The sequence below is a fragment of the Methylopila jiangsuensis genome, assembly GCF_027922305.1.
GTDB classification, from domain to species: Bacteria; Pseudomonadota; Alphaproteobacteria; order Rhizobiales; family Methylopilaceae; genus Methylopila; species Methylopila jiangsuensis.
This window is the reverse complement of the sequence record NZ_BSFK01000010.1, coordinates 280897-389052: the sequence shown is the minus strand read 5'-3', so window position 1 is coordinate 389052 and position 108156 is coordinate 280897. Positions and strand designations below refer to the sequence as shown.

The 108156-nt window shown below is 71.3% G+C and carries 112 protein-coding genes, 1 tRNA gene and 1 other RNA gene (1 of these 114 only partly in view); 49 read left to right on the top strand and 65 right to left on the bottom strand.

The genetic code is table 11. The features are described 5' to 3' along the window. The first annotated feature begins 59 nt into the window (after nt 1-59). Nucleotides 60-1178 (top strand): ELM1/GtrOC1 family putative glycosyltransferase, encoded by a 1119-nt coding sequence (locus PKE85_RS11545; protein ID WP_271204883.1) that lies wholly within the window; start codon nt 60-62, stop codon nt 1176-1178. Here PKE85_RS11545 and PKE85_RS11540 read toward each other — a convergent pair. Next, nucleotides 1175-2347 carry a hypothetical protein gene (locus PKE85_RS11540; RefSeq protein ID WP_271204882.1) on the bottom strand — a complete coding sequence of 391 codons (1173 nt, stop codon included), beginning with the start codon at nt 2345-2347 and terminating at the stop codon, nt 1175-1177. The two genes, PKE85_RS11545 and PKE85_RS11540, sit on opposite strands and share 4 nt — an antisense overlap. Next, entirely contained in the window at nt 2344-3495 is a 1152-nt protein-coding gene (locus PKE85_RS11535; RefSeq protein WP_271204881.1) for a glycosyltransferase, read from the bottom strand. The genes PKE85_RS11540 and PKE85_RS11535 overlap by 4 nt, the downstream gene beginning before the upstream one ends. A gap of 41 nt (nt 3496-3536) precedes the next feature. On the opposite strand from PKE85_RS11535, the gene PKE85_RS11530 reads away from it, so the two are divergent. The 5 genes from PKE85_RS11530 (at nt 3537) to spt (ending at nt 10374) form a co-directional block, all read left to right on the top strand. After that, the gene (locus PKE85_RS11530; RefSeq protein WP_271204880.1) at nt 3537-4784 is read left to right on the top strand and encodes a glycosyltransferase; all 1248 of its coding nucleotides are present in this window, start codon (nt 3537-3539) and stop codon (nt 4782-4784) included. Nucleotides 4785-4796: 12 nt separating this feature from the next. After that, nucleotides 4797-6605 carry an ABC transporter ATP-binding protein gene (locus tag PKE85_RS11525; RefSeq protein WP_271204879.1) on the top strand — a complete coding sequence of 603 codons (1809 nt, stop codon included), beginning with the start codon at nt 4797-4799 and terminating at the stop codon, nt 6603-6605. Between the two features lie 93 nt (nt 6606-6698). After that, a complete protein-coding gene (locus tag PKE85_RS11520; RefSeq protein ID WP_271204878.1) occupies nt 6699-8390 on the top strand; it encodes a fatty acyl-AMP ligase in 1692 nt (563 codons plus the stop codon). A 414-nt stretch (nt 8391-8804) separates the two neighbouring features. After that, nucleotides 8805-9056, top strand: a complete 252-nt coding sequence (locus tag PKE85_RS11515) for an acyl carrier protein (protein WP_271204877.1) — start codon at nt 8805-8807, stop codon at nt 9054-9056. Nucleotide 9057: 1 nt separating this feature from the next. Then, nucleotides 9058-10374 carry a serine palmitoyltransferase gene (spt, locus tag PKE85_RS11510; protein WP_271204876.1) on the top strand — a complete coding sequence of 439 codons (1317 nt, stop codon included), beginning with the start codon at nt 9058-9060 and terminating at the stop codon, nt 10372-10374. On the opposite strand, the gene PKE85_RS11505 is transcribed toward spt, so the two are convergent. The 3 genes from PKE85_RS11505 to PKE85_RS11495 are packed head-to-tail and all read right to left on the bottom strand — an operon-like array spanning nt 10292 to nt 13363. Beyond that, nucleotides 10292-11278: a hypothetical protein gene (locus PKE85_RS11505; RefSeq protein ID WP_271204875.1), complete on the bottom strand. Its 987-nt coding sequence runs from the start codon at nt 11276-11278 to the stop codon at nt 10292-10294. The two genes, spt and PKE85_RS11505, sit on opposite strands and share 83 nt — an antisense overlap. Continuing rightward, nucleotides 11275-12207, bottom strand: a complete 933-nt coding sequence (locus PKE85_RS11500; protein ID WP_271204874.1) for a diacylglycerol kinase family protein — start codon at nt 12205-12207, stop codon at nt 11275-11277. Before PKE85_RS11500 ends, PKE85_RS11505 begins: the two co-directional genes overlap by 4 nt. A gap of 7 nt (nt 12208-12214) precedes the next feature. After that, nucleotides 12215-13363 carry a CDP-alcohol phosphatidyltransferase family protein gene (locus PKE85_RS11495; protein ID WP_271204873.1) on the bottom strand — a complete coding sequence of 383 codons (1149 nt, stop codon included), beginning with the start codon at nt 13361-13363 and terminating at the stop codon, nt 12215-12217. A 109-nt stretch (nt 13364-13472) separates the two neighbouring features. Here PKE85_RS11495 and PKE85_RS11490 point away from each other — a divergent pair, with 109 nt between their 5' ends. Genes PKE85_RS11490 through PKE85_RS11470 form a run of 5 tightly spaced genes read left to right on the top strand, consistent with a single transcriptional unit; the run spans nt 13473 to nt 18132 of the window. After that, on the top strand, nt 13473-13910 hold the full coding sequence (locus tag PKE85_RS11490) for an HIT family protein (RefSeq protein WP_271204872.1): 438 nt from the start codon (nt 13473-13475) through the stop codon (nt 13908-13910). Continuing rightward, nucleotides 13907-15145 (top strand): LptF/LptG family permease, encoded by a 1239-nt coding sequence (locus PKE85_RS11485; RefSeq protein ID WP_271204871.1) that lies wholly within the window; start codon nt 13907-13909, stop codon nt 15143-15145. The genes PKE85_RS11490 and PKE85_RS11485 overlap by 4 nt, the downstream gene beginning before the upstream one ends. A 10-nt stretch (nt 15146-15155) precedes the next feature. Then, nucleotides 15156-16277, top strand: a complete 1122-nt coding sequence (locus PKE85_RS11480) for an LptF/LptG family permease (RefSeq protein WP_271204870.1) — start codon at nt 15156-15158, stop codon at nt 16275-16277. Continuing rightward, nucleotides 16274-17395, top strand: a complete 1122-nt coding sequence (locus tag PKE85_RS11475) for a dATP pyrophosphohydrolase (protein ID WP_271204869.1) — start codon at nt 16274-16276, stop codon at nt 17393-17395. Before PKE85_RS11480 ends, PKE85_RS11475 begins: the two co-directional genes overlap by 4 nt. Further along, nucleotides 17392-18132, top strand: coding sequence for a nucleotidyltransferase family protein (locus PKE85_RS11470; protein WP_271204868.1), 741 nt, complete (start codon nt 17392-17394; stop codon nt 18130-18132). The genes PKE85_RS11475 and PKE85_RS11470 overlap by 4 nt, the downstream gene beginning before the upstream one ends. 10 nt (nt 18133-18142) lie before the next feature. Here PKE85_RS11470 and PKE85_RS11465 read toward each other — a convergent pair whose 3' ends face one another. From PKE85_RS11465 to acnA, 3 genes are all read right to left on the bottom strand, one after another. Then, nucleotides 18143-19135 carry an alpha/beta fold hydrolase gene (locus PKE85_RS11465; protein ID WP_428981348.1) on the bottom strand — a complete coding sequence of 331 codons (993 nt, stop codon included), beginning with the start codon at nt 19133-19135 and terminating at the stop codon, nt 18143-18145. Further along, on the bottom strand, nt 19132-19926 hold the full coding sequence (locus PKE85_RS11460; protein ID WP_271204867.1) for a DUF1223 domain-containing protein: 795 nt from the start codon (nt 19924-19926) through the stop codon (nt 19132-19134). Before PKE85_RS11460 ends, PKE85_RS11465 begins: the two co-directional genes overlap by 4 nt. 155 nt (nt 19927-20081) lie before the next feature. After that, entirely contained in the window at nt 20082-22766 is a 2685-nt protein-coding gene (gene acnA, locus PKE85_RS11455; protein ID WP_271204866.1) for an aconitate hydratase AcnA, read from the bottom strand. Nucleotides 22767-22983: 217 nt separating this feature from the next. Here acnA and ccmA point away from each other — a divergent pair, with 217 nt between their 5' ends. After that, on the top strand, nt 22984-23604 hold the full coding sequence (gene ccmA, locus PKE85_RS11450) for a heme ABC exporter ATP-binding protein CcmA (protein WP_428981347.1): 621 nt from the start codon (nt 22984-22986) through the stop codon (nt 23602-23604). A gap of 18 nt (nt 23605-23622) precedes the next feature. Here the strand turns inward: ccmA and PKE85_RS11445 are convergent, their stop codons facing one another. Next, complete coding sequence (locus tag PKE85_RS11445; RefSeq protein ID WP_271204865.1) at nt 23623-24135, bottom strand: PepSY domain-containing protein; 513 nt, start codon at nt 24133-24135, stop codon at nt 23623-23625. 181 nt (nt 24136-24316) lie between these two features. Here PKE85_RS11445 and ccmB point away from each other — a divergent pair, with 181 nt between their 5' ends. The 4 genes from ccmB (at nt 24317) to PKE85_RS11425 (ending at nt 26656) form a co-directional block, all read left to right on the top strand. Beyond that, entirely contained in the window at nt 24317-24970 is a 654-nt protein-coding gene (gene ccmB, locus PKE85_RS11440; RefSeq protein ID WP_271204864.1) for a heme exporter protein CcmB, read from the top strand. 155 nt (nt 24971-25125) lie between these two features. Then, on the top strand, nt 25126-25896 hold the full coding sequence (locus PKE85_RS11435; protein WP_271204863.1) for a heme ABC transporter permease: 771 nt from the start codon (nt 25126-25128) through the stop codon (nt 25894-25896). Next, nucleotides 25893-26057: a heme exporter protein CcmD gene (ccmD, locus tag PKE85_RS11430; protein WP_271204862.1), complete on the top strand. Its 165-nt coding sequence runs from the start codon at nt 25893-25895 to the stop codon at nt 26055-26057. Before PKE85_RS11435 ends, ccmD begins: the two co-directional genes overlap by 4 nt. Next, the gene (locus tag PKE85_RS11425; protein WP_271204861.1) at nt 26054-26656 is read left to right on the top strand and encodes a DsbE family thiol:disulfide interchange protein; all 603 of its coding nucleotides are present in this window, start codon (nt 26054-26056) and stop codon (nt 26654-26656) included. Before ccmD ends, PKE85_RS11425 begins: the two co-directional genes overlap by 4 nt. Nucleotides 26657-26801: 145 nt before the next feature. On the opposite strand, the gene ptsN is transcribed toward PKE85_RS11425, so the two are convergent. The 8 genes from ptsN to PKE85_RS11385 form a co-directional block, all read right to left on the bottom strand. Beyond that, nucleotides 26802-27266: a PTS IIA-like nitrogen regulatory protein PtsN gene (ptsN, locus tag PKE85_RS11420; RefSeq protein WP_271204860.1), complete on the bottom strand. Its 465-nt coding sequence runs from the start codon at nt 27264-27266 to the stop codon at nt 26802-26804. Nucleotides 27267-27349: 83 nt separating this feature from the next. Then, nucleotides 27350-27937, bottom strand: coding sequence for a ribosome hibernation-promoting factor, HPF/YfiA family (gene hpf / locus PKE85_RS11415; protein ID WP_271204859.1), 588 nt, complete (start codon nt 27935-27937; stop codon nt 27350-27352). Between the two features lie 179 nt (nt 27938-28116). Then, the gene (rpoN, locus tag PKE85_RS11410) at nt 28117-29643 is read right to left on the bottom strand and encodes an RNA polymerase factor sigma-54 (RefSeq protein WP_271204858.1); all 1527 of its coding nucleotides are present in this window, start codon (nt 29641-29643) and stop codon (nt 28117-28119) included. A gap of 139 nt (nt 29644-29782) precedes the next feature. Next, entirely contained in the window at nt 29783-30574 is a 792-nt protein-coding gene (gene lptB / locus PKE85_RS11405; RefSeq protein WP_271204857.1) for an LPS export ABC transporter ATP-binding protein, read from the bottom strand. Between the two features lie 43 nt (nt 30575-30617). Then, nucleotides 30618-31223 carry an LptA/OstA family protein gene (locus tag PKE85_RS11400; protein ID WP_271204856.1) on the bottom strand — a complete coding sequence of 202 codons (606 nt, stop codon included), beginning with the start codon at nt 31221-31223 and terminating at the stop codon, nt 30618-30620. Nucleotides 31224-31261: 38 nt separating this feature from the next. After that, nucleotides 31262-31957, bottom strand: coding sequence for an LPS export ABC transporter periplasmic protein LptC (gene lptC / locus PKE85_RS11395; RefSeq protein ID WP_271204855.1), 696 nt, complete (start codon nt 31955-31957; stop codon nt 31262-31264). Nucleotides 31958-31975: 18 nt separating this feature from the next. Continuing rightward, entirely contained in the window at nt 31976-32590 is a 615-nt protein-coding gene (locus PKE85_RS11390; RefSeq protein WP_271204854.1) for a ribonuclease D, read from the bottom strand. A gap of 128 nt (nt 32591-32718) precedes the next feature. Continuing rightward, nucleotides 32719-32803: transfer RNA gene (locus PKE85_RS11385), tRNA-Leu, on the bottom strand. Between the two features lie 159 nt (nt 32804-32962). On the opposite strand from PKE85_RS11385, the gene PKE85_RS11380 reads away from it, so the two are divergent. Then, nucleotides 32963-33955, top strand: a complete 993-nt coding sequence (locus PKE85_RS11380; protein WP_271204853.1) for a complex I NDUFA9 subunit family protein — start codon at nt 32963-32965, stop codon at nt 33953-33955. A gap of 54 nt (nt 33956-34009) precedes the next feature. Here PKE85_RS11380 and PKE85_RS11375 read toward each other — a convergent pair whose 3' ends face one another. From PKE85_RS11375 to mscL, 5 genes are all read right to left on the bottom strand, one after another. After that, nucleotides 34010-34279, bottom strand: coding sequence for a BQ00720 family protein (locus tag PKE85_RS11375; RefSeq protein WP_271204852.1), 270 nt, complete (start codon nt 34277-34279; stop codon nt 34010-34012). 4 nt (nt 34280-34283) lie between these two features. Further along, the gene (locus PKE85_RS11370; RefSeq protein ID WP_271204851.1) at nt 34284-34739 is read right to left on the bottom strand and encodes an Hsp20 family protein; all 456 of its coding nucleotides are present in this window, start codon (nt 34737-34739) and stop codon (nt 34284-34286) included. 205 nt (nt 34740-34944) lie between these two features. After that, complete coding sequence (locus PKE85_RS11365; RefSeq protein WP_271204849.1) at nt 34945-35070, bottom strand: hypothetical protein; 126 nt, start codon at nt 35068-35070, stop codon at nt 34945-34947. Between the two features lie 108 nt (nt 35071-35178). Then, complete coding sequence (locus tag PKE85_RS11360) at nt 35179-35796, bottom strand: glutathione S-transferase family protein (RefSeq protein ID WP_271204848.1); 618 nt, start codon at nt 35794-35796, stop codon at nt 35179-35181. 10 nt (nt 35797-35806) lie between these two features. Next, complete coding sequence (gene mscL, locus PKE85_RS11355; protein ID WP_271205001.1) at nt 35807-36235, bottom strand: large conductance mechanosensitive channel protein MscL; 429 nt, start codon at nt 36233-36235, stop codon at nt 35807-35809. Nucleotides 36236-36410: 175 nt separating this feature from the next. Between mscL and PKE85_RS11350 the strand changes: the two genes are divergently transcribed. After that, complete coding sequence (locus PKE85_RS11350) at nt 36411-39911, top strand: hybrid sensor histidine kinase/response regulator (protein WP_271204847.1); 3501 nt, start codon at nt 36411-36413, stop codon at nt 39909-39911. A 77-nt stretch (nt 39912-39988) separates the two neighbouring features. On the opposite strand, the gene PKE85_RS11345 is transcribed toward PKE85_RS11350, so the two are convergent. Beyond that, entirely contained in the window at nt 39989-40654 is a 666-nt protein-coding gene (locus tag PKE85_RS11345; RefSeq protein WP_271204846.1) for a response regulator transcription factor, read from the bottom strand. Nucleotides 40655-40817: 163 nt separating this feature from the next. Beyond that, nucleotides 40818-41279, bottom strand: coding sequence for a secondary thiamine-phosphate synthase enzyme YjbQ (locus PKE85_RS11340; RefSeq protein ID WP_271204845.1), 462 nt, complete (start codon nt 41277-41279; stop codon nt 40818-40820). A gap of 111 nt (nt 41280-41390) precedes the next feature. Between PKE85_RS11340 and PKE85_RS11335 the strand changes: the two genes are divergently transcribed. Next, nucleotides 41391-42338, top strand: a complete 948-nt coding sequence (locus PKE85_RS11335) for an alpha/beta hydrolase (RefSeq protein WP_271204844.1) — start codon at nt 41391-41393, stop codon at nt 42336-42338. 52 nt (nt 42339-42390) lie between these two features. Here PKE85_RS11335 and fae read toward each other — a convergent pair whose 3' ends face one another. Beyond that, on the bottom strand, nt 42391-42930 hold the full coding sequence (gene fae / locus PKE85_RS11330) for a formaldehyde-activating enzyme (RefSeq protein ID WP_271204843.1): 540 nt from the start codon (nt 42928-42930) through the stop codon (nt 42391-42393). A gap of 67 nt (nt 42931-42997) precedes the next feature. Then, nucleotides 42998-43639: a carbonic anhydrase gene (locus tag PKE85_RS11325; RefSeq protein ID WP_271204842.1), complete on the bottom strand. Its 642-nt coding sequence runs from the start codon at nt 43637-43639 to the stop codon at nt 42998-43000. A 264-nt stretch (nt 43640-43903) separates the two neighbouring features. Between PKE85_RS11325 and mdoH the strand changes: the two genes are divergently transcribed. The 3 genes from mdoH to PKE85_RS11310 all read left to right on the top strand — a co-directional run bounded on the left by mdoH (nt 43904) and on the right by PKE85_RS11310 (nt 47336). Continuing rightward, on the top strand, nt 43904-45823 hold the full coding sequence (mdoH, locus tag PKE85_RS11320; RefSeq protein ID WP_271204841.1) for a glucans biosynthesis glucosyltransferase MdoH: 1920 nt from the start codon (nt 43904-43906) through the stop codon (nt 45821-45823). Nucleotides 45824-45906: 83 nt separating this feature from the next. After that, the gene (locus PKE85_RS11315) at nt 45907-46473 is read left to right on the top strand and encodes a NifU family protein (protein ID WP_271204840.1); all 567 of its coding nucleotides are present in this window, start codon (nt 45907-45909) and stop codon (nt 46471-46473) included. Between the two features lie 152 nt (nt 46474-46625). Further along, nucleotides 46626-47336, top strand: coding sequence for a hypothetical protein (locus PKE85_RS11310; RefSeq protein WP_271204839.1), 711 nt, complete (start codon nt 46626-46628; stop codon nt 47334-47336). A gap of 192 nt (nt 47337-47528) precedes the next feature. On the opposite strand, the gene recR is transcribed toward PKE85_RS11310, so the two are convergent. The 4 genes from recR to ffs all read right to left on the bottom strand — a co-directional run bounded on the left by recR (nt 47529) and on the right by ffs (nt 50543). Beyond that, the gene (recR, locus tag PKE85_RS11305; RefSeq protein WP_271204838.1) at nt 47529-48134 is read right to left on the bottom strand and encodes a recombination mediator RecR; all 606 of its coding nucleotides are present in this window, start codon (nt 48132-48134) and stop codon (nt 47529-47531) included. Between the two features lie 134 nt (nt 48135-48268). Continuing rightward, complete coding sequence (locus PKE85_RS11300) at nt 48269-48589, bottom strand: YbaB/EbfC family nucleoid-associated protein (protein ID WP_271204837.1); 321 nt, start codon at nt 48587-48589, stop codon at nt 48269-48271. A 15-nt stretch (nt 48590-48604) separates the two neighbouring features. Next, nucleotides 48605-50368, bottom strand: a complete 1764-nt coding sequence (locus PKE85_RS11295) for a DNA polymerase III subunit gamma/tau (RefSeq protein WP_271204836.1) — start codon at nt 50366-50368, stop codon at nt 48605-48607. Nucleotides 50369-50445: 77 nt separating this feature from the next. Then, nucleotides 50446-50543, bottom strand: an RNA gene (ffs, locus tag PKE85_RS11290) — signal recognition particle sRNA small type. 70 nt (nt 50544-50613) lie between these two features. Between ffs and nudC the strand changes: the two genes are divergently transcribed. The 4 genes from nudC (at nt 50614) to PKE85_RS11270 (ending at nt 54176) form a co-directional block, all read left to right on the top strand. Further along, nucleotides 50614-51546: an NAD(+) diphosphatase gene (gene nudC / locus PKE85_RS11285; protein ID WP_271204835.1), complete on the top strand. Its 933-nt coding sequence runs from the start codon at nt 50614-50616 to the stop codon at nt 51544-51546. A gap of 139 nt (nt 51547-51685) precedes the next feature. After that, nucleotides 51686-52369, top strand: coding sequence for a TetR/AcrR family transcriptional regulator (locus PKE85_RS11280; protein ID WP_271204834.1), 684 nt, complete (start codon nt 51686-51688; stop codon nt 52367-52369). Nucleotides 52370-52460: 91 nt separating this feature from the next. Then, nucleotides 52461-53669 carry a dual-specificity RNA methyltransferase RlmN gene (rlmN, locus tag PKE85_RS11275; protein WP_271204833.1) on the top strand — a complete coding sequence of 403 codons (1209 nt, stop codon included), beginning with the start codon at nt 52461-52463 and terminating at the stop codon, nt 53667-53669. A 51-nt stretch (nt 53670-53720) separates the two neighbouring features. After that, a complete protein-coding gene (locus PKE85_RS11270; protein WP_271204832.1) occupies nt 53721-54176 on the top strand; it encodes a hypothetical protein in 456 nt (151 codons plus the stop codon). A 318-nt stretch (nt 54177-54494) separates the two neighbouring features. Here the strand turns inward: PKE85_RS11270 and rplS are convergent, their stop codons facing one another. Next, nucleotides 54495-54905, bottom strand: a complete 411-nt coding sequence (gene rplS, locus PKE85_RS11265) for a 50S ribosomal protein L19 (RefSeq protein WP_271204831.1) — start codon at nt 54903-54905, stop codon at nt 54495-54497. 76 nt (nt 54906-54981) lie between these two features. Then, nucleotides 54982-55704, bottom strand: coding sequence for a tRNA (guanosine(37)-N1)-methyltransferase TrmD (gene trmD / locus PKE85_RS11260; RefSeq protein WP_271204830.1), 723 nt, complete (start codon nt 55702-55704; stop codon nt 54982-54984). A 161-nt stretch (nt 55705-55865) separates the two neighbouring features. Here trmD and PKE85_RS11255 point away from each other — a divergent pair, with 161 nt between their 5' ends. The 3 genes from PKE85_RS11255 (at nt 55866) to PKE85_RS11245 (ending at nt 57462) form a co-directional block, all read left to right on the top strand. After that, nucleotides 55866-56372 (top strand): GNAT family N-acetyltransferase, encoded by a 507-nt coding sequence (locus PKE85_RS11255; protein WP_271204829.1) that lies wholly within the window; start codon nt 55866-55868, stop codon nt 56370-56372. A 119-nt stretch (nt 56373-56491) separates the two neighbouring features. Beyond that, complete coding sequence (gene ppa, locus PKE85_RS11250; RefSeq protein ID WP_271204828.1) at nt 56492-57028, top strand: inorganic diphosphatase; 537 nt, start codon at nt 56492-56494, stop codon at nt 57026-57028. Between the two features lie 101 nt (nt 57029-57129). Further along, nucleotides 57130-57462 carry an SMR family transporter gene (locus PKE85_RS11245; protein WP_271204827.1) on the top strand — a complete coding sequence of 111 codons (333 nt, stop codon included), beginning with the start codon at nt 57130-57132 and terminating at the stop codon, nt 57460-57462. Nucleotides 57463-57474: 12 nt separating this feature from the next. On the opposite strand, the gene PKE85_RS11240 is transcribed toward PKE85_RS11245, so the two are convergent. Together PKE85_RS11240 and PKE85_RS11235 are read right to left on the bottom strand one after the other, a co-directional pair. Beyond that, on the bottom strand, nt 57475-58548 hold the full coding sequence (locus PKE85_RS11240; protein WP_271204826.1) for an MBL fold metallo-hydrolase: 1074 nt from the start codon (nt 58546-58548) through the stop codon (nt 57475-57477). After that, entirely contained in the window at nt 58545-59009 is a 465-nt protein-coding gene (locus PKE85_RS11235) for a YaiI/YqxD family protein (protein WP_271204825.1), read from the bottom strand. The genes PKE85_RS11240 and PKE85_RS11235 overlap by 4 nt, the downstream gene beginning before the upstream one ends. Nucleotides 59010-59110: 101 nt before the next feature. On the opposite strand from PKE85_RS11235, the gene PKE85_RS11230 reads away from it, so the two are divergent. The 3 genes from PKE85_RS11230 (at nt 59111) to PKE85_RS11220 (ending at nt 61706) form a co-directional block, all read left to right on the top strand. Beyond that, complete coding sequence (locus PKE85_RS11230; RefSeq protein WP_271204824.1) at nt 59111-60289, top strand: glycosyltransferase; 1179 nt, start codon at nt 59111-59113, stop codon at nt 60287-60289. Between the two features lie 138 nt (nt 60290-60427). Next, nucleotides 60428-60967 (top strand): translation initiation factor IF-3, encoded by a 540-nt coding sequence (gene infC / locus PKE85_RS11225; RefSeq protein WP_271205000.1) that lies wholly within the window; start codon nt 60428-60430, stop codon nt 60965-60967. A 166-nt stretch (nt 60968-61133) separates the two neighbouring features. Next, complete coding sequence (locus tag PKE85_RS11220) at nt 61134-61706, top strand: ActR/PrrA/RegA family redox response regulator transcription factor (protein WP_271204823.1); 573 nt, start codon at nt 61134-61136, stop codon at nt 61704-61706. A gap of 280 nt (nt 61707-61986) precedes the next feature. On the opposite strand, the gene PKE85_RS11215 is transcribed toward PKE85_RS11220, so the two are convergent. The 3 genes from PKE85_RS11215 to PKE85_RS11205 all read right to left on the bottom strand — a co-directional run bounded on the left by PKE85_RS11215 (nt 61987) and on the right by PKE85_RS11205 (nt 64700). Further along, the gene (locus PKE85_RS11215) at nt 61987-62799 is read right to left on the bottom strand and encodes an OmpA/MotB family protein (RefSeq protein ID WP_271204822.1); all 813 of its coding nucleotides are present in this window, start codon (nt 62797-62799) and stop codon (nt 61987-61989) included. Further along, a complete protein-coding gene (locus PKE85_RS11210; protein ID WP_271204821.1) occupies nt 62799-63569 on the bottom strand; it encodes a motility protein A in 771 nt (256 codons plus the stop codon). The genes PKE85_RS11215 and PKE85_RS11210 overlap by 1 nt, the downstream gene beginning before the upstream one ends. 99 nt (nt 63570-63668) lie before the next feature. Further along, complete coding sequence (locus tag PKE85_RS11205; protein ID WP_428981346.1) at nt 63669-64700, bottom strand: KpsF/GutQ family sugar-phosphate isomerase; 1032 nt, start codon at nt 64698-64700, stop codon at nt 63669-63671. Between the two features lie 197 nt (nt 64701-64897). Here PKE85_RS11205 and PKE85_RS11200 point away from each other — a divergent pair, with 197 nt between their 5' ends. Then, nucleotides 64898-66415 (top strand): outer membrane beta-barrel protein, encoded by a 1518-nt coding sequence (locus tag PKE85_RS11200; protein WP_271204820.1) that lies wholly within the window; start codon nt 64898-64900, stop codon nt 66413-66415. 103 nt (nt 66416-66518) lie between these two features. Here PKE85_RS11200 and PKE85_RS11195 read toward each other — a convergent pair whose 3' ends face one another. Next, on the bottom strand, nt 66519-66851 hold the full coding sequence (locus tag PKE85_RS11195) for a hypothetical protein (RefSeq protein WP_271204819.1): 333 nt from the start codon (nt 66849-66851) through the stop codon (nt 66519-66521). Nucleotides 66852-66952: 101 nt separating this feature from the next. Next, a complete protein-coding gene (locus tag PKE85_RS11190; protein ID WP_271204818.1) occupies nt 66953-67786 on the bottom strand; it encodes a MipA/OmpV family protein in 834 nt (277 codons plus the stop codon). Nucleotides 67787-68048: 262 nt separating this feature from the next. Between PKE85_RS11190 and PKE85_RS11185 the strand changes: the two genes are divergently transcribed. Beyond that, nucleotides 68049-68888: a DeoR/GlpR family DNA-binding transcription regulator gene (locus tag PKE85_RS11185; RefSeq protein ID WP_271204817.1), complete on the top strand. Its 840-nt coding sequence runs from the start codon at nt 68049-68051 to the stop codon at nt 68886-68888. Here the strand turns inward: PKE85_RS11185 and PKE85_RS11180 are convergent. Next, a complete protein-coding gene (locus PKE85_RS11180; RefSeq protein WP_271204816.1) occupies nt 68843-69379 on the bottom strand; it encodes a flavin reductase in 537 nt (178 codons plus the stop codon). The genes PKE85_RS11185 and PKE85_RS11180 overlap by 46 nt on opposite strands. Nucleotides 69380-69553: 174 nt before the next feature. Here PKE85_RS11180 and PKE85_RS11175 point away from each other — a divergent pair, with 174 nt between their 5' ends. Continuing rightward, nucleotides 69554-69790: an Lrp/AsnC ligand binding domain-containing protein gene (locus PKE85_RS11175; RefSeq protein WP_271204815.1), complete on the top strand. Its 237-nt coding sequence runs from the start codon at nt 69554-69556 to the stop codon at nt 69788-69790. Nucleotides 69791-69806: 16 nt separating this feature from the next. Here the strand turns inward: PKE85_RS11175 and PKE85_RS11170 are convergent, their stop codons facing one another. Together PKE85_RS11170 and PKE85_RS11165 are read right to left on the bottom strand one after the other, a co-directional pair. Beyond that, nucleotides 69807-70673 carry a TIGR01459 family HAD-type hydrolase gene (locus tag PKE85_RS11170; protein WP_271204814.1) on the bottom strand — a complete coding sequence of 289 codons (867 nt, stop codon included), beginning with the start codon at nt 70671-70673 and terminating at the stop codon, nt 69807-69809. 31 nt (nt 70674-70704) lie between these two features. Beyond that, the gene (locus PKE85_RS11165; RefSeq protein ID WP_271204813.1) at nt 70705-72198 is read right to left on the bottom strand and encodes an EAL domain-containing protein; all 1494 of its coding nucleotides are present in this window, start codon (nt 72196-72198) and stop codon (nt 70705-70707) included. A 185-nt stretch (nt 72199-72383) separates the two neighbouring features. Between PKE85_RS11165 and PKE85_RS11160 the strand changes: the two genes are divergently transcribed. From PKE85_RS11160 to PKE85_RS11150, 3 genes are all read left to right on the top strand, one after another. Beyond that, entirely contained in the window at nt 72384-72596 is a 213-nt protein-coding gene (locus PKE85_RS11160) for a heavy-metal-associated domain-containing protein (RefSeq protein WP_271204812.1), read from the top strand. 115 nt (nt 72597-72711) lie between these two features. After that, nucleotides 72712-74103 (top strand): sigma-54-dependent transcriptional regulator, encoded by a 1392-nt coding sequence (locus PKE85_RS11155; protein ID WP_271204811.1) that lies wholly within the window; start codon nt 72712-72714, stop codon nt 74101-74103. Between the two features lie 74 nt (nt 74104-74177). Then, entirely contained in the window at nt 74178-75302 is a 1125-nt protein-coding gene (locus PKE85_RS11150) for a TIGR03364 family FAD-dependent oxidoreductase (protein WP_271204810.1), read from the top strand. A 17-nt stretch (nt 75303-75319) separates the two neighbouring features. Here PKE85_RS11150 and PKE85_RS11145 read toward each other — a convergent pair whose 3' ends face one another. Further along, the gene (locus tag PKE85_RS11145) at nt 75320-77008 is read right to left on the bottom strand and encodes a pilus assembly protein TadG-related protein (protein WP_271204809.1); all 1689 of its coding nucleotides are present in this window, start codon (nt 77006-77008) and stop codon (nt 75320-75322) included. A gap of 1 nt (nt 77009) precedes the next feature. After that, nucleotides 77010-77441: a TadE/TadG family type IV pilus assembly protein gene (locus PKE85_RS11140; RefSeq protein ID WP_271204808.1), complete on the bottom strand. Its 432-nt coding sequence runs from the start codon at nt 77439-77441 to the stop codon at nt 77010-77012. Between the two features lie 291 nt (nt 77442-77732). Between PKE85_RS11140 and hisS the strand changes: the two genes are divergently transcribed. Then, a complete protein-coding gene (gene hisS / locus PKE85_RS11135) occupies nt 77733-79214 on the top strand; it encodes a histidine--tRNA ligase (RefSeq protein ID WP_271204807.1) in 1482 nt (493 codons plus the stop codon). 28 nt (nt 79215-79242) lie between these two features. Here hisS and PKE85_RS11130 read toward each other — a convergent pair whose 3' ends face one another. The 8 genes from PKE85_RS11130 to tolQ all read right to left on the bottom strand — a co-directional run bounded on the left by PKE85_RS11130 (nt 79243) and on the right by tolQ (nt 87890). Further along, on the bottom strand, nt 79243-80694 hold the full coding sequence (locus PKE85_RS11130) for a metal-dependent hydrolase family protein (protein ID WP_271204806.1): 1452 nt from the start codon (nt 80692-80694) through the stop codon (nt 79243-79245). A gap of 106 nt (nt 80695-80800) precedes the next feature. After that, entirely contained in the window at nt 80801-81808 is a 1008-nt protein-coding gene (gene tilS / locus PKE85_RS11125; RefSeq protein ID WP_271204805.1) for a tRNA lysidine(34) synthetase TilS, read from the bottom strand. A 216-nt stretch (nt 81809-82024) separates the two neighbouring features. Next, nucleotides 82025-83041: a tol-pal system protein YbgF gene (ybgF, locus tag PKE85_RS11120; RefSeq protein ID WP_271204804.1), complete on the bottom strand. Its 1017-nt coding sequence runs from the start codon at nt 83039-83041 to the stop codon at nt 82025-82027. A 116-nt stretch (nt 83042-83157) separates the two neighbouring features. Further along, the gene (gene pal / locus PKE85_RS11115) at nt 83158-83694 is read right to left on the bottom strand and encodes a peptidoglycan-associated lipoprotein Pal (protein ID WP_271204803.1); all 537 of its coding nucleotides are present in this window, start codon (nt 83692-83694) and stop codon (nt 83158-83160) included. 267 nt (nt 83695-83961) lie between these two features. Then, nucleotides 83962-85281, bottom strand: coding sequence for a Tol-Pal system beta propeller repeat protein TolB (gene tolB, locus PKE85_RS11110; RefSeq protein ID WP_428981345.1), 1320 nt, complete (start codon nt 85279-85281; stop codon nt 83962-83964). A 121-nt stretch (nt 85282-85402) separates the two neighbouring features. Continuing rightward, complete coding sequence (locus PKE85_RS11105) at nt 85403-86746, bottom strand: TonB C-terminal domain-containing protein (protein ID WP_271204802.1); 1344 nt, start codon at nt 86744-86746, stop codon at nt 85403-85405. A gap of 10 nt (nt 86747-86756) precedes the next feature. After that, nucleotides 86757-87203, bottom strand: a complete 447-nt coding sequence (gene tolR / locus PKE85_RS11100; protein WP_428981350.1) for a protein TolR — start codon at nt 87201-87203, stop codon at nt 86757-86759. Between the two features lie 9 nt (nt 87204-87212). Next, nucleotides 87213-87890 (bottom strand): protein TolQ, encoded by a 678-nt coding sequence (gene tolQ, locus PKE85_RS11095; protein ID WP_271204800.1) that lies wholly within the window; start codon nt 87888-87890, stop codon nt 87213-87215. A gap of 292 nt (nt 87891-88182) precedes the next feature. Here tolQ and PKE85_RS11090 point away from each other — a divergent pair, with 292 nt between their 5' ends. Together PKE85_RS11090 and PKE85_RS11085 are read left to right on the top strand one after the other, a co-directional pair. Continuing rightward, nucleotides 88183-88911, top strand: a complete 729-nt coding sequence (locus tag PKE85_RS11090) for a trypsin-like serine protease (protein ID WP_271204799.1) — start codon at nt 88183-88185, stop codon at nt 88909-88911. 156 nt (nt 88912-89067) lie between these two features. Beyond that, a complete protein-coding gene (locus tag PKE85_RS11085; protein ID WP_271204798.1) occupies nt 89068-89862 on the top strand; it encodes a S1 family peptidase in 795 nt (264 codons plus the stop codon). Nucleotides 89863-89873: 11 nt separating this feature from the next. Here PKE85_RS11085 and ybgC read toward each other — a convergent pair whose 3' ends face one another. Both ybgC and ruvB read right to left on the bottom strand, forming a co-directional pair. Beyond that, nucleotides 89874-90314, bottom strand: coding sequence for a tol-pal system-associated acyl-CoA thioesterase (gene ybgC / locus PKE85_RS11080; protein WP_271204797.1), 441 nt, complete (start codon nt 90312-90314; stop codon nt 89874-89876). Further along, nucleotides 90311-91354, bottom strand: coding sequence for a Holliday junction branch migration DNA helicase RuvB (gene ruvB / locus PKE85_RS11075; RefSeq protein ID WP_271204796.1), 1044 nt, complete (start codon nt 91352-91354; stop codon nt 90311-90313). Before ruvB ends, ybgC begins: the two co-directional genes overlap by 4 nt. A gap of 66 nt (nt 91355-91420) precedes the next feature. Here ruvB and PKE85_RS11070 point away from each other — a divergent pair, with 66 nt between their 5' ends. Beyond that, the gene (locus PKE85_RS11070; RefSeq protein WP_309299078.1) at nt 91421-92014 is read left to right on the top strand and encodes a Uma2 family endonuclease; all 594 of its coding nucleotides are present in this window, start codon (nt 91421-91423) and stop codon (nt 92012-92014) included. Nucleotides 92015-92018: 4 nt separating this feature from the next. Here PKE85_RS11070 and ruvA read toward each other — a convergent pair whose 3' ends face one another. Both ruvA and ruvC read right to left on the bottom strand, forming a co-directional pair. Further along, complete coding sequence (ruvA, locus tag PKE85_RS11065; protein WP_271204795.1) at nt 92019-92639, bottom strand: Holliday junction branch migration protein RuvA; 621 nt, start codon at nt 92637-92639, stop codon at nt 92019-92021. Next, nucleotides 92636-93154: a crossover junction endodeoxyribonuclease RuvC gene (gene ruvC, locus PKE85_RS11060; protein ID WP_271204794.1), complete on the bottom strand. Its 519-nt coding sequence runs from the start codon at nt 93152-93154 to the stop codon at nt 92636-92638. The genes ruvA and ruvC overlap by 4 nt, the downstream gene beginning before the upstream one ends. Before the next feature lie 198 nt (nt 93155-93352). On the opposite strand from ruvC, the gene PKE85_RS11055 reads away from it, so the two are divergent. Beyond that, nucleotides 93353-94408: an NAD(P)-dependent alcohol dehydrogenase gene (locus PKE85_RS11055; protein ID WP_271204793.1), complete on the top strand. Its 1056-nt coding sequence runs from the start codon at nt 93353-93355 to the stop codon at nt 94406-94408. A gap of 22 nt (nt 94409-94430) precedes the next feature. On the opposite strand, the gene PKE85_RS11050 is transcribed toward PKE85_RS11055, so the two are convergent. Beyond that, nucleotides 94431-95669 carry an Hsp70 family protein gene (locus PKE85_RS11050; protein ID WP_271204792.1) on the bottom strand — a complete coding sequence of 413 codons (1239 nt, stop codon included), beginning with the start codon at nt 95667-95669 and terminating at the stop codon, nt 94431-94433. A gap of 306 nt (nt 95670-95975) precedes the next feature. Here PKE85_RS11050 and PKE85_RS11045 point away from each other — a divergent pair, with 306 nt between their 5' ends. From PKE85_RS11045 to PKE85_RS11020, 6 genes are all read left to right on the top strand, one after another. After that, on the top strand, nt 95976-96404 hold the full coding sequence (locus PKE85_RS11045) for a hypothetical protein (protein ID WP_271204791.1): 429 nt from the start codon (nt 95976-95978) through the stop codon (nt 96402-96404). Beyond that, nucleotides 96401-97381, top strand: a complete 981-nt coding sequence (exbB, locus tag PKE85_RS11040; RefSeq protein ID WP_428981344.1) for a tonB-system energizer ExbB — start codon at nt 96401-96403, stop codon at nt 97379-97381. The genes PKE85_RS11045 and exbB overlap by 4 nt, the downstream gene beginning before the upstream one ends. A 6-nt stretch (nt 97382-97387) precedes the next feature. Continuing rightward, complete coding sequence (exbD, locus tag PKE85_RS11035) at nt 97388-97828, top strand: TonB system transport protein ExbD (RefSeq protein WP_271204790.1); 441 nt, start codon at nt 97388-97390, stop codon at nt 97826-97828. Next, on the top strand, nt 97815-98753 hold the full coding sequence (locus tag PKE85_RS11030) for a TonB family protein (protein WP_271204789.1): 939 nt from the start codon (nt 97815-97817) through the stop codon (nt 98751-98753). The genes exbD and PKE85_RS11030 overlap by 14 nt, the downstream gene beginning before the upstream one ends. A 119-nt stretch (nt 98754-98872) precedes the next feature. Next, nucleotides 98873-100204 (top strand): hemolysin family protein, encoded by a 1332-nt coding sequence (locus tag PKE85_RS11025; protein WP_271204788.1) that lies wholly within the window; start codon nt 98873-98875, stop codon nt 100202-100204. A 22-nt stretch (nt 100205-100226) separates the two neighbouring features. Beyond that, on the top strand, nt 100227-101633 hold the full coding sequence (locus PKE85_RS11020) for a pyridoxal phosphate-dependent decarboxylase family protein (RefSeq protein ID WP_271204787.1): 1407 nt from the start codon (nt 100227-100229) through the stop codon (nt 101631-101633). Nucleotides 101634-101635: 2 nt separating this feature from the next. Here PKE85_RS11020 and PKE85_RS11015 read toward each other — a convergent pair whose 3' ends face one another. The 8 genes from PKE85_RS11015 to coxB form a co-directional block, all read right to left on the bottom strand. Next, nucleotides 101636-102388, bottom strand: a complete 753-nt coding sequence (locus PKE85_RS11015; RefSeq protein ID WP_309299076.1) for an SURF1 family protein — start codon at nt 102386-102388, stop codon at nt 101636-101638. Between the two features lie 2 nt (nt 102389-102390). Continuing rightward, on the bottom strand, nt 102391-102765 hold the full coding sequence (locus PKE85_RS11010) for a DUF983 domain-containing protein (protein ID WP_271204786.1): 375 nt from the start codon (nt 102763-102765) through the stop codon (nt 102391-102393). A 95-nt stretch (nt 102766-102860) separates the two neighbouring features. Next, on the bottom strand, nt 102861-103697 hold the full coding sequence (locus PKE85_RS11005) for a cytochrome c oxidase subunit 3 (RefSeq protein ID WP_271204785.1): 837 nt from the start codon (nt 103695-103697) through the stop codon (nt 102861-102863). 69 nt (nt 103698-103766) lie between these two features. Further along, the gene (locus PKE85_RS11000; RefSeq protein ID WP_271204784.1) at nt 103767-104357 is read right to left on the bottom strand and encodes a cytochrome c oxidase assembly protein; all 591 of its coding nucleotides are present in this window, start codon (nt 104355-104357) and stop codon (nt 103767-103769) included. 11 nt (nt 104358-104368) lie between these two features. Then, complete coding sequence (locus PKE85_RS10995) at nt 104369-104533, bottom strand: hypothetical protein (RefSeq protein ID WP_271204783.1); 165 nt, start codon at nt 104531-104533, stop codon at nt 104369-104371. A gap of 5 nt (nt 104534-104538) precedes the next feature. Further along, on the bottom strand, nt 104539-105507 hold the full coding sequence (gene cyoE, locus PKE85_RS10990) for a heme o synthase (protein WP_428981343.1): 969 nt from the start codon (nt 105505-105507) through the stop codon (nt 104539-104541). Nucleotides 105508-105702: 195 nt separating this feature from the next. Further along, nucleotides 105703-107307 carry a cytochrome c oxidase subunit I gene (gene ctaD, locus PKE85_RS10985; RefSeq protein ID WP_271204782.1) on the bottom strand — a complete coding sequence of 535 codons (1605 nt, stop codon included), beginning with the start codon at nt 107305-107307 and terminating at the stop codon, nt 105703-105705. Between the two features lie 31 nt (nt 107308-107338). Then, nucleotides 107339-108156, bottom strand: partial view of a cytochrome c oxidase subunit II gene (coxB, locus tag PKE85_RS10980; protein WP_271204781.1) — the 3' portion only. Its footprint extends 7 nt past the window's final position; 818 of the gene's 825 nt are visible here — the last part of the coding sequence; its start codon lies off the right edge, out of view; it ends in the stop codon at nt 107339-107341.

Genomic DNA, 108156 nt, shown 5'->3' with positions numbered 1-108156 from the left:
CTTTTATGGAGAAGCGGCGGGTCGCGCGGGGGTGCGGCGGGGACAGAGCGCCGCCTTCCATGATTTACAGACGTGCGCGCCGCCGGCCCCGCGCCACGGACCATGCGGGCGCGACCGCCGTGGCTGAGCCGCCGCGGGCATGGGCGCTGCTCGGCCGCCGCGCCGGCGACAACCGGCAGGTGCTGACCCTCGCCGAGGCGATGGGCCTGACGTTCGAGGCCAAGCCGCTGCGCTTCAATCCCGGACGGGCGCTGCCGACGCTGCTCCAGCGCGGGTCGTTGCACACGCTGACGCTCGATTCGCGCGCCCTGATCGCGCCGCCCTGGCCGGACGTGGTGATCGCGTCCGGCAAGCGCACGGCGCCGGTCGCGCTCTGGATCCGCATGGCCTCGGGGCGGCGGACGAAACTCGTCCATGTGGGCCGGCCCTGGGCGCCGCTGTCCTGGTTCGACCTCGTCGTCACCACCGCGCAGTACGGCCTGCCCGACCGCCCCAACGTGATCCGCAACGCGCTGCCGCTGGCGCATCCGCCGGCGGCGGCCGGCGCCATCCCGCCGGACCTCGCCGCTTTGCCCGCCCCGCGGCTCGCTCTTTTGGCCGGCGGATCGAGCCGTCCGCTGATCCTCGACGCCGCCGCCGCCCGCCGCTTCGTGGAAGCGGGACTGGCGCGGGCGGAGGCGAGCGGCGGCGCGCTGCTGGTGGCCACCTCGCCGCGCACCGGCGCCGGCGCCGTGCGCGCCATCCGGGAGACGCTCGGGAGGGCGCAGGTTCCCCACCGGCTGTCGGTGTTCGGCGAAGGCGACAACGCCTATCGCGGCTTCCTGGCCGCCGCCGACGCCTTCCTCGTGACGGAGGACAGCGCCGCCATGGCCGCGGAGGCGGCGATGACCGGACGGCCGGTGGCGATCCACCCCCTGCCCCGCCGGCCGGACGCCTGGATGCGGATCGTGCTGGGCTGTCGCGCCGCCATGGGCGTGACCCCGTGGACGCGACGCCTGTTCGACGCGCTGGTGGCGTGGGGGGCCGTGACCTCGATCCGCGACATCGGCGCCTTCGCCGGCGTCATGGCGCGGGAGGGCCTGCTCGACGGCGGCCCCGCCGCCCGCGACCGGGGCGCGCAGGAGCTCGCCGCCGCCGCCGCCGCGGTGCGGAGGCTCGCGGACGCCGCCCGGACTTAAGCCGCCGACAGCGCCTTGAGCCCGTCCGCCACGCTGACGGTTCCGGCCGGCGCCTGCAGGAACGGCGCGAGCCGCTCGACGAAGGCGGGATCGGCGCGGAACTCCACCGCAGCGTCGAAATCCACCGCGTCCAGCGGCCGGGGATCGTCGCGCACGAAACCGCGGGCGACGAGGGCGTTGGCGTCCCGTCCCGCATAGTCGAGGCGCTCGCTGTAGAGCTGCGGAATCCCGGCGAGCGCGATCTCCACGCCCGAACCCGAATTGCCGATCACCACCACGTCCACATCCTCCAGAAACCGCTCCAGCGGGACGGTCGGCGCCGCATAGGCGGCGCTGCGGTAGTTGGGATGGACGCGCACATGGACGCTGGCGCAGCGGGGATGGCGCAGCAGCGCCTGCTCGGCGTCGCGGATCAGGTGGTCGTCGGTGTGAGCGTTCATCACCAGCCCCACACGGTAGCGCTCCCGCCGAGGGCGCGGCGCGGCCGCGCTGGCGCTTCCCTCCCGCCACAGGCAGCGGAGCCGCGCCGCGTAAGGGTCGGAGGCCTGCCCCGCCTCGAAGCAGAACAGCGTGTCGATGGGGAACGGCGGCACGCGACGACGGCCCGGCGCCATCACGAAATAACCGAGCCTCCGCCCGGCTTGAAGCGCGGACAGCGTCGCCGCCACCCGCCGGGGCTCCATGTCGTCGTTGACCACGAGCGCGTCGACGCCGCCCTCCGCGAACAGCCGGTCGTAGACCTTGCGCCAGCGGGCGGTCTTCACCGTGACATAGGCGGCGACGGCGCGCTCGTCGGCCGGGCGACCGGCGGACCGGCGGCGGATCGTCTTCGCCAGCGCCCGCGCCTCGACGAAGGAGGGGAACGGCGCGCGCCAACGGCGAAGCGCCCAGGGCGCGCGGGCCACGTGGGCGTCGAGGAAGCGGCGCGCCATGCCGCTGGAATGGTCTAGCACCGCAAGGCGGCCACGGGTTTCGAGCTTCGGCGCCGCCACCGCATGGCGCGCAAGCTCCGCCCAGACGAACAGCGCGCCGAACAGATCGAACCCGCGGGCCACCCGCGCCACCCGACCGCGAACCTTGCGCTTGGACGGCGCGGGATCGCGATGGCTCGCCACGATCTTGGCGAACAGGAAGGCGAAGGCCTCGTCCTCCAGCGGCCCGCCGGTCACGAGCCCCGCGCCTCCAGCCCGTCGAACAGCGCCAGATAGGTCCGCACCGCCGCCTCGGTGGTGAACAGCCCGGCGCGGGCCTTCAGCCGCTCGCGGTCCGCAGGCTCGGCGAGAGCGGCGGTCATGGCGGCGGCCAGCGCCTCGGCGTCGCCGACCGGGACCAGACGGCCGAACCGGCCGCCGTCGAGGATCTCCATGGGACCGCTGGGGCAATCGGTGCTGACGATGGGCGTGCCGCAGCCGAGCGCCTCGATCAGCACCCCCGGCAGGCCCTCCCAGCGGGAGCTCAGCACGAACAGGTCGGCGCGGGCGATGTAGGGCACCGCGTCGGGGACCCTGCCCGGCAGGTCCACGACCTCGCCAAGGCCAAGCCCTTCCGCGAAACGCTTCAGCTCGGGGCGCGCGTCCGGGGTCTTGCCCTCGCCGAGAATGACCAGCCGCGCTTCGGGCCGGGCCTCCCGCATCTTGGCGAAAGCCGCGAGCAGGGTCTCGAAATCCTTCTGCGGGCCGATGCGCCCCGCCCCCAGCAGCAGCGGGCGGCCGGGGACGCCGAACCAGGGATGCTCCACCGGCGCGCGGGCGGCGTCGTGGAAGCGTTCTTCGATGACGGGGTTGTAGACCGTCCGAACCTTGTGGCGCGGCAGGCCCAGTCCGACGAGATCCGCGGCCACGCCCTCCGACACGGCGACGATCGCCTCGGCCTGAGGGTAGTCGCGCCGGATCGCCGCCACCAGTTCGGGGCGTTTCGCGATCGAGGCGGACGCGTTGTTGCGCTGGCTCACCACCACCGGCAGCGTCGCCTTCGCGATCTCGCGCGCGGCGAGCGCGGCCAGATTGGCGTAATTGTCGGCGGCGAGCAGCACGTCCGGCCGCTCGTTGGCGAGATAGCGCGCCAGCGGCCGGCGCACGGTCTGGAACTGCCACCGCCGTTTGGACCGGAGCCCGGGCGCCCAGGTGAGCAGGCCGGCGAGCTCGATCACCCTGACGCGGGGATCCACCTTGTCGCGCATCTCCCCGCCGGCGTTCAGGACCACGAGGTCGACGCGCCGTCCGGCGGCCGCCAGCCCGTTGGCGAGCGTGACGTTGCGCCGGGGCACGCCGCCGCCGGACACGCTGTACATGAAGATGGCGATGTGGTGTCTGGGCATCCGCTCCGAACCCGAACCGCAAGCCCGACCGACGCCCGCGCATGACGGCTGTAGAATCCCGACCGTCCGTCGCGCAAGCGCCTGCGCGGCTCGCGCTGTTCATCCGCTCGCTGAAAGGCAACGGCGCCGAACGCTCCATGGCCAATCTGGCCGCGGCGCTGAGCGAGCGCGGCCACGCCGTCGATCTGGTGCTGGCGCGCGCCTCCGGGCCGTTCCTGAAGCAGCTCCCGCCCGGCGTGCGGGTGATGGACCTCAACGTCCGCACCCCGCTCGGCGCCTGGGCCACGGCCTGGCGGCGCCCCGCGACGTTCCGGGCGCTCCTGCCCGCGCTGCTCGATCCCCGCGCGCCGGTGACGCTCGGCGCCATTCCAGGGCTTGCGGACTACCTTCGGAGGGAACGCCCCGCGGCGCTGCTTTCGGCGCTGGACTACGGCAACATCGCAGCGGTTGCGGCGGAAAGCCTCGCCCGAAGCGGCGCCCGGATCGTGCTGTCCCAGCGCAACCACTTCTCGTCCGACGCGGAAGCCGCCGAGGATTCCCGCGTGGCGCGCGCGCTTCCGCTGATCCGGACGTTCTACCCCCGCGCCGACGCGGTGGTCGCCGTCTCCCACGGCGTCGCCGACGACATCGCCCGCGTGGCCGGGCTGCCCCCGGAGCGGGTGCGGACGATCTACAACGCCGTGGTGGGACCGGACTTCGCGCAGGCCGCCGAAGCCCCGCTCGACCATCCGTGGTTCGCGGACGGCGCGCCGCCGGTGATCCTCGGCGTCGGCAAGCTGAAGCCGCAGAAGGATTTCCCCACCCTGCTGCGCGCCTTCGCGCGGCTCCGGGCTCACACGCCCGCGCGCCTCGTCATCCTCGGCGAGGGCCCGGACCGGGCGGCGCTGGAGCGGCTCGCGGGCGACCTCGGGATCGCGGCCGACGTGGCCTTCCCCGGCTTTCAGGACAACCCGTTCCGCTTCATGGCGCGGGCGGACCTGTTCGTGCTGTCCTCGACCTTCGAAGGCCTGCCCGGCGTGCTGGTGCAGGCGCTCGCCTGCGGCTGCCCGGTGGTCGCCACCGACTGCCCGAGCGGGCCGCGGGAGATTCTCGAAGACGGCCGCCACGGTCCGCTGGTCCCGGTCGGAGACGTGGACGCGCTGGCGGAGGCGATGGCGCGCCGGCTCGCCGCCCCGCGGGATTCGGACGGGCTGAAACGGCGCGGCGCGTTCTTCTCCTGGGACGCCGCGGCGGACGCCTATCTCGACGTCCTGCTCGGCCCGCGTCCCGCCGCGCCCCGGCGGGCTTGAGACGGCGAGCGATTGCGGCTACGCCTCGCGGCCGTGCCGTCCACCTTGCGAGCCCCCGCCACCGTGTCGAACTCCAGCGGCCAGACGCCTGCGGTCGCCCCCGACGCGGCCCGGCCCTTCGCCTCCGCGCTCCGCCTCGCGCGCCTCATTCCGCTCCGCCGCACGCTGCTGACGCTGGTCTGCCTCGTGCTGGCGGGCGTCGCCGAAGGCGTCAGCCTCGTGAGCCTGCTGCCGCTGATCACGCTCGCGGGCAGCGGCTCGGGCGATGGCGGCGGGGCCGGCAAGCTGATGGCCTGGCTGTCGTCCCACGGGCTGGAGCCCAGCATCGGGCTGTTCGCCGGCGCGCTGGTGACGGGCGTGGCGCTGAAGGCGGCGCTGACGCTGGTCGCCATGCGGCATGTGGGCCGCGCCATCGCCGACGTCACCATCGCCGTGCGGCTGCAGCTGATCGAGGCGGTGCTGAACGCGCGCTGGGGCTATTACGTGCGCCAGCCGGTCGGCCGCTTCAGCAACGCCATCGGCGGCGAAGCCTCCCAGGCCGGCGAGGCCTACAACCAGACCGCCCAGTTCGTGGCCGATCTGGTGCAGATCGCCACCTATCTGGTGGTGGTGTTCTTCTTCTCGTGGAAGGTGGGGCTGCTGTCGATCGGCGTCGGGCTGCTGATGTCGCTGACGCTGAACCGCTTCGTCTCCATCGCCAAGCGCACCGCGCGGCGGCAGACGCGGCACGTGCGCAGCATGACCGCCGCGCTCACCGACCTGCTGGTCGGCATCAAGCCCATGAAGGCCATGGGCCGGCAGGCGCGGTTCCAGTCGCTGTTCGAGCGCGACGCCCAGGCCATCCGCAAGGCCCAGCGCAAGCAGGCCTTCGCCCGCCACGCCAACAAGGCGCTGCAGGAGCCGATCCTCGCGGTCTGCCTCGCGGTCGGCGTCTATGTGGCGCTGGAGGTGTGGCGCATGCCGCCCGGCGAGGTGCTGGTGATGACCATCCTGCTCGCGCGCACCGTCATCGCCATCGGAAAAGCCCAACAGGGCCTGCAGCAGGTGCGCATCGCGGAAGCCGGCTGGCATTCGGTGAGCGAAACCATCGCGCTCGCGCAGGCGGCGCGTGAGCACGAGCATGGCGGCGCGGCCCCGACCTTCGAGCGCGGCGCCGAGCTCAGCGGCGTCACCTTCGCCTATGAGGACTCGGGCGCGGTCATCCGCGACGTCAGCTTCGCGGTGCCCAAGGGCCGGATCACCACGCTGACCGGCAGCTCCGGCGCGGGCAAGACCACCACCGTGGACATCCTGCTCGGCCTGAACGAGCCCTCGTCCGGCGAGGTGCTGGTGGACGGCGCGCCCCTCGCGCGGCTCGATCTGGGCGCCTGGCGGCGCATGACCGGCTACGTGCCGCAGGAGCTGACGCTGTTCCACGACACGCTGCTCGCCAACGTCACGCTCGGCCAGCCGGAGTTCGACCGCGCCGACGTGGAGCGGGCGCTGGAGGCGGCCGGCGCCGCGCCCTTCGTGCGCGACCTGCCCGAAGGGCTCGACACGGTGGTCGGCGAGCGCGGCGCCCGGCTCTCCGGCGGCCAGCGCCAGCGCATCGCCATCGCCCGCGCGCTGGTGCACCGGCCGAAGCTGCTGATCCTCGACGAGGCCACCACCGCGCTCGATCCCGAAACCGAGGCCAACATCGTGCGCAACGTGGTGGCGCTGGCCCGCTCCACCGGGCTCACCGTGCTCGCCATCTCGCACCAGCCCGCCTGGGCGGAGGCCGCCGACCATGTGGTCCATCTGGCGCACGGCGGGGTGGCGCGGATCGACAGCCGGGCTTAAAGGACAGGGCTGACCCCGCCCGCCGGACGCCGCTCCCCCGCCGCCCCGGACGGATGCGCCCTTGAATCCTTCGCCCGGACGCCCCCGCCGCCGATGACCGATCCTTACGTTTCCGCCCGCCCCGCCGCCCCCGCGACGATTCTCGACGCGCTCGATCGGGCGGCGGACGGCGATCGCGGCTTCGACTTCCACTCCGCCCGCGGGGCGCTGCTGGAGAGCCTTCCTTACGCGCGGCTGCGCGACGACGCCCGCGCGCTGGCGCGCCGGCTGCTGGCGGCGGGCCTTGCGCCCGGCGACCGGGTGGCGCTGATCGCCGAGACCGAGGCCGATTTCGTCCGGCTGTTCTTCGCCTGCGGCTACGCCCGGCTGATCCCGGCGCCCATGCCGCTGCCCATGGCCTTCGGCGGGCGCGAGGCCTACCTCGCCCACATCCGCCGCATGATCGAGCGCGCCGACGCGGCGGCCGCCTTCGCGCCGGCGCCGCTGAAGGCGTGGCTCGAGGAGGCCGCCGCCGGCCTGCCGCTGCGGTTCGTCGGCGCGCTCGCCGATCTGCCCGAAGACGCCGCGGAGGGCGACCTGCCCCGGCCTGCGCCGGAGGACCTCGCCTATCTGCAGTTCTCGTCCGGCAGCACCCAGTTCCCCAAGGGCATCATGGTGACGCACGCGGCGCTGATGGCGAACGCCGAGGCCATCAGCCGCCACGGGCTGAAGACCACGCCCGCCGACCGCTGCGTCTCCTGGCTGCCGTTCTACCACGACATGGGGCTGGTCGGCTTCCTGCTCACGCCGGTGGTGGCCGGCCTGTCGGTGGATTACCTCGCCACCCGCGACTTCGCCCGCCGGCCGCTGATGTGGCTGGAGCTGATCGCCCGCAACCGCGCCACCATCTCCTACAGCCCGAGCTTCGGCTTCGAGCTCTGCGCCCAGCGCGCCGCGACGCTCGACCTGAAGGACCTCGACCTGTCGTCCTGGCGCACGGCCGGCATCGGCGGCGACATGATCCGCCCGCACATCCTGCGCCGCTTCGTGGAGCGCTTCGCCCCCCACGGCTTCGACGCCGGCGCGCTGACGCCGAGCTACGGCATGGCCGAGGCGACGCTGGCGCTGTCCTTCGCGCCGCTGGGCGAAGGCCTGCGCACCGAGACGCTCGATCTGGACGCGCTGGAGAACGAGGGCGCGGCGCGCCCGGCCGGGGACGAGGCCCGCGCCCGCGAGTTCGTGCTGTGCGGCCCCGCCCTGCCCGGCCACGCCATCGAGGCCCGCGACGCCGCGGGCGCGGTGGTCCCGGCGGGCGCGGTCGGGCGCATCTTCGCCCGCGGTCCGAGCCTGATGACCGCCTATTTCCGCGATCCGGACGCGACCGCAGAGGCCGTCGCCGACGGCTGGCTCGACACCGGCGACCTCGGCTACGTGGCCGACGGCCAGATCGTGATCACCGGCCGCGCCAAGGACCTGATCCTGGTCAACGGCCGCAACCTCTGGCCGCAGGATCTGGAATGGGCCGCGGAGCGGGAGATTCCCGGCCTGCGCTCCGGCGACGTGGCCGCCTTCTCCGTGGACGGCGCGGAGGGCGAGGAGGTGGCGGCGCTGGTGCAGTGCCGGTCCTCCGACCCGGAGACGCGGTCGAAACTGGCGGACGACGTGGCCGGACTGCTGCGCCAGCGCTTCGGCGTGCCGGTGGTCGTGCGGCTCGTGGGCGCCCACGCGCTGCCCGTCACATCCTCCGGCAAGCTCAGCCGCAGCCGGGCGCGGGAGCTCTACCGCGCCATGGCCGCGCAGGCCTGAGGGGAACACTTTCCGCAACGTTTCATTTCAGCCCGGCGCCTTTCGCCGCCGCCACGCTCTTGGGCGACCGGCGCCTCGGCGGAATGCGGCGCCGCATGGAGGCTTTGTTAACCACCCTCGGCTTTGCTGGAATTTCAGTCGTTTTCACGCCCTCGCGCCACGGGCCGTCTGTCGGAGACCGATCAAGCAAGCCCACAAAACAGGCGCCGCGGCTTCCCGGACATTTGCGCAACAGTGCTTTGCAAACACGCACGCAGGCCGATCCGGGGCCGGAAACATGGTTGACGACACCCACAAGTCGTTGATTAACATCACTTTTTTCGGGTGATGACCGAAACTTTACAGAATGGCGACAAGCTCATATTTTGCGCCTGCTCAAGTATCGTAAGTCGGAGCGCCCGCCAGGACGGGAAGATGAGTGAAGCAAAAGACCAGTTGATCGCGGACATATCTGAAGCACTGGAGACCGTGATCAATCGTAAGGTCGAACTTCGGACGGATATGAACATCGTGAACGACCTTGGACTCGATTCCATTGCAGTCATGAATTTCTGCATGGCGCTCGAGGACAAGTTCGACATCTCGATCCCGCTGCATGACATGGCCAGCGTCGTGACCGTCGACGATCTCGCGAAGACGATCGAAACGCTGCGGAGTAATGCGTGATATGTCGATTCTCGAAAAGTTCGCGGCGCTCAACAACCGCTATGATCATCTGAAGCAGGTCGGCGCCGATCCGTTCGCCGTGAAGTTCGATGACATCATCTCCTGCGTCGAAGGCGTGGTGAACGGCAAGAAGACCCTGCTGTTCGGCACCAACAATTACCTCGGGCTCACGTTCGACGACGAGGCCAAGGCCGAGTCGATCGAGGCGATCCGCCGCCACGGCACCGGCACCACCGGCTCGCGCATCGCCAACGGCAGCTACAAGGGCCATCAGGAGCTGGAGCGCGCGCTGGCCGACTTCTACGGCCACACCCACTGCATGGTGTTCTCCACCGGCTATCAGGCCAATCTCGGCATGATCTCGACGCTGGTGGGCAAGGACGATCACCTGTTCCTGGACGCCGACAGCCACGCCTCGATCTATGACGGCTCGCGCCTCGGCCACGCGCCGGTGGTGCGCTTCCGCCACAACAATCCGGACGACCTCGCCAAGCGCCTGCGCCGCATGGGCGACCAGCCGGGCGACAAGCTGATCGTGGTCGAGGGCATCTACTCCATGCTCGGCGACACCGCGCCGCTGAAGGAGTTCGTGGACGTCAAGCGCGAGTACGGCGCCTATCTCATGGTCGACGAGGCGCACTCCATGGGCGTGCTCGGCGAGCATGGCCGCGGCCTCGCCGAGCGCGAGGGCGTGGAGGACGACGTCGACTTCGTGGTCGGCACCTTCTCCAAGAGCCTCGCCAGCGTGGGCGGCTTCTGCGTCTCGAGCCTCGAGGGCTTCGAGATCCTGCGCCTCGCCTCGCGGCCCTACATGTTCACCGCGTCGCTGCCGCCGGCGATCATCTCGTCCACGCTGTCGGCCCTGCGCACCCTGCGCGCCGAGCCCCAGCGCCGCACGAAGCTGACCGCCAACAGCCGCCGCTTCTACACAGGCCTGCGCGCCGCCGGCTTCCATGTGGGGCCGGAGTGCTCGCCGATCGTGGCGGTGATGGTGGAGCAGCCGGAAGTGGCGGTGATGTTCTGGAAGCGGCTGCTGGAGGAGGGCATGTACCTCAACCTGGCGCTTCCGCCCGCGACGCCCAATTCGTCGGCCTTCATGCGCTCCAGCGTCAGCGCCGCGCACACCGACGAGCAGATCGACTTCGCCGTGGCGCTGATGACCCGCGTCGGCCGCGAGCTCGGCCTGCTGCCGGAAGAGAACAACGTCTGCGCCTTCCCCGGGCCGACCGCCGTCTTCAGCGGAGAACGCCTCGGCGCCACAGCCGCCACAGCACGGGCGCTGCCGCAAGGAGCGGGAGCCGCCGCTGGAATGGCGTGACCTCGATCTTGTGGCCCGAGTGCCGCTCGATCTTCCAGGCGATGTAATCCGCGCCGCCTGAGAACGTGAACGCCGCCTTCGCGAGCCGCGCCAGATTGAGCGGCTTCGCCAGGCGGCGTCGCTTTTTCCACGCTCTTTCCGCCCGCATCCGCTCGTCCGGCCCAACCGCGGGCGCGAGCGCGCCCTCGCCGTCGCGCGTGAAGGGAAGGCCGTCCGCGGTCCAGGCCAGCTCCAGAAGCCGCGCGAAGCGCTCCGGGGCGCGGGCCACGATGTCGGACGGGCGCGACGCGCTCTCCACCCGAAGCTCCGAGGCGTAGGTGCGGCGGAACAGGGCGGTCCAGAACGCCTCCGCCGGGCCGCTCTCAGGCCCAAGCCGCGCCGCCCACCACGCCGCCGAACGCACGGCGACCGCCACCGCCTGAGCGATGCCGTCCCTTGCCGCGTCGTCGCGGGCGAAGGCCAGCGCCGCGGGCTGGCAGAACCGGGTCCAGATGGTGGTGTCGCGGCTCCGCCAGCGGGCGTGGCGGCGGAACTGCGCCAGCGTCATGATGGCGATCTTGGCCCGGAGCCGGCCGCCGTCAGGCGTCGCGTGCTCGGCGTATTCCACGTTCGGCGGCAGGATCGCGGCGCCGGCGCGGGCGAGGCGGCCCGCGTCCCAGCCCGCCAGATCGTCCAGCAGCACATAGAAATCGAGCAGGCCGTCGGTCTCGCCGGTGCGCAGCGCCGAGCCGTAGAACAGCACGCCCGCCGCGCCGCCCTTCGCCCGCGCGCCGAGCGCGGCGGCGAAGGCCCGCACCGCGTCCGGCTGGGGCGCGGCCAGCTCCCGCGCCACCGCGTCCCGAAGCGCGGTCTCCGCCGGCGCGCTCATGGCGGGATCAAGGCTCATGGCGCGAGGCAGGCTCATGGCGCGAGAAAGGTCAGCGGCGCGCCGGCCTGGATCGCGATCCGCCCGTCCGCGCCGGCGGAGAAGCTGTCGCCGTCGATGATGAAGGGCGCGCGCAGCGCCACGTCGATCCGGTTGGCCCGCCCGCTGCGGTAGCCGTTGGCGCGCATCCAGTCGGTCGCCCGGCCGCGCGCCGCGGGCAGCAGCGCCGAGGCCAGCCGGTGGGGCGGCGCGGAGACGTCGGTCCAGGCGATGGCGCCCTCCCCCTCGCCCCAGAACGGCCACAGCCCCAGCATGAAGCGCCGCAGGCTGGTGGCGAGGAAGAAGAACCGGTCGTCGTCGGAGGCCTCCGCGCCGTCGGCCGCGACCGCCGCCGCCACGCCCTGGCGCCAGCCGGCGCCTTCCCGGCCGGTCAGCAGCTCCCGCGCCGCCTCCGCCACGCCGAAGGCGACCCCGAGGCGCTGGGCGAAGCCCCTGGAATGCACCCGGCTGTCCACCATGCGGGTGGCGCGCTCGAAGGCGCCGAAGCCCAGGACGAAGCCCTGCACCGCCCGGCCGTCGAACCGGGCCGCGATCGGCCGGCGCTCGCTGCGCTTCAGCGGGACGCCGGAGGCCAGCGCCCCGGCGAGCCGCTCCAGCGCGTCCGGCCCGTGGCCGCATCCGCCCACATCGGCGGCGGCAGCGTTGGTCTTGCCGAAAGGCGCCAGCGCGAGCGCCGGCGGGCTTGCGCCGTAAGCCGAGGGCAGCGCGCTCATCACCTCCCGCAGGGTGCCGTCGCCGCCCACCACCGCGAGCGTGTCCACGCCCGCCGCCTTGAGCCGCGCCAGCGCAGGCGCGTAGCCGTTGAGATCGCCCGGCGCCTCGAAGGGAACGCCCGCGGGCCGGCGGGGCGCTCCGCCCTTGGCCGCGCGCCAGCTCCGGCCGTTGGCGATGACCCCGAGCCGGCTCATGCGGCCCTCACGCGGCGTCGAGCCACGAGGTGATCGGCCCGCGCCGGCGCGCCGCCAGCGCCTGAACGATCTGGGCCAGATGCACGACGAAGCAGATCACGATCCAGACCACCACGATCTGCATGCCGAGGTCCGGCCGGCCGATCAGCGCGAACGGCGTCAGGATCAGCAGGTTCGGGTTGCGGCGGGCGGTGATCAGCCGGAAGAAGCTGTCGAACGGGCGCCAGACGTGCATGTGCATGCCGAAGGCCCATGAGAAGATCCCTTCCTCCACCCGCTGCAGGATGTAGCCCGCGAAGATGATGAACACCATCAGCCCCGCATGCTCCACCGGCAGGCCGGCGGCGGGCAGGCCCACGATCCAGGCCCACCACCAGAACGGCGGATGCACCAGATCGATGCCGTGATCCATCACGTCGCCCACCTTGCTGGAGGTGAGCGTGACGCGGGCGAGCTTGCCGTCCACGGTGTCGAGGAAGGTCATGATCCAGGCGGCGACGAGGCCGGACAGGTAATGCCCGTTCCAGAACGCCCAGAAGGCGACGAACACCAGCGCGAGGCCGACCAGCGTCACCGCGTTCGGGGTGATGCGGCGCTCGGCGCACCATTTGGTGACGATCTGGGCCGGCTTCGGCCAGACGTATTTGGTCACGAGATCGGTGACGCCCTTGTAGGAGCCGGCGAAGCTGCGGTTCTCCACCTCCGCCACCGTCCCCGGGTTCAGCGGGATCACATAGGCGACCTCGCGCTTGCGCAGCTTGAAGTTGTAGGAGCCGCCGAGCCCTTCCGAATCGAGCGCCTCGACGCCCGCAGGCAGCGCCGCGGCGTCGCCCGCGAGCAGCGCCGCCGCCGTGGCCTCCGCCTGCGCGCCCGTCACATGGGCCGCGACCGGCGCGCCCTCGGCCAGCAGCGCCGCGCCGGGGCGGATGGCGAGCGCGTCCACCAGCCGCTGCTCATAGGCGTGGTCCACCTTCAGCAGCAGCACCTGCGCGTCGGGGGCGAGGCCGTCGAGCGCGGAGCGCACGTCGGTCGCGCCGGCGCGGCCGAGCTGGCGCGTCAGCCGCTCCTGCGCGCTCATGCCCCAGATCCGCACCTCGGAGCGCCCCAGCAGCACCGCGATGCGCGCCGCCGCCGGGCCGCCATCCTTGGTCGTCATAACGCCGTCCATGTCATGCTCGTTTATTGAAGCTGTCGTTTAGCGGCGAAACGCCTATCCTGCCAGCCGCTTCGCCCCCACCGTCCGCAAGCCTGATCCGCGCCCGCCCATGCCCAACGCCACCATGACGAAATTCGGCTACCCGGAAACGCTCGTCCGGGAGACCGACCACTGGTCCGTGCAGGTGCGGCCGAAGCAGCCGGGCTTCGGTTCGCTGGTCCTCGTCGCGAAGGAGGAGGCGAACGCCTTCGGCGCCCTGAGCCCCGAGGCCTTCGCGGATCTCGGCCGCATCGTCGCCGGGCTGGAGCCGGCGCTGAAGCGGCTGACGTCCTACGACAAGATCAACTACCTGATGCTGATGATGGTGGACCCGGACGTGCACTTTCACGTCATTCCCCGGCACGAGGCGCCGCGCGCCTTCGCCGGCCTCGCCTTCGCCGACGCCGGCTGGCCCGGACCGCCGGCGCTGGGCGACGGGCCGGAGCTGGACGCGGGCGCCATCGCCGCGCTGAAGGCGGAGATCGCCAAGCTGTGGCCCGTGGCGTGAGGACCGGGACTCAGGCGGCCGGCGTGCGCTTCGGCGTGCTGGAGCGCTACGTGCTCGGCCTGACGCTGAAGCCGATGGCGATCGCGCTCGGCGTGGTGCTGCTCGGCCTGCTGCTGGAGCGGATCCTCCGGCTGGTGGACGTGCTGGCGGTGGCCGGCGCGCCGGTGATTCTGGTGTTCGCGCTCTCCGCCAATCTGGTGCCGCACTATCTCGGCTTCGCCGTGCCCGCCGCCTTCGCGCTCGGCGTGTTCTCGGCCTTCTCGCGCATGTCGCAGGGGGCGGAGCTGGAATCCATGCTCGCCTCCGGGGTCTCGGTCTGGCGGCTGACCCGGCCGCTGGTGGCGCTCGGAGCCCTGCTCGGGCTCGGCACCATCGCCGTCACCGGCTACATCGACCCCCACAGCCGCTACGCCTACCGCGAGATCCTGAACTCCTCGGTGGCCTACGCCTGGCGGGCGCACGCGCCGGCGGAGGCGTTCATTTCGGTGCGCGACGGGCTCACCGTCACCGCGGACGCGGTGGACGCCACCGGGCGCAGGCTCACCGGCGTGTTCATCGAAGACCGCGCCGGCGCGCGCGAGACGCTGACCACCGCCGCCGCCGGCACGCTGGAGCTGACGCCGGACGGAAAGCGCCTGCAGCTCCGCCTGCACAGTGGCGTGGTGCTGCGCGACACCCAGCCCGGCGGCCGGCCGAGTTCGCTGCGCTTCACCGATCTGGTGTTCGACAAGACCTTCGCGCTGGAGGCCCCGCCGTTCCGCCCCCGCGGCGGCAACGAGCGCGAGCTCACGCTCAGCGAATTGTGGAGCGAGATGGGCGATCCCGCCTCCGCGACGCCCGACCGCAAGCTGTCGTCCGAGTTCCACGCCCGGCTGGCGCGTGCGGCGGCGCTCGTGTTCCTGCCGTTCCTGATCGTGCCGCTGTCCATGACCATGCGCCGCCAGAGCCGGGTGGCGAACATGGCGGTGGCGGCGCTGTCGGTGCTGGCGTTCCAGAACGTGCTGCAGCTCGGCGAGACGCTGGCGCACAAGGGGGCCGGCCCTGCGCCGCTGCTGTGCTGGGGCCCGCTCGTCCTGCTGGCGGGCCTGTCGGCGCTGCTCTACGCCACCAGCACCGACCGCCCCGGCGACACCGTCATCTCCCGCGCCATGGACGGTCTCAGCGCGGCCGGCGCCCGTCTCGTCCGACCGTTCGCGCGGCTGTTCCGCCGCCGCCGACCGCTTCCCGCCGGCTGATCCCGTTCCCATGCGTCTGCTCCGATACTTCAGCGCCAAATTCTTCACGCTCGCGGTGACGGCGACGCTGATTCTCGCCGCCATCGCCGAAGTGCTCGACCTGGTGGACAACGCCGGCGACATCCTCGACCGGGGCGACGGTCTGGCGGGGCTCGGGCAGTATCTCGCCCTGCGCACGCCGACGCTGATCGCCCATGCCCTGCCGCTGGGCGCGCTCGCCGGCGCGGTGATGACGCTTGGCATGCTGGCCCGCAACAGCGAGATCGTGGCGGCCCGCGCCTCCGGCCGCAGCACCTGGGACCTCTATGTGCTGATGTTCCCGGGCGCCTTCGTGCTCGGGATCCTGCATTGCGTGCTGCTGGACGCGGTGCTGCCGAAGACCGAGCAGCGGCTCGCGGTGTGGTGGGCGGAAGGCCCCGCGCCCAAGATCGACGCGGACAAGCCGGCCTGGCTGCGGCTCGGCCCGGACGTGATCTCCTTCGACGCCCTCGCCGACCGGGGCCGGCGGCTGACCAACCTTCAGGTCTACGAGCGCAACGCCGACAAGGTGGCGACCGGCCGCCTGACCGCGCGGGAGGCGCGCTACGAGAACCGTCGCTGGACGCTCGCCGGCGCGACCCATGTGTCGTGGCTGAAGGAGAGCTTCAACGTCCGCACGCCCGCCGACGGCGTGTGGGAGACCCGGTTCCGCCCCTCCGACGCGGTGGCGTCGCTCACGCCGGGCGGGATGGTCTCGTCGGCGGCGGCGCAGGCCACGCTGCAGGGCGAGCGCGTGTCCAACGCGCCGGCGAGCTTCTACGAGACGCTGATTCTCAGGGTCTACGCCGCGCCGCTCTCGGCCGCCATCATGCTGCTGCTCGCCATGCCCGCCGCCTTCATCAACTGGCGCGACGCCCGCTCGGCGCGCTACGGCTTCCTCGGGCTCGGCCTCGGTCTCGCCTTTCTTCTGTCGGACGGACTGCTCACCACGCTCGGCGGCACGGGCGTCATCCCTCCCGCCGTCGGATCGTGGACCTCCATCATCGTCTTCGCCGCCCTGGGCGGCGCCATGATCTCGCGCATGGAGCGCGGCATGACCCGGCCCCGCGCCCGACGCGCCACCCCCGCCCTCTCCCCGGAGCCTCATCGATGAGCGCCATCGAGATCCTGCCGGTCGCGAACGCGCGCGACCTCGACCGCTTCATCACCCTGCCGGACCGCCTCGCCGCCCACGACCCGAACCACATTCCGAAGCTGATCCTCGAACGCCGCCAGGCGCTGTCGCCGAAGCACAACCCGCTGTTCCAGTCCATGGAGGCGCAGTTCTTCCTGGCGCTGCGCGACGGCGTTCCGGTGGGGCGCATCAGCGCCCAGGCCGACAAGCGGCATCCGGAGACCGGCCATTTCGGCCTGATCGCCGCCGAGAACGACGCCGCCGTGTTCGCGGCCCTGTTCCGCGCCGCGGAGACCTGGCTGAAGGCGCGCGGCCGCGCCGAGGCGCTCGGGCCGTTCAACCTGAACATCAACGAGGAGAGCGGCCTGCTGGTGGACGGCTTCGACACGCCGCCCATGCTGATGATGCCGCACGATCCGCCTTACGCCGGGCAGCGGATCGAGGAGCAGGGCTACGTCAAGGCCATGGACCTCTACGCCTATCTCTACCGCATGGAGACGCCGTTCCCGAAGGCCGTGCAGCGCATCATCGACCGCCCCCTGCCCGAGGGCGTGGTGGTGCGGCCCCTTGATTGGAAGCGCTACGACGAGGAGCTGCGCACGATCATCGACATCTTCAACGACGCCTGGTCGGAGAACTGGGGCTTCACGCCGCTGAACGCCGCGGAGCTCGACCATCTGGCGAAGTCCATCAAGCCGCTGCTGGACGAGCGGCTGGTGTGGATCGTGGAGGTGTCGGGCCGGCCCGCGGCCTTCGGCGTCGGCCTGCCGAACCTGAACGAGATGATCGCCGACTTCGGCGGCAGGCTGCTGCCGTTCAACTGGGCCAAGCTCATATGGCGGCTGAAGCGCGGCCGCTACGCCAGCGGCCGGGTGGCGCTGATGGGCGTGCGGCGGGAGTACGCCCGCGCCTTCCTCGGCCGCGCCATGCCGTTCTACATCTTCGACAAGTTCCGGCAGGAGGGCGTGCGCCGGGGCATCGACCGGGTGGAGCTGTCCTGGGTGCTGGAGAGCAACCTGCCCATGCGCCACATGGGCGAGGCGCTGTGCGGCGGCGCCTACAAGACCCAGCGGCTCTACCGCAAGGCGCTGGCGTGAGCCGCGCCGCGCTGGTGCTGGCGGGCGTCCGCCCCGGCCGCGACCCGCTGGCGGAGTTCGCCGGCGTCACCCACAAGGCGCTGATCCCCATCGGCGGCGTCACCATGCTGGAGCGCGTGGTGGCGGCGCTCAGGGAAAGCGGCCGCATCGACCGCATCGTCGTCTCCATCGACCGGCCGGAGCTGGCGACGCTGGAGGGCGTCGAGGTGCTGCGCTCCGCGACCTCGCTCAGCGCCAGCGTGGCGGAGGCGTTCGAGGCGACCGGCGCGCCGCTGCTGGTGACCACCGCCGACCATGCCCTGCTGGAGCCGGCGTGGGTGCGCCATTTCCTCGACCACCTGCCGGACACGGACGTGGCGGCGGGGCTGGCGCGCTCCGACCGGGTGCAAGCCGCCGCGCCGGAGACGAAGCGCACCTATCTCCGCTTCGCCGACGGGGCCTTTTCCGGCTGCAACCTGTTTTATCTCAGGGACATGCGCGCCATGGCGGCGGTCAGGCTCTGGCGCGAGGTGGAGGCGGAGCGCAAGAAACCGTGGAAGCTGCTGCGGCGGCTGGGCCTCGGCGCCATCCTCGCCCATCTCACCGGCCGGCTGACGCTGGCCCGCGCCGCCGCCCGGGTGGGCGCGCTCGCCGGCTGCACCGCCGGGGTGGTGGAGATGCCCTTCGGCCGCGCGGCGATCGACGTGGATAAGCCGGACGACCTCATCCTGGTCCGCCGGCTGATCGAACAGGGCTGACGTCGCCCCTTCAGGAGCCGAGCGCCTTGAGAAGCGCGGCCTCGAACTCGGCCGGCGCCTCCACCTGCGGCGAATGGCCGAGCTCCGGAAACGCCACCAGCGTCGCGCCGGGGATGGCCCCGGCCGCCGCCTTGCCCAGCGCCGGATAGTCCCCCAGCGTCTTCGCCACCTCGGGCGCGGCCCGGTTCGCGCCTGGCGCGGTGCGGTCCTTCTGGCCGATCATCAGCGTGGTCGGGACCGCGATGCGCGGGAACTCGTAAACCACCGGCTGGGTGAAGATCATGTCGCTGGTCCGGGCGGAGGCGAGCGCCACCGTCTCCCGGCCGGGGCCAGCGTACATGCCGGCCGCCATCTCGACCCAGCGGTCGTAATCGGGCCGCCACGCCCCGGAATAGTAGAACTTGAGCTGATAGGCCTTGATGCTGTCGAAGCCGGTCTTGCGCTCGCTCTCCAGCAGGCGGTCGATTGTGGCGTAGGGGACGCCCTTCGCCTTCCAGTCCTCGAGCCCGATGGGGTTGACCAGAACCAGCCGCTCGGTCGCCTCTGGATAATCAAGCGCGTAGCGCGCCGCCAGCATGCCGCCCATGGAATGGCCGAGCACCACCGGGCGCTCCACCCCGAGCGCGGCCAGCAGGGCGCGGGTGTTGGCCGCGAGCTGGCTGAAGCCGTACTGATAGCTTTCGGGCTTGGACGATTTGCAGAAGCCGATCTGGTCCGGCGCGATCACCCGGTAGCCGGCCTTGGCGAGCGCCGCGATCGCGCTCTCGAACGTGGCGGCGCAGAAGTTCTTGCCGTGCAGCAGCACGACCGTGCGGTTGAGCGCCGGCCCGGTGGGCGCGACGTCCATATAGGCCATCTCCACCGTCTGGCCCTGCGAGACGAAGGCGTGGGCGCGCACCGGATGGGGATAGTCGAAGCCTTCGAGCCGCGGGCCGTAGCCTCCCGCGGCGGCGGCCTGACCGCCTGCGGCGAGCAGGGCGGCGGCGAGCGTCCAGCGCGTCACAGCGGCTCCCGGCTGAGCCCGCTCAGCAGGCCCGAGGTTCCCTGCGCCGGAACGGCCTTGTCGACGGCCGCGCCAAGGATGGCCCCCGGCTGGCCGCCGCTGCCCGCCTGCACCAGCACCGCGATGGCGTCCGTCTCCGGCCGCGCCACCTCGTCGAGCGGAACCTCGAAATGGACGGTCGCGCCGTCCCAGGCCCCGAGCCGGGTCATCTTGCGCACCACGTTGACGTAGGAAACCGAACGGCCGGCGTTCTCGCCGCGGCCGATCTGCACCGTGCGGTTCCGGTCGAGGGCGAAGGCCCAGACCTCGCCGCGGCTCTCCGCCAGCGGCCGTTTCGGCTGAGCGACCGTGACCGCGACCCGGCCGTCCGCCACCTTCACCGCCACCGGCAGCGTCAGCGCCTTGGCCTCCGCCTCGGCGCGGGTGACCGCTCCGGCCACCGCCGCGCCGTCGCCGCCGAGCGTGGTCTCCACGCCGTTGACGATGATCTGCGGCGTGAACACCTTCCGGTCGCCGCGCGCGGAGGCGTAGGCCTTCTGGCGCGCGGTGTTGGCGGGGCTCGCCAGCGTGTCCTTCCAGCCGAGATAGTCCCAGTAGTCCACCGGCAGCGTCAGGACGAGGTTGTTGCCGTCGCGGCTCAGCTCCCGCGCCAGCCGGTCGGCCGGCGGGCACGACGAACAGCCCTGGCTGGTGAACAGTTCGATCACGCCGCGCGGCTGTGGCGCGTCGCCGGCCGCCGCGCCCGAGACGGCGGCGAGGGAGACGGCGAGAACGAAGGCGGCGTGGCGCATGGCGTGGGATCACTCCCCTATTTCGGACGAGGGCCACACTAGCCGCCGCCTCCCCGGCGCGGCCACTCACACTGCGGTGACGCCGGAGGATGTGATCGCCCGCCAAAACAACATGGCCTGCGCGCGGAAGGGCCGCGCGCAGGCCAACGATCCGCTCAGGCCGCGAGGCTGCGCAGCACGTACTGCAGGATGCCGCCGTTGCGGAAGTAGTCGAGCTCGTCCAGCGTGTCGATCCGGCACAGCAGCGGCACGTTCTTGACCGTCCCGTCGGCGAACGCGATCTCCGCGGTCAGCGTCTGGCGCGGCTTGAGGTCGCCCTCGATCCCGAGGATCGTGACGGTCTCGTCGCCCTTGAGGCCGAGCGACTGCCACGAGTCCTCGCCCTGGAAGGTCAGCGGCACGATGCCCATGCCGACGAGATTCGAGCGGTGGATGCGCTCGAAGCTCTGGGCCACCACCGCGCGGATGCCGAGCAGCTTGGTGCCCTTGGCCGCCCAGTCGCGGGAGGAGCCGGTGCCGTACTCCTTGCCGGCGAACACCACCAGCGGCACGCCTTCCTGCTTGTACAGCATGGCCGCGTCGTAGATCGGCATCTCCTTGCCGTCGGGCCAGTGCCGGGTGAAGCCGCCCTCCTTGCCGTCCAGCATCTGGTTCTTGATGCGGATGTTGGCGAAGGTGCCGCGCATCATGACCTCATGATTGCCGCGGCGGGTGCCGTACTGGTTGAAATCGGCCGGGCGCACCTGATGGTCGCGCAGATAATGGCCGGCGGGGCTCGCCTCCTTGATGGAGCCGGCGGGCGAGATGTGGTCCGTGGTGATCGAGTCCAGGAACAGGCCCATCACCCGCGCCTTGACGATGTCGGTGACCAGCTCCGGCTCCATCGCCATGCCCTCGAAATAGGGTGGGTTCTGCACATAGGTGGAGCGGTCGTCCCAGGCGTAGGTCTCGCCCTGCGGCACGGCGATCTTCTGCCAGTTCTCGTCGCCCTTGAAGACGTCGGCGTATTTTTCCTTGAACATCTTCTTGGTGACGTTCTGGCGGATGTAGGCCGTGACCTCCTGATTGGTCGGCCAGATGTCCTTGAGGTAGACCGGCTGGCCGTCCGAGCCGGTTCCGAGCGGCTCGGTGGTCAGGTCGATCTGCAGCGAACCGGCGAGCGCGTAGGCCACCACCAGCGGCGGCGAGGCGAGGTAGTTCGCCTTCACGTCCGGGTTCACGCGGCCTTCGAAGTTGCGGTTGCCGGAAATGACCGCGCCCGCCACGAGGTCGTGGGCGTTGATCGCCTCAGAGATCGGCTCGGGGAGCGGGCCGGAGTTGCCGATGCAGGTGGTGCAGCCGAAGCCGACCAGATTGAAGCCGAGCGCGTCCAGATCCTCCTGCAGGCCGCCGGAGGCGAGATAGCCCTCCACCACCTGGGAGCCGGGCGCAAGCGAGGTCTTCACCCACGGCTTGGAGGTCAGGCCCTTGGCGGCGGCGTTTCGCGCCAGCAGGCCGGCGGCGATCAGCACGCTCGGATTCGAGGTGTTGGTGCAGGAGGTGATGGCCGCGATGGTCACGTCCCCATGGCCGAGGTCGAAATCGGTCCCGGCCACGGGCACGCGCTTGCCCGTCTCGCCCGCCTTCTTGAACTCGCCCTCCAGCGCCGCGAGGAAGCCCTGCTTGGTCTCCTTCAGCAGCACGCGGTCCTGCGGCCGCTTCGGGCCGGCGAGCGAGGGCTGCACCGTGCCGATGTCGAGCTCCAGCGTGTCCGTGAACACCGGATCCGGCGTGTCGGCGTCGCGCCACATGCCCTGCGCCTTGGAGTAGGCCTCCACCAGCGCGATGCGGTCCGGGTCGCGGCCGGTCTCGTCCAGATAGGCGATGGTCTCCGCGTCCACGGGGAAGAAGCCGCAGGTGGCGCCGTATTCCGGCGCCATGTTGGCGATGGTGGCGCGGTCGGCGAGCGACAGATGGTCGAGTCCGTCGCCGTAGAACTCCACGAACTTGCCCACCACGCCCTTCTTGCGCAGCATCTGGGTGACGGTGAGCACCAGGTCGGTGGCGGTGATGCCCTCGTTCAGCCTGCCGGTGAGGCGGAAGCCGATGACCTCGGGGATCAGCATGGACACCGGCTGGCCGAGCATGGCCGCCTCGGCCTCGATGCCGCCCACGCCCCAGCCCAGCACGCCGAGGCCGTTCACCATGGTGGTGTGGCTGTCGGTGCCGACGCAGGTGTCGGGATAGGCCACCGTCTCGCCGTCCACGTCCTTGGTCCAGACGGTCTGGGCGAGATATTCCAGATTGACCTGATGGCAGATGCCGGTGCCGGGCGGCACCACGCGGAAGTTGTCGAAGGCGGACTGGCCCCACTTCAGGAAGCGGTAGCGCTCCTGGTTCTGCTTGTACTCTTCCTCGACGTTCTTCCCGAAGGCGGCGTCGTCGCCGAAGAAGTTCACGATCACCGAATGGTCGATCACCAGATCGACCGGCACCAGCGGGTTGATGCGCGTGGGCGAGCCGCCAAGGTTCACCATGGCGTCGCGCATGGCGGCGAGGTCGACGACCGCCGGCACGCCGGTGAAGTCCTGCATCAGCACCCGCGAGGGGCGATAGGCGATCTCGTATTCGGACGCGCCGCGGTTCTGGAGCCAGTCCTTCACCGCCGCGATGTCGGCCTTGCCCACCGAGCGCCCGTCCTCGAAGCGCAGCAGGTTCTCCAGCAGCACCTTCATGGAGAACGGCAGGCGCGCGACGCCGTCGAGGCCGTTCGCCTCCGCGTCCGGGATGCTGTAGTAGCGATAGGTCTTATCCCCTACCGACAGGGTTTTCGCTGACGTGAAGCTGTCGGGATGGGACACAGGGCGGCTCCTCAAGGGTTGCTCGGGCAGCGCGGGCCGTCGCAAAACAGCCAGGGCCGGAGGCTCAGGGCATGTGCGCTGCACAAACTCTCGTTAGCGCGGTTATAGGGGAAATCGTGCCGTCATTGAAGTCGCTAGAAAAGGCGCCGAACGCCTGTTCCGTGCATCCGAAATTGGCTGAACGTCGAAACGTTCCAGCCCTTGGGGAGGCCGGTCGGTGAGGCTGGTGGCGGAGAGGCTCGGCGTGGACCGCGGCGGGCGTATGGTGCTGCGCGGCGTGAGTTTTTCGGTCACGGCGGGCGAAGCGCTGATCGTGCTCGGGCCGAACGGCGCAGGCAAGTCGACCCTGCTGCGGGCGCTCGCGGGACTTGTCGCCGCAGCCGAAGGTCGGGTGGAGTTTGAGAACGGCGACCCGGACGCGCCCCGGGAAGACGCGCTTCACCTTCTCGGCCATCAGGACGGGGTGAAGGCGGGCCTGAGCGTGCGCCGGAATCTGGCCGCGGCACGGGACATTCTCGGGGGCGAGGGCGATCTCGACGCCGCGCTCGGCCGCGTCGGCCTCGGCCATGCGGCCGAACTGCCGGGGTCCGTCCTGTCCGCCGGGCAGCGGCGGCGTCTGGCGCTCGCCCGTTTGCTGGCGGCGCCTCGCCCGGTCTGGCTGCTGGACGAGCCTACGGCCGCGCTCGACGTGGCGGGGCAGGATCTGCTCGGCGAGCTGATGTCGGAGCATCGCGCCAGAGGCGGCCTGATCGTGGCCGCCACCCATCTGGAGCTGAAGCTCGAGGACGCGAGGCGCCTCGAGCTCCAGCCGCTCACGATGGAGGCGGAGGAGGACTGAGCCTCCCCCGCCGCACCGTCAGTCCATCTTGGCCATGCCGTTGGCGTCGACGCGGACCTCCTTGACGCCGTCCGCGGTGGCCACGTCGATCTCGTAGGACACCACTTCGCCGTCGCGCTCAACCTCCGCCGACACGGCCTTGCCGGAGGCCTTGGTCTCCGCCGCGGCCACCGCCGCCGCGAGCTGCGTGGTCGCCTTCTGGAACGCCTCGGGCTTCAGCATGGTGAAGTACTTCTCGAAGGTCTGCTCCTCCTCGCCGGTCACCTGGCCGGAGTTCGGATCGACGTAGTACTCCACCAGCTTGTCGCCGCCGGCGCTCAGCGCCTTCACTTCCCAGCGGCCGCCGTTGTCGTCCTCGAACTCCACTTCCGTGGCCTTGCCGCCGGACTTGGCCTCGGCCGCCTGAACCGCCTGGGTGAGCGACACCTTGGCGTTGCGCGCCATTTCGGTGGAGTCGGCGTAGGCCGCGGACAGCGGCGCGAAAGCGGCGCCGAGGGCGAAGGTCGCAGCCAGAGCGAGCTTGTGGGTCATCTGAGCGTCTCCCGGTTCCTGTGCGGCCTGATCAGCCGGCTTGGGGACGCTAAACGCCCGATCGCGCAAGATGTTTCGTCCGGCGCCTCAGAAAAAGGCGCCTTGCTCCCCCTTGCTTTCCGGAGCCCGGACGCCCATGCAGCGGAACCGACACGTCCCATGGCTCCAGACGCTTCCGCCCATGACCTCGCCCATCGCCGCCCTTCTTCTGCGCGATCTCGCGCTCGCCCGCGGCGGCGGCGCGGGGCTTGGCCTCGTGTTCTTCCTGCTGGTGGTGACGCTGACCCCGTTCGCGGTCGGCCCGGACCTCGCGCTGCTGGAGCGGATCGGCCCCGCCATCCTGTGGCTGGGCGCCCTGCTCGCCACGCTGCTCGGGCTCGACCGGCTGATGCAGGCCGACCACGAGGACGGCTCGCTCGACCTGATCCATCTGGCGCCGGCGCCGCTGGAGCTGATGGTGGGGGCCAAGATCCTCGCCCACTGGCTGACCACGGGGCTTCCGCTTGTGGCGGCGACGCCGCTGTTCGGGGCCATGCTGGGGGTCGCGCCCGCCGCGACTCTGAAGGTGGCGCTGGCGCTGCTGATCGGCACGCCGGCCATCGCCTGCCTCGGCGCCATCGGGGCGGCGCTTACCGTCGGCCTGCGCAAGGGCGGGCTGCTGGCCCCGGTGATGATCCTGCCGCTGGCGATCCCGGTGCTGATCTTCGGCGTGGCGGCGAGCGACCCTGCGGGCGACGGCTTCGGCCCCATGGGCGTGCTGGCCGGGCTCGCGCTCGGCTATGCGGCGCTCGGCCCCTTCGCCGCTGCGGCCGCTCTCCGGCTGCTGCGTGACTGAAACTTGAAGCCCTTGCGACCGATGGCCGGTTTCCTCGGCGCGGCGGGCGCCTTATGTCGGAGCCGCGTCACCTCAGGATAGGCGCAATTCTAGCGAATGACGACGTGCGGCCGGCGGTTTCGCCGACCGGAGCCCCGCATCGGCCGACGGACCCCATGCCCCTGATCTCCGCCATCACCTCGCTCGCCAACCCGTCCCGCTTCGCGAGCTTCGCCGACCGGGCGCTGCCCTGGATCGCGGGCGCGGCCGCGCTGACCTTCGCCGTCGCGCTCTATCTCGCGCTGTTCGTGGCCCCGCCGGACTACCAGCAGGGCGAGACGGTGCGGATCATGTTCATCCATGTGCCCTCCGCCTGGCTCGCCATGTTCGCCTACGTCATCATGGCGGCGGCGAGCCTCGGGGTGCTGGTGTGGCGCCACCCGATCGCCGACGTCTCCGCCAAGGCCGCCGCCCCGCTCGGCGCCGCCTTCACCTTCCTCGCGCTCGCCACCGGATCGCTGTGGGGCAAGCCCATGTGGGGAACCTGGTGGGTGTGGGACGCGCGCCTGACCTCGTTCCTGATCCTGTTCCTGATGTATCTCGGCATCATGGCGCTGCGCTCCGCGCTGGAGGAGCCGTCCCGCGCCGCCAAGGCCTGCGCGATCCTGACGCTGGTGGGCTCGGTCAACATCCCGATCATCAAGTTTTCCGTCGACTGGTGGAACACGCTGCACCAGCCGGCCTCCGTCATCCGCGCCGGCAAGCCGGCCATGGACCCCTCGATCCTGACGCCGCTGCTGGTGGCGGCGCTGGCCTTCACGCTGCTGTTCACGGCGCTGCATCTCGCCGGCATGCGCACCGAGCTGATGCGCCGGCGCCTGCGCACCCTGCGGCTGACCGCCGCCGCCCGGCCCGCCGCGCGCCTCGCCCCGGAGCCGGCGCGATGACGGGCCCCCACGCCGGCTTCATCATCGCCTCCTACGCCATCGCCTTCGCGGTGCTGGCGGGCCTGATCGTCTGGACGGTCGCGGACCATCGCCTGACCAAGCGGGCGCTTGAGAAGCTCGACGCCCGCAGGCCCCGCCGGTCCGAGGCCGGACGGCCGTGAGCGGCGGGGGTCTTCGCCGGGCGCTGATCGCGGCGCCCGTGATCGGCTTCGCCCTGCTCGCCGTGCTGCTCTACGGCCGGCTGCAGAGCGGCGATCCCTCAACCCTGCCCTCGGCGCTGATCGGACGTCCCGCGCCGGACCTGGCGCTGCCGCCGCTCGCCGGCCTCACCACGGACGCGGGCGTCGCCTCGCCGGGCTTCGCCCGCGCGGACCTCGCCGGCGGCGCGGTGTCCGTCGTCAACGTGTTCGCGTCCTGGTGCGGGCCGTGCCGGCAGGAGCACCCGCTGCTGATGGCGCTCAAGGACGACGGGGTGCGGCTGATCGGGCTGAACTACAAGGACAAGACCGACAACGCGCTGCGCTTCCTGCGCGGTCTCGGCAATCCTTACGAGCGCGTGGGCGTGGACCCGAACGGCCGCGCCGCCATCGAATGGGGCGTCTACGGCGTGCCGGAAACCTTCGTCGTCACCGGCGACGGCCGCATCGCCTTCAAATACGTGGGGCCGCTGACGCCGGAGGCGATCGAGAAGACGCTGAAGCCGGAGATCGAAAAGGCCAGGTCCGCCCCGCCGCCGGCGCCGGCCGCGCCGGCGAACTGACCGCAGACTCCCGTCATGCCCGCCAAAGGCGGGCATTCGCGAGTTAAACGTCAAGCTGTGAACGAGCGAAAATCGTGGAGGCCCGAGACACGCTCGGGCATGACGGCTCAGATAACCCAACCGCTGCCCGTTAGCCGACGCCGCCTTACGCCGCGTTGGGAGCCGCGATCTGCGTCAGCACCACGTGCAGCGCCGCGGCGTCGCGGGACGCCCGGAGCTTCTGCGCCACCGCGGGGTCGCGCAGCAGCCGCGCCACGCGGGCGAGCGCCTTGAGGTGGTCCGCGCCGGCGGTTTCCGGCGCCAGCAGCAGGAAGACGAGATCCACCGGCTCGCCGTCGAGCGCGTCGAAGTCGATCGGCCGCTCCAGCCGGGCGAACAGGCCGAACAGCCGGTCGTACCCCGGCAGCTTGCCGTGGGGAATGGCGATGCCGGCGCCAACGCCGGTGGAGCCGAGACGCTCACGCTGCAGCAGGGTGTCGAAGATGTCCCGCTCCCGAAGGCCCGTGAGCTCGGCGGCCTTGGCCGCGAGCTCCTGAAGGGCCTGCTTCTTCGAGTTCACCTTCAACGCCGGCAGGATCGCGTTCGGCGCGACGAGGTCGGCTAGGGGCATCGTGGGTCGTCACCTCTGCGCGGACAAGCGTTCGGCGGCGTCGCGGACCGTGAGGACCGCGGTCGCCGCCGTCGCGTCGAACCTCAGTGGCCGTCCGCCGCGCCGTTTCCGGGCTGCGGATCGATCCAGCCGACATTTCCATCGGCACGGCGATACACCATGTTGATCCGTCCGTGAACCGCGTGACGGAAGACCACCACAGGCGCGCCGGTGAGATCAAGCTCCATCACGGCGAAGCCCACCGTCATGCGGCGGAGCTTGGTGGTGGTCTCGGCCACGATCACCGGGCTCCAGCCCTCCTCCTCCACCTCGGAGGCGTCGTCGGGGGATTCGAACACCACGTAGGGCGCGAGATCGGACTCGCTCTGGGCATCCGCGTGGTGGTCGCGCAGGCGCTGCTTGTAGCGGCGCAGGCGGGTCTCGATGCGGTCCGCCGCCTGGTCGAAGCTGGCGTAGGCGTCCGCCGCCGCGCCGGCCGACTGCAGCACGATGCCGCTGTCGAGATGCAGCGAACATTCGGTCCGGAACCCGGCGCCGTCCTTGGCCACGGTGACGTGGCCGGAGAATCCGCCGCCGAAATACTTGGTCATGGCGTCGCTGATGCGATCCTGAACCTGCCCGCGAAGGGCCTCTCCGATGTCGAGGTTCTTGCCGGAGACGCGTAGGCTCATCTGGTCCGCTCCTTCCAGTCTGCGCCGCACGGACAACGCCCTGCGGCGCTTCGCGACGGCCTCGACGCACGGCGCGCGGGCCGCCTTGACCTCAAGTGGTACGAGCGGCGCCCGGTGAAGTCAATCGGCCCAAGGAGAGCCGCCCTCATCCTTAAGCCAATGAAATATAAAAGATAAAATCAGCGGGAGCCGGCCTTGAGAGCCGCCGTCTTCTCCCTACGGCGCTGCACCGACGAGGGAATGCGCAGGCTCTCGCGGTACTTGGCCACCGTGCGGCGGGCGATTTCGATCCCTGCGTCGTGCAGCCGCTTCACGATGGTGTCGTCGGACAGCACGTCGTCGGCGGTCTCCGCGTCGATCATGGCGCGGATGCGGTGGCGCACCGCTTCGGCCGAATGCGCGTCGCCGCCGTCGGCGCTCGCGATCGCGGCGGTGAAGAAGTATTTCAGCTCGAACACCCCCCGCGGCGTCGCCATGTACTTGTTGGCGGTGACGCGGGAGACGGTCGATTCGTGCATGCCGATGGCGTCCGCCACCATGCGCAGGTTCAGCGGCTTCAGATGCGCCACGCCGTGGGCGAAGAAGCCGTCCTGCTGGCGCACGATCTCGGTCGCGACCTTCAGGATGGTGCGCGCCCGCTGCTCCAGGCTGCGGGTCAGCCAGTTCGCGGTCTGCAGGCATTCGGTCAGGAAGGTCTTCTCGCTGTCGGTCTTCGCCGCCCGCGACACCCGCGCGTAGTAGGACTGGTTCACCAGCACCCGCGGCAGCGCCTCCGCCACCAGCTCCACATGCCACGAGCCGTCCGGGGCGGCGCGCACCGTCACGTCCGGCGTCACCGGCGGGGCGAGCTCCGCGCCGAAGGCGTGGCCGGGCTTCGGGTCCAGCCGCCGGATCTCCGCCAGCATGTCGGCGATGTCGTCGTCGTCCACGCCGCAGGCGCGCCGCAGCGCCGTCATGTCCCGGCGGGCGACCAGCTCCAGATGGTCCAGCAGAGCCGCCATGGCCGGGTCGTAGCGGTCGCGCTCCCTGAGCTGGATCGCGAGGCATTCCGCCAGCGACCTTGCGCCGACGCCGGTCGGGTCGAAGCCCTGGATCACCTTCAGCACCCGCTCCACCTGAGCGATCGGCGCCGAGAGCCGCTCCGCGACCTCCTCCACGCTTTCGCGCAGGTAGCCGGCCTCGTCGATCAGGTCGATCAGGTGGAGCCCGATCAGCCTGTCCACCGGATCGGCGACGGCGAGCGCGAGCTGCTCCTCCAGATGGTCGGAGAGAGTGGCCCGCGCCGCCACATAGGCTTCCAGATCCGCGCTGTCGCCGGCGGGCGGCGCGCCGGCGCCCACCTGCGACCAGTCGCCCGGCTCGGGCGGGGCTTCCGTCGCGGGGCCGGGATCGCGCGGGGCGTCGTCCGGGAACACGTTGCCGAAATCGGTGTCGAGCCGGGCCTCGATCTCGGAGCGCGAGCCGCCGCCGTCCTCGTCCCAGCCGCCCGGCTCGTCGGCGGACGCCGGACCATCGGCCTCGCCGGCGGCGGGACGCTCGTCGGCCGGCTCGTCCCGCTCCAGCAGCGGGTTCTGCTCCAGCTCGTTCGCCACATAGGCCGACAGGTCGAGGCTCGACAGCTGCAGCAGCTTGATCGCCTGCATGAGCTGCGGCGTCATCACCAGCGACTGCGACTGCCGGATCAGCAGCTTGGGCGTCAGGCTCATGAGGGCGACGGCTCTCGCACACGACGTGTCGCCGGCCGTCGCGGCGCGGCGCGCCCGACGACGCCCCTGCCTCACCGGCCCATGCCGCCCTACCGGCCGACATGGGCCGATTCTTGCATGGGAACCGGCTTAGCCTCAGTTAAAGCCGGAATTCCTCGCCAAGGTAAAGCCGCCGCACGTCCGGATGGGCCACGACCTCGTCCGGCGCGCCCTCCATCAGCACGCGCCCGGCGTGGATGATGTAGGCGCGGTCGATCAGGCCCAGCGTCTCGCGCACGTTGTGGTCGGTGATCAGCACGCCGATGCCGCGGTTGGTGAGGTGCCGCACCAGTTGCTGGATGTCGCCCACCGCGATCGGGTCGATGCCCGCGAAGGGCTCGTCCAGCAGCATGAAGCTCGGGCGGCTCGCCAGCGCCCGGGCGATCTCGACGCGGCGGCGCTCGCCCCCGGACAGCGCGATCGACGGCGCCTTGCGCAGCCGCGTGACGCCGAACTCCTCCAGCAGGGCGTCGAGGTCGCGCTCGCGCTGGCGACGGTCGGGCTCGACCACTTCGAGCACGGCGCGGATGTTGTCCTCGACCGAGAGGCCGCGGAAGATCGAGGCCTCCTGCGGCAGGTAGCCGACGCCGAGCCGCGCCCGCCGGTACATGGGCAGGCGGGTGACGTCGTGGCCGTCGAGCTCGATGCGGCCCCGATCGGCCGGCACCAGCCCGGTGATCATGTAGAACACGGTGGTCTTGCCGGCGCCGTTCGGCCCGAGCAGCCCCACCGCCTCGCCCCGGCGCACGGACAGGCCGACGTCGTGCACCACGGCGCGGGCGCCGTAGCTCTTGGCGAGGCCGCGGGCGACCAGCGCGCCCTCGCCCTCCTCGTCCGCGAAGGCGTGGCCGTCGCCGGACGCCGACGCGCGGCCGAACAAACGCGAGATCATGTTCACGCCGCGTCCCTCATGCGTGGCCCGGGCCCCGAAGGGCTCAGCGGCCGCCCTCGCGGTTGCCGGGCTTGAACACGCCCTGCACGCGTCCGCCGCCGCCGCCCGCGCTTTCGATGCGCGACCGCTGGGTGGTCAGGTCCACGTGCAGCCGGTCGCCGCGGATCACGTTCTCGCCCTGGGACACCACCACGCCCCCGGTCAGGGTCACGGTGTTGGAGGGCATGTCGAACACGCCGCGCTGGCCGGTGGCCTTCTGGTCCTTGGAGGTGACGACCACGTTGCCTTCGGCCTCGAGCCGGCGGATGTCGCGGCCCTGCGGCGCGGACGGCGTGCCCGCCGGGCCGCTGGTGGCGCCCTGCGTGGGCCGGGACTTGTCGTCCGCGCCGCCGGCGGCCGGCTTGTTCTGGTCGCCGTAGTAGAAAATCGTCAGCTGCTTGGAGCGGAGCGTCGAATCGCCCTGCACCACCTGGACGTTGCCGCTGAAGATGGCGGCCTGGTCCTTCTCCCGCACCTCCAGATTGTCCGCCTCCACGTTCACCGGTTCGTTGGAGCGGCCGGAGAAGCCCTCGAAGGCGCTCGTGACCGACTGGGCGGACGCGGCGGAGGTCAGCAACAGGCTGGCGGTCAGGACGAAGGCGATGCGCATGACGTGATCCTCAACCCTTGTTCTGTCGTTTCAGGCGCTCATTGGCCCGGCGCGCGCGCCGGATCGACGGCGCCTCGCAGGGCCTCCCCGCTCGCCGCGCCCCGCTTCAGCGTCATCTTCACCCGACCGGAAAACAGCATGCGGTCGCCGCTGTCCAGCACCTCCATGCGATCCGCCGTCAAAGTCGACCCGCCGAGCGAGATTTCGACCGGCTTGTCGGAGACGATCCGGCCGGTCTTCAGCTCGGCGCGGGCGGACTGGAGCCGCGCGTCGTCGCCCTTGTCGGAGATGACGTGGACGTCCTGGTCGAGGTTCAGCACCTGGGCGTCGGCCTCGTAAAGCCCTTCCTTCGAACTCAGCCGCGCCCAGCCGCCGGCCGTCAGCTCGATCTCGGCCTGAAGCTGCTCCAGCCCGACGCGGTTGGGATCGGCGATGGTCTGGCGCGCGGTGCGCGCGCTGACCTCGTAGGCCCGGTTCTGCCCGTTGAAGCCGCGCATGCGCGGCGCATCCATGGCCACCGTCGGGCCGCCGACGCCGATGCCGGCGGTGTCCACATGGACCTCGCCCGACAGCGGCTGCAGCAGCGCGGCGACCGAAGTCGCGACCACAGCAAGCGCCGCCGCCGCCGGCGCCGCCACCCGAAGCCGGCGCACCAGCCGCGAATGCCGCTGGGCGTCGAGGTAGGCCTCGGCGGCGCGGCGGCCGTCATGCGCGAAGGTGGTGGAGGACGCCAAGACGGTTACCGGCTCGGATCACATATGGGCGAAGATGTCGGTCTCGGCCCAGCCGGCGAGATCGAGCGCGGCGCGGACCGGAAGGAAGGCGAAGCAGGCCTGCGCGAAGGCGCCGCGGCCTTCCCGCTCCAGCAGCGTGTCGAACCTGGCGCGCAGGGCGTGCAGATGCAGCACGTCGCTCGCCGCATAGGCGAGCTGGGCGTCGGAGAGATCCGGCGCGCCCCAGTCCGACGACTGCTGCTGCTTGGAGATCTCCACGCCCAGCAGTTCGCGCACGATGTCCTTCAGGCCGTGGCGATCGGTGTAGGTGCGGGTGAGCTTGGAGGCGATCTTGGTGCAGTAGACCGGCTCGGTCATCACGCCGAAGGCCTTGTAGAGCGCCGCCACGTCGAACCGCGCGAAATGGAACAGCTTGGTCACCGAGCGGTCGCGCAGCAGGCGCTCCAGATTGGGCGCCGAGGTCTGGCCCGGCGCGATCTGCACCAGATCGGCCGATCCGTCGCCGAGCGAGAGCTGGACGAGGCACAGGCGGTCGCGGTGGGGGTTGAGGCCGAGGGTCTCGGTGTCGATGGCGACGGAATCGCCTGCGGCGTAGTCGTCGGGCAGATCGCCCTGATGAAGCCGGATCGTCATGTCTCGCCAATCGATGCCAGCGCAGCGGTCGATCGGCGAAGGAGGGAGAGATGCGCCGCCGACCGGCGCGTTCCAAACGAAAACGTCCGGCGTCGCGATTTTTACGTCGCGACGCCGGACGCCATATGTGGTGCCCAGGAGAGGACTCGAACCTCCACGGTGTTACCCACACGGACCTGAACCGTGCGCGTCTACCAGTTCCGCCACCTGGGCTCGGGGTGGGTGATATTGGCTGGGAGCGGGCCTGTCAATGCCATGTCACCCAGCTTTCACACCCTCCGCGTCATACGGCCGCGCGGCTCGCTTTACGGCTTTCGGACGATGCTCTACCTGTCATCCGCAGGTTCGAACCGTTCCACGAAGGCTCCCGCCATGAGCGACGCGCGCTATCCCCGCCCGGTCGGCGACAAGCTGGTCACCGTGTTCGGAGGCTCCGGCTTCATCGGGCGGCATGTGGTGCGGGCGCTGGCGCGGGACGGCTGGCGCGTGCGGGTGGCGGTGCGCCGGCCCGATCTGGCGGGCCATCTGCAGCCGCTCGGCGGCGTCGGCCAGATCGTCGCGACCCAGGCCAATCTGCGCTATCCCGAATCGGTGGCGCAGGCGGTGCGCGGCGCGACCGCGGTGGTGAACCTGGTCGGCATCCTCGCCGAAAGCGGCAAGCAGAGCTTCGAGGCGGTGCAGGGCAAGGGGCCGCGCACCGCGGCCGAAGCGGCGCAGGAGGCGGGCGCCTCCACCTTCGTGCAGATGTCGGCCATCGGCGCCGACCGTCTCGCGCGTTCGGGCTACGGCCGCAGCAAGGCCGAAGGCGAAGCCGCCGTGGCGGAGGCGTTTCCGGGCGCGGTGATCCTGCGCCCCTCGGTGGTGTTCGGGCCGGAGGACGCCTTCTTCAACCGATTCGCCGCCATGGCGCGAATCGCGCCGGCGCTGCCGCTGATCGGCGGCGGGCGCACCCGGCTGCAGCCGGTGTTCGTGGGCGACGTGGCCCGGGCGGCGGCGCTGGCGGCCGCCGGCAAGGCCGACGCCGCGGGGGCCTACGAGCTTGGCGGCCCCGAGGTCATGACGCTCGAAGACGTGCTGCGCTACGTGCTGAAGGTGACGGGCCGCTCGCGCCCGCTCGTTCCCCTGCCCTTCGGCGCGGCCAAGGCGCTCGGCCGGGTCCTGCAGCTGCTGCCGAACGCGCCGCTGACCGTCGATCAGGTGACGATGCTGGAGACCGACAACGTGGTGTCGGACGAGGCGGCGGCCGCCGGCCGCACGCTGGACGGCCTCGGCGTGGCGCCGACGCCGGTGGACGCGATCGCGCCGAGCTACCTCTGGAGCTACCGCCGCACCGGCCAGTTCGAGAAGATCCGCGGCGAGCTCTGAGTCGCGCGCCCGTTCATCCGACCGGCGCTCGCCGGCCGGATGAAGCGTCTTTCGTCAGTGCACCGCCACGGTGACGAGTTCGTGCTCGCGCGCGCTCTCGATCAGGGCCTCGCGGCTGTCCGCCACGACGATGGGCGAACCGTCGGCGCCGAGCAGGGCGAACAGCGCCAGACCCGGCTCCAGCTCCGGCGCCTCGGGAAACAGCGCGTTGAGCTGCTCGGACTGCATCGGCTTCACATAGGCGATGCGCCCGTCGCCGACCGCGGCGAACTCGGCCGCCGTCAGAGGCTGCTTGCGCGCCAGCGCGACAAATCCATTGACCATGACGTCACTCCTTCTCCGCGATGCGGCATGTCTCGTCCCGCGAGGCGATGGCGATCCGGCGCACGGACCGATTCGGCTCGGGTCGAACGAGGTCGACGACCAGCAGGCCCGTCGCAAGTTCCGCGCCAAGCACCTCCATGCCGTCGGCGAGCAGGAACGCCCGCGCGAACTGGCGCGCGGCGATGCCGCGGTGGAGGAAGTCGCGATCCGGGCGCTCCGCGGGCGGGCGCCCACGGATGACGAGCTCGTTGTCGCTGATGGACACCTCGATCTGTTCGGGGCGGAACCCGGCCACGGCGAGCGTGATGCGCAGCCGTTCCGGTTGCCCGTCAGCGGCCGGCAGACGCTCGATGTTGTAGGGCGGATAGCCGTCCCCGCTGCGCGCCACACGTTCGAGGGCCCGTTCGAGGCCGTCGAACCCGAGCAGAAACGGGCTCTGCAAGCTTGTCAGACGCGACATGAATCAAAGTCCTCAGCTTCAAGCGACTTTGACGGGAGCCTCGTAAACAAAGCGCTCCGATCGGAATTTTAGATGGGCGTCACACTCGTCGGTTTCAAGCGCGACCTCAACGCCGCGCCCGGGACGCGAAAACGCCCCGACGACAGGCGTCATCGAGGCGTCCGAAGAACCGACTATGCAGGGATGACGCGAGTTCGGCGCAGGCTCAGCGGCGGCGGGAGCGCACCCGCACCGGCGCGCGCTTCGGCTCAGGCGCGGCGGAGAACGACACGAACGCCAGCCCCGCGACGGCGGCGGCCAGCATGACGACGAAAGACACGTCCAAACCCATCACGGCGATGCTCCTGAACTCGGTTCTACGCCCGTTGCCTCTCAATTTAGGACCGGTCTCGCAAAACGCAAACCTGCGGACGAAAAAACCGCGCCTCTTTTGTAGCCGTCACGCGCTTTCGGCGCGGATGTAGGCCGGACGGGCCGCGAGCCGGTCGAGGTAGCCCGCGAACCGTCCGGCCTCCGGCAGCTTGCCCCAACCCCGCACCCAGAACAGGAACGAGCCGATCGCGATGTCCGCCGCGCTGAACGCCTCGCCCAGCAGATAGGGCCGGTCCGACAGCGCCGCGGCCACCCGATCGAGCGCGCCCGCGTAAGGCGGCCAGCCGACGGCGGAGGCCGGCGCGTCGCTCCCGCGGGGAAAGGCCTCGTCCAGCAGCGCCGGCTCGATGGCGGCGACGCTGTAGACGATCCAGTTGAGATAGGCCCCGCGCGCCGGATCGCCGATCGCGGGCGCCAGGCCGGCCTCGGGGCAGGCGTCCGCCACGTGGAGCACGATGGCGGCGCTTTCCGTCACCACCGTCGACCCCGCCCCGTCCGGTCCGCGATCCACCAGCGTCGGCAGCTTGCCGTCGGGATTGAGCGCCAGAAATTCCGGCGCCTTGTGGGTGCGGGCGGCGAAATCGTGCCGCGCCAGATCATAGGGAGCGCCCGCCTCCTCCAGCAGCCAGCGGATGCGCTGGGCGCGCGACCGCGGGTTGTAGTGCAGGACGAAACGGGCGCTCATGAGCCAGTCTTCAGATCCGGGCCTGGGCGCCCGCGAGCAGGTCGCGGATCTCGCCGAGCAGCTTCACGTCGGCCGGCACTTCGGCGACGGCCTCGGGCTTGGCCTCCTCTTTCTTCTTCAGGCGGTTCACGGCCTTGATGACCAGGAACAGAATGAAGGCGACGATGAGGAAGTTGAGGCCGATGGTGATGAAGTTGCCGTAGGCGAGCACCGCGCCCTGTTTCTTCGCCTCAACCAGCGAGGTGGCCGTGACGTTGGACGACAGGCCGATGAAGTAGTTCGAGAAATCCAGCCCGCCGATGATGGCGCCGACGATCGGCATGAAGACGTCCGACACCAGACTTTCGACGATCTTGCCGAAGGCCGCGCCGATGATGACGCCGACCGCGAGGTCGACGACATTGCCCTTCATGGCGAATTCTTTGAATTCCTGGATCATGGACATCGGCGATGAGCCCCTGTGTATGCCGTCCCGCGAGCCGGCGGGCGAATTGCCAGCCGTCGGCGGTGACGTTAACGAAAGATTGAAGCTTCAGGCAAGGCGCACGCGCCGGCTGCGGCTGCGGGCGCGCCCTGCTTTTCGGCGCCGCTCTGCCTAAGGGGGATGCGGAAACGTGCAGGGTTTGGTCGTCGCCGGGGTGGTCCTGGCCTATTTCGCGGCGCTGCTGGCGCTTGCGGTCTACGCCGACGCCCGGCGTCCGGCGTGGCTGTCCGGGCGTCTGAGGCCCCATCTCTACGCGCTCGGCCTCGGGGTCTACTGCACCGCCTGGGCGTTCTACGGCTCGGTCGGCTTCGCGGCCGTCAAGGGCTGGCTGTTCCTCGCCTTCCTGCTGGGGCCGGCGCTCGCCATCGGCCTTTTCGCGCCGCTGGTCGCCCGCGTCATCCGCATCGCCAAGGCGCAGAACATCACGTCGATCGCCGACCTGATCGCGGCGCGCTACGGCAAGAACCAGCGGGTGGCCGCGCTGGTGGCGGTGGCGGCGCTGGCCGCCGCCCTGCCCTACATCGCGCTGCAGCTCAAGGCGATCGCCCGGTCGCTGAACCTGCTGCTCGGGTTCGAGAACGCGCTGGTGGATCCCGCCCTGCCGGCCTCGATCGCTCTGGCGCTGTTCGCCGCCCTGTTCGGCGCGCGGCAGGTGCAGGCCGCCGAGCGGCACGACGGCCTGATGCTGGCGATCGCCGCCGAGACCGCGATCAAGCTGCTGGTGTTCGTCGCGGCGGGCGTCTTCGTGGTGTTCGGCCTGTTCGACGGCCCGTCCGACCTGATCGCCCAGGCGCGCGCGGCGGAGACGCTGGACCTGTTCGCGGACGCGCCCGCCGTCTCCACCTTCCTCGCCATCATGGCGGTGTCGTTCACGGCGGCGCTGCTGCTGCCGCGCCAGTTCCACGTCACGGTGGTCGAGGCGCATGATTCGACCGAGGCCCGCACCGCCGCCTGGCTGTTCCCGGCCTATCTCGCCGTGGTCGCGCTGCTGGTGGCGCCGCTCGCGCTGGCGGGCCTGACGCTGCTGGGCCAGAACGCCGCCGCGGACCCGGACTTCTATCTGCTGTCGCTGCCGCTCTCGGCCGACGCCCGCTGGATCGCCACCTTCGTGTTCCTGGGCGGGCTCTCGGCCGCCACCTCCATGGTGATCGTGGAGACGGTGGCGCTCGCCATCATCGCCTCCAACGACCTCGCCATTCCCGCGCTGCTGCGCGGCCGCGGCGCGGGCGTGCCGGACATGAGCCGCCGTCTGCTGATGATCCGGCGGCTCGCGATCTGCGCCATCATCGCGCTGGCTTACGTGGCCCATCGGCTGGCGGACGGCGCGGCGCTGGCGCAGCTCGGGCTGCTGTCGCTGGCCGCGACCGCGCAGCTCGCGCCAGCCTTCTTCATCGGCCTGCTGTGGCGCCGGGCGACGGCGCCCGGCGCGGTCGCGGGGATCGTGGTCGGGCTCGCGCTCTGGGGCTGGACGCTGGTGCTGCCCGCCCTCGGACCCCGTCTCGGCCTGCCGCACGCGGTGCTGGCGCAAGGGCCGTTCGGCATCGGATGGCTGCGGCCCGAGGCGCTGTTCGGCGGATCGTTCGGCGACGCCTTCGCCCATGGCGTGTTCTGGAGTCTCGCGCTGAACGCCGTCGCGCTGGTGTTCGTGTCGCTGCTGCGGGCGCCCACCGCCATCGAGCTGCAGCAGGCGGACGCCTTCCGCGACGACGGCGCGCCCCGGGCGGACGACGGCGACGCCGCCCCCTTCCGCCCGTGGCGGGCGCGGGTGACGACCGCGGACGTGATGCAGACGGTGGCGCGCTACATCGGGCCGGAGCGGGCCGAGCGGGCCTTCCGCAGCTATGAGGCCGCGCGCGCCGCGCCGCTGGTCGGCCACGGCGAGGTGGACGCCACCACGCTGCGCTTCGCGGAGCGCCTGCTCGCCTCGGCCATCGGCGCCGCCTCGTCGCGGCTGGTGCTGTCCATGCTGCTCAGCCGCCGCAACGTCACCACCCAGGACGCGCTGCAGCTTCTGGACGACGCCTCCGCCGCGCTCCAGTCCAACCGCGACGTGCTGCAGACCGCGCTGGACCATGCCCGTCAGGGCATCACCGCCATCGACAAGGAGATGAAGCTCGTCGCCTGGAACCGTGAGTTCCGGGAGCTGTTCGACCTGCCCGAGGAGATGATCTATCTGGGCGTCGGCCTCGACGACATCTTCCGCTTCAACGCCCGCCGCGGCCTTTACGGGCCGGTGCATGAGGAGGAGTTCGTCGCCGACCGCATCCAGCGCTTCGTGGTGCGGCTGGAGACCATGCGCACAAGGCTGCAGCCCTCGGGACGCGTGATCGAGATCCGCTCCGCCCGGATGCCCGACGCCGGCGTCGTCACCACCTACACCGACATCACCGAGACGGTGGCCGCCCAGCAGGCGCTGGAGGTGGCGAACGAAAACCTGGAGCGCCGGGTGCGCGACCGCACCCGCGAGCTCACCCGCCTCAATCAGGAGCTCGCCCGCGCCAAGACCGTGGCGGACGAGGCCAACATCTCCAAGACCCGCTTCCTCGCCGCCGCGAGCCACGACATCCTGCAGCCGCTGAACGCGGCCCGCCTGTTCGCCACCAGCCTCGTGGAGCGCACCGGGCCGCAGGAGGACTTCGGCCGCCTCGCCCGCAACGTGGACGCATCGCTCGACGCGGTGGAGGAGATCCTGTCCGCCCTGCTCGACATCTCCCGGCTCGACACCGGCGCCATGCGCCCCGAGCTCTCCACCTTCCGCCTGGACGACATCATCTCCCAGCTCCGGCGCGAGTTCACGCCGGTGGCCGAGGAGAAGGGCCTGAAGCTGTCGGTGATCAGCACCAGCCTCACCGTGCGCTCCGACCGCCGGCTGCTGCGCCGGGTGCTGCAGAACCTCGTCTCCAACGCCATCAAGTACACCCCGCGCGGACGCGTCATCGTCGGCGCGCGGCGGCTGAAGGGAAAGCTCCGGGTGGAGGTGTGGGACACCGGCCTCGGCATCGCCTCCGGCCAGCAGCAGCTGGTGTTCCGCGAGTTCAAGCGGCTGGAGCAGGGCGCCAAGGTGGCGCCGGGGCTCGGCCTCGGCCTGTCGATCGTGGAGCGCATCGCCCGGGTGCTGGAGCATCCGCTGACGCTGCGCTCCAAGCCCGGCATGGGCTCGGTGTTCGCGATCGAGATGCCGGTGGCGGCCGCCCTGCCCGCGACCGCGCCGGAGGAGCCCGCGGCCGCGCCGCGTTCGTCGCCGCTGGAAGGGCTGAGCGTGGTCGTCATCGACAACGAACCGGCGATTCTGGAGGGCATGGCCACCGTGCTCGGCGGCTGGGGCTGCGCGGCGCTCACCGCCGCGAGCCAGCGCGAGGCGGAGCAGATGATCCGCAAGCACAAGACCTTCCCGGACGTGGTTCTGGCCGACTACCACCTCGACGAGGCCGACGGGCTGGAGGCCATTGTCAACCTGCGCTGGAAGCTCGGCCGCCCGTTCCCGGCGGTGCTGATCACCGCCGACCGTTCGCCGGGCCTGCGCGCCCAGGCCGCGGAGAAGGACGTGCAGGTGCTGCCGAAACCCATCCGCCCCGCGGCGCTCAGGGCGCTGCTGGCGCAGCTGCTGGCGAAGCGCGCCGCCGCGCGCTGAGCCGGCGACGAAAAACGGCGGCCCGAAAGGGGGCCGCCGTTTTCAGATCCTGGGCAGGAAACAGGCGTCGGCGCGGATCAGCCCGCGGCGCGCTCCGGCCACTGGCCGGCCTCGATCTTGGAGGCGGCGATGACCGCCTGGGTGCGGCTTTCCACGCCGAGCTTGGCGAGGATGGCCGACACATGGGCCTTCACGGTCGCCTCGGAGACGCCGAGCTCATAGGCGATCTGCTTGTTGAGCAGGCCCTGGCTCAGCATCATCAGCACCCGCACCTGCTGGGGCGTGAGCGTGCCGAGACGGGAGACCAGCTTGGCGGAGCCGTCGTCGCTGGGCGCGCTCAAGTCGAGGTCCGGCGGGGTCCAGGTGTCGCCGGCGAGCACGACGCGCACCGCGTCGCGCATCTTCTCCACGTCGAGCGTCTTCGGGATGAAGCCCGAGGCGCCGAACTCCATGCAGCGGCGGATGGTGGTCGGGTCCTCGTTGGCGGACACCACCACCACCGGCGTCGCCGGATACTGGGCGCGCAGGTACATCAGGCCGGAAAAGCCGCTGACGCCCGGCATGGTGAGGTCGAGCAGCACGAGGTCGAACGTGTCGTCCTCGAGAATCTTGGACGCGTCGTCGAACGAGCCCGCCTCGACGATCTCCGCGGCCTCTCCGGCCACGGCCTCCCGCAGCGCCGTGCGAAACAGCGGATGGTCGTCGGCGATCAGAAGTCGGAACGAGGATTCAGAGGTCGTCATGAAAACGTCTTAGCGCTCCGCCGATACCAAAGTCGATAGGTTTAGATCGTCCCAAGGCCGAATCTTCAACACATTCGACGCCGAAAGCTGAAAATTACGTCTAAAGGCGGCCAATAGCTAGCGGACCTTGCCCCCGCAACGCAACATGGCCGTAAGGCCACCCTCAGGCGGGCGTCGCGCACGTTCCGATGAAGTGCAGGACGACCTCACGTTCGTGGGGCCGGTCGCGGTGCTCCATCAGATAGACCGCCTGCCAGGTGCCGAGCAGCGCGGCCCCTTCGGCCACGGGAATCGAGAGCGACACGCCGGTGAGCATCGTCTTGATGTGGGCCGGCATGTCGTCCGGGCCTTCGAGGTCGTGGCGCCAGCCGGCGCCGCGCGGCGCGAGGCGGTCGAGCGCGTCGACGAGATCGTCGCGCACCTCGGGGCTGGCGTTCTCCTGAAGGGTCAGCGAGGCCGAGGTGTGGCGCACGAACAGGGTGGCGAGGCCGGCGCCGGCGCCGCCGGCCCGCAGCGCCTCCGCCATCCGCGCCGTGAGATCGGTCAGTCCGGGGCCGCGGGTGCGCACCGTGATTCGCGACAGGATCTGGTGCGGCGCGGGTCCGGCGGCGACGATGTCCGGCATGGGCCTCTCCTTGAACGTCCGGGCGGGCCAGCATGGCGCGTTTCGCGCTTGCGGGAAAAGCGCCGCTGGCGTTTCCCTCACGCTCACCGTCCCGCCCGGAGCCCGTCCCGCATGGTCCTGATCGTCGATCCCGCCGCCTTCCGCGCGCCCGCGCCCGAGGAGACGGAGCGGCTGAACGCCCGGCTGATCCGGGGGGCCGCCGCGGCCCCGGATCCCTGGAGCATCGGACCGGAGGCCGTGCGGGAGCGGCGGCGGAACGGCCTGACGCCCTTCATCGGCGAGCCCAAGAGCGCGCGGGCCGAAACGGTCGTCATTCCGGGGCCGGCCGGCGAGCTTGCGCTCCGGATCGTGGCGCCTCCCGAACCGCGCGGGGCCTATCTCCACGTCCATGGCGGCGGCTGGACCTTCGGCAGCGCCGACCAGGACGACCCGCGGCTCGACGAACTGGCGGATGACCTCGGCCTCGCCTGCGTGTCGGTGGAGTACCGGCTCGCGCCGCAGCACCCCTACCCCGCCGCGCCCGACGACTGCGAGGCGGCCGCGCTGTGGCTCGCGGCGACGGCGCAGGCCCGGTTCGGAACCGAACGGCTGCTGATCGGCGGCGAATCGGCCGGCGCCCATCTCGCCGCGGTGACGCTGCTGCGGCTGCGCGACCGCCATGGCCTCACGCCGTTCCGCGCCGCCAACCTCACCGCCGGCTGCTACGATCTCGGCCTGACGCCGAGCGCGCGACGCGCGCCCGCGACGCCGGTGCTGACCACCCGCGACCTGCGCATGTTCACGAGCCACTATCTGCAGGGTGGCGAGGACCGCGCCGCGCCGGACGTCTCGCCGCTCTACGCCGATCTTGCGGGCCTGCCGCCGGCGCTGTTCACGGTCGGCACGCGCGATCCGCTGGTGGACGACACGCTGTTCATGGCCGGGCGCTGGACCGCCGCCGGGAACGCGGCGGAGCTGAAGCTGTGGCCGGGCTCGGCCCATGTGCATGTGGCGCTGCCCGATCCCAACGCCGCGCCGGCGCGCGCCGCGATCGCGGACTTTCTGGCCCGCGCGCTCTGACGCCGGGCGGACGCGGCGGGAACGGAGATCCGCTCCCGCCGCGGGCGGCGCGTCAGTACTCGACGACGCCGTCGAGGGCGTAGTGCTTCACCGTCTTGCGGTTGGCGATCAGCTCGTCGATCGAGGGCTCGCCGGTCATGGCGCGCTTGATGGCGAGCTTGGTGGCCTCGTAGTTGGTCCGGTAGAGGTCCGCCTTGTCGAGGTTCGCGTCCTCGGCGCAGCGCGGATCGAGCCAGATCGTGATGATCAGGCAGATCTTGTCGGTGATGTCCTTGGGCAGCACGCCTTCGATGACGCTGTCCACGATGGCGTCGCCGGTCGCGCCCTGCACCACGCCGCCGAGCAGCTCCACATATTCCGCGGTGTGGATCGTGGCCTTGGTGGTCATGATCGCCGCAGGGCGGACGAGCTGGTTCAGGTCGCGCACCACGAACATGCGGGTGTGGCCGACCGTCTGGCCGAGGAAGGACGCGAAGGCGTGGCCGACCGGGCCGTCGACGGAGCCGATCAGCACCTCGGGCATGGCGTCGGTGTACTGGCCTTCGGCCGCGAGCACCGTGGCCTCGCCGGTGCGGAAAACGATGTCGGTCATGAGTTCAAACTCCAGGTTTGGATTCATCGTTCGGACCGGCGCGGCCCCCACCGGCCCGCACGCCATATCACTCCACGGGCACGGCCGACCAGCCGCCGCTTTCGTCCCGGCAGCGCAGGCAGCCGTTGCGCACCGCGAAGTGCATGGCCGTCAGGGCGAGATCGCCCGCCTCGACCCGCTCCCGCACCCAGGGGAAGGTCATCAGATTCTGGAGCGTCACCCCGACGGAAGCCTCCTCGCCGGCCTGCTGGCGGGCGTCGCCTTCGAGCGTCGGGTCCACCGCCTCGCGGGCGCGGGCGGCGATGCCCATCCAGCCCACCACGAAGTCGGAGGCCTCCGGCGGCGCGCCGTTGAGCAGGGCGTTGACGCCGCCGCAGCCGGCGTGCGCCAGCACCACGATGCGCTCCACCTTGATGACGCGCACCGCGTATTCCACCGCCGCGCTCGCGCCGTGATGAGCCTGGTCCGGCGCGTAGGGCGGAACCAGGCCGGCGACGTTGCGCAGCACGAACAGCTCGCCCGGCGCCGCGCCCAGAATCTGCTGCGGATCGACCCGGCTGTCCGAGCAGCCGATGACGAGAATCTTCGGCGCCTGCCCGTCCGCCAGGCTCTCGAAGCGTTTGCGCAGCTCGGGCCAGGATTCGGCGCGGAAGCGGCGGTAGCCGTTGAACAGGGCGTCGAGCGAGGTGGACGAGCGTGCGTCGGTCATGGGCTGCGGCCTCCTGATGGGTGCGGGCCGGCGGCGGATGTCGCGCACGCAGGCGTTCCTCGTCAGGCAGAGGTCACGCGACGAAGCGAACCGTCAACCGCGCAGAGGGTCGCGGCCCCTCAACCGTTCGGCCAGTTGCCGCGCCGCAGCGCGCGCCTAATTGATCGGCGGTCCGCCGCTCAAAGCGGCGCCGGCCTCCGCAGCGTGCTACCGGGTCGCCGATCGGCCGTTCCCGACCCAGGTCCCCGCCACCGAAAGCGTGACATGAGTTCCACGATCGACAGCTCTCCGGTCGCCCGCTCCTCCCCCCTGCGCCGGCCGCTGTTCCGCGGCCGAACGCCGACGGGAACCCAATCCACGCTCACCGTCGCGCTGCGCCGGCTCGTCATGGCGACGCTGGTGGTCGTCACCCATCTGGCGCTCGGGATCGCCTTCTGGACCGTGATGGACGTGGACGGCTGGTCCATCCCCGAAATGGCGATGTTCGCCTGTTTCCTGCTGTCGCTGCCCTGGATCGTGATCGGCTTCTGGAACGGCGTCATCGGCTTTCTGCTGCTGCGCTTCAGCCGGGATCCCCTCGCCGCCACCGCGCCCTGCGCGACGCTGGCCGGCCCGGATGACGCGATCGTCGCGCGCACCGCGCTCGTCATGTGCGTCCGGCATGAAGACCCCGAGCGCATGATCCGGCGGCTGGACGTGATCCTGCGCAGTCTGGACCGCACGGGCCACGGCGCCCTGTTCGACCTTCACATCCTCAGCGACAGCACCCGCGACGACGACGCGGACGACGAGCGCCGCGCCATCGAGGGCTGGCGGCGCGGGCTCGACCGGCCGGAGCGCGTGTTTTACCGCCGCCGCGCCGTCAACGCCGGCTTCAAGGCCGGCAACATCCGCGAGTTCCTGCTGTCCCGCGGCGACGGCTACGAACTGATGATCACGCTCGACGCCGACAGCGTCATGTCCGGCGCGACCATCCTCAGGCTCGTGCGCGTGATGCAGGCCAACCCGAAGCTCGGCATCCTGCAGAGCCTGACGGTGGGCCTGCCGGCCCGCACCGCCTTCGCCCGCATGTTCCAGTTCGGCATGCGCGCCAGCATGCGCTCCTACAGCATGGGCGCGGCGTGGTGGAGCGCCGACGCCGGCCCCTACTGGGGCCACAACGCCGCCATCCGCGTCGCGCCGTTCCGCGACCATTGCGGGCTCGACGAACTGCCCGGAAAACCGCCGCTGAGCGGCCCGGTGCTCAGCCACGACCAGGTGGAGGCGGTGCTGATGCGCGCCGCCGGCTACGAAGTGGCCGTGCTGCCGGAGGAAGGCGGCTCGTGGGAGGACAACCCCACCTCCCTGCCCGACTTCCTGCGCCGCAACCTGCGCTGGTGCCAGGGCAACATGCAGTATCTGAAGCTGCTGCGCCGGCCCGGCCTTCCGCTAGTGGGGCGGCTGCAGCTGCTGCTCGCGGTGCTGATGTACGCCGGCGCGCCGGCCTGGATCGGCTTCATGATCGCCGGCGCCGTGCAGGCCTTCGGCCCGCCCTCGGTGATCGGCGAGCTCGACCCGCCCGGAACCTTTCCCGTCGGCCTCAGCATCGGCCTGTTCATGACCATGCTGACTCTGACCTTCGCGCCCAAGCTGATGGGCTACCTCGACGTGCTGTCCGACCCGCGCAAGGCGGCGCGCTACGGCGGGGCCTCGGCCTTCGCGCTGTCGGCGGCGGCGGAGGCGCTGTTCGGCTTCCTGCTGGCGCCGGTGATCAGCTTCTCCGTCACCGTGTTCCTGATCGGCCTGCTGGGCTTCGGCGTCTGCGTCGGCTGGGAGGCGCAGGACCGCGACGGCCACCGCGTCGGCTGGCGCGAGGCCGCGGCGAAGCTCTGGCCCGCCACGCTGTTCGGCCTCGCCCTGTCGGCGGCGCTCGCCGCGTCCGCCCCGCAGGTGCTGTTCTGGGCCGCGCCGGTGCTGGCGAGCTTCCTGCTGGCGGTTCCGTTCGCGGTGCTGACCTCGAGCGAGACGCTTGGCCGGCTCGCGGCTCAGGCGCGGCTCGGCGTCGGACCGGAGGAGACCAGCGCCCCGGCCGAGGTGCGGGCCATCTGCGACGCGCTGCCGCCGCTCGGCGGCTTCGGGGCGCCGCTGGCCCCGTTCCGCTTCGACGCCCCGCTCGACGGCGCAAGGCTGACCCCCGCCGATTGACCCCTGGGGCGATCGCCTCCATCTCTGTGACAGACAATATGGTCGCCGTGCGCGACGCGCCGAACATGGAGGCCAGACCGGCGATGTTCATACAGACCGAAGCGACCCCCAATCCGGCGACGCTGAAGTTCCTGCCTGGACGCGAGGTTCTGCCCGGCGGCGCGCTGGAGCTGAAAAGCGCGACCGAGGCCGACCGTTCGCCGCTCGCCCGCGCCCTGTTCGCGATCGAGGGCGTGACCGGCGTGTTCTACGGCGGCGACTTCATCACCGTGACCAAGGCCGGCGGCGAGTGGCAGCACCTGAAGCCGGCCATCCTTGGCGCGATCATGGAGCATTACCTCAGCGGCGCGCCGCTGATGGCGGATGGGGACGTCCCGTCCCAGTCCAACGACGACGGCGAGTTCTACGACGAAGCCGACCAGGATACGGTCGACACCATCAAGGAGCTGCTGGACACCCGGGTGCGCCCCGCGGTGGCCATGGACGGCGGCGACATCACCTTCCGCGGTTTCCGCGAAGGCGTCGTCTATCTGGACATGAAGGGCTCCTGCTCCGGCTGTCCGTCCTCCACCGCCACGCTCAAGCAGGGCATCGAGAACCTGCTGAGGCATTTCGTGCCGGAGGTGGAGGAGGTGCGGCCGAGCGCCTGAGACCGTGATGGATTAGAGACATTCGAAACCGTTTGCCGTCGTCGTCCGTACGGATTATTGCGGATGGACCTAGGTATGAGACACCCTGTTGCGCTGGCTTGGCGAGCACTTCGCGCCCGTAATGCGACGGGCTTGCTGTATCGAGATGGGAAATGCTGCAGACGGCTGACATTTTTACGCTGAACGATTCGGCGCAGGTGCTTCACTCGGCTGCGCCCCGCGCGAACATCGTGGTGTTCGGCGGCCTGCGCAGCCAGGGCGGCTACAGCATTCCCGCGTTCGAGTTCGTGCACACCTTGCGCGAGCTGTCCTACAACGTCCTGTTCGTGAAGGATGAGACCCGGCGCTGGTACAATTTCGGCCTCAAGGGTTTCTCCGACGACATGGAGGACACCGCGTCCTCCATCCGCGACGCGGTGGTCGGCCATTTCGACGACGACCTGCCGCTGGTCACGCTCGGGAACTCCATGGGCGGCTATGCGGCGATCTTTTTCGGCGAACGGCTGAACGCCCATTACGTGCTGTCGCTGGTGCCGCAGACCGTGATCTCGGTCGAGGCGCGGCTGCGCCTCAACGACAAGCGCTGGCACGACGATTTCGCCGGCTTCAAGCCGCGCCACGCCGACCTGCGCCATGTGATGCGGGGCGGTGCCCGAAAGACCCAGATCGTGGTGGGGTCGGACTGCATCCCCGACGTCATCCAGGCGGGCAACGTGGCCGGAGCGCGGGGCGTGCATATCGACGTCGTGCCCGGCGCGGGCCATGACGTGACCCGCGTGTGGAAAGAGAAGAACGTCCTCCTGGACAAGATCGCCGGCTATCTCGGCGACAACACCGTTCTTACGCCCGACCTGATCGACTGACGGCGGCGCGTCCGAGACCGTTCGGAGCCTGTGCGGAAATCGCCATCGGGCGTCATGCGCGCAAGCCTCATCATCGAGCGCTCACGACTTAAACGCACACGTTTCCGACAAGCGAAACGTCATGGATAGCCGCCTCCGGCGGGCATGACGGGAGCTTAAGCCGCTCGCTGCGTCAGCGCGCCAGACCGGCGCTCAGAACGTGGTGCGGCTGCGGATCGCGGCCGCCAGCGTGCCGTCGTCGAGATAGTCCAGTTCGCCGCCCACCGGCACGCCGTGGGCGAGACGGGTGACCTTCACATCCGCGCCCGCCAGCAGGTCGGTGACGTAATGGGCGGTGGTCTGGCCCTCCACCGTGGCGTTGACCGCCAGTATCACCTCACGCACCTCCGGCGCCTTCGCCCGTTCGATCAGCCCGGCGATGTTGAGGTCCTCCGGCCCGCGGCCGTCGAGCGCGGACAGCGTGCCGCCCAGCACATGATAGCGGGCGTCGGTGGCGCCGGAACGCTCCAGCGCCCAGAGATCGGAGACATGCTCCACCACCACGATCACCGAGCCGTCGCGGCCCGGATCGCGGCAGATGGCGCAGGGCGACTGGGTGTCGACATTGCCGCAGGTCGGGCACTCCGTCACCCGCTCGCAGGCGACGCGCAGCGCGTCCGACAGCGGCTCCATCAGCCGCTCCCGCCGCGTCACCAGATGCAGCGCCGCGCGCCGGGCCGAACGGGGCCCGAGCCCGGGCAGCTTGGCGAGCAGCTGGATCAGGCGTTCGATCTCGGGGCCGGCGGCGGAACGGGGCATGAAGGCCTAAGAGCCTGCTTGGAAACGGGCGAAGCGCGCCATCCACGTTTGCGTCCTGCCCGCGCACCGCGCGGGCAGGACGGCGGGCGCGAATGTCTGAACAGGCTCCGACGGAACGCCGGAGGCCGAGACACTCAGAACAGCTTGAGGCCGGGCGGGATCGGCAGGCCGGCGGTCACGCCCGCCATCTTCTCCTGCATCGCGGCCTCCGCCTTGGCGCGGGCGTCCGCATGGGCGGCGACGATCAGGTCTTCGAGGATCTCCGCCTCGTCCGCCTTGAGCAGCGAGGGGTCGATCTTGAGCGCGCGCAGGTCGCCCTTGGCGGAAAGCGTCACCTGAACCAGCCCGCCGCCGGCGGCGCCGTCCACCACGACCTGCTCCAGCTCGGCCTGGGCGTCCTGCATCTTCTGCTGCAGTTCCTTGGCCTTGGCCATCATGCCCATGATGTCGCGCATGGCGGGCTCCCTTCGTCAGAAATCCTCGGTCTCGTCGACCGGAGGTAGGGCTTCGGCCGCGGCGGCGTCAAGCTCGTCCGCGGGCGCCTCGGGCGGCCGCACCCGCACGTCCACGATCTGGGCGCCCGGCGCGATGCGGTCGAGGATCGCCCGCACATGGGGGTGCGCCTGCACGCCTTCCAGCCGGGCGGCGACCTCCGCCTCCTCGCGCTCGCGGAGGGTGGGCGCGCCTTCGCCGGCGGCCACCGCCACCATCCAGCGCTGGCCGGTCCACTCCTGCAGCCGCTTGCCGATCAGGCCCGCGAGGTCCGGCGCGGCCTCGGCGGTGGGCTGGAACTCCAGCACGCCGTCCTCGAACCGCACCACGCGCACGTTGCGGACCAGCGCGGTTTTCAGAACGATGTCCCGCTCGCGCTCCGCGAGCGCCACCAGATCCTCGAAGCGGGACAGGCGGAGAAACGGCGCGGCCGCAGCCTGAACCGGCTGGGCGGCGGGCGCCTCGACGATCGCGCGCGCGGCGGCCAGCACCGGGCCCGAACGGGCGACAGACTCCGCCCCGCCGCGAGGCGCCCCGCCTCCCCCGCCGGAGGGGGGCGGGGCGGGAAGCGCGGGCGTCTCGCCGCCCCTCAACATCCGCAGAGCCTCGTCCGGCGTCGGCAGGTCGGCGGCGTGGGCGAGGCGCACCAGCACCATATCCGCCGCCTGCGCCGGCTTCGGCGCGACCTGAACCTCGGAGACGCCCTTCAGCAGCATCTGCCACGCGCGGGACAGCGCCCGCATGGTGACGCCTTCGGCGAAAGCGCGACCGCGGACGCGCTCGGTTTCGCTCACCGTCGGATCGTCCGCGGCCCTGGGCGCGAGCTTGATGCGGGTGACGAGGTGGATGGTCTCGGCAAGATCGGTCAGCACCGCCACCGGATCGGCGCCCACGTCGTACTGGCGGCGGAACAGGTCGAGCGCCGCGCAGGCGTCGCCGCGCATCACCGCCTCGAACAGGTCGAGCACGCCGGCCCGGTCCGCGAGGCCCAGCATGCCGCGCACGGCCTCCGCGCTCACGTCGCCCTGGCCATGGGCGATGGCCTGATCCAGCAGCGACAGCGAATCGCGCACCGAGCCTTCCGCCGCGCGGGCGATGACGGCGAGCGCCTCGTCCTCGATCGTCACCTGTTCGGCGTCGCACACGCGCTTCAGGTGACCGGACAGCTCGTCCGCCGCCACCCGCCGGAGCGAGAAGCTCTGGCAGCGGGACAGCACCGTCACCGGCACCTTGCGGATTTCGGTGGTGGCGAACACGAACTTCACATGGGGCGGCGGCTCCTCCAGCGTCTTGAGAAACGCGTTGAAGGCGCTCGTGGAGAGCATGTGCACTTCGTCGATGATGAAGACCTTGTAGCGCGCCATCACCGGCGCGTAGTGCACGGTCTCCAGGATCTGGCGCACGTCCGCGACGCCGGTGTGGGAGGCGGCGTCCATCTCCACCACGTCCACATGACGCGATTCCATGATCGCCGCGCAGTGGACGCCCGGCGTCGAGAGATCGACGGTCGGGCCGCCCCTTCCGTCGGCGGTCTCGTAGTTCAGCGCGCGGGCGAGGATGCGGGCGGTGGTGGTCTTGCCGACCCCGCGCACGCCGGTGAGGATCCACGCCTGCGCGATCCGGCCCGAGGCGAAGGCGTTGCGGAGCGTGCGCACCATCGGCTCCTGGCCGATCAGGTCCTCGAAGCGCTGGGGGCGGTATTTCCGGGCGAGGACGCGGTAGGGCGAGGGCGCGGCGGTCATGCGCCGCCCCTGCGGCGGCGGACGGAACGGTCGCGGCCTGCCGTCATGAAGCGCCTCGTCACGCGGTCGGTGGAAGAGGTGGGAGGTCGGACGACGACCCGTATCGGTCTCGTTGGGGCTGCTTCCTTTCGGACCTGACCCGGTTGGCGAGGAACACGCCCATCGCCAACCTCCCGCGCGCTATATGGACCGCGAAGGGGGCGCCTTGCAAGGCCTGCGCGACCCTCATGCCGGAGACGCCGCCCATGCCCGACCTCCACGCCCTCGGCTACGCCGGCCTCGCGCTGGACCGCTGCGGCGAGCGGCGCGACGCCGCCGGGTTTCTGGAGCGGGCGGAGGCGGACGCGGGCGCGCGCCTCGTGCTGTTCGCGGGCGACCGCCCGGCCCTCCGGCCGGAGGGCGACCGCCTCGCGCCTGCGTTCGGCCGCGCGGAGGCGGCGGCGCTGGGCGCGCCCGAAGCCTCCGTGTTTCTGGGGCTCGATTCCGCCGGCCGGCCCTGCTTCGCCGAACGCCATGCGGCCGAAGCGGCGGACAGGCTCCCCGACGCCCTGTTCGAGGACCTGCGGACAGTGGCGAGCGACGGCCGCCTCGCCGGCCCCGATCTGGCGCTGGTGGGCTACGCCCGCGCCATGCTGGCCTGGCACGCCCGCAACGGCTTCTGCGCCAATTGCGGCGCGCCGACCCGCATGGAAGGCGGCGGCTGGCGGCGGGGCTGCCCGGCCTGCGGCGCGCTGCATTTTCCCCGCACCGACCCGGTGGCGATCATGCTCGTCACCCATGCCGGCCGCTGCCTGCTGGGACGGCAGGCGCGGTTTCCGCCCGGGGTCTGGTCCTGCCTCGCAGGCTTCGTGGAGCCGGGAGAAACGCTGGAGGACGCCGCCCGCCGGGAAATCTTCGAGGAGGCGGGGGTCCGCCTGGGGCCGGTGGCCTACGCTTTCAGCCAGCCGTGGCCGTTTCCCTCCCAGCTCATGCTGGGCGTCACGGCGGAGGCGCTCGGCGACGCGCTGACGCCGGATGTTTCGGAGCTTGAGGCGCTGCGCTGGTTCTCCCGCGACGAGGCGGCCAGCCTTCTGACGGGCGGCCATCCGGACGGCCTGCGCGCCCCGCCGCCGGCCGCGATCGCCCACCATCTGCTGCGGCTGTTCGTGGACGGCGCGGACGCCGGGACGACGCGCTGACTGGCGTCCGCGACCTTGTGACCCCACATAAACGCATGACAATTTCCGGCCGCCCTATTTTGACCGAACGGTTCGGTCACTAGATATCTCTGCGCCGCGAATGTAGATTGGCGCGAGATTATCAGGAGCACGCGCGAGGATGACCTCCCTTTACGCCGGGGCGCAGGGCGCGGCAGCGGCCGTCGCGGCGCGCGGCCCCAAAGAGTCCGCCGCCGACGACCGGCTGGACAGCGCAAAGCGCCGCCAGATCATCGACGGCGCGCGCGCGGTGTTCCTCGCCCACGGCTTCGACGCCGCCGCCATGGGCCGCATCGCCGAGGCCGCGGGCGTCTCCAAAGGCACGCTCTACGTCTATTTCGAAAGCAAGGAGGAGCTGTTCGCAGCGCTGGTGCGCGAACAGTGCGCCCTGACCGCCGAACGGCTGTTCGAGCTCGACGACGACAACCACGACGTGGGCGACGTGCTGCGCCGGCTGGGCCGAAGCTTCATCGAGGCCCTGGTGCATCCCTCCCATGTGGCCACGGTGCGGATGGTGATCGCCGCCGCCGACCGCAAGCCGGACATCGGCCAGCTGTTCCTCGCCTCCGGCCCCCGCGCCGGCGCCGCGCGCCTGTCGGCCTGGCTCGGCGCCAAGGTGGCGCAGGGCGAGCTCGACGTGGCCGACCCGGAGCTCGCGGCCTGGCACTTCCTCACCATGTGCCACTCGTCGGTGATGATGCCGGTGCTGATCGGCGGCGAGGCCCCTCCCCCGCCCGACCGGGTGGCCTATGTGGTGGACCAGGCGGTGGACGTGTTCCTCTCCGCCTACGGCCCTAAGGGCTGAACGCGGCCCGCCCGGGCGTCGGTTCGCCATCGGGCGGTTTTCGTGCTATGCGTCCCCGCCTTCCGACACCGACCGACCGCTCCGCCCGCCCATGACCACGCTCGATCTCGCCCGTCGCAACGCCAACGCCGCGCCGATCCTCGCCGCGCGGTCCGAGGCGGAGCCCTGGACGCCGCCGGCGCCCTCGCTCGCGGGCCTCACCCGCGCGCGCCTGATGGCGTCGCTCGGCGAGGCCGGCGTGCCGGAGCGGCAGCTGAAGATGCGGGCGGCCCAGATCAACCACTGGGTCCACAACCGCGGCGCGGCCGAGTTCGGCCACATGACCAATGTGTCGAAGGACCTGCGCGCGGCTCTGGCCGAGCGCTTCACGCTGGCGCGGCCCGAGATCGTGACCGAGCAGATCTCCGTGGACGGCACCCGCAAGTGGCTGCTGCGCCTGCCCGCCGCCGGCCGCCACGACCGCGGCGCGGAGGTGGAGACGGTCTACATCCCCGAGGAAGGCCGCGGCACGCTCTGCGTCTCCAGCCAGGTCGGCTGCACGCTCACCTGCTCGTTCTGCCACACCGGCACCCAGACCATGGTGCGCAACCTGACCGCGGCCGAGATCGTCGGCCAGCTGCTGGTGGCCCGCGACCGGCTGGGCGACTGGTCGGAGGGCGCGACCGAGGACGGCCGGCTCGTCACCAACATCGTCTTCATGGGCATGGGCGAGCCGCTCTACAATCTGGACGCCGTGCGCGACGCCATCGAGGTGATCGCCGACGGTGAGGGCCTCGGGCTCGGCCGCCGCCGCATCACCGTCTCCACCTCCGGCGTCGTGCCCCAGATGAAGCGCCTCGGCGAGGAGACCGGCGCCCAGCTCGCGATCTCGCTGCACGCGGTGCGCGACGACCTACGCGACGTGCTGGTGCCCATCAACAAGAAGCATCCCATCGCCGAGCTGATGGAGGCCTGCCGGACCTATCCGGGCGCCTCCAACGCCCGCCGCATCACCTTCGAATATGTGATGCTGAAGGGGATCAACGACAGCCCGGCGGAGGCGCGGGAGCTGGTGCGGCTGCTGAAGGGCGTGCCGGCCAAGATCAACCTGATTCCGTTCAACCCCTGGCCCGGCACGGACTACGAGTGTTCGGACTGGGAGACCATCGAGCGCTTCTCGGAGATCGTGTTCCGTGCGGGCTACGCCAGCCCGGTGCGCACGCCCCGCGGCCGCGACATCGCCGCCGCCTGCGGCCAGCTCAAGTCCGAGACCAAGCGCCTGCGCGCCAAGGAGCGCATGGCGCTCGAGGCCGCGGAATGAGCTTCGCCGGCGCGGGCTCCGCGGCCCGCGGCCTTGCCGGCTGAACCGCCGATGCTGGCGCGCATCGCCGGACGCCTGATCATGGCGCCGCTCGGCTTCGTCGCCGGGCTGGCCGTGGGCTTCCTGACGCTGGCGCTGATCTCCAGCAACCATTTCGGCGACGTGCTGCTGTTCCCGGACGAGGTCGCCCTGTTCGGGGCGGACCTCACGCTCGGCTTCTGGACCGCCGCCTTCGTGCTGGGGCCGTTCGTCGGCGCGCCCGCCGTGGTGGCGGTGCTGATCGGCGAACTGTTCGCGATCCGCTCCTTCGCCTATTACGCGCTGGCCGGCGCCGCCACCGCGGTGCTGCCCTGGGCCGCCCTGCCCTCCGGCGTGGACGGGCCGCTGTTCTCCCTGGCCGACATCGCCGCCTGCGGGGCCGCCGCGGGCCTCGCCCACTGGCTGGTGGCCGGCCGGTGCGCCGGGGTGATCACGGACGAGCCTCCCGCCCCTCCCTCCGCCGCCTGACCACGGCTCGCCCGCGCGAACAGGGCGTCTCTCTCGCCACGGCAGACGTCGGCGCCCGCTTCAGCCGCGCAGGAACGCGCGTCTCAAACGCCCGTCACGCCCGGCGACGCCGGGTTATTCATGACGTTCCGCGTCCCGAAATCCTGACCGTTCACGTCGTGGACGCCCGCCATGCGGCGGGCATGACGGCGACGGCATTTCACATGCCATACATGCGGTCTCGTAGGCGCGCGCGAAAGCGACGTGGCCCACTCAAGGACCACGCCGCTTTCAATGTCATAACGCACGCAGGACCAGCCGCCGACGGCGGCCGGAGGCTTACTTGGCCGCGACGGCCTTCTTGCCGCCCTTGGCCAGGGCCTTCTGGCTGCGATCCTGCTTCTCGGCGATGCGGGCCGACTTGCCGCGACGGTCGCGCAGGTAATACAGCTTGGCGCGACGGACCTTGCCGCGGCGCACCACCTTCACGCTGTCGATCAGGGGCGAGAACAGCGGGAACACGCGCTCCACGCCTTCGCCGTAGGAAATCTTGCGCACGGTGAAGTTCTGGTTCAGGCCGCCGCCCGAGCGCGCGATCACCACGCCCTCATAGGCCTGCACGCGCACGCGCTCGCCTTCCTTGACCTTCACATTGACGGTGACCGTGTCGCCGGGCGCGAAATCCGGGATCTCGCGAACGGCGGTCACAACCGCCATCTGCTCCTTGTCGAGCTGTTCGATGATGTTCATAGCGTCGTCTCCGCGTCTCTCGCTTCAGCCGCGAGGCGCACGAGAAGTTTCGGGAATCTCGTGAGTGGCGGCTCTACTACTCGATCTTGCCGGCTTTGTCGACGCCCGCTGTCGTTCGCGCGACATATTTCGCCCAAAGGTCGGGACGGCGCGTCCGGGTGTCCGCCCTCGCCCGCATGGCGCGCCAGCGGGCGATCGCCTTGTGGTCGCCGGAGAGCAGCGCCTCGGGGAGGCCACGGCCCTCGAACTCCCGGGGCCGCGTGTAGTGCGGGTGCTCCAGCAGATCGCCCTCGAAGCTCTCGTCGTCGCCGGAGGCCTGATCGCCCATGACGCCCGGCAGCAGCCGCACGCAGGCGTCGAGCAGCAGCAGCGCCGCCGACTCGCCGCCCGACAGCACCACGTCGCCGACCGCGATCTCCTCCAGCCGCCGCGCCTCGATCACCCGCTGGTCCACGCCCTCGAACCGGCCGCAGAGCAGCGTCACCCCCGGCCCCGCAGCCAGAGCGCGCACCCGCGCCTGCGTCAGAGGCGCGCCGCGGGGCGTGAGCAGCACGCGCGGATGGCCATCGTCGGGACCGAGGGCGTCGATGGCCGCCGCCACCACGTCGGCGCGCAGCACCATGCCGGGGCCGCCGCCGGCGGGGGTGTCGTCCACCGCCCGGTGGACGCCGAGCCCATGCTCGCGCATGTCCCGCGCCTCAAGGTCCCAGAGACGGCCGAGCGCCTTGCCCGCCAGCGCATGGCCGAGCGGGCCGGGAAACATGGCGGGGTAGAGCGTGAGCACGGTCGCGCGCCACATGCGGCGGGCCTCCGGAAAAGGTGATCGGGACGACAGGGGCTTGCGTCGGCTGGGAGCCAGCTATGGCGTCCCGCCGCCTCCGCGTCCACCGCCGCGACGTGTCGTCCGAATGTCGCGATTCCGACTTGTCGGCCCGCGCGGGCCGGGCATACTCTTGTGTCGTGAGCACCGTCGAGATCGAGATCCGACCTGCGCAGGGGGCCGACGCCGCGGCCATCGCAGCCGTGCACGACGCCGCGTGGCGCAACGCCTATCGCGGCCTGATTCCGGGACGCGAGCTTGAGCGGATGGTGGAGCGGCGCGGGCCGTCCTGGTGGTCGGGCGCGCTCCGGCGCGGCAGCCGCGTCAGCCTGCTGATGTTCGGCGGCGAGGTGGTGGGCTACGCCAGCTCCGGGCGCAACCGCGCCTCCACCCTTGGCGTCGCCGGCGAGGTCTACGAGCTTTACCTGAAGCCGGAGTATCAGGGCCTGGGCCTGGGCCGCCGCCTGTTCGCCGCCGCGCGCGGCGATCTGGCGAGCCGCGGCCTCTCGGGCGCGGCGGCGTGGTCGCTCGCCGGCAACGACGGGGCCTGCGCTTTCTACGCGCGGCTCGGCGGCCGGCTCGCCGCGCGGGGGGTGGAGCATTTCGGCGACGTCACGCTGGAGAAGTTCGCTTACGTCTGGCGCTGACGCGTCCTGACGTCTCCCGAAGCTTCGTCTTTTGTGCGATGCGGCGCCCTTGCCACCGGTCGCGCCGCTCCGCTACAGACACGGGGCCCGCCGCAGACGTTCCAAGGACATTCGGCCCCATGCTTATCGACGCGATCTCCATCGGCAAGAACCCGCCGGACGAAGTCAACGTCATCATCGAGGTGCCGATCGGCGGCGAGCCGATCAAGTACGAGCTGGACAAGGAGTCCGGCACGTTGGTGGTGGACCGCTTCCTCTACACCGCCATGCGCTATCCGGGGAATTACGGCTTCATCCCGCACACCCTGTCCGACGACGGCGACCCGATCGACGTGCTGGTGGCGAACACCCGCGCCATCGTGCCGGGCGCGGTCATCGCCTGCCGCCCGGTCGGCGTCTTCCGCATGGAGGACGAGAAGGGCCAGGACGAGAAGATCATCGCCGTGCCGACGCCCAAGCTGACGCGCCGCTACGAGAACGTGAAGAACTACACCGACCTGCCCGAGATCACGCTCGAGCAGATCTCCCACTTCTTCGAGCACTACAAGGATCTCGAAGGCGACAAGTGGGTCAAGGCGCTGGGCTGGGGCGACGCCGCCGAGGCCAAGACCATGATCCTCGAAGCGATCGAGCGCGCCAAAGCCGCCAAGGGCTGAGACCCCGTTCTGGAATTCAGACGCGTCGTCATGCCCGAGCATGGTCCGCGGGCATGACGACGAGCGTAGCGTTCCGCAGACGTCAGGGAGCGCCTGGGCGCATGCTTGTCTATGTCTATCTGGGCGTCGCGATCGTCGCGGAGGTGATCGGCACCTCCGCGCTGAAGGCCTCCGAGGGCTTCACGCGGCTCGCGCCGAGCCTCGTGACCGGCGTCGCGTATCTGATCGCGTTCTACTTCCTGTCGCTGGTGCTGAAGACCATGCCGACCGGCGTCGCCTACGCCCTGTGGTCCGGCGTCGGCATCGTGCTGATCTCGGCCGTGGGCTACGTCTGGTTCCGCCAGACGCTGGACGTCCCCGCCATCATCGGCCTCGGGCTCATCATCGCCGGCGTGCTGGTGATCAACCTGCTGTCCAAGTCCGTCGCGCACTGACGGCGCGGGCCGTCACCCCGTCCAGACCTCGCCGGGCCTGAGCGCCCGAAAATCCTCCGCCGCCATGCCCGCCGCCGTCCGCGCCTCGGCCAGCGCCCGCTCCGGCGCGTCGATCGCTTCCGCCGTGAGCTGGAACGTGCCCCAGTGCACGCCCACCGCCCGCTTCGCGCCGACCGCCCGAAACATCTCCACGGCGTCCTGCGGGTTGGCGTGCTGGTCGCGCATGAACCAGCGCGGCTCGTAGGCCCCGACCGGCAGCGCGGCCAGCCGGAACGGGCCGTGGGCGCGGCCGATCTCGGGGAAGATCGTTCCGGGGCCGAGCGCCGTGTCGCCGGCCACATAGATGCGGTTGTCCGGACCGGCGTCGATCACGAAGCCGCACCACAGCGCCTTGCGCCGGTCGTTCACGCCCCGCGCCGACCAGTGGTAGGCCGGCGTCAGATGCACGGTCACCCTGTCGGAGAGCGGCGCGCGCGCCCCCCAGTCATAGGATTCGGCCGCGATCTTCGGGTCGTGCGCCTTCATGATCGTCCCGTTGCCGAGCGGCGTGATCACCCGCGGGGCGTCGCGGGCGGCGAGCCGCGACAGGGTCTCCACGTCCAGATGGTCGTAATGGTTGTGGGTGACGAGAACCGCGTCGATCTTCGGCAGGTCGTCGAAGGCGACGCCGGGCGGGTTCACCCGCTTCGGCCCGGCGAAGCTGACCGGCGAGCAGCGCTCCGACCACACCGGATCCACCAGGACGTTGAGCCCCTGCGTCTGGATCAGCAGGCTGGCGTGGCCGATCAGGGTGACTCGCAGGGCGTCGCCCTCCACCCGCGCTGGGGGCCGCGCGCCGGCGAAGGGGCTCGGCCAGCTCTCCGGCCATGCGGCCTTGTCGGAGAACCAGACGCCGCGCCACAGCTCGCCGAAGGATTTCGACCAGGGATGGTCCGGATTGAAGAAGCGCACGCCGTCGAAATGGTCGGTGGGCGGACCGGCGTAATAGGGGTTCTTCGCCCGCGCCTGCTGCAGCCAGGCCGCGCCGCCGCCGGCCGCGCTGAGGCCCAGCACCGCGAACATCTTGAACAGGCCCCGTCGCGTCATGCCGCCCCCTCGCCCTTGGCCATGGCGCGGCGGACGGCGATGTCCAGCGCCTGAAGGAAGCGCGAGCGGTCCTGCGGGCCGAAGGGGCGCGGGCCGCCGCCGGCGACGCCGATCTCGCGCAAGTGGCTCATCAGCTCCCGGGTGGCGAGCGCCCCGCCGATGGAGCTTTCCGTGAACGGGCGCCCCGTGGGGCCGAGCGCCGCAGCGCCTTTCGGCAGACAGCGGGAGGCGAGCGGAATGTCGGCGGTGACCACCACGTCACCGGCGCCGCAGCGCTCGGCGATCCAGTCGTCCGCCGCGTCCGGCCCCTCGGGGGCGAGCTGGAAGCGCACGAAGGCCTCCCTCGGCGTGACCATGAAGCGGTTCGCCACCACCACCACGTCGACCCCGTGGCGGGCGGCGACCTTGTAGATCTCGTCCTTGACCGGACAGGCGTCGGCGTCGACGTAAACGATGGTCATGCCTCTCCTCTGGCGGCGGCCGGGGAAAACGCGATACCACAGCGGCGCCCGTTCGCCACGTGGGACCGCGCGGGACATCCTCACGACATCATGGAGCGGCCGTGTCCGCGCATCCCCTCGCCGGCCGGACCATCCTGCAGATCCTGCCCGCGCTTGACGCCGGCGGCGTGGAGCGCACCGCCATCGACGTGGCCGCGGCGCTCGTGCGGGCCGGCGCGCGCGCGCTGGTGCTGAGCGAGGGCGGACGCGGCGTCGCGGAGCTGGAGGCGGCCGGCGCGGAGCACAGGCCCTTCCCGGCCGCGACCAAGAACCCGCTGCAGATGGCCCGGAACGTGGGCCGTCTCGCCGCCCTGATCGAGGCGGAGGCCGTGGCGCTGGTCCATGCCCGCTCCCGCGCTCCGGCCTGGAGCGCGCTCGCCGCCGCGCGGCGCACGGGCCGGCCCTTGGTCACCACCGCCGCCGGCATCCACCGCTCGGGCTCGGCGCCGAAGCGCTTCTACAATTCGGTCATGGCGCGGGGCGATCTGGTGATCGCCAACTCCGCCTTCACCGCAGCCCATCTCGCCTCGGAGCACGGCGACCTTGGCGCCCGCGTCACGGTGATTCCCCGCGGGGTCGATCTCGCCCGCTTCGATCCGGCGGCGGTGACGCCGGAGCGCGTCGCGGCGCTGAGGGCCGCGTGGGACGCAGGCCCCGACGCCCGAATCGTGCTGCTCGCCGCCCGGCTGACGCGCTGGAAAGGCCAGTCGCTGCTGCTGAAGGCGATCGCCCGGCTGAACCGGCCGGACGTGCTGGTGGTTCTGGCCGGCGACCCGCAGGGCCGCGACCGCTACCGGGAGGAGCTTCAGTCGGAGGCGGAAACGCTCGGCCTCTCCGCCCGCGTCCGCATGCCGGGCCATGTGGCGGACGTGCCGGCGGCGCTGGCCGCCGCCGCGGTCGCGGTGGTCCCGTCCATCGAGCCCGAGGCCTTCGGCCGCGGCGCGGCGGAGGCGCAGGCCATGGGCGTTCCCGTGGTGGCCGCCGCCCACGGCGCGCCGGCCGAAACCGTGCTGGCGCCGCCGGCCTGCCCGGACGGCGACCGCACCGGCTGGCTCGTCCATCCCGGCGACGAGGCCGCGCTGGCGGAGGGACTCGCCGCGGCTCTGGCGATGAGCGCCACGGAGCGCGAGGCGCTGGGCCGTCGCGCCAGGACGCGCGCGGTCACCCGGTTCGGCCTCGACGCCATGACGGACGCCACCCTTGACGCCTATTCCCGCCTGCTCGCCGGTTGGAACCGTTGACTTTCCGCGGGTTTGTCACGATCTTGAGGCCAACCGTCGGCGGAGGTCCCGTCAGCGTCGCCGCCTCGTGCGATTCACGGGGCTTTCGTCGTTGGACCACTTCGCCGCCGCCCGAAACGTCAAGAGGAGAATGCCGCCATTCGTCGTCCCATGAGGCCTGTCGCGCCGGTCCAGAAGGACGGACCGCGCGTTAACAAGGAAATTCGAGTCCTCGAGGTTCAGCTCATCGGAGCGGACGGGCAGAATCTCGGACCGACCAAGATCAACGACGCGCTCCAGGCCGCGGAGGACGCGGGGCTCGATCTCGTCGAGATCGCTCCGAACTCCGTACCGCCTGTCTGCAAGCTGCTCGACTACGGCAAGTTCAAATACGTGTCGCAGAAGAAGGCGGCCGAGGCTCGCAAGAACCAAAAGATCGTCGAAGTCAAAGAGATCAAGATGCGTCCCAACATCGACGATCACGACTACGACGTGAAGATGCGCGCCATGCACCGCTTCTTCGAGGAAGGCGACAAGGTCAAGGTCACGCTGCGCTTCCGCGGCCGCGAGATGGCGCATCAGGATCTCGGCCTGAAGCTGCTGGTCAAGGTGCGCGAGGAAGTGGCGGAGATCGCCAAGGTCGAGAGCGACCCGTCGCTCGAAGGCCGGCAGATGACCATGGTGCTCGCGCCGCGCTGACGTCCTGCGGGGGCTGTTCAGCCCCTTCCCTGCCGCCTCGCCGCCTTCGGGCGACGGGGCGTTTCGCTGGCAAAAGTTGCCTGTTTCAAACTTTGACGGTACTGCTTCGAAACGTCGCGGTTGACGCGGCGTTTCGGCGTTGTTCGCGTGCGTTAAGGAGACGTTGATGCAGCCGACCGCGGACTCGGCGGCCGCAGGGCCGGAGAGCCTTCCTTCCGGGGACATGACCCTGCTGATCGTCGACGATGACCGCGCCTTCGTGCAGCGTCTCGGACGCGCCATGGAGGCGCGCGGCTACGCGGTCACCGTGGCGGAATCGGTTCGGGAGGGGCTCGAGTGCCTCGAGCGGTCCGCGCCGGCCTTCGCCGTGGTGGACATGCGGCTCGGCGACGGTTCCGGGCTCGACGTGATCTCGGCGCTGAAATCCCGCCGACCGGACGCCCGCGGCGTCGTGCTCACCGGCTACGGCAACATCGCGACCGCCGTCACCGCGGTGAAGATGGGCGCGGTGGACTATCTGGCGAAGCCCGCCGACGCCGACGAGATCCACAGCGCGCTCACCGCCGGGGAGAGCAAGCCCGAGCCGCCCGAGAACCCCATGTCCGCCGACCGGGTCCGCTGGGAGCACATCCAGCGCGTCTACGAGCTGTGCGGCCGCAACGTCTCGGAAACCGCCCGGCGGCTCAACATGCACCGCCGCACGCTCCAGCGCATCCTCGCCAAGCGCGCCCCGCGCTGAGGCGCGGGGGTATGGACGGGGTGCCAGGTTGTGGACGCGGGCTTGATGGACGCCGGGCGTGACGCGACGTTTGGCGCACGCTCGGGGCTGACGCCGGATCAGCATTGAGCGACCGGCCGACGGTCCCCTCACCCGTCATGCCCGAGCTTGTCTCGGGCATCCACGACTTCCGACACGCTCCGACGTTCACCCCGCAAAGTCGTGGATACCCGCGCGAAGGCGCGGCATGACGCTGTAGCGGCGGCCGCGCCTTACACGACGCCCCGCCCCGCCATCTGGCTTACGGCGTAAGCCCCATGGGCAGCGCGCCGGGGGACGCGGTGAGCGAGATCGTCACGCGGCGGTTGGCGGCGATCTGGGGCGCGTCGGGGAACATGGGGTCGTTCGCGGCCTTGCCCTCCACATGGGTGAAGCGCTGGTCGGGAAGCCCCGCGTCCGACAGCAGGCTGCGCACGGCGCTGGCGCGGTCGGCGGACAGCCGCCACGGATCCGCGTTGGCGCCCTCCGAGACGCCGCCGGCGGTGTGGCCGGCGATGGCGATCGGATACGGCAGCTCGCGCAAGGTCGGCGCGAGCGCCGACAGCGCCTCGGCGACGCGGCGGCTCGGAACCGCGGACCCCTGCGGGAACATGGAGCGCCCGTCCTGATCCACGATCGAGATCGAGACGCCCTGGTCCGAGCTTTCGATCATGATCTGGTTCGAAACCTCGGCGATCTCCGGCATGGCGCGCAGCGCCTGCCTCAGGCTCGCGGCCGCGCGGGCGTAGCCGCGGGCGGCCGCCTCGGTGTCGGCGCGGTCCTTGGACAGCGGCCCGGCCAGATTGCCGGTCTCGCCCGGCGTCTTGGCGGTGTTGTTCAGAAGCTCGGTGCGCGAGGGCGTGCCGCCGATGTCCACCACGCCGGCGGCCACGATCTCCCGCTGCGAGCCGAAGGCCTCGCGCATGGAGCCGGCGACGATCGCCATCTTCTTCTTGTCCTGGTTGGAGAACGCCACCAGCACCACGAAGAAGGCCATCAGCAGGCCCATCAGGTCCGCGAAGGTGACGAACCAGCCGTGGCCGCCGCCGTGGTCGGCGTGCTTCTTCCTGGCCATCAGGCCGCCGCCTCGGCGAGCTCCGCCCGGTGCTTCTCGGGCAAGTAGGCCAGCAGCATCTCCTTCACCACCGCCGGGCTCTTGCCCGCGCGAAGCTGCAGCACGCCGTCGATGACCAGCGTCTGGTTCAGCTCGTCATGAGCGAACTTGATGGTCAGCTTGTCGGCGATCGGCAGGAAGAAGAAGTTCGCGACCACCGCGCCGTAGAGCGTCGCCAGCAGCGCGATCGCCATGAAGGTGCCGAGCTTGGACGGGTCCGACATTTCGGCGAACATCTGCACCATGCCGATCAGCGTGCCGATCATGCCGAAGGCCGGGGCGCAGTCGCCGATGCCGCGGAACACCTTGGAGGCCATTTCCAGCCGGTGCAGGTTCAGGTCGCGCTCGCGCTCCAGCGTCTCGCGGATGAAGGTCTCGTCGAAGCCGTCCGCCACGTAGCGCACGCCCTTGGCGAGGAAGGCGTCGTGGGGCGTCGCCTTGTCGAGGCCGACGGGGCCGGACTTGCGCACGATCTGCGCCATCTCGGCGATTTCGGAGATCAGGTCGCGCGGGTTGGTGTGGGCGCCCTTGATCACCGTCATGATCGCGGTCGGGAACGACGACAGGATCGCGCCCATCTCGAAGCGGATCAGCGTGGCGGCGACGGCGCCGCCGAAGATGACGATCACCGCGTGCTCGGAGTAGTAGCGCTCCAGGCCGCCGCCCTCATGGATGAGGAAGCCCAGCACGCCCGTGCCGAAGACGAACCCGATGATGGTGGCGATATCCATGGCCGCATCCGCGTCGAACCGGGCAGGCTGCCGGCCGTTCGGGCGCCATGGTGAAGTTTCGGGGTTAAGAGCCGGTGAAGGACGCCGGCGAGGCCGTCGTCAGGCGAGGCCGAGCTTCAGCAGGTCGTGGATGTGGACCAGCCCCACGGGCCGGCCGCCGTCCACCACGAACAGCGCGGTGATGGCGCGGCCCTGCATCACGCTCATGGCCTCGGCGGCGAGATCGTCCGGCCGCACCACCCGCGGCGAGCGGGTCATCACCTCGTCCACGCTCTTGGCGGTGAGGCCGGGGCCCATGTGGCGGCGCAGGTCGCCGTCGGTGACGATGCCGATCAGGTCGCCATCCGGGTCCACCACGCCGACGCAGCCGAAGCTCTTGGCGGACATCACGATCAGCGCCTCGGCCATGCCGGCGCCGGAGGCGATGAGCGGCGTCGCCGCGCCCGAATGCATCACGTCGCGCACGAAGGACAGCACCGCGCCGAGCTTTCCGCCGGGGTGGAAGCGCTTGAAGTCGCTCGGCGTGAAGCGGCGGCTCTCCAGCAGCGCCACGGCGAGGGCGTCGCCCAGCGCCACCTGCATGGTGGTGGAGGTGGTGGGCGCGAGGCCGTGCGGGCAGGCCTCGGTGGCCCGCGGCAGCACCAGCGCCACGTCCGCCGCCTTGCCGAGCGCGCTGGAGGCCTGGGCGGTGATGGCGACGAGCTTCACCCGGAACCGCCGGGCGTACTGCAGCATGTCGCGCAGCTCCGCGGTCTCGCCCGACCAGGACAGCGCGAGGATCACGTCGTCGGAGGTGATCATGCCCAGGTCGCCGTGGCTCGCCTCGCCCGGATGGACGAAGAAGGCCGGAGTGCCGGTGGAGGCGAAGGTGGCGGCGATCTTGCGGCCCACGTGGCCGCTCTTGCCCATGCCGGTGACGATGACCCGGCCGCGGGCGCCGGCGATCAGCTCCACCGCCCGCGCGAAGGCGGCGCCCAGCGGCCCGCCGAGCGCCTTGCCGAGCTGGGCCAGCCCCGCCGCCTCGAGCTCCATGGTGCGCAAGGCGGACGCGATCGACTCTGACGGCTTCGTCACCACCGCGGCGTGATCGGGCAGCGGCGCTTCGGACGGCAGACGGGCGGGCTTCGGCATGCGGGGACACGGCTTTCGCGGAAGGGCGCCGCGGGGGCGCTTGGGCCGCAAGCTCTACCACCCCCGCCACGACGCCGCCAAGTCTTGGAACAAGACCAAAGAAGACCGGCGCCGCAAGGCTTCGTTAACCACGTCCGGCCCATGGTCGTTAACCATGACGGTCGCCCGTTTCCCTGCGGCCGCTCCACAGGGACGCCATGACGCTACGCCGCGCGCTCAGCGCCGTCACGCTCGCCGCCGTCGCCGCGGCCACGCCGGCGCGCGCCCAGACGCTCGAGCCGGGCGACACGGGACTGCGCGGCTCGCTCGGAGCGGCCGCGCCCCGGTCGTCGACGCCTGCGCCCCGGAGCGCCGCCGGCGCGGCGGACGAATCGCTGGAACGGCTGGACGCCGGAACCCTGTCCGGCGGCGATTACGGCGGCCAGGACGGCCAGCCGCTCGCCGGCGGCGACTATGGCGGCGCCACGCGGCCCGCCGCCCCGGCCGGCGTCGCCGCCATCGACATCGGCGATCCGCTTGCGCGCGACCAGGGCCTGCGCCCCGGCTCCGCCGGCCTCAGGCCCCGCCCCCGCCCGCCGGAGGACGACCCCTACGCCGCGCCCGGCGTGCGCGCCGGCTCGTTCACGCTGCGCCCCACCGTCGAGGCCGCCACCGGCTACGACGACAACCCCGACCGCCGCAACCAGGGCGGCAAGGGCTCGGGCTACTACCGCCTGCGCGGCGACATCGAGGCGGTGTCGGAGTGGAGCCGCCACGAGCTGCGCGGCTCGGTCTCCGGCCAGATCCGGCGCTATCTCGACCTCGAGGATCCCGGCTACGAGCCGGACCTGAACGCCGTGCTGAAGGGCCGGATCGACGTGACCGAGCGCACGCAGGTGATCTCGGAGCTGCGCACCTCCATCACCACCTCGCGGCCCGGCGACGCCGACGCCCTCACCGACGTCCAAGGCGACCAGATCGAACGCTCCCACGGGGCGACGCTCGGGATCGCCCACCGCATCAACCGGCTGAGCCTCGAGGCCACGGGGCTCGTGGACCGCTACCTGTTCGACGACGCCACCCTCGTCAGCGGCGAGCCGGTGGACAACGCGGCGCGCAACTACACCGCCTATGAGGCGCGCTTCCGCGCGGCCTACGAGCTGTCGCCGAACCTCCAGCCCTTCGCCGACCTGTCGCTCGTGACCCGCGACTTCGACCGGAACGACGGCGTGACGCGCGGCTCCGACGCCATCGCGCTCCGGGGCGGCGCCACGTTCGAGGCGAGCCGCGTGCTCACCGGCGAGGTCGCGCTCGGCTACGGCCGCCAGACGCCCAAGGACAGCGGCCAGAAGCCGGTGGACGCGCTGCTGTTCGACGGCTCGCTGGCCTGGAGCGCCACCGCGCTCACCACGGTGCGCCTCACCGCCAAGAGCTCGCTCTACGAGACCACCTCCACCGACGCCTCCGCGCTGCTGACGCGGCGCGTCGGCGTCTCGGTGGAGCACGCGCTGCGCCGACACTGGACGGTGACCGCGCGGACCGACTTCGAGAAACGCGCCTATCGCGGCATCGGCCGCGTGGACGACGTCACCGTGCTGGCGCTCGAAACCGAGTACCGGCTGAACCGCACGACGGCCCTGTTCGGCAGCTTCGAGCACGACCGGCTCGACAGCAACGTCGCGGGCGGCGACTACACCGCCTCGATCATCGAATTCGGACTGCGCGTCCGCCAGTGAGGCGGCCCCGGAGCCTGCCCGGCCCTTGCGGAAGAGCGCGGCTGGAACTCCCGTCGTGCCCGCGCCTTCGCTCGGGCATGGCGGCGAGCGGTGGCGATGGGGTTCAGGCCGTGACCGACAGCAGCCGGCCGGTTCGCTCCTCTTGCCCCCCGACGCCACGGGCGGCGTAGGCCTCGGCCGCCGGAAATCCTTGCGCGTTGGCGATGCGCTCGGCGGCGTTGCGCGCCTCCCGCAAGGCGGACGAGGCGTCGGCCGGCGTGACCGGAGGCGCGCCCTTGGATGCGGCGACGCGCACCGACAGAGCGGCGGCGGGATCGGTCGCGCCCACCGCCGCCAGAACCGCCGCCTGACTGACGGAGTCAGTGCGCTCCCGATAGGCGGCGTCGAGTTCGAGCGGCGGGCGGCTCGCGCCCACCGCGGACACGGGGGTCACCATGGCGAGCCCTCCTTCTCACGGCGGATGAAGGAGGAAGCCTGCCCGGCACGTCCGAAAAGGACGTGACGAATTCCGTTAAACTCTTAACGGAATTCGCTTTTTCACCAGTTGAAGTCGAAGGTGTAGGCGACGCCGAGACCGACGGTGAACTGGTCCTTGGACTTCAGGCGGCGCACGATCGGGCTGTCGGCGGCGTCGCCCACCAGACGGTTGTAGGCGCCGAAGGCCGTGGTGCTCCAGTTCGGCGTCCAGTCGTAGGTGACGGCCGCCGCCGCGCCCACCGACTTGATTCCGCCGTCGGCCTTGTAGCGGGACAGCCGGCCGTTGCGGAGCGCGTCGCGGGTGGTGACGCCGAAATACTCGTTCATGAAATCGCTGTCGCCGAGCGACAGGCGCGGACCGGCCGAGACCGTGAAGGCGCCGAACCGCTCGATCCAGTCGGCCGCGATGTCGCCCACGAAGCCGTCATGGCCGCCGACGCCGTGGCGCAGCTCGCCGCGGATGCGGGTGTTGGTGGTGGGGTAGAACTCCACGAACACGCCCGGCTCCACCGCCCAGTCCACGTCGTGCACGCCGCGGATGCGACGCTCGTCGCTGCTGTCGCGCTTGGACTTGATGCGGGCCACCGGGCCGATCTGGAACATGGCGCTGTCGAACAGCGCGAAGCCGAAGCCGTCGTCCGGCGCGCCGAACTTCCACGGCTGGCCCGGACGGCGGATGCTGAGGCCCGGATAGCCGGTGACCGAATAGTCGCGGGCGCCTTCGAACTCCGGCCCGACGACGCCGGTGGCCTTCAGCGTCACGCGCCAGTCGGGCTGCACGCCGTCGGAGGGGGCGACCACGGTGGTCTCCACGTCCAGCGGCGCGTCGGCGGCGAAAGCAGGGGCGGCGGCCGCGGCGAGAGCGGCGAACGAGACGGCGAGCACTCGGATCATCAGGTTCGTTTCCATGACGGTGGTGAGGCGCGTCACGCAAGCGCGCCGTCGGTCGTAGGGTATTGATAGGACGTTATGGTCGTCTGTTCAGCCCGAAAGCCTTCAAAATTGACGGCCGTGGCGCCAGGGACACGCTTCCGCGAGGCGCCGGACGATCACAACCAACCGCGCTTTTTTGAAACTTTCTCGAAGGGGGGGATTGCGGGACCGTTTCCGCATGTCATCCTTCGGCAAAACGATTAAAAAATAGCGGGAGGGGACGATGGAGCGGCTAAATCCGCGCCAGCAGGAGATCGTGACGCTGGCGCGCGCGTCCGGTCGGGTCGGGGTCGAGGAGCTGGCGGCGCGCTTTGCGGTGACGCCGCAGACCATACGCAAGGACCTGAACGAGCTGTGCGACCGCCGCCTGCTCGCGCGGGTCCATGGCGGCGCCACCGTGTCCTCGGGGATCGAGAACGTGGGCTACGAGGCCCGGCGCTTCATCGCGCAGGAGGAGAAGCGGGCGATCGGCGAAGCCGCCGCGCGGCTCATCCCCAACGGCGCCTCGCTGTTCATCAACATCGGCACCACCACCGAGGAGGTGGCGCGGGCGCTGGACGGGCACGAGGGGCTGCTCGTCATCACCAACAACCTTAACGTCGCCACCCTGCTCTACCGCCATCCCCGCATCGAGGTGATCGTGGCGGGCGGGCCGGTCAGGCGCGCGGACGCCGGCATCGTCGGGCCGCCGGCGGTGGAGCTGATCCGCCAGTTCAAGGTGGACTACGCCGTGATCGGCGTCTCGGCCATCGACCAGGAGGGCGCGCTGCTGGACTACGACTACCGCGAGGCGGTGGTGAGCCAGGCCATCATCGACAACTCCCGCGAAGTGGTTCTGGTGGCCGACCGGCTGAAGTTCGACCGCTCCGCGCCGGTGCGCATCGGCAGGCTGTCGGACATCGACGTCTTCGTCACCGACCGCATGGATTCGCCCACCCTCACGACGCTGTGCCGAAGCCACGAGGTGCAGGTGATCGAGGCGCTGGGGGACGGCCAGCTTCCCGGCGCGCCGCCGCCTCAGGAGCTGGACGGCGTCTCCGCGCGGCTCGCCGCCGCCAGATAGCCGCGGCTGCGGTAAATGAGGCCCGGCGCGCCCGCATCCCCGGCCCGCACGGCCTCCAGCCGCAGCAGCACGATCAGGTGGGACCCGACAGGCCTCGCCTCCATGACCCGGCCGTCGAACACGGCCACCGCGCCACGCAGCGCCGGCGCGCCTGTGACAAGGCGGTCCCAGTCGCCGACGTCGAATCGCCCGTCCGGCGCCCCGCCGGAGGAGCGCGCGAAGGCCTCCGCCACCGGCTGATGGGCGGCGGCGAGCGCGCTGACCGCGGCGACGCCGTTCTCCTTCACCCGCGCGGCGATGGAGCTCGCCCGGTTCAGGCACACGAGGACGGTGGGCGGATCGTCGGTGACGCTCGCCACCGCCGTCGCGGTCGCGCCGTGCCGGCCCGCCGGCCCGTCGGTCGCGACCACGTGGACGGCCATGGGCACCCCGGCCATGGCCTGCCGGAAGGCGGCGCCGTCCAGACCGGGCAGGATCACGGAAGCGGTCACGCGTCAGAACTCCATCGCCGCCCGGCGGCGCGGACGCCGCGGGACACATGCGCCCCTTCGGCTGAAGCGGCGGCCTCTCATAGCCGCATATGACGCCGCCGTCAGCGCGGCGTTGCGGGCGCCTGTCCCGCGCGCCTATGGTCGCGGCTCCATCCGCCGGAGCGGTAAGCGTCCATGCAGACCTTCTACGTCCAGATCAAATGCCAGCTCGGCCGCACCTACGAGACCGCGCAGCACCTCGCCGACCTCGAGCTGCATTCGGAGATCTACTCCACCGCGGGCGACTACGACCTGATCGTGAAGTACCACGTGGAGGACGGCGTGGACGTGGGCCATTTCGTCAGCCAGCACGTCCAGACCGCGCCCGGCGTGCGCGACACCTACACCCTGATCACCTACAAGGCGTTCTGAGCGCCGGCGGCGGCGCTCACCACACGAGCTGGGGCGACACCGCGACCGGGTGCAGGCCGTGGGCCGCGAACAGGGCCGCGAGCTTCTCCGGGTCCGGCGCGCCGCGGCCCAGCTCCTCGGCGTGGATGCCGTCGGCCACGAACAGGCAGTCGACCCCGAAGTTCACCGCGCCGGCGAGATCGGTGCGCACCGCGTCGCCGATGGCGATGACGCGGCCGCGCTCCACATGGCGGCCGAGGACGTCGGTGGCGAGCGACAGGGCCGCGTCGTAGACCGGGGCGTAGGGCTTGCCGGCGTAATGGGTCTCGCCGCCCATGTCGCGGTACATGTCGGCGATGGAGCCGGCGCACCACAGCAGCGTGTCGCCGATCTGAACCACCAGGTCGGGATTGGCGCAGATCATCGGCGCGCCGCGCTCCTTCAGCGCTTCGAGCCGCGCGCGGTAATCCTCCGGAACCTCGCGGGAATCGTCCACCAGCCCCGTCACCACCACGATCGGCGCCTCGTCCGGGCCGACGAGCTCCAGCGTCTCGTCGTCGAACAGCGGCAGGTCGCGCTCCGGCCCGATGTGATGCACGCGGGTCAGCCCGCGCTCGGCCAGCATGTGCCGGGTGACGTCGCCGGAGGTCACCACCGCGTCCCAGGCGCTGCGGGGCACGCCGTAGCCGTCGAGATGGGAGATCACCCAGTCGGAGGCGCGGGGGGCGTTGGAGACCAGCACCACCGCGCCGCCCTGGGCGCGGAACCGCGTCAGCGCGTCGGCCGCGGCGGCGTGGGCCGTCAGCCCGTCATGGAGCACGCCCCAGACGTCGCAGAGCACGACGTCATAGGCGGAGGCGAGCGGCGCGAAGCGGGCGAATACGGGCGAAGAGTCGTCGGACATGGGCTCCGGCTAAGGCTCCGCCGCGCGCCCGTCAACCGCGCACGACGAGCGGCCGGGGCGCGAAGCGGCGCGACGCCTCGTCCGAGCGCCCGCCGTCGCCGGCGTCGTCCCGCACCGGACGCGGAACGCCGAACAGGTGGCCCGACGCGGCCTTGACGTCATGGTCCAGAAGTTCGGGGACGATGCGCTCGTCCTCCACATGCGTCACGATCAGGTCGACGCCGTGGCGCGCCAGAAGGTTGGCGAGGTCGGACGGGTGGATGGCCAGCCCGCGGGCCGCATCGGAGGCGAGCAGCGTGGAGGCGGCGATCTTCACGAAGCGCACGCCGCGCCGCTCCAGATCGCGCGGATCGAGCCTGAGGTCGGTCACATGGTCGATGGAGAAGCGCACGCCGCGCTCGCTCAGCGCCTTGCGCGCCTCGCGCTCCGCCAGCGCCAGCCCGTCGAAGGCCTCCTGCTTCAGTTCGAGCGTGACGGCGCGGGCGAGGTCCGGATTGGCGTCGATCCGCTCCACGAACTCGGACAGCGCCCGGTCGTCGCCCAGCGTCTGGGGCGCGACGTTGATGAACAGGCCGATGTTGCGGCCGCTCGCCTGCAGGCGCTCCGCCACCCGCAGGCCGCGCATCACCGCGCGGCGGTCGATCTCCGGCAGATGGCCTTCGGCGGCCGCCACGTCGAGGAACTCCTCCGGCAGCGCGATGCCGTCCGGCTCCCTGAGCCGCGACAGCCCCTCGTAATGGGTCACGCGCCGGTTCGGCAGCGACACCACCGGCTGGAGGAAGAAGTCGACCCGGTCGTCGCGCAGCGCGAGCTCCACGCGGGCGGCCACGCCGCGATCCACCTGCACCGCAGGCGCGACCGGTTCGGGCTCGGCCGCATCCAGCGGGTCGAACGCCTCCGGGGCCTGCTGCTTCTCGGTGGACGTCCGCGTCTCGGCCACCTGCGCCAGACGCTGGGCGGCGCGGCGTTCGCGACGGCGGCGGCGCTCCTGCGCATCGCCGTCGGCCTCGACGGACTCCCCCTCGGGCCCGCTCGTCTGGGCCTGCGGATCGGACGGCGTCGGGTCGGCGGGCGCAGGCGGCGGCGCGCTCTCCTGGGGCGCGCCGGCGGCGGCGCGCGAGGCCGACACGGCCATGCCTCCCGCCGGCGCCGCGTCCAGCCGATCCTGCAACGCCGAGAGCGTCGCCTCGTGGCTCGCCAGCTCCTTGGCGAGCGACGTCACCAGCTGCCCGAGCGCCGAAATCTCATCCACCAGCGGCCGGGCGGCGGCCCGGCTGCGCTCCAGCACCGCGGCGTCGAGGGTCGACAGCCGGACGTCGAGGGTCTCCACCCGGCTCTGGAGGTGGGTCGCCAGACCGTCCAGATCGTCGAGCCGCGCCTCGTCCGCCCCCGGCGGACGCAGCAGCGTGACATGCGCGACCGTCATGAGGGCGAGCGTCGCCACCGCCGCGAGCGTGCTTTCAGCCGCGCCGAGACCAAGGCCGAAGGCGGCGATGACGCCGACGCAGACGGCCGTGACCGCCATCGCCGCAGCAATGAAAAGACCAGCGGGCTTAAGCATTTTTTCGAAATTCCGTGGGAGCCGTGCGATGAATCATCACTGATTCGCGACTCTCCGGCCAAGCGCTGTTATCGACCGCGGACTCGCAAAAACGTTAAAAAGGTGTCAGCCGAGTCTTTTCGGACTCACACCGCCCCGAGGAGACGAAAATGGCGACCATCGTTCTGGATGTGAACGGCATGACCTGCGACGGCTGCGTCAAAGCCGTGCAGAAGGCCATCGCCGCGAAAGACCCCAACGCCGTGGTCGTCGTGAACCGGATCGTCGGCCGCGTGGCCGTGGACGGCAAGCTGACGCTCGACGAGGCGGCGGAGGCCATCCGCGGCGCGGGCTACGAAGCCCAGGCCGCCGTCACGGGCTGAAGACCGGGCTTAAGGCCCCGGCGCAAAGCCCCCGCTCATCATTCGTTTACCCTGTTCGGCCACTTTCTCTCCCCAAGGCCGCGCGACGCGGCGGCGGCGGGGAGAGACGGGGTCGATGGCGCATTCGCAGACGGCAGGCACGGGCGCCGCGCCCCTTTCGCGCGCGACCGTGCTCCTCGTCGACGATGACCCCGCCTCGCTCCGGGTCGCGACGGTCGCCGTCGCCACCGCCAACGGCGAAGTGGTGGCCGCGCTGGCGCCTGCGGCGGCCGGGGCCGGGCGCCGGGCCGACTTCGCGGTGATCGACATTCCGGACCCGCGCGCGCTCGCGCTGGTGGAGCGCTTCGTCGCCGCCGGCGTCACCGTCATCGCCACCAGCGGCGCGGGCTCGGTGGGGCTCGCGGTCGAGGCCATGCGCCGCGGCGCGGTGGACTTCGTGCTGAAGCCCTTCACGCCGGACACCTTCGCCCGCAGGCTCCGGCCCCGTTTCGCCGAACGCCCCGTCCCGCGAGACGCGCCGGCTCCCTTCACGCCAGAAACGGACGCCCCGGACGCCACGTTCGGCGGCTTCGTGGGCGGCTCCGGCGCCATGCGCGCGGTCTACGACCAGATCGCCCGCATCGCCCCCTCGAAGGCGCCCGTCTTCGTCACCGGCGAAAGCGGCGCCGGCAAGGAGCTGTGCGCCGAAGCGCTGCACGCCCGCTCGCCCCGCGCGCGCGGGCCGTTCGTGGCCCTGAACTGCGGCGCCATCCCCCGCGAACTGATGGAAAGCGAAATCTTCGGCCATGTGCGCGGGGCCTTCACCGGCGCCGCGGAGGACCGGGCCGGCGCGGCGGAGGCGGCCTCCGGCGGCACGCTGTTCCTGGACGAGATCGGCGAGATGGAGCTGGCGCTGCAGGCCAAGCTGCTGCGCTTCCTGCAGACCGGCGAGTTCCGCCGCGTGGGCGACACCCGCGCCCGCCGCGCCGACATCCGCATCGTCTGCGCCACCCACCGCGACCCGTTCGCGGAGGTGGCCGCCGGCCGGTTCCGGCAGGACCTGTTCTACCGCCTGCATGTGCTGCCCATCCGCCTGCCGCCGCTCCGGGAGCGGGGCGAGGACGTGATCCTGCTGGCGGAAGCCTTCCTCGCCCGCTTCGCGGCGGAGGAAGGCCGCGCCTTCACCCGCTTCGCGCCCGAGGTTCTGGAGCGCTTCCGCGCCTACGGCTGGCCCGGCAACGTGCGCGAGCTGCAGAACGTGATCCGCCGCTCGGTCGTGCTGGACGACGGCGAGGCGGTGACGCTCGACATGCTGCCGCCCGAGCTGACGCGGACGCGGGGCGCCGCGACCTCCGCCGCGGCGGAGGCCGACGTGGAGCCGTTCCACGTGCAGGAGCGCCGCATCATCGAATCCGCCATCGCGGCGTTCGGCGGCAATCTCGCCCGCGCCGCTGCGGCGCTGGAGATCAGCCCCTCCACGATCTACCGCAAGCGCGAGCGCTGGATCGCGGACGGCGTCGCGGCCTGAGCTTCGACGCCCCCTGTTGACGTGACGGCGCCGATGGCGCCAGCGTCCGCGCCGTCAACAGGTCACGCGCTCCCATGTCCGAACCCTTCGATCTCGCCGTCGTCGGCGGCGGCCTTCTCGGCCTCGCGCATGCGCTCGCCGCGGCGCGGAGCGGCCGCCGCGTCGTGGTGATCGACCGCGACGCCCGCGCCAACGGCGCCTCGGTGCGCATGCCGGGCGTGATCGGCGTCACCGGCCATCCGGCGGGCGCCGCCTGGCGGCGCGCCATGCGCTCCCGCGACCTCTGGCTGGAGGTCGCGGCCCAGGCCGGCGTGCGGGTGGAGCACGAGGGCCTCGCCATCGTCGCCCGACGCCCGGAAGCGGCGGCGCTCGCCGAGGCGTTCCTCGCCACCGACATGGGCGCGGACTGCGCGCTCTATGGCGAAGGCGACGCGCATGCCCTGTTCCCCCAGTTCAAGGGCGAGATCGCGGGCGTGTTCTGGAGCCCGCACGAGCTGCGGGTGGAGGCGCGCACCGCCTCCGCCCGGATCGCGGCCTGGCTCGCGGAGGCGCACGACGTGGCGTTCCAGTGGGAGACCGCCGTCTCCGCGATCGAGGGGACGCGGCTGGCCACCTCCCGCGGCGTGGTGGAGGCGGCGGCGACCGTGGTCTGCGCCGGCGACGACTTCCGCAGCCTGTTCGGCGAACGGCTCGCCGGCGCCAACCTCGCCCGCGCCAAGTCGCACATGATGCGCGTGCGCTATGACGAGGGCTTCGAGCTGCCGGGCGCCGTGGCGAGCGATCTCAGCCTGATCCGGCTTCCGGGCTTCGCGGAGCTGGCCGAGAGCGAAGCGCTGGCCGCCCGCCTCGCCGCCGAGCAGCCGGAGCATCTGGCGCAGGGGGTGACGCTGGTGGTCGCCCAGTCCGCGGACGATTCGCTGGTGGTGGGCGCGAGCCGCCAGATCGAGGCGACGCCCGACCCCTACCAGATCCAGGCGATCGACGACCTGATCCTCGACGAGCTGGCTGCGGTGTTCGGCAAGCGCCCGAAGCACGTCCTGTCCCGCTGGACCGGAACCTACGCCTACTCCGCAGACAGGGCGCTGGTCATCGACGCGCCGGCGCCGAACATCCGGGTGGTGGTGGCCGCCTCCGGCGCAGGCGCGAGCTCCGCCTTCGCGGTCGGCGAGGAGACGATCGCGGAGCTGTTCGGCCGCTGAACCCCCAGCTCCGCCGATCAGCCGACCAGCGCCGCGCCGTCGCAGCGCACGCCGCGCACGCCCACATCCGCCTCGCCGATCTTCACGCCCAGCAGCGTCAGCAGCGCGCCCACCACCGGATCGAGCAGCGCGCCCACCGGCGCCAGCACGGGTTTCAGCGCCGCGCCGAGCAGTTGCCCCAGTCCGAGATCGAGAACGCCGAGCAGCTTCACGTTCAGGGTGAGGTTCTGCGTCAGCGTGGAGAGCGACGTCTGCAGCGCGTCCTGCGTGCTCGCGGATTTCAGGGTCTGCGCCTTGATCTCGGCGGCCGTGAAGGTGAGCGACGTGGCGTTCACGTTGGCGGCCGCCACATAGGCGCTCGCGGTGGCGGTCGCGAGCAGCAGATTGACGCTCGCCGGCTCCATCACAGGCGGGCGCGACGGATCGTTCCACAGCGACAGGCTGGCGGGCTTGCCGACCCAGAGCTGCGCCACGGCCGGCCGCACCTTCACCGTCACGCGGGCGTCCTTCGCCGGCTGCGCTCCACAGCTTATGGCGTCGAGCTTCGCCTCGGCCGCCGCGAGGTCGATCGCCAGCGGCAGCTCGACCAGCGCCAGACCTCCGGTGAGCGACTTCAGCAACGGAGAGGAGCCGATTTCGGCGACGATCCGCAGCCGGGTCTGCGCCGTGCGCACGATCGCCCCCTCCTGGCCAAGAGCGAGCCAGGGGGACCCCTGCGGCCGCTCTCCGATGACGAGCGAGGCCTTCACGCTTGCGAGCGCCGGAATCTGCAGGCCGAGATCGAGGTCGAGCTGGCGCTTTCCGTTGGCGGTCTCAAGCGTCGCCATCAGCAGGTCGAAGGCCGAGACCGCGGCGCTGACCGCCGAGCCGGCGCGGCCGATCCCGGCCTGCGCGTAAGGCCCCACGCCCACCACGTCGCCCACCCGCAGGCCGCCCGCGGCCGTCAGCTGCGCCGCGATCTGGCCGAGGGCCGCCCTCGCCTGCGCGCCGCCCTGCGACACGTCCGCGATCGCGGACACCACCTGCCCGACGCCCGCTCTGGCGTTCAGGAGGCTGTCGTAGGAGCCGGCGGTCAGGTGAAGCCGCGTCGCCAGCGCGTCGAGAAACGGCAGCGCCTCGACCTTGGCGGCGGCGAGCGCGTCGTAGTCCATGACGCTGAGCGAAACGCCGCCGCCGGTCAGCGCGGACAGAAGCGCGTTCGCCACGCCCCCGTTCAGGGAGGCGAGCCTCGAGCCCACGAAGAACGAGGCGAGCTGGGTGTTGGCCGCCGCGCCCTCGACGCCCACCTCCACCGCGTCGCGCCCGAGAAGCGCCTTGCCGAACACCAGCGGCGAATCCACCTGCAGCGCCACCCGCGCCGCGTTGAACGGCGTGGCGTTGGGCGCGAAGCGCTGCGACGCCGGGACGGCGGGGTCGGGCGTGTAGCGGCCAAGCGTCAGCACGAAGCGCTTCGGGGTCGAGACGCCGTTGTCCGCCATGGTGGCGCGCGCCGCGCGTTCGGCGTTGGCGAGATCGTTGGCGGCGGCGATGGCCGCAAGGTCCGCCACCCCCTGCAGCCGCCGCCGCTCCCCGTAGAGGCTCGCCAGATCGACGCCCAGCGCGAGGCAGCCTAGGGCGCAGAAGCCGAACAGCGCGGTCATGATGGCGACCGAGCCGCGCTCGTCCCGCCTCAGCCGGGACAGACCGAGCCAGGCCGGCGCGCGCATCTCAGTAGCCTCCCCGGCGGATCGCCGCCGACCGCGCGATCGTCTTGGTGGGTGTGGGCGCGAGCCCGTCCAGCGTCCACAGCGCGAGGCCTTCGGCGTCGTAGGTGACGACGACTTCGAACGTGTTGGCGTTCGACGGCGCGGGCCGCGCCGCCACCGAGACCCGCGCCGGGTCGATCAGGACATACTGGTTCGCGCTCGCCGCCACATGCGCCCGGGCGAGCTGTTCGCGCTCGGCGTCCGAAAGCCCGCCGATGGAGGCCCGCACCGCGTCCGCCGCGAGCTGCTGCACGCTGTGGGCGAGGCCGAAATACACGCCATAAGTGAGAAGCCCGGCGAGCATCGTCACCAGAACCGGCGCGACGATCGCGAATTCGACGGCGGCCGACGCCGCGCTGTCTTTCGTAAACCTCCGCCAAGGAAGACGTCGCATGGAGCCCCTCCCGGAGCGGCTGTTCGCTTCGCGACTTCCGCCGTCTTAAAGACCGCTCCCCGTCCTGAGCTTCAGATCAAATTCTTTCGTCCACCTTGCTTGAGACAGGTTACCGGTAACTGATATCGCAACCTGAGCCTGCGAGACCGCGTTGAATTCTACACCCATGCATCAAGGATACGTTGATCCGAAATACAGGATGCCAGACGCCACGCGCCGCCTTGTTTGCCGTTCCGGCCCGGCTGCGCTAGGGAGCGCCTGACCGTAGCCCATGGACCGCCGCAAAGCCCGATGACCTCCCGCCGCACCGACCTCGCCACGCCCCGAACGCCGCGCGGCTTCGCCGATCGCCACGGGCCGGAGCTCGCCGCCACCCGCGCCATGGCCGAGCGCATCCGCGCCACCTATGAGCTGTGGGGCTTCGAGGAGATCGAGACGCCGTTCCTCGAATACACCGAGGCGCTGGGCAAGTTCCTGCCGGACCAGGACCGGCCGAACGCCGGCGTGTTCTCGCTCAAGGACGACGACGACCAGTGGCTGTCGCTGCGCTACGACCTGACGGCGCCGCTGGCGCGCCACGTGGCGGAGAACGTCCAGAAGCTGCCCAAGCCCTATCGCAGCTACCGCTTCGGCCCCGTGTTCCGCAACGAGAAGCCCGGCCCCGGCCGCTTCCGCCAGTTCCTGCAGTTCGACGCCGACATCGTGGGCGCGCCCTCGGTCTCCGCCGACGCCGAGATGTGCATGATGATGGCCGACGCGCTGGAGGCGGTGGGCGTCAGGCGCGGCGACTATGTGATCAAGGTCAACAACCGCAAGATCCTCGACGGCGTGATGGAGGCCATCGGCCTCGGCGGCGACGACAACGCGGGGCGCCGCCTCACCGTGCTGCGCGCCATCGACAAGCTGGACCGGCTGGGCGTCGAGGGCGTGCGCGCGCTGCTGGGGGCCGGCCGCAAGGACGAGAGCGGCGACTTCACCAAGGGCGCAGGGCTGGATGAAGCCGGCGCGGAGCGGGTGCTGTCCATCCTGAAGGCCAAGACCGCCGGGAACCTCGAAACCGCGCGCGCGCTGTTCGACGAGTTCGGCTCCACCGCGACCGGCCAGGACGGCGCCCGCGAACTGTCGGCCATCGCCACGCTCGTGGAGCAGGCGGGCTACGCGGACCGCGTCTCCGTCGACCCCTCCGTGGTTCGCGGGCTCGAATACTACACCGGCCCGGTGTTCGAGGCGGAACTCACCTTCGAGATCGCGGACGAGAACGGCCAGCCGATCCGCTTCGGCTCGGTGGGCGGCGGCGGGCGCTACGACGGGCTGGTGGGCCGCTTCCTGCCCGAGAACGTGCCGGCGACCGGCTTCTCCATCGGCGTCTCCCGCCTGCAGGCGGCGCTGACCGCGCTGAAGGGCGCGGACGCCCCGGCGGCGTTCGGCCCGGTGGTGGTGCTGGTGCTCGACCGCGACCGCATCGGCGACTCGATGGCGCTCGCGGCGCGCCTGCGCGCCGAGGGCGTGGCGGCCGAGGTCTATCTCGGCGCGTCGGGCATGAAGGCGCAGATGAAATACGCCGACCGCCGCAAGGCGCCGCTCGTGGTCATCCAGGGCTCGGACGAGCGCGAGAAGGGCGAGGTCACGCTCAAAGACCTGATCGAGGGCGCCAAGGCCGCCGCCGCCATCGCCGACCGCTCGGAATGGACCGAGAGCCGCCCGGCGCAGGTGACCGTGCCCGAGGCGCGGCTGGTGGAGGACGTGAAGGCCATTCTCGCCCGCCACGCCTGAGCGGGCGGGCCGGCGCTCAAGGCGCGGATCACGCGGCGAGCGTGTTCTTGTGCACGCGCCCGTCCTTCAGGATGAGCTTCAGCGTCCGGTCCGGGTCGCCGATCAGCGCGATGTCCTGAAGCGGATCGCCGTCGAACAGCAGCAGGTCCGCATAGGCGCCCGGCGCGATGCGGCCGAGCGGGCCGGGATAGGGGTTGCGCGGGCCGGACAGGCCCGCGAGCTCCGCGTTGCCGCTGGTGAGCGCGCGCAGCGTCTCCGCCGCCCCGAGCCAGCGGGCGAACTTGGCGAGCTGCCGCCCCTGCGAGGCCGTGCCCGTGGGGCTGAACAGGATGTCGGTGCCGAGCGCCATCTTCACCTGACGCCTGCGCCCGAGTTCGATCGCGCGCGCCGTGCCCTCCGCGATCTCCGCCTGCTGCCGCCGCTGCAGCGGCGAGGCGTAGACGTTGGCGTCCTCGTCGTTGAGGAAGGGCTGGATGCTCCACCACGCGCCCGCCTCCGCCATGCGCGCCACCGCGTCCTCGTCGGCGAGCTGGCCGTGCTCGATGGAGCGCACGCCCGCCGCCAGCGCGCGCCGGACGCCGGCGGCGGTGTAGGTGTGGACGCAGACATAGGTTCCCCAGTCCGACGCCGCCGCCACCGCCGCCTTCATCTCCGCCTCGGTGAACTGGAGCGCGTCGATCGGGTCGTAATCGGAGGCGACGCCGCCGCCGCCCATGATCTTGATCTGGCTCGCGCCGAGCAGCAGCTGCTCGCGCACCCGGCGCAGCACCTCGGCCTCGCCGTCGGCGATCGCGGAAATGCCCGCCCGTTCCGCGAGGCTGAGGTCGCTCTGCGCCGTGCGCGGCAGATCGGAGCGCATGCGGAAGTCGCCATGGCCGGAGGTCTGGGAGAGCATGGCTCCCGAAGGGTAGATGCGCGGGCCCGCGATGCGCCCCTCGTCGATGGCGCGCTTCAGCGCGAAGGACGGGCCGCCCACGTCGCGCACGGTGGTGAAGCCGCGCAGCACGGTGCGCTCGGCCTCCTGCGCCGCCACCAGATGCACGTAAGGAATGTCCGCCGTGATCGCCGCCAGCTTCGGAATGGCGGCGAGGATCGAATGCCAGTGCGCGTCGATCAGGCCGGGCGTCAGCACCCGGCCGCCGCCGTCGATCACCTCGGCGTCGGCCACCGTCTCCGCGGCGGCGACGAAGGCCTTGATCCGCGCGCCCTCCACCAGAACGCCCTGACCCTCGATCAGCTTCGGCGCCACGCCGTCGAACACCCGCACGTTCCGGATCAGGATCGGCTTCGGCGCAGCCTCTGCGAAGGCCGGGCTGACGCGGCCGAGCGAAGGCGCCGCGAGGCTCGCCGCCACGCCCTTCAGCACCGCGCGCCGCGACAGTCCGCTGTCGATGCGCGCGCACAGCCGCCGCGCCGGCGCGCTGTGGCAGGCGCAGCTCGCGCCATGGCCGAAGCCGGCCCCGCCCAATCGAAGCGCCATGATCGCATCTCCCCCGTCGCGGCGCCCGTGCTGAACGGCGGGCGGCGCGGCGCGGATCATCCTATGTCTCGAACCCGCTCCGCAACAGCGGCGCGGACGGCGGCGCTCAGCCCCCGCGCGGGCGGCGGGGCGGAGCGGGCGCGATGTCCACCGCTCCGTTCCGCCACGCGATCCGGACGCCGGCGAGCGTGGCGGCGCCCGCCGGCTCGTCCGCGATCCGGTCGTGCAGCCGCTCCAGCCTGTCGAGACGGACGGGCGCGTCGCCCGCGACCGCCGCGACCGCCCGCCCGAGCAGGCGCAGGCGCAGCTCCGCCGGCAGCGCGGCCGCGCCGGCGTCGAGCGCCGCCCGTTCCTCCCCAAGCGTCAGATGCGCGGCCGCGGCCGCGTCCACGGCCGCCTCCGCCGCCTCGTCGAGGCGCGCCATGCGCGCCGCGAGCAGGCCGAGGCGCTCCGCCGTCAGCCCTTCCGCTTCCAGCACGGCGCGGGCGGCCCGCAGCCGGGCGCGCAGGAAGGCGGGATCGGCGTTCATGGGGTCCTCCGCCCATGTCATCCCGCGCGCCTGAAGCGCCGCGATCAGGCGGCGGCGGGGAACCGACAGCAGGGGCCGCGCATGGACCAGCCCGCCCTCCCGCCGACGATGCGGGCGCATGGCGGCGAGGCCCGCAGGCCCGCTGCCGGCGGCGAGCCGCATCAGCACGGTCTCGGCCTGGTCGTCCAGCGTATGGGCGGTGGCGAGCCCGTCGGCGCCGATCGCCGCCGCATGGGCCTCCAGCGCAGCGTAGCGCGCGGCCCGCGCCCGCTCCTCGAGCCGGGCGCCGGCCTCGATCCGGCCGTCAAGCGCGGCGTGGGGCAGGCCGAGCCGCGCGCTGAGCGCGGCCACCCTCCCCGCCTCGTCCGCCGCTTCCGGCCGCAGGCCCTGGTCCACGGTGGCGACCGAAAGCCTAACGCCGCCCCGCGCCTGCGCCCATTGGGCGGCGAGCGCCAGCATGGCGGTGGAGTCCGCGCCCCCGGACACGGCGAGCAGGATATGGGCGAGGCCGGCGAAGGCGGCGTCGAACAGGGCTGCGGTTTCGGCCGGGGTGGGAGCGGAGTCCGAAACGGCGATCTCCGTCATCACGCGCCCTCGTTCTTCACGACCATCAGCCGAATGAACCGCCTGGAGCCTGTTTGGAAACGGACGCAGCGCGCGATCCAGGGCTCCGTCATGCCCGCGCCTTCCGCGCGGGCATCCACGATTTTCACGCCGTGGCGGCTTCATGGTTCAAATCGTGGATACCCGGCTGCGCCGGGCATGACGTTCAAATGCGGCGAAGCGATCGTCGGCGGGTCTTCAGCAGGAGATGCGCTTCAGCTCGCGGTCGGTCTGGGCCTTGATGCGGGAGTACTTGCGCCCCGCCTCCGCGATGGTGGCGCAGGCCTCCTCCTTCTTGCCCATGCCGTTCAGCGACATGCCGAGCTTCATCATGCTCTCGGGGGCTTTGGAGGACTGCGGCGCCTCCACATAGATCTTGTAGAAGCTGTCGGCCGCATCCGTGTACTGCCGGCGCTGATAGAGGCTTTCGCCAAGCCAGTACTGGGCGTCGGGCGCGAGCGCGTCCCTGGGGTTCGCGCGCAGGAAGTCGCGGAAGGTCTGCTCGGCCAGTTCGTAGTCGCGGCGCTGCATCAGCCCCACGCCCATGTCGAACTGGTCCCGCGGGTTGCCGGTGCCCACGGAGACGCCGGACGAACCGCCCCGCGGCGGGATGGCGGCGGTGGAGCTCGGCGCCTGCCCAAGCCCCTGCGCGGCAGGCGGGCGGATGTTCATGGGCGCGCTGGGGTCGTCGCCGGGCTGCTCCTGAATCACGCCGCCGATGGCGTCGTTGCGGGCGGTCGAAGTCGCCCCGCCGCCCGGCGCGGCGGCCGGCCCCGCATCGCCGCGCTTGCCGGGCTTCGCGGCTCCGCCGCCGCCCTTGCCGCTCTCCAGATCCTGGAAGCGGAACTCGGCGTCGCTCTGGAAGCGCTTCTGCGCCTCCTCCGCGCGGCGGATCTGGAACTGCATCTCGTCCAGCCGGCCGTTGAGCTGGCGCATCTGGTTCTCAAGCCGGTCGAGCCGCACCGCGATGTCCGCGAGCGACGACTGCGCCGGAATGGCCTGGCTCGGCGGCGCGGCGCGCTCGTCGCGGCCGCCGAAGAAGGCGAGCGCGCTTTCAAGCCGCTCGACCCGCGCTTCGGCCGCGGCGAGGTCCTTCAGCGCGCGCGGATCGCCCGCGGCGCCGTCGAAGGCCAGCGCGCCCGACAGCGGCAGACAGGCGAAAACCGCGCCGAGCGCGAGACGCCGGACGAGCGGACGGCGCGAAAGTCTGGACATGGGCGCGAAAGTTCCCCGACAGGAAGACGTGGAATGTCTTTGGGTAGGGCCGGAGTTCGGCTGAATTGAGGCTGGTCCCGACCTCGTGAAGGCCGGGACCAGCGACGTCGTCCGGCTCAGGAGCCCGCGCCGCCCTGCAGCACGGTGACCGCGCGGCGGTTCTGGGACCAGCAGGAGATGTCGTCGCACACCGCCACCGGCCGCTCCTTGCCGTAGGAGGTGGTGCGCACGCGCGACGCCGGCACGCCGCGGGCGGCGAGGTAGTCGCGGGCCACCTGCGAACGGCGGGCGCCGAGGGCGAAGTTGTATTCGCGGGTGCCGCGCTCGTCGGCGTGGCCCTCGATCAGGATGGCGTAGCGCGGATAGCGCGACAGCCACTGCGCCTGCTTGTCGAGCGTGGAGCGGGCGGTGGAGGTCAGCTCGGTCGAGTCGGTCTCGAAGAACACGCGGTCGCCCACGTTGACCACGAAGTCCTGCTGGCTGCCGGGAGGGCCGCCACGGCCGCCGGCGCCGTAAGCGCCGTCCGCTCCATAGCCGCCGGCGCCGCCCATGCCGTCCGCGCCGCCCTTCTTGGCGCAGGCCGCGAGCAGCAGCGTGGCGCAAACCGCGGCGGCGATCTTGCCGGCCGCGCCGTAACGCTTGGTACGCAACATCCCCGATGACTCCTTGTGGCTTTCGGTTGCGCCACCCATAGCAGTCTCCCAGTTAACCGAAGGTTCCGTTAGGCTTAAACGGAGGTTACCGCGAAGCGATCCGTCCCCGTGGACGCCCATGAGCGGGTTCGATCGTGACCGTGGCGTGACGGCCACAGGGCCGCAATGGGACGCGGGCCGAGTGAGTCCCAAAGGCCACAGATGCGAAAAGGCGCCCGGAGCGGTGGCTCCGGACGCCTTATCCCTATCCGTGAAATCGACGGCGGCTCAGTTCAGCGGCGGCGACCAGGCGGGGTCGGAGGCGAAGCCCGGCGTCGGGATGCGGCGCTCGTTGCGGCCGGTGACGTCGACCGAATAGATCTTCGGCCCGCCGCCCTGGTCGCGGAAGAACATCAGTACCCGGCCGTTGGGCGCCCAGGTCGGGCCCTCGTTGTGGAAGCCCTCGGTCAGGATGCGCTCGCCGGTGCCGTCCGGCTTCATCACGCCGATGGCGAACTTGCCGCCGGACTGCTTGGTGAAGGCGATCAGGTCGCCGCGGGGCGACCACACCGGGGTCGAGTAGCGGCCCTCGCCGAAGGAGATGCGCTGGGCGCCGCCGCCGGAGGAGGACATGACGTAGATCTGCTGGTTGCCGCCCCGGTCGCTCTCGAACACGATCCGGGCGCCGTCCGGCGAGTAGGACGGCGAGGTGTCGATGGCGCCGGAATCCGTCAGCCGCGTGGTGGCGCGGGAGCGCAGGTCCATGGCGTAGAGGTTCGAGTCGCCGCCCTGCTGCAGGCTCATGATCACCTTCTGCCCGTCGGGCGAGAACCGCGGCGAGAAGGTCATGCCGGGGAAGTTGCCGACCACCTCGCGCTGGCCGGTCTCGATGTTGAGCAGGTAGACGCGCGGCTCCGCGCGCCCGAACGACATGTAGGTGATTTCCTGGCTGGTCGGGCTGAAGCGCGGGGTCAGCACCAGCTCGTCGCCGCCGGTGATGTAGCGGACGTTGAAGCCGTCCTGGTCCATGATGGCGAGGCGCTTGACGCGCTTGTCCTTCGGGCCGCTCTCGTCCACGTAGACGACGCGGGTGTCGAAGTACCCCTTCTCGCCGGTCAGGCGCTCGTAGATCATGTCGGCGATGAGATGCGCCACGCGGCGCCAGTTCTTGTCGGTGAAGAACTGCTGGCCGTCGAGCTGGTTGCCCGCGAACACGTCCCACAGCCGGAACTCGGTGCGAAGCCGCCCGTCGCCCTGCCGCACCACGCGGCCCGTCACCAGCGCCTGGGCGTTGATGATGCGCCAGTCGCCGAAGCGCGGCGGCACGTCGGTGTTGGTGATCTTCTCGATGAAGGCCTTGTGGTCGATGGGGGCGAACAGGCCCGAGTTCTTCAGATCCGCCTCCACCACGCTCGCGATGTTGCGCGCGAGCTCCGCGTCGCCGCCCTGCCCGAGGAAGCTCGGAATGGCGATCGGCAGCGGCTGCACGTTGCCCTGGTTGATGTCGATGTTCACCTGCGCCCGGGCCGCCGGCGCGAGGGCGGCGAGGCCGAGAAGCGCGGCGATCATGACGGCGGCGCGGAACAGCTGGGCGAGCGAAAGCGTCATTGCGTGACTTTTCCGTGTGAAACGGCGGCGGGGACGGCGATGCGCCGGAAACCGGCGCGGGCGCCGGCGCGGCGCTCGCGGGTCCCGCCGGCCTTGCGCGGCGAAGCCAGGGAGAGCGAGCTCATCCGCCCATCATCTCCTTGGGGTCGAAATTGATCGTCACCTGACGCCAGTAGTCGTAGGCGTCCGGCGGCAGCTTCAGCGGCGCGCAGCGCTGCACGGCGCGCATGGCCGCGCCCGCCGCCGCCCGGAAGGCGGGGTTCGACGACGCGTTCATCACCTTTGGCCCGTCGGCGAGGGAGCCGTCGGCGTTGAGCGTGAAGCTGACCCGCACCGCGAGGCTGCCGTCGTTGGCGGCGCCGATCGGCGGGTTCCAGCACTGCATCACCTGATCGCGCACCGCGTTGTCGATGCCCGCCTTCTGGGACATGGACAGCTTGGAGGCCGAGCCGCGGCTGGTGCCGGCGGTGGTCTCGGGCGACAGCTCGCGGCCGGCGGTCTGGGTGCGGCCCGGCGCGCGCTTGTCCTCGAGCGCGGAGGTGCTGGGCGCGCTGGAGCTCGACTTGGAATCCTTCAGCAGCGAGGCGATCTTGGACGGATCGAACTTGCGCTCGGCGGCCTTCTCGGCCTCCGCCTTCTCCTTCGCCGCCTTGGCGGCCTCGGCCTTGGCGAGCTTCTCCGCCTTCTCCTTGGCGGCTTTCTCCGCGGCCTTCTTCTCGGCCTCGGCCTTCTCCCTCGCCGCCTTCTCCGCCTCGAGCCTCGCGAGCTTTTCCGCCTCCGCCTTTTCCTTCGCGGCCTTGTCCGCTTCCGCCTTGGCGAGCTGTTCGGCCTTCGCCTTGGCCGCCTTCTCGGCCGCGGCTTTTTCGGCCGCCGCCTTATCCTTGGCTTCCTTCTCGGCCTCCGCCTTGGCGCGCAGCTCCGCCTGCTCGGCCTGGGCGAGCTTCTCGGCCTTCTCCGCTGCGGCGGCTTTGTCGGCGGCGGCTTTCTCAGCCGCCTTGGCGGCCTCGGCCTTGGCCGCTTCCGCCGCCTTCGCGGCTTCGGCCTTCGCCGCCTTGTCGGCCGCGGCTTTCGCGGCGGCGGCCTTCTCGGCGGCCTCGGCGCGCGCGGCCTCGGCCTGTTCGGCCTTGGCGGCTTCAGCCTTGGCGGCCTTCTCGGGATCGGGCTTGGGCGGCGCGGAGGGCGGCGGAGGCGGCGGGGCCACGTCCTGCCTGGCCACGGGCAGCGCGTCGTCCTTGGGCTCGTCGTCGACCGCGGCGAGCGTCTCCGCCTTGACCTTAGGCGCCGCCACCGTCTTCGACGTCTTGGAGCCGCGCGTCATGGCGTCGAACTCTTCCGGCGACAGGATCTCGATCGGCAGCGACTCCGTGGGCGCGACCTCGAACGGCTTGGCCGTGCCGAGGTTCACGATGCCCCAGGCGAGGAGGATCGCATGAGCCGCCGCGGAGGAGACGAGACCGACACGCATCGGGGGCCGCTCAGCTCCCCTGCTCGAGTTCGGTCACGAGCGCGACCCGGCGGAAGCCCGCCGCGGACAGCGTGCCCATGACTTTCATCACCTGTCCGTAGACCACGTTCCTGTCGCCCCGCACGTAGATGCGTTCTTCGTAGCCGGAGTTCGTGATGGCAATGAGGCGCGGCGCGATCTCGTCGACCTGGATCTGCGTCTCCTGCAGGAACACCTCGCCCTTGTTGTTGACGGTGATGGTGAGCGGCTCCTTCTCCTCGTTGAGAGGATTGGCGGAGGTCTGCGGCAGATCGATCGGCACCCCGACCGTGAGCAGCGGCGCCGAGACCATGAAGATGATGAGCAGCACCAGCATGACGTCCACCATGGGCGTCATGTTGATCTCCGCCATGACGCCCGAACGGCGCCGCCGGCGGGATCCGCGCCCGCCGCCTCCGCCGCCCGCGCCTACGCCCATTCCCATGGGTCAGGCCCTCTCGTCGATCTGGCGGGACAGGATGGCGGAGAACTCGTCGGCGAAGCCTTCCATGCGGCTCGACTGCCGGCCGACCTGGGACGAGAACTTGTTGTAGAAGATGACCGCCGGAATGGCCGCGATCAGGCCGATGGCGGTGGCGAACAGCGCCTCCGCGATGCCCGGCGCCACGACCGCGAGCGACGTGTTCTTCGAGGCCGCGATGGACTGGAACGCGGTCATGATGCCCCAGACCGTGCCGAACAGGCCGATGAAGGGGCCGGCGGAGCCGACCGTCGCCAGCACCAGCAGGTTCGACTCCAGCCGCTCGGTCTCCCGGGCGATGGTGACGTCCAGCACCTTGTCGATGCGCTGCTGCAGGCCGGCCACCGAGCGGCTGCCGCTTTCATAGGAGCGCTTCCACTCCCGCATAGCCGCCACGAACAGCGCCGCCATGCCGGTGTTCGGCCGGTTGGACAGCGAGCGGTACAGGTCCTCGAGGCTCTGGCCGGACCAGAAGACCTTCTCGAACCGGTCCATGTTGCGCTTGGTGCGCGTGAACAGGAGCTGCTTGTCGATGACGATGGCCCAGCACCACACCGAGGCGGCGAGCAGCCCGATCATCACGAACTTCACGACGAAGTGGGCCTGAAGGAACAGGCCCCACAGCGACATGTCGGGGGTTGGCATCGTCCGCTCTTCTCCACGCTCGCGGCGCCGCCGCGACTTTCCCCGGACCGCGCCGGCCGGTCGCCGCCGCGTTCCGTCAGGCGCCCAAGGACCCGGAACGACCGCGCTACTCGCGCGTCAATGTGTTGAAACTGCGACCCGATCCCGCCTGGGCTCCCCTCGTTCATGACTTGTCAAGGTTAAGACCGCGTTACCAAAGCGCTGCGGCGCCGGCGCCACGCCCCCCACGCCGCGCGGCCGCCTTGGCGCCTCGCCCTCGACGCGGCCGGCGGGACCGGCTCTAACGGGCCGCATGCGCGCCTTTCCCATCGCCGCCGCCCTTGTCGCCGCCTCGCCCGCCTTCGCGGCCGGGCCTGACGCCTCCACGGTCGCGGTGCAGGCGGTGACGCCCACCGGAGACGGACGCGCGGCGGTCGCCACCTGCGCCGGCGTGCTGATCGCCCCCGACATCGTGCTGACCGCGGGCCACTGCCTCGACCGGGTCGCGAGGCCCGCCCAGACCGCCGTCTTCGCGTACCGGGCGGGCAAGGCGGCTCCCCCGCCCATCGCCGTGCTGCGCATCGCGCGCCATCCAGACCATGCGCCGTTCTGGCGCGAGACCGCGGGAGACCCGGCGACGCGCCAGCGCGAGGTCGCCGCCGACATGGCGCTGGTGAAGCTCGCCACCCCGATCACGGCCCAGCCCCCCGCCCGCGTCGGGGCCGCGCCGGGCGACGGGACGGGCGCCGGCGTGGGGCGCGAGGGACCGGGAGCGGCGGCCCGCTCAGGCGGGCTGAAGCGGTTTCGCGTCTCCGGGGCGCGGCTCTCGACCGGCGGCAGCGCCGGCGTCGGCTTCGCCACCCTCGACCGTCCGGCGTGCACGGGCGACAGCGGCGGCCCGCTGGCGGACGCCTCCGGCGCGGTGTGGGGACTGATCGCCGCGGTGCTGAAACCGTCCGGCGGCTGCGGGACGCGGGTGACGGCGACGCCGGTCGATCCCGCGTCCGAGGGCTTCCGCCGCATGCGGGCGGCGCTCGACTGACCCCTCGCGCTGTCGCCCTGCGGGCACAGCGCCCCGCTTGCGTCCATGCGCGACGGATCGGTGAACGGACCTTTGACGAAGCCCGTGCCATGGTGCCGGCTTCCCTGGCTTTCGCGACTCGCCTGCGCGGTTCGCCCGCGCCCGCAGGAACCTGTCATGCGTCCCGTTTCCGTCCGCGCCTTCGCCGCCTGCGTCACCCTGGGTCTCGCGCTTCTCGTCCCCGGAGAAAGCCGCGCCCTCTCCGGCGGCGCGCCCGCGCGTCAGGGCGACGCGCTGACGCGCGCCACGGTGTTCATCACCAGCCTGACGCCCACCAGCCGCACCCGCGCCCAGGTGGCGAACTGCACCGGCGTGCTGATCGAGCGCAGCCTGGTGCTGACCGCCGGCCATTGCCTCGCCGATCTCGGCGGCCCGAGCGTGGTGGTGGCGCAGTTCTTCGACGGGCCCGACAGCATCGCCCACACCATTCAGGTGACCGCGGGCGCGATGCATCCGGATTTCGGCGGCCGGGGCGACGCGGACAATCCGCGCCCGGAACTGCTGGGCGCCGACCTCGCCATCCTGAGGCTGGCGCGGCCCGCGCCGAAGGACCGGCGGCCGATCCCCATCGCCCGCCAGCCGCTGAAGGCGATCGAGACCCGCTCGGTGCTCGCGGGCGCGGGGCTGCGCACGCCCTCCGACGAATCCTCCAGCGGCCAGCTCCGCCTCGCCGCCGTGAAGGCCGAGGTGGTGACCGACGGCCCCACGGCGGTGGCGTTCGGCACCACGGGCGGCGCGGTGTGCCGGGGCGACAGCGGCGGCCCGGTCATGGGCCAGGGCGGGCTGTGGGGCGTGGTGATCGCGATCGTGCGCAAGCGCAACCTGTGCAACTCCACCATCTTCGTGGCGGTGCTCGATCCGAAGTCCAAGGGCTTCCGCGCCATGCTGCAGAAGGCGCGCAAGGGCCGCTGAGGCGGCCCGCCCTACTCCTTGCGCGCCATCTGCTCGCGCATGGACTGGGGCATGCGCACCGGCCGACCGTCGCGCACATAGGCGCAGACCGCCCGGCCCGTCACCAGCGTCTCGCCGTCGCGCGTCACCTCCTGGTCCAGCGTCAGCGAGGCCTGCTTGACCTCGTGGACCCAGGTGTTCACGGCGATGACGTCGTCCATGCGGGCGGGCCTGAGGTAGTCCACCGTGATGCGGCGGACCACGAACCCCTCCTTCGAGGCGTCCCACAGCGCCCGGTGGTCGAAGCCGATGGCGCGCAGGATCTCGGTGCGGCCGCGCTCCATGTAGCGCAGGTAGTTGGCGTGGTAGACCGCGCCGGAGAAGTCGGTGTCCTCGTAATAGATGCGCAGCGTCAGAACGTGGCGCACGCCTTCGAGGCGCCCCCCGACGCCGTCGCTGAGATTGGCGGTCATGTGTCCTCGTCGAGATCGAACAGCGGCGGCTGCGCCACCGAGGGCGGCGCGGCGAGCCCGAGATGCCGGTACGCATGCGCCGTCAGCATACGCCCGCGCGGCGTCCGCTGGATGAAGCCCTGCTGGATCAGATAGGGCTCGATGATCTCCTCCACCGCGTCGCGGGGCTCCGACAGCGCCGCGGCGATGGTCTCCACCCCCACCGGACCGCCGCCGTAGTTCATGGCGATCATGGAGAGGTAGCGCCGGTCCATGGCGTCGAGGCCGAGATCGTCCACGTCGAGCAGCTTCAGCGCCCGGTCGGCGGACGCCTTCGACACCTCCGCCTCGCCCGACACGGAGGCGAAATCCCGCACCCGGCGCAGCAGGCGGCCGGCGATGCGCGGCGTGCCCCGCGCCCGGCGGGCGATCTCCCGCGCGCCCTCCGGGCTCATGCCGAGCCCGAGCACCCGCGCGCCCCGGCGCACGATCAGCTCCAGTTCGTCCACCTCGTAGAAGTTCAGCCGCAGCGGAATGCCGAACCGGTCGCGCAAGGGCGTGGTCAGCAGGCCGGCGCGGGTGGTGGCGCCCACCAGCGTGAACTTCGACAGGTCGATGCGCACCGAGCGCGCCGCCGGCCCCTCGCCGATGATCAGGTCGAGCTGGAAGTCCTCCATGGCCGGATAGAGGATCTCCTCCACCGCCGGGTTGAGGCGGTGGATCTCGTCGATGAACAGCACGTCGCGCTCGTCGAGATTGGTCAGCAGCGCCGCCAGGTCGCCCGCCTTGGCGATCACCGGGCCGGAGGTGGCGCGGAAGCCGACGCCGAGCTCGCGCGCCACGATCTGGGCGAGGGTGGTCTTGCCGAGGCCGGGCGGCCCCGCCAGCAGCACATGGTCCAGCGCCTCGCCCCGGGCGCGAGCCGCCTGGATGAACACCGACAGGTTCTCGCGCGCCTGCCGCTGGCCGGTGAAGTCGGCGAGCGTCTGCGGCCGGATCGAGGCGTCGAGCGCGTCGTCGTCCCGGGCGGCGACGTCGCGGACGGGGCTTGGCGGGGTCATCTGTCCCCTCGCTGCAGAATGGGCCACGCTGTGATACGGTATGCGCCGACGTCAGGAAACACGGCCATGCCTCTCCGAGCGCGGACCCCCGGATACGAGTACATGTCCCTCGACGATTTCGAGGAGTTGCTGGCCGACAAGCCCGCCCATGAGAAATGGGAGCTTATCGGCGGCCGCGTGGTGCGCATGATGGTGGGCGCGCGCTGGGAGCACGCGCGCATCGTCCAGAACATCGCCCGTCATCTGGGCAACGCGCTCGACGCCGCGGGATCGCGCTGTCAGGTCTTCGCCGAAACCTTCTTCGTCAAGCAGACCGAGATGGAGGCGGCGACCCTCCCCGATGTCATGGTCGTCTGTGGCGACCTTGCGCCGGGCGCCACTTCCACCGACGCGCCCGTGGTGATCTTCGAGGTGATGTCCGCCGGATCGGAAGCCCGCGACCGCTTGGAAAAATGGCATGTCTATCAGAAGCTTCCGTCTTTGCGGCACTACGTGCTGGTGGCGCGCGATCATCCGGCGCTCGAAGTCTTCGATCGCGAGAACGGCCTCTGGTCCGGCCTGAGGCTGCTGAACGGCGCCGACGACGCGCTCAGCCTGGACGCGCTCGGCCTCAGCCTCTCGCTCAGCGACATCTATCGCGGCGTCCTCGACCGGGCCTGACGCCTCACTTCGCCAGCTCCTTCAAGCCCGCCCGGATGAGCTGCTCGGTGGTCGCGCCCTCCCCCGCAGCCTTCAGCGCCGCGGCGACCGCGCCCGACGCCTGGGGCGGGGCGTAGCCCAGATTGACCAGCGCCGAGACGGCGTCGCGCGCCGGCTGCGGGCCCTTGGCCTCGCCGGCGTCGCCCCCGCCCGAGAGACGAGCCAGGCCTGGGTCCACGTCGGCGAACAGCGGCGCCTTGTCCTTCAGCTCCGCCGCGATGCGGGCCGCGACCCGCGGGCCGACGCCGGGCGCGCGGGAGATCGCGGCCTTGTCCTGCAGGGCGATGGCGGTGGCGAGGTCGGACGCCTCCAGCACCGACAGCACCCCAAGCGCCACCTTGGTCCCGACGCCCTGCACCGTGTTCAGCAGGCGGAACCACTCGCGCTCCAGATCGGCCACGAAGCCGAACAGCTGGATGCGGTCCTCGCGCACATGGGTCTCGATCGACAGCCGCGCCGTCTCCCCCGCCTTCAGCCGCGACAGGGTGCGGGACGAGCAGTGGACCACATAGCCGACGCCGCCCACGTCGATGATCGCCCAGTCGGGGCCGACCGAATCCACCTTGCCGGTGAGCTTGCCGATCATGCGGAGATCCTCGCGGCGGCGGCACGCAGGCGGGCGCCCCGGTGCTGGGCGTGGCAGATGGCGACGGCGAGCGCGTCCGCCGCGTCCGGGCTTTTCACCAGCGCCTTGGGCAGCAGCAGGCTCACCATGTGCTGGATCTGCCGTTTCTCGGCGTGGCCCGCGCCCACCACGGTCTTCTTGACGAGGTTCGGCGCGTATTCCGCCACGTCGAGCCCCGCCAGCGCCGGCGCCAGCATGGCGACGCCGCGGGCCTGGCCGAGCTTCAGGGTGGCGGTGGGATTCACGTTGACGAAGGTCTCCTCCACCGCCGCCTCATGGGGCGCGTGCTCCGCCAGCACCGCCTGCAGCCCGGCGAACACGCCGGCGAGGCGGTGGGCGAGGTCCTGCTCGGCGTCGGGCGTGATCACGCCGGCGGCCACGAAGGACAGACGGTGGCCCTCGGCCTCGATCACCCCCCAGCCGGTGCGGCGGAGGCCGGGATCGACGCCGAGGATGCGAATCGGGAGCGGTCTCATACGCTCCCATGTAGCCGGGGAAAGTTACCGGAACACAAGTGGAACGTCGAAAGCCGCGTCGTGCGCGGGCGGGACGCGGGTTTGCGCCGGCGCCCGCTCGCCCCGTGGCTCTTACGCGATATATGGCGCACGTCGGCGGCGGCCGCGCCCGCCGTCGCTTCGCCCGAAACAAACACCCAAGTCGAGAGAGGGCATCCCATGTTCGCATGCACCGGATACGCCGCGACCGCGCCCGAGACCCCGCTCGCGCCGTTCGATTTCCAGCGCCGCGACGTCGGCCCCAGGGACGTGCGCATCGACATCGCCTATTGCGGCGTCTGCCACTCGGACCTGCATCAGGCCCGCAACGAATGGGCCAACACGCTCTACCCCTGCCTGCCCGGCCACGAGATCGTGGGCGCGGTGGTCGAGGTCGGCGCGGAGGTGACGCGCTTCAAGGTCGGCGACCTCGCCGGCGTCGGCTGCATGGTCGACAGCTGCCGGGAGTGTTCGAGCTGCAAGGAAGGGCTCGAGCAGTATTGCGAGACCGGTTTCGTCGGCACCTACAACGGCGTCGAGGCGCAGACCGGCCAGAACACCTTCGGCGGCTATTCGGAGGCCATCGTCTGCGACGAGAGCTTCGTGCTGAAGCTGCCCGAGGGCGTCGACCTCGCCGCCACCGCGCCGCTGCTCTGCGCCGGCATCACCACCTATTCGCCGCTCAAGCGCTGGGGCGCGGGGCCGGGCAAGAAGGTCGGCGTTGTCGGTCTCGGCGGCCTCGGCCACATGGCGCTGCAGATCGCCCACGCCATGGGCGCCCATGTGGCGCTGTTCACCACCTCCGCCGGCAAGGTGGAGGACGCCAAGCGCCTCGGCGCCGACGAGGTCATCATCTCCAAGGACGCCGAGCAGATGGCGGCTCATGCGGAGAGCTTCGACTTCATCCTCGACACGGTGGCCGCCGACCACGACGTCAACGCCTATCTCGGCCTGCTGAAGCGCGACGCCACGCTGTGCCAGGTGGGCGCGCCGGAGAAGCCGCTGTCGGTGGCGGCCTTCAGCGTGATCTGGCGCCGTCGCAACTTCTCGGGCTCGCTGATCGGCGGCATCGCCGAGACCCAAGAGATGCTCGACTTCTGCGCCAGGCACGGCATCGTGTCCGAGATCGAGAAGATCGACATCCAGGACATCGAGACGGCTTACGAGCGCATGCTCCGGAGCGACGTGAAGTACCGCTTCGTCATCGACATGGCGTCGCTGAAGCCCGCCGCCTGAGGACGAGGCGCCCGCCGCCGGGTCAGCCGTAGCGGCGGGCCGCCTCCAGCGCGAGGCCGGAGCCGACCGAGCCGAAGGTGTCGCCTTCCGCCACCCGCGCGCCGGGAACGGCGGCGAGGATCGCGGCCCGCACATGGGCGAGCCGGGTGGAGCCGCCGGTGAGGAACACCGCGTCGATCCGCTCGGCGGAGACGCCCGCCTTGAGAAGGCAGTCCCCGATGCGAGCGGCGATGCGGGCCGCCAGCTCACGGGTATGGCGCACCAGATCGTCCGGCGCCACCTCCGCGAACAACCCCCGCTCGGCGATCCCGAGCGGCACGGTGGCGAGGGCCGCGTCGGACAGGCCGATCTTGGCCGCCTCCACGTCCGCCGCGAGCCCGTGTCCCGCCTCCGCCTCGATCACCCGGATCAGCCGGTCGAGCAGCTCCGGCGCAGCGGACTCCCGCCGTGTCTCGCGGATCGAGCGCACCGCCTTGCCGTCGTAGAGCTTGTTGATGCTCTGCCAGGTGGCGAGATCGTGAAACCAGCTCGACGGTGCCTCCAGCCCCGCCCGCTTCATGGGGCTGCGGAAGCCCAGCAGCGGCATGGCGACGCCGAGGCTCAGCCGCCGGTCGAAATCCACGCCGCCGATGCGCACGCCGTCGTTGGCGAGGATGTCGGCGGAGCGGTCGGCCGCGCGGTGGCGCTCCGGGCTGAGGCGCACCACGGAGAAGTCCGAGGTGCCGCCGCCGATGTCGGCGATCAGGGCGAGCTCCTCGGCGCCGATGGTGCGCTCATAGTCCAGCGCGGCGGCCACCGGCTCGTACTGGAACGAGATCTCCCTGAACCCCACCGAATGGGCGATCTCCCGCAGGGTGTCCTCGGCCCGGGCGTCGCCCGCCGGGTCGCCGTCCACGAAATGCACCGGGCGGCCGTGGACCACGGCGTCGAGCTCGGCGCCTGTGGCCTGCTCCGCCCGGCGCCGGACGACGCCCACATAGCGGCCGATGACGTCCCGGAACTTCACGCGCTCGCGGCCGATCTGGGTCGTCTCCTCGATCAGCGACGTTCCGAGCGCGGACTTCAGGCTGCGCATCAGCCGGCCGGGTTCGCCGTCGCGATAGGCCTTCAGCGCCGCGCGGCCCACGAGTGCCGAAGCCGTCGGCGGAAAGAAGATGGCGCTCGGCAGCGTGGCCTCGTCGTCCTCCAGACGCGCGAGGCCCTGCCCCGCAAGGCCGAGCGTGGTGTTGGACGTGCCGAAATCGAGGCCGCACGCGGTCATTGGAACCGTCCGAATGGAAGAGGGGCGGCCCTCCTATACGGCCTTCGGTCCCACGTCCACGCCCGATCGCGGGACGCGGCCCCACGGGTGGATCGCGGCCGCTGAACCGCGCCGCGACGGGCGCAAGGCCGGGACGGCGCGCCGCTCAGACCCGGCCGGCTCCGTCGCGAAATGATCGCTATGAATATTATCCGCCCTTCAGTTTTGAACGATTATCAATTATGGCCCGCGTCTTGAGTTAACGATCCGCTGCCCTTATTCCCCTCTCCATTCCACGGTCTGTGGCTTTTGGAGGGAGGCAAGCTCTTGGCGCTGTTCCGTTACCCGCGCATGCCGCGCGTGATCGCCGCCGCGGCGGCCGCCTGCGCCGTCGCCGCGCCCGCCTTCGCCGCGCCGGGCGTCACGCTGGAGCTGAATCGTTTCGAGCCGCGCGACAACGCCTGCCGCATCTCGCTGGTGGCCAAGAACGGCGGCGAGAAGGCTTTGGAGAGCCTGAAGCTCGACCTGGTGTTCTTCGACAAGGACGGCGTCATCTCCCGCCGCCTCGCGGTGGAGGCCGGCCCGCTGCGCGCCGACAAGACCACCGTCAAGCTGTTCGAGGCGACCGACGTCTCCTGCGCCGCGGTGAGCCGCGTGCTGCTGAACGACGTCACCGCCTGCGGCGCGGACGGGACCGACTGCCTTGATCTGGTCTCCGTGTCGTCGCGGGTGAAGGACGTGGAGTTCTCGAAGTGATCAGCCTGCGCTCCTTCGTCGCGGCGCTCGCTCTGGCCGGGGCGCTCGCCTCGCCGGCCGCCGCCCAGCAGCCGCCGGCGCCCGCCCAGACGCTGCCGCCGGCGGAGGAGGTGCAGGCCGTGGAGCCCGGCCAGCCGCTGCCGGCCCCGTCCGGCGACGCTGCGGCCCCGTCCGCCGAGCAGCCCGCCGCCGCGCCGCCCGCGGCCGGCCAGGAGCAGGGCGCGGCGCCCGCAGCCGCGCCGGGAGACGACAACCCGTCCGCCATGGCGGTGGACCCCGCCACCCTGCCCCACGACCTGTCCCCCTGGGGCATGTTCATGGCCGCGGACTGGGTGGTGAAGGGCGTCATGATCGGCCTCGCCTTCGCCTCCGTGGTGACCTGGACGGTGTGGCTCGCCAAGTCGCTGGAGCTCGCCGGCGCCAACGCCCGCGTGCGCCGGGGCCTGCGCCTGCTGGCCGGGGCGCGCTCGCTCGCCGACGCCCGCCAGGCGTTCGAGGGCCGCGGCGGTTCGATCGCGACCTTCGTCGCCGCCGCCGACGCGGAGGTCTACGCCTCCGCCGACGCCTCCTCGCCCGAAGGCGTGAAGGAGCGCGTCGCCTCCCATCTCAGCCGGCTCGAGGCCCAGGCCGGCCGCCGGCTCGCCATCGGCACCGGCGTGCTCGCCACCATCGGCTCCACCTCGCCCTTCGTCGGCCTGTTCGGCACGGTGTGGGGCATCATGAACTCGTTCATCGGCATCTCGAAGACGCAGACCACCAACCTCGCGGTGGTCGCCCCCGGCATCGCCGAGGCGCTGCTCGCCACCGCCATCGGCCTCGTGGCCGCCATCCCGGCGGTGATGATCTACAACGTGTTCGCCCGCGCCATCACCGCCCACCGCGCCCAGCTCGCCGACGCCTCCCAGGCGGTGCAGCGGCTGGTGAGCCGCGATCTGGACCGGGCCGCCCATCCGCGCCTGTCGCGGGCCGCGGAGTAAGCCGGGATGGCCGGGAAGGTCGACGAGGGCGGCGGGGACGATCTCGCCGACAACGCCGAGATCAACGTCACGCCCTTCATCGACGTGATGCTGGTGCTGCTGATCATCTTCATGGTGGCGGCGCCGCTCGCAACGGTCGACGTGGGCGTGGATCTGCCGGCCTCCACCGCCAGGCCGCAGCCGCGGCCGGACAAGCCGGTCTATCTCACGGTCAAGTCCGACCTGAAGGTCGCGCTCGGCAACGAGATGCTCGGCCGCGAGCAGATCGGCGCCGCTCTGGAGCGCGCCACCAAGGGCGACAAGGAGCAGCGCATCTTCCTGCGCGCGGACAAGACCGTCCCTTACGGCGAACTGATGGGCGTGATGAACGACATGCGGCGGGCCGGCTACCTGAAGATCGCGCTGGTCGCGATCGAGAGCGTCGGCGGCGGCGATGGCGCGCGCTGACGCGCTCAGCCTGCAGGCGGGCGAGAAGACCGGAGGCGGCGACGTCGCCCGCTGGCTCGGCGCCGGCGCGGTCATCCTCGCCGCCCATGCGGGCGTGCTGATTCTCTCCCAGCGTTCGCCGCAGCCCACCGGTTTCGAGACCCCGCCCGCGATCGAGATGGATCTGACGCCTCCGCCGTCCGGCGAGACGCAGGAGCTCGCTCCCGAGTCCTCCGCGGCCAGCGCGCCCACTCCCGAGGTGGAGACTCCGATCGAGCCGGAGGCGGAGATGCTGCCCGAGCTCGAGACCGATCCGCCCCCGCCCCTCGAGGAGACGGTGGAGACCGTCGAAGCCGAGGAGACTCCGCAGGAGGTCGAGGACCTGCCGCCGGACGTGGCCGAGGTTCCTCCGGACGTGACGCCGGAGGTGGCCCTGCCGCCCGAGCAGACGGTGACCGCGCAGGAGATCGAGGAGCCCAAGCCGAAGCCCGTGGCGCGCAAGCCCGAGCCGAAGCGCGAGGTCGTGAAGAAGCCCCAGCGCGAGCCGGTGAAGCGCGAGGCCCGCAAGCCTCCCGCCGCCAGGCCGCCGACGGCGGCCGCGGCCCCGGCCAGCGGCTCCATGGGCTCGGCGAACAGCGCAGGCTCCGCCCGCGCGGCCGCCGACTACGGCCGGCGCCTGCACGCGCTGCTCGCCGCGCAGAAGCGCTACCCCGCCGCAGCCAACGCCCAGCGGCTGCAAGGGCGCGCGGTGATCCGCTTCACGGTGAACCGGGCCGGCAACGTGGTGAGCCAGTCCATCGCCCAGAGCTCGGGCTACGCGATCCTGGATCAGGAGCTTCAGGCCATGCTGCGGCGCGCCTCCGGCCGCTTCCCGCCGATGCCGGCCGACATGGCGGGCGGGAGCAAGACCTACACCGTGCCCATGTCGTTCGCCTTCCGCGGTTAAGAGGCAAGGCGGTGGCCTCGCCGCATTGTCATGAAAGGCGCCCATGACGCGGGCGGAGTTTCGCCCTATACTCCGCGCCGACGACGGGTGTTCCACCCGTTCCCTCTTCCGGACGCTTCATGCCTATCTTCGAAATTGTCGTTCTCGTGGGCCTCGTGCTTCTGAACGGCTTCTTCGCCATGTCCGAGCTCGCGGTCGTCTCCTCCCGCAGACCGCGACTCAAGATGCTGGCGGAGGGAGGCAGCAAGGGCGCGGGGCGCGCTCTGGCTCTGGCGGAGGACCCCGGAAGCTTCCTGTCCTCGGTGCAGATCGGCATCACGCTGATCGCGATCCTGACCGGCGTGGTGGGTGAAGCCGCGCTGGCGGAGCCGCTGGCGCAGGTCCTGGCCGCCTCCACCCCGCTCGACGCCTACGCCCGCCCGGTCGCCAGCGGCCTCGTGGTGTTCGGCGTGGGCTACCTGTCGCTGATTCTCGGCGAGCTGGTGCCGAAGCGCATCGCGCTGGCGGATCCCGAGCGCATCGCCACCATGGTGTCCGGCCCGCTCTACCTTCTGGCGTTGGTCGGCAAGCCGTTCGTCGTCGTGCTCGGCGCATCCTCCGCGCTGGTGCTGAAGCTGCTCCGGGTGCAGGAGCAGGACGGCAACAACGTCACCGAAGAAGAGGTGCGCAGCGTCATCGCCGAAGGCGTCGCCGCAGGCTCCATTGAGCCGGTGGAGCGCAAGATGATCGAGGGCGTGCTGGGCCTCGCCGACCGCCCGGTGCGCTCCATCATGACGCCCCGGCGCGACGTGTTCTGGATCGACGTCACCGACGACCCCGAGACCATCAAGACCGAGCTGTCCGAAAGCCCGTTCTCCCGCGTCGTTGTGGGCAAGGACGGCTCGATCGACGACCCGGTCGGCATCCTGCACAAGAAGGACGTGCTCGCCACGCTGATCGCCGGCAAGCCGTTCGAGATCGCCGCCGCGGTCAAGGACCCGCTCTACGTGCCGGAAGGCGCCTCGGCCCTTTCGCTGCTGGAGCTGTTCAAGAGCCAGCCCTCGTCCACCGCTTTCGTGGTGGACGAGTTCGGCGGCTTCGAGGGCATCGTCACCTCGCACGACGTGCTCGGCGCCATCGCCGGCGCGCTGCCCGAGGAGCACGAGACGGCGGAAGACCAGGACATCCGCCGCCGCGAGGACGGCACCTACATGGTGGACGGCCGCGCGTCGCTCGACGTGGTGACCGAGACCTTCGCCTTCGTTATTCCGGCGGAGGATCAGGGCGAGTTCCACACCGCCGCCGGCCTCGTCATCGCCGAGCTCGGGCGCATCCCGAACGAGGGCGACACGGTGGACATCGGCGGCTGGACCATCGAGGTGATCGACATGGATGGGCCGCGGGTGGACAAGCTGATGTTCCGCCAGAGCGACGCCCGCGCCGGGAACACCCCCGCCGGCGTCGGCGTCTGAGACCGGGTTTCGATCGGGCGCGATGTTCGACCGCCCCTCCCGCCTGAAGGCCTCAGAATCGGAGATCGACGCCGCGCTGGCCCGCCTGCGGGCGGAGCTGCTGCGTCCGCCTCCGGGTCCCGCCGCGACGCGCCCTGAGCGCGCCGCGGTTTCGCCCCATGTCGGCGTCCCTGCGCGCGGGCGCCCGCTGGACGAGGCGCTCGACCACATGCTGGCGCTGGCTGGCGCCGGCGCCGACCGGGTGGACCATCCCCGCTTCCACGCCTTCGTGCCCGGGCCGGCGGCTTTGGCCTCCCGCATCGGCGACATGGCCGCCGCCACGCTCAATCTGCAGGCCGGTTCTCCGCGCCAGAGCCCGGGCGCGGCCGCGATCGAGCGGACGCTGATCCGCTGGCTCGCCGACGCCGCAGGCTTGCCCCCGGAGGCTGGCGGACTGTTCCTCTCCGGCGGCTCCATGGCCAACCTCGCCGCCGTGGTCGCCGCCCGCGAGGACCGGCTCAGTGAATCGGAACGACCGCGCGGCGTCGCCTATGTCACCGCCGAAACCCACCCGTCCGTGACCCGTGCGCTGCGCATCGCGGGCCTCTCGCGCGACCGCATCCGGACCGTGGCGACCGACGACCGCTTTCGCATGGCGCCCGGGGCGCTGGAGGCGGCGATCGCGCGCGACCATGCGACCGGCCTGCGCCCGTTCCTCATCGTGGCCACGGCTGGCGCCACCGCCACCGGCGCCATCGACCCCCTGCCCGACATCGCCCACATCGCGGAGCGCTGCGGGCTCTGGCTGCATGTGGACGGCGCGCTCGGCGCCACCGCCGCGCTCTCGCCGGCCCGCCGCGCTTTGCTGGACGGGATCGGGCGCGCCGACAGCCTCGCCTGGGACGGGCACAAATGGCTGTTCCAGACCTATGGCTGCGGCATGCTGCTGGTCCGCCGCGAGGCCGCGCTGACGGACGCCTTCCGCCTCGACGCCGGCTATCTCCACGATCTGGCGCAGGACGACGGGGCGCCGAACTTCTGGGACATGGGACCGGAGACCAGCCGCCCGGCGCGGGCGCTGAAGCTGTGGCTGACGCTGCAGACGCTGGGACTTGACGAGATCGCCGCCGCCGTCGACCGCGCCTGCGCGCACGCCGAGACGGTCGACCGCCGGATCGCCGCCATGGCCGGCTGGCGACGGGGCGCGCCCGCCTCGCTCGGCGTGGCCACCTTCCGCTGCGCGCCGGAGAGCCTCGACGACCATGCGGCGGACGCGCTCAACGCCGCCTTGGCCGCCGACATGCGGGCGGAAGGCTTCGCGGTGGTCGGCGAGGCGCGGCTGAACGGACGCCGCTTTCTGCGCCTCTGCGCGCTGCACCCCGAAACCACCGACGACGACCTCGGGGACACGCTGGACCGGCTCGTCGTCCACGCCGCGCGCAGGCTCTGACCTCAGGCCCGGCGGCGCGCGTCCCGCAGCAGGCCGAACGCATAGACGCCGAACACGCCGAGAAGCGCCGCGGCGAGGCCGAACCAGGTCAGCGCATATTCCAGATGCCGGTTGGGAAAGCTGATCCGCGTCTCGCCGCCTTGCGGCAGGCCTCCGGGATTGGGCGTGGCGTCCGCGTCGATGGTGAAGGGCGCGGCGCGCGCCAGTCCAAGACCGGCCGCGATCGGTCCGGGATCGCGCGCGAAGAACAGGCGTTTGGCCGGCTCGTCCGCGGGCGTGAAGGCGTTGCGGTCCTCCGGCCCCCGCAGCAGGCCCGACACCGTGACGCGGCCCGGCGTCTGCCCGTCCGGCCGCGTCGCCGGGTCCTGCCGCCCTTCCGGCGCGAAGCCGCGGTTGACGAGGATGGCGGAGCCGTCGTCCTGCATCAGCGGCGTCAGGATGAAGTAGCCCGGCCCGCCGATGGCGCCGCGCGGCTCGCCCAGCGCCACATAGACCCGCGCCTCGCGGGCGTGGTCGAACACGCCTTCGACGCGCACCGGCGCATAGGCCAGCGCGTCGATGTCGAGCGTCGGCCACTCCGCCTCCCCCGGCGCCGGCCGGGGCGGCTCCGCCATGCGGCGTTCGATGCGCGCCACCAGCTCGGTCTTCCAGGCGAGACGCTGCAGCTGCCAGCAGCCAAGGCCGACCAGCAGCGCGAAGGCGGCGAGCGCCGCCGCTCCCACGACGGCGAGGCGGCGGGCGACGGATAGGGCCACCGTCAGCGCTCGAGCCGGGCTTCGGCGGCGGCGTTGCGGCGCTGAAGCGTGATCAGCACGCCCTTCATCAGCCGGAGCAGCGCCAGGCACACGATCACCACCGCCGGCAGCGACACCAGCAGATGGACCCAGAACGGCGGCTCGAACGCGAATTCAAGCCACAGCGCGAAGCCCAGCGTGATGAAGCCGCCGATCAGCGTCACGAACACCGCCGGACCGTCGCCGGCGTCGGCGAAACCATAGTCGAGGCCGCAGGAGTCGCAGGACGGACGCAGCGCGATGAAACCGTCGAACAGCGGTCCGCGCCCGCAATCGGGGCAGCGTCCCACCGCGCCCCGCAGCACGGCGGTCGGAATGGAGCCGGTCGGTTCAGCCATGGCGATGGGCCTTCAGAAGACGGCCCTTCACGGACCGGAAACGACGAAGCCGCCGGCGGGGCCGGCGGCTTCGGAAGTTTACGACGCAGCGCGCGTCAGTGGGAAGCGACGTTCGGACCGGCGCCCCAGACGTAGATCACGGCGAACAGGAACAGCCACACCACGTCCACGAAGTGCCAGTACCAGGCCGCCGCCTCGAAGCCGAAATGCTGCTTCGGGGTGAAGTGGCCCTTCATGGCGCGGACGAGGCAGACCGCCAGGAAGATGGTGCCGACGATCACGTGGAAGCCGTGGAAGCCGGTCGCCATGAAGAAGGTCGCGCCGTAGATGTTCTCGGAGAAGGCGAAGGTCGCCTCGTGGTACTCCACCGCCTGCAGGCAGCTGAACAGCACGCCGAGCAGGATGGTGAGCGCGAGGCCCTGCTTCAGACCCTTGCGGTCGCCATGCACCAGCGCGTGGTGCGCCCAGGTGATGGTGGTGCCGGAGGTCAGCAGGATCATGGTGTTGAGCAGCGGCAGGTGCCACGGGTCGAAGGTCTGGATGCTCTTCGGCGGCCACACGCCCCCGGTGTGCTCGGCGCGCAGGAACTGGTGCGCCTCGTTCGGGAACAGCGCCACGTCGAAGAAGGCCCAGAACCAGGCGACGAAGAACATCACCTCGGAGGCGATGAACAGGATCATGCCGTAGCGCAGGTGCAGCTGCACCACGCGGGTGTGGAAGCCGGAATGGGCCTCCTTGATCACGTCCGCCCACCAGGAGATGGCGGTGTAGAGCAGGAAGGCGAAGCCGCCCGCGAACACCCAGGGCGTGCCGCCGTGCATCCAGACCACCGCGCCGATCGCGGTGACGAACGCCGCCATCGACGACAGGAACGGCCACGGGCTCGGATCGACGAGATGGTAATCGTGGTGCTTGGCGTGGGCGTCGGCCATTGACGTCTCCCCTTTATGCTTTTCGTCTCGTCCGCGTCGTCGGGCGCCCGTCGGCGGAAGGATCTTCGTTCAGAGTTTCGGTCGTTCGGTTCCTGCGGAGGTCAGCCGGGGCGCCTTCGCGGGGAAGAAGGTGTAGGACAGCGTGATGCGGCTCACGCGGTCGAGCTCGTGGTCGTCCGCGATGGACGGATCCACGAAGAAGGCCACCGGCATGTCGAGCTCCTCGCCGGGCTTCAGCACCTGCTCGGTGAAGCAGAAGCACTGCAGCTTGGCGAAGTGCCCGCCTGTGGTCTCCGGCGTGACATTGTAGGTGGCGGTTCCGGCCAGCTCACGGTCGGAGCGGTTCTTGACCTTGAACAGCACCAGCTTGGTCTCGCCGACCTTGACCCGGACGTTGGTCACCTCGGGCCGGAACGACCAGTCGAGCCCCGGCGCCACATTGGCGTCGAAGCGCACGGTGATCTCGCGATCGAGCGCCTGCTTCGGCGCGGCGGCCGCCACCTGGGTGGTGCCGCCGAAGCCGGTGGCGCGGCAGAACATGTCGTACAGCGGCACGGCGGCGTAGGCCGCGCCCACCATGAGCGCGACGAAGGCGACGCAGGCCAGCGCGACGCGGCCGTGGCGGCGGTTGAGGTCGGCGGAGGGCGCGGGCTCGGTCACGGGCGTCTCCCTCACATCGGCCGGTTCAGCACGTTGCCGCCGAGATGCACGATCGTCATCACCCAGAACAGCACCACCAGCACGCCGAGCGTGACGGCGAGCGCCACGTTGCGGCGCCCGCGCTGGCGCTTCTGCTCCTCGGTCAGGACCACGCCCGGCTCCGGCTTGTCGGCCATGGCGCTCACATCCAGCCCGGCAGAAGCGAGGGCAGCGGCGGCAGCCCGGCGAGCTTCTCCACCAGCACGACGGCGAGCAGGGCGAACAGATAGATCAGCGAGAAGCCGAACAGGCCGCCCGCCGCCTTGCGCGCGGCCTCGCCCTCGCGGCGGCGGTAGACCGCGACCGCGCGGAGCACGAAGCCGAGCCCGAGCACCGAGGACAGCGCCAGATAGAGCCAGCCGCCGAGGCCGACCAGGGCCGGCGCGACGCCGAGCGGCGCGAGCGCCAGCGCATAGAGCAGGATCTGGCGGCGGGTCTCGTCGGGACCGGCGACGCAGGGCAGCATGGGCACGCCCGCGCGGGCGTAGTCGTCCGACTTGATCAGCGCCAGCGCCCAGAAGTGCGGCGGCGTCCACATGAAGATGATGGCGACCAGCAGCGCGCTGTGCAGGCTGACCTCGCCCGACACCGCGGCCCAGCCCACCATGGGCGGCATGGCGCCGGCGAGACCGCCGATGACGATGTTCTGGGGCGTCCAGCGCTTCAGCCACATGGTGTAGATCACCACGTAGAAGAAGATGGTGAAGGCGAGCAGGCCGGCGGCGAGCCAGTTGGAGGCGAGCCCCAGCATCAGCACCGAGCCGACGGAGAGCACCACGCCGAAGGCGCAGGCTTCGCCCGGCGTCATGCGGCCGGCGGGCACGGGGCGGTTGGCGGTGCGGGTCATCACCGCGTCGATGTCCGCGTCCCACCACATGTTGAGCGCGCCCGACGCGCCCGCGCCCACGGCGATGCAGAGCAGCGCGATCGCGGCCAGCACGGGGTGCAGCCCCGACGGCGCGGCGACCATGCCGACCAGGGCGCTGAACACCACCAGCGACATCACCCGCGGCTTGAGCAGGGCGATGTAGTCCTCGACGCCGGCGAGGCTCGGCCCGGGCATGGCCGGGACCGCGGTGTGTGCGGCGGTGTCGTCGTGGGCGAAGGTCATGCGCAGGCGAAGCCTCGATCTTGCGGCCGGACCAGCGTCCGGCCGATGCGGGACCCGTCAGGCCGCGACGGCTCCGGCCCCATGCGGTTCCGGGCGGCGAACCGGCCGCCCGGAGAAGGTGTCATCCAGGCCGCGCGGCGCGCGGCGGAAGCCTTCGGTCCGGGCGCCCGCCGAAGCCGCGCCCGGACCGTCGCGTCACTTGACGCGCGGCAGGGTCTCGAACTGGTGGAACGGCGGCGGCGAGGACAGCGTCCACTCCAGCGTCGTCGCGCCCTCGCCCCACGGGTTGTCGCCCGCGACGCGCTTCTTCGAGAAGGCCTCGAACACGCCGTAGAGGAAGATGAACACGCCGAGCGCCGAGATGTAGGAGCCGATCGACGACACGAAGTTCCAGCCGGCGAAGGCCTCCGGATAGTCCACGTAGCGGCGCGGCATGCCGGCGAGACCGAGGAAGTGCTGCGGGAAGAACACCAGGTTCACGCCCACGAAGGTGACCCAGAAGTGCACCTTGCCGATGGTCTCGTTGTACATGTAGCCGAACATCTTCGGGAACCAGTAGTACCAGCCCGCGAAGATGGCGAACACGGCGCCCAGCGACAGCACGTAGTGGAAATGGGCCACCACGTAATAGGTGTCGTGCAGCGAGCGGTCGATGCCGGCGTTGGCGAGCACCACGCCCGTCACGCCGCCGAGCGTGAACAGGAAGATGAAGCCGATCGCCCAGATCATGGGGGTGCGGAGCGAGATCGAGCCGCCCCACATGGTGGCGATCCACGAGAAGATCTTCACGCCGGTCGGGACCGCGATCACCATGGTGGCGAACACGAAGTAGGCCTGCGTGTTCACCGAAATGCCGGTCGTGTACATGTGGTGGGCCCACACGACGAAGCCGACCACGCCGATCGCCACCATGGCGTAGGCCATGCCCAGGTAGCCGAACACCGGCTTGCGGGAGAAGGTGGAGATGATGTGGCTGATGATGCCGAAGCCCGGCAGGATCAGGATGTACACCTCCGGGTGGCCGAAGAACCAGAACAGGTGCTGGTAGAGGATCGGGTCGCCGCCGCCCGCGGGCGTGAAGAAGGTGGTGCCGAAGTTGCGGTCGGTGAGCAGCATGGTGATCGCGCCGGCGAGCACGGGCAGCGACAGCAGCAGCAGGAAGGCGGTGACCAGGACGGACCAGGCGAACAGCGGCATCTTGTGCAGCGTCATGCCCGGGGCGCGCATGTTGAAGATGGTGGTGATGAAGTTGATGGCGCCGAGGATCGACGACGCGCCGGCGATGTGCAGGCCGAGGATGGCGAAGTCCATCGCCGGTCCGGGCTGGCCGCTGGTGGAGTACGGCGGATAGATCGTCCAGCCACCGGAGACGCCGTGCGAGCCGGGCGCGCCGGGCACGAACAGCGAGATCAGCAGCAGGCCGATCGCGGGGATCAGCAGCCAGAACGAGATGTTGTTCATGCGCGGGAACGCCATGTCCGGCGCGCCGATCATGAGCGGCACGAACCAGTTGGCGAAGCCGCCGATCACCGCGGGCATCACCATGAAGAAGATCATGATGAGGCCGTGGGCGGTGGTGAAGGCGTTGAAGGTGTTCGGGTTGGTGAAGATCTGCATGCCCGGCTCCTGGAGCTCGAGCCGCATGCCGATCGACAGCGCGCCGCCGATGATCCCCGCGATGATCGCGAAGATCAGGTACATCGTGCCGATGTCCTTGTGGTTCGTCGAATAGACGTAACGCCGCCATCCGGTCGGATGATCGTGGGACGCGTGCGTCATCCCGTGCGCCGCAGCAGCCATGGCCTCGTGTCTCCCTCGTGCTCGTTCGGCGTCAGCGCTGCGCGACGTTGGTCGCGGCGGCGCCGTTCACGGACGCCTCGAGCAGCTTCTTCGCTTCGTCGGTGTCTTTCTGCGCCGCTTCGAGCCAGCGCTTGTAGAGGTCGTCGTTCACCACGCGGATGGCGATCGGCATGAAGGCGTGGTCCTGGCCGCAGAGCTCGGAGCACTGGCCGTAATAGACGCCCTCGCGATCGGCGCGGAACCAGGTGGAGTTCAGACGGCCCGGCACCGCGTCCACCTTCACGCCGAACGCCGGCATGGCGAAGGAGTGCAGCACGTCCTCGGCGGTCACGTCCACGTGGACCACCTTGCCGACCGGAACCACGGCCTCGTTGTCCACCGCCAGCAGGCGCGGCTTGCCGTTCAGCTCGCTGTCCTGGAGCATGACCGCGGTCAGCGTCAGCTCGTTGGCGTCCGGATAGACGATGTCCCAGTTCCACTGGCGTCCGACGACCTTGATGGTCAGATCGGCCGGAGGCGGCGTGAACTGGGCGTAGAGCAGCCGGAAGGACGGGATGGCGATCACGACCAGGATGAGAACCGGCGCGATCGTCCACACCACCTCGAGCATGGTGTGATGGGTGGTCTTGGAGGGAACCGGGTTCGACTTCTCGTTGAAGCGGACCACGCAGTAGACCAGCAGCCCCAGCACGAACAGCGTGATGGCGACGATGATGACCAGAATGAAATTATGGAACGAGTGGATCTGCTCGAAGATCGGGGAGGCCGACTGCTGGAAGCCCAGCTGCCACGGCGAGGGCTGGCCGTCGCCGGCAAGCGCCGGAGCGGCGGCGAACAGGCCCGCGGCCG

Excerpts from the sequence above, each read along its gene's own strand:
- PKE85_RS11500 (WP_271204874.1), bottom strand. The coding sequence starts at position 12,207 with ATGAGCCGGCTCGGGGTCATCGCCAACGGCCGGAGCTGGCGCGCGGCC.
- trmD (WP_271204830.1), bottom strand. The coding sequence starts at position 55,704 with ATGTGGCGCGCGACCGTGCTCACGCTCTACCCCGCCATGTTTCCCGGC.
- ptsN (WP_271204860.1), bottom strand. The coding sequence starts at position 27,266 with ATGCCCCTAGCCGACCTCGTCGCGCCGAACGCGATCCTGCCGGCGTTG.
- mdoH (WP_271204841.1), top strand. The coding sequence starts at position 43,904 with ATGAGTTCCACGATCGACAGCTCTCCGGTCGCCCGCTCCTCCCCCCTG.
- PKE85_RS11345 (WP_271204846.1), bottom strand. The coding sequence starts at position 40,654 with ATGACGACCTCTGAATCCTCGTTCCGACTTCTGATCGCCGACGACCAT.
- PKE85_RS11435 (WP_271204863.1), top strand. The coding sequence starts at position 25,126 with ATGCCCCTGATCTCCGCCATCACCTCGCTCGCCAACCCGTCCCGCTTC.
- cyoE (WP_428981343.1), bottom strand. The coding sequence starts at position 105,507 with ATGACCTTCGCCCACGACGACACCGCCGCACACACCGCGGTCCCGGCC.
- PKE85_RS11030 (WP_271204789.1), top strand. The coding sequence starts at position 97,815 with ATGGCGCGCGCTGACGCGCTCAGCCTGCAGGCGGGCGAGAAGACCGGA.
- spt (WP_271204876.1), top strand. The coding sequence starts at position 9,058 with ATGTCGATTCTCGAAAAGTTCGCGGCGCTCAACAACCGCTATGATCAT.
- tolB (WP_428981345.1), bottom strand. The coding sequence starts at position 85,281 with ATGACGCTTTCGCTCGCCCAGCTGTTCCGCGCCGCCGTCATGATCGCC.
- PKE85_RS11380 (WP_271204853.1), top strand. The coding sequence starts at position 32,963 with ATGAGCGACGCGCGCTATCCCCGCCCGGTCGGCGACAAGCTGGTCACC.
- PKE85_RS11340 (WP_271204845.1), bottom strand. The coding sequence starts at position 41,279 with ATGCCGGACATCGTCGCCGCCGGACCCGCGCCGCACCAGATCCTGTCG.
- PKE85_RS11530 (WP_271204880.1), top strand. The coding sequence starts at position 3,537 with ATGACGGCTGTAGAATCCCGACCGTCCGTCGCGCAAGCGCCTGCGCGG.
- PKE85_RS11070 (WP_309299078.1), top strand. The coding sequence starts at position 91,421 with ATGCCTCTCCGAGCGCGGACCCCCGGATACGAGTACATGTCCCTCGAC.
- ruvB (WP_271204796.1), bottom strand. The coding sequence starts at position 91,354 with ATGACCCCGCCAAGCCCCGTCCGCGACGTCGCCGCCCGGGACGACGAC.
- PKE85_RS11360 (WP_271204848.1), bottom strand. The coding sequence starts at position 35,796 with ATGAGCGCCCGTTTCGTCCTGCACTACAACCCGCGGTCGCGCGCCCAG.
- PKE85_RS11325 (WP_271204842.1), bottom strand. The coding sequence starts at position 43,639 with ATGACCGACGCACGCTCGTCCACCTCGCTCGACGCCCTGTTCAACGGC.
- PKE85_RS11535 (WP_271204881.1), bottom strand. The coding sequence starts at position 3,495 with ATGCCCAGACACCACATCGCCATCTTCATGTACAGCGTGTCCGGCGGC.
- PKE85_RS11050 (WP_271204792.1), bottom strand. The coding sequence starts at position 95,669 with ATGACCGCGTGCGGCCTCGATTTCGGCACGTCCAACACCACGCTCGGC.
- PKE85_RS11170 (WP_271204814.1), bottom strand. The coding sequence starts at position 70,673 with ATGTCCGACGACTCTTCGCCCGTATTCGCCCGCTTCGCGCCGCTCGCC.
- PKE85_RS11545 (WP_271204883.1), top strand. The coding sequence starts at position 60 with ATGATTTACAGACGTGCGCGCCGCCGGCCCCGCGCCACGGACCATGCG.
- ccmD (WP_271204862.1), top strand. The coding sequence starts at position 25,893 with ATGACGGGCCCCCACGCCGGCTTCATCATCGCCTCCTACGCCATCGCC.
- ybgC (WP_271204797.1), bottom strand. The coding sequence starts at position 90,314 with ATGACCGCCAATCTCAGCGACGGCGTCGGGGGGCGCCTCGAAGGCGTG.
- PKE85_RS11235 (WP_271204825.1), bottom strand. The coding sequence starts at position 59,009 with ATGACCATCGTTTACGTCGACGCCGACGCCTGTCCGGTCAAGGACGAG.
- PKE85_RS11240 (WP_271204826.1), bottom strand. The coding sequence starts at position 58,548 with ATGACGCGACGGGGCCTGTTCAAGATGTTCGCGGTGCTGGGCCTCAGC.
- PKE85_RS11475 (WP_271204869.1), top strand. The coding sequence starts at position 16,274 with ATGAGCGCCATCGAGATCCTGCCGGTCGCGAACGCGCGCGACCTCGAC.
- PKE85_RS11165 (WP_271204813.1), bottom strand. The coding sequence starts at position 72,198 with ATGGCGGTCACGGCCGTCTGCGTCGGCGTCATCGCCGCCTTCGGCCTT.
- PKE85_RS11390 (WP_271204854.1), bottom strand. The coding sequence starts at position 32,590 with ATGACGATCCGGCTTCATCAGGGCGATCTGCCCGACGACTACGCCGCA.
- rpoN (WP_271204858.1), bottom strand. The coding sequence starts at position 29,643 with ATGAGCCTGACGCCCAAGCTGCTGATCCGGCAGTCGCAGTCGCTGGTG.
- PKE85_RS11025 (WP_271204788.1), top strand. The coding sequence starts at position 98,873 with ATGCCTATCTTCGAAATTGTCGTTCTCGTGGGCCTCGTGCTTCTGAAC.
- PKE85_RS11195 (WP_271204819.1), bottom strand. The coding sequence starts at position 66,851 with ATGGTGACCCCCGTGTCCGCGGTGGGCGCGAGCCGCCCGCCGCTCGAA.
- PKE85_RS11375 (WP_271204852.1), bottom strand. The coding sequence starts at position 34,279 with ATGGTCAATGGATTTGTCGCGCTGGCGCGCAAGCAGCCTCTGACGGCG.
- PKE85_RS11105 (WP_271204802.1), bottom strand. The coding sequence starts at position 86,746 with ATGCGTGTCGGTCTCGTCTCCTCCGCGGCGGCTCATGCGATCCTCCTC.
- PKE85_RS11055 (WP_271204793.1), top strand. The coding sequence starts at position 93,353 with ATGTTCGCATGCACCGGATACGCCGCGACCGCGCCCGAGACCCCGCTC.
- PKE85_RS11005 (WP_271204785.1), bottom strand. The coding sequence starts at position 103,697 with ATGGCCGACGCCCACGCCAAGCACCACGATTACCATCTCGTCGATCCG.
- PKE85_RS11020 (WP_271204787.1), top strand. The coding sequence starts at position 100,227 with ATGTTCGACCGCCCCTCCCGCCTGAAGGCCTCAGAATCGGAGATCGAC.
- tolQ (WP_271204800.1), bottom strand. The coding sequence starts at position 87,890 with ATGCCAACCCCCGACATGTCGCTGTGGGGCCTGTTCCTTCAGGCCCAC.
- PKE85_RS11315 (WP_271204840.1), top strand. The coding sequence starts at position 45,907 with ATGTTCATACAGACCGAAGCGACCCCCAATCCGGCGACGCTGAAGTTC.
- rlmN (WP_271204833.1), top strand. The coding sequence starts at position 52,461 with ATGACCACGCTCGATCTCGCCCGTCGCAACGCCAACGCCGCGCCGATC.
- PKE85_RS11090 (WP_271204799.1), top strand. The coding sequence starts at position 88,183 with ATGCGCGCCTTTCCCATCGCCGCCGCCCTTGTCGCCGCCTCGCCCGCC.
- PKE85_RS11140 (WP_271204808.1), bottom strand. The coding sequence starts at position 77,441 with ATGCGACGTCTTCCTTGGCGGAGGTTTACGAAAGACAGCGCGGCGTCG.
- PKE85_RS11245 (WP_271204827.1), top strand. The coding sequence starts at position 57,130 with ATGCTTGTCTATGTCTATCTGGGCGTCGCGATCGTCGCGGAGGTGATC.
- pal (WP_271204803.1), bottom strand. The coding sequence starts at position 83,694 with ATGTTGCGTACCAAGCGTTACGGCGCGGCCGGCAAGATCGCCGCCGCG.
- PKE85_RS11460 (WP_271204867.1), bottom strand. The coding sequence starts at position 19,926 with ATGCGCCACGCCGCCTTCGTTCTCGCCGTCTCCCTCGCCGCCGTCTCG.
- PKE85_RS11155 (WP_271204811.1), top strand. The coding sequence starts at position 72,712 with ATGGCGCATTCGCAGACGGCAGGCACGGGCGCCGCGCCCCTTTCGCGC.
- PKE85_RS11210 (WP_271204821.1), bottom strand. The coding sequence starts at position 63,569 with ATGGATATCGCCACCATCATCGGGTTCGTCTTCGGCACGGGCGTGCTG.
- PKE85_RS11200 (WP_271204820.1), top strand. The coding sequence starts at position 64,898 with ATGACGCTACGCCGCGCGCTCAGCGCCGTCACGCTCGCCGCCGTCGCC.
- PKE85_RS11300 (WP_271204837.1), bottom strand. The coding sequence starts at position 48,589 with ATGCGCGACATCATGGGCATGATGGCCAAGGCCAAGGAACTGCAGCAG.
- PKE85_RS11370 (WP_271204851.1), bottom strand. The coding sequence starts at position 34,739 with ATGTCGCGTCTGACAAGCTTGCAGAGCCCGTTTCTGCTCGGGTTCGAC.
- ctaD (WP_271204782.1), bottom strand. The coding sequence starts at position 107,307 with ATGGCTGCTGCGGCGCACGGGATGACGCACGCGTCCCACGATCATCCG.
- PKE85_RS10995 (WP_271204783.1), bottom strand. The coding sequence starts at position 104,533 with ATGGCCGACAAGCCGGAGCCGGGCGTGGTCCTGACCGAGGAGCAGAAG.
- PKE85_RS11280 (WP_271204834.1), top strand. The coding sequence starts at position 51,686 with ATGACCTCCCTTTACGCCGGGGCGCAGGGCGCGGCAGCGGCCGTCGCG.
- exbD (WP_271204790.1), top strand. The coding sequence starts at position 97,388 with ATGGCCGGGAAGGTCGACGAGGGCGGCGGGGACGATCTCGCCGACAAC.
- ybgF (WP_271204804.1), bottom strand. The coding sequence starts at position 83,041 with ATGTCCAGACTTTCGCGCCGTCCGCTCGTCCGGCGTCTCGCGCTCGGC.
- tilS (WP_271204805.1), bottom strand. The coding sequence starts at position 81,808 with ATGACGGAGATCGCCGTTTCGGACTCCGCTCCCACCCCGGCCGAAACC.
- PKE85_RS11010 (WP_271204786.1), bottom strand. The coding sequence starts at position 102,765 with ATGGCTGAACCGACCGGCTCCATTCCGACCGCCGTGCTGCGGGGCGCG.
- hpf (WP_271204859.1), bottom strand. The coding sequence starts at position 27,937 with ATGAGCCTACGCGTCTCCGGCAAGAACCTCGACATCGGAGAGGCCCTT.
- PKE85_RS11175 (WP_271204815.1), top strand. The coding sequence starts at position 69,554 with ATGCAGACCTTCTACGTCCAGATCAAATGCCAGCTCGGCCGCACCTAC.
- PKE85_RS11480 (WP_271204870.1), top strand. The coding sequence starts at position 15,156 with ATGCGTCTGCTCCGATACTTCAGCGCCAAATTCTTCACGCTCGCGGTG.
- PKE85_RS11335 (WP_271204844.1), top strand. The coding sequence starts at position 41,391 with ATGGTCCTGATCGTCGATCCCGCCGCCTTCCGCGCGCCCGCGCCCGAG.
- ruvC (WP_271204794.1), bottom strand. The coding sequence starts at position 93,154 with ATGAGACCGCTCCCGATTCGCATCCTCGGCGTCGATCCCGGCCTCCGC.
- hisS (WP_271204807.1), top strand. The coding sequence starts at position 77,733 with ATGACCTCCCGCCGCACCGACCTCGCCACGCCCCGAACGCCGCGCGGC.
- PKE85_RS11160 (WP_271204812.1), top strand. The coding sequence starts at position 72,384 with ATGGCGACCATCGTTCTGGATGTGAACGGCATGACCTGCGACGGCTGC.
- PKE85_RS11495 (WP_271204873.1), bottom strand. The coding sequence starts at position 13,363 with ATGACGACCAAGGATGGCGGCCCGGCGGCGGCGCGCATCGCGGTGCTG.
- PKE85_RS11365 (WP_271204849.1), bottom strand. The coding sequence starts at position 35,070 with ATGGGTTTGGACGTGTCTTTCGTCGTCATGCTGGCCGCCGCCGTCGCG.
- PKE85_RS11490 (WP_271204872.1), top strand. The coding sequence starts at position 13,473 with ATGCCCAACGCCACCATGACGAAATTCGGCTACCCGGAAACGCTCGTC.
- PKE85_RS11145 (WP_271204809.1), bottom strand. The coding sequence starts at position 77,008 with ATGCGCGCGCCGGCCTGGCTCGGTCTGTCCCGGCTGAGGCGGGACGAG.
- recR (WP_271204838.1), bottom strand. The coding sequence starts at position 48,134 with ATGCCCCGTTCCGCCGCCGGCCCCGAGATCGAACGCCTGATCCAGCTG.
- PKE85_RS11220 (WP_271204823.1), top strand. The coding sequence starts at position 61,134 with ATGCAGCCGACCGCGGACTCGGCGGCCGCAGGGCCGGAGAGCCTTCCT.
- fae (WP_271204843.1), bottom strand. The coding sequence starts at position 42,930 with ATGACCGACATCGTTTTCCGCACCGGCGAGGCCACGGTGCTCGCGGCC.
- PKE85_RS11310 (WP_271204839.1), top strand. The coding sequence starts at position 46,626 with ATGCTGCAGACGGCTGACATTTTTACGCTGAACGATTCGGCGCAGGTG.
- PKE85_RS11130 (WP_271204806.1), bottom strand. The coding sequence starts at position 80,694 with ATGGCGCTTCGATTGGGCGGGGCCGGCTTCGGCCATGGCGCGAGCTGC.
- PKE85_RS11190 (WP_271204818.1), bottom strand. The coding sequence starts at position 67,786 with ATGATCCGAGTGCTCGCCGTCTCGTTCGCCGCTCTCGCCGCGGCCGCC.
- PKE85_RS11215 (WP_271204822.1), bottom strand. The coding sequence starts at position 62,799 with ATGGCCAGGAAGAAGCACGCCGACCACGGCGGCGGCCACGGCTGGTTC.
- PKE85_RS11185 (WP_271204817.1), top strand. The coding sequence starts at position 68,049 with ATGGAGCGGCTAAATCCGCGCCAGCAGGAGATCGTGACGCTGGCGCGC.
- PKE85_RS11400 (WP_271204856.1), bottom strand. The coding sequence starts at position 31,223 with ATGCGCATCGCCTTCGTCCTGACCGCCAGCCTGTTGCTGACCTCCGCC.
- PKE85_RS11085 (WP_271204798.1), top strand. The coding sequence starts at position 89,068 with ATGCGTCCCGTTTCCGTCCGCGCCTTCGCCGCCTGCGTCACCCTGGGT.
- PKE85_RS11505 (WP_271204875.1), bottom strand. The coding sequence starts at position 11,278 with ATGAGCCTGCCTCGCGCCATGAGCCTTGATCCCGCCATGAGCGCGCCG.
- PKE85_RS11520 (WP_271204878.1), top strand. The coding sequence starts at position 6,699 with ATGACCGATCCTTACGTTTCCGCCCGCCCCGCCGCCCCCGCGACGATT.
- PKE85_RS11270 (WP_271204832.1), top strand. The coding sequence starts at position 53,721 with ATGCTGGCGCGCATCGCCGGACGCCTGATCATGGCGCCGCTCGGCTTC.
- mscL (WP_271205001.1), bottom strand. The coding sequence starts at position 36,235 with ATGATCCAGGAATTCAAAGAATTCGCCATGAAGGGCAATGTCGTCGAC.
- PKE85_RS11445 (WP_271204865.1), bottom strand. The coding sequence starts at position 24,135 with ATGACCCACAAGCTCGCTCTGGCTGCGACCTTCGCCCTCGGCGCCGCT.
- PKE85_RS11515 (WP_271204877.1), top strand. The coding sequence starts at position 8,805 with ATGAGTGAAGCAAAAGACCAGTTGATCGCGGACATATCTGAAGCACTG.
- PKE85_RS11150 (WP_271204810.1), top strand. The coding sequence starts at position 74,178 with ATGTCCGAACCCTTCGATCTCGCCGTCGTCGGCGGCGGCCTTCTCGGC.
- rplS (WP_271204831.1), bottom strand. The coding sequence starts at position 54,905 with ATGAACATCATCGAACAGCTCGACAAGGAGCAGATGGCGGTTGTGACC.
- PKE85_RS11295 (WP_271204836.1), bottom strand. The coding sequence starts at position 50,368 with ATGACCGCCGCGCCCTCGCCCTACCGCGTCCTCGCCCGGAAATACCGC.
- PKE85_RS11205 (WP_428981346.1), bottom strand. The coding sequence starts at position 64,700 with ATGCCGAAGCCCGCCCGTCTGCCGTCCGAAGCGCCGCTGCCCGATCAC.
- ppa (WP_271204828.1), top strand. The coding sequence starts at position 56,492 with ATGCTTATCGACGCGATCTCCATCGGCAAGAACCCGCCGGACGAAGTC.
- ruvA (WP_271204795.1), bottom strand. The coding sequence starts at position 92,639 with ATGATCGGCAAGCTCACCGGCAAGGTGGATTCGGTCGGCCCCGACTGG.
- tolR (WP_428981350.1), bottom strand. The coding sequence starts at position 87,203 with ATGGGCGTAGGCGCGGGCGGCGGAGGCGGCGGGCGCGGATCCCGCCGG.
- nudC (WP_271204835.1), top strand. The coding sequence starts at position 50,614 with ATGCCCGACCTCCACGCCCTCGGCTACGCCGGCCTCGCGCTGGACCGC.
- ccmB (WP_271204864.1), top strand. The coding sequence starts at position 24,317 with ATGACCTCGCCCATCGCCGCCCTTCTTCTGCGCGATCTCGCGCTCGCC.
- lptB (WP_271204857.1), bottom strand. The coding sequence starts at position 30,574 with ATGATCTCGCGTTTGTTCGGCCGCGCGTCGGCGTCCGGCGACGGCCAC.